Origin of the sequence: Prochlorococcus marinus CUG1433 (genome assembly GCA_017644425.1) — a bacterium.
GTDB lineage: Bacteria > Cyanobacteriota > Cyanobacteriia > PCC-6307 > Cyanobiaceae > Prochlorococcus_A > Prochlorococcus_A marinus_U.
On the sequence record JAEPLN010000001.1, the window covers coordinates 741,565 to 856,907 of the forward strand.

The 115,343-nt window shown below is 31.0% G+C and carries 132 protein-coding genes, 2 tRNA genes, 1 other RNA gene and 1 pseudogene (3 of these 136 cut by a window edge); 68 read left to right on the top strand and 68 right to left on the bottom strand.

Features of this window, described 5'->3' with window-relative positions; genetic code table 11:
* Window positions 1–17 carry the 5' end (the start) of an adenylyl-sulfate kinase gene (gene cysC / locus JJ842_04350; GenBank protein ID MBO6971141.1) on the bottom strand. The gene continues 607 nt to the left of window position 1, outside the view, so the window shows 17 of its 624 coding nt (coding positions 1–17); its start codon is at window positions 15–17; the stop codon falls past the left edge of the window.
* 42 nt (window positions 18–59) lie between these two features.
* Complete coding sequence (locus tag JJ842_04355; GenBank protein MBO6971142.1) at window positions 60–371, bottom strand: translation initiation factor SUI1; 312 nt, start codon at window positions 369–371, stop codon at window positions 60–62.
* Window positions 372–419: 48 nt separating this feature from the next.
* Between JJ842_04355 and trpB the strand changes: the two genes are divergently transcribed.
* Window positions 420–1,664, top strand: coding sequence for a tryptophan synthase subunit beta (trpB, locus tag JJ842_04360; GenBank protein MBO6971143.1), 1,245 nt, complete (start codon window positions 420–422; stop codon window positions 1,662–1,664).
* On the opposite strand, the gene JJ842_04365 is transcribed toward trpB, so the two are convergent.
* Window positions 1,665–2,015 carry a rhodanese gene (locus JJ842_04365; protein ID MBO6971144.1) on the bottom strand — a complete coding sequence of 117 codons (351 nt, stop codon included), beginning with the start codon at window positions 2,013–2,015 and terminating at the stop codon, window positions 1,665–1,667.
* 89 nt (window positions 2,016–2,104) lie between these two features.
* Here JJ842_04365 and JJ842_04370 point away from each other — a divergent pair, with 89 nt between their 5' ends.
* The 8 genes from JJ842_04370 to JJ842_04405 all read left to right on the top strand — a co-directional run bounded on the left by JJ842_04370 (window position 2,105) and on the right by JJ842_04405 (window position 9,065).
* Window positions 2,105–3,565 (top strand): hypothetical protein, encoded by a 1,461-nt coding sequence (locus JJ842_04370; GenBank protein MBO6971145.1) that lies wholly within the window; start codon window positions 2,105–2,107, stop codon window positions 3,563–3,565.
* Between the two features lie 124 nt (window positions 3,566–3,689).
* Window positions 3,690–4,835: a citrate synthase gene (locus JJ842_04375; GenBank protein MBO6971146.1), complete on the top strand. Its 1,146-nt coding sequence runs from the start codon at window positions 3,690–3,692 to the stop codon at window positions 4,833–4,835.
* Between the two features lie 82 nt (window positions 4,836–4,917).
* The gene (nuoH, locus tag JJ842_04380) at window positions 4,918–6,036 is read left to right on the top strand and encodes an NADH-quinone oxidoreductase subunit NuoH (protein ID MBO6971147.1); all 1,119 of its coding nucleotides are present in this window, start codon (window positions 4,918–4,920) and stop codon (window positions 6,034–6,036) included.
* A 67-nt stretch (window positions 6,037–6,103) separates the two neighbouring features.
* Window positions 6,104–6,730, top strand: a complete 627-nt coding sequence (gene ndhI / locus JJ842_04385; GenBank protein ID MBO6971148.1) for an NAD(P)H-quinone oxidoreductase subunit I — start codon at window positions 6,104–6,106, stop codon at window positions 6,728–6,730.
* A 13-nt stretch (window positions 6,731–6,743) separates the two neighbouring features.
* Complete coding sequence (locus tag JJ842_04390; GenBank protein MBO6971149.1) at window positions 6,744–7,343, top strand: NADH-quinone oxidoreductase subunit J; 600 nt, start codon at window positions 6,744–6,746, stop codon at window positions 7,341–7,343.
* Window positions 7,344–7,358: 15 nt separating this feature from the next.
* A complete protein-coding gene (nuoK, locus tag JJ842_04395) occupies window positions 7,359–7,679 on the top strand; it encodes an NADH-quinone oxidoreductase subunit NuoK (protein MBO6971150.1) in 321 nt (106 codons plus the stop codon).
* A gap of 9 nt (window positions 7,680–7,688) precedes the next feature.
* The gene (locus JJ842_04400; GenBank protein ID MBO6971151.1) at window positions 7,689–8,600 is read left to right on the top strand and encodes an NAD(+) kinase; all 912 of its coding nucleotides are present in this window, start codon (window positions 7,689–7,691) and stop codon (window positions 8,598–8,600) included.
* Entirely contained in the window at window positions 8,601–9,065 is a 465-nt protein-coding gene (locus tag JJ842_04405; protein MBO6971152.1) for a CYTH domain-containing protein, read from the top strand. It abuts the gene before it with no gap.
* 245 nt (window positions 9,066–9,310) lie between these two features.
* Here JJ842_04405 and JJ842_04410 read toward each other — a convergent pair whose 3' ends face one another.
* Window positions 9,311–9,589, bottom strand: a complete 279-nt coding sequence (locus JJ842_04410; GenBank protein ID MBO6971153.1) for a helix-turn-helix transcriptional regulator — start codon at window positions 9,587–9,589, stop codon at window positions 9,311–9,313.
* Between the two features lie 77 nt (window positions 9,590–9,666).
* On the opposite strand from JJ842_04410, the gene JJ842_04415 reads away from it, so the two are divergent.
* Window positions 9,667–10,557 carry a methylenetetrahydrofolate reductase gene (locus JJ842_04415; protein MBO6971154.1) on the top strand — a complete coding sequence of 297 codons (891 nt, stop codon included), beginning with the start codon at window positions 9,667–9,669 and terminating at the stop codon, window positions 10,555–10,557.
* Here the strand turns inward: JJ842_04415 and JJ842_04420 are convergent.
* The 5 genes from JJ842_04420 to JJ842_04440 all read right to left on the bottom strand — a co-directional run bounded on the left by JJ842_04420 (window position 10,541) and on the right by JJ842_04440 (window position 17,221).
* The gene (locus JJ842_04420; GenBank protein ID MBO6971155.1) at window positions 10,541–11,719 is read right to left on the bottom strand and encodes an NDP-sugar synthase; all 1,179 of its coding nucleotides are present in this window, start codon (window positions 11,717–11,719) and stop codon (window positions 10,541–10,543) included. The genes JJ842_04415 and JJ842_04420 overlap by 17 nt on opposite strands.
* A gap of 48 nt (window positions 11,720–11,767) precedes the next feature.
* A complete protein-coding gene (locus JJ842_04425) occupies window positions 11,768–12,589 on the bottom strand; it encodes a segregation/condensation protein A (protein MBO6971156.1) in 822 nt (273 codons plus the stop codon).
* Between the two features lie 122 nt (window positions 12,590–12,711).
* Window positions 12,712–14,316 (bottom strand): NAD(P)H-quinone oxidoreductase subunit 4, encoded by a 1,605-nt coding sequence (locus JJ842_04430; GenBank protein ID MBO6971157.1) that lies wholly within the window; start codon window positions 14,314–14,316, stop codon window positions 12,712–12,714.
* A gap of 121 nt (window positions 14,317–14,437) precedes the next feature.
* Window positions 14,438–16,459 (bottom strand): NAD(P)H-quinone oxidoreductase subunit 5, encoded by a 2,022-nt coding sequence (locus JJ842_04435; protein MBO6971158.1) that lies wholly within the window; start codon window positions 16,457–16,459, stop codon window positions 14,438–14,440.
* A gap of 33 nt (window positions 16,460–16,492) precedes the next feature.
* Window positions 16,493–17,221 (bottom strand): hypothetical protein, encoded by a 729-nt coding sequence (locus JJ842_04440; protein ID MBO6971159.1) that lies wholly within the window; start codon window positions 17,219–17,221, stop codon window positions 16,493–16,495.
* Between the two features lie 83 nt (window positions 17,222–17,304).
* Between JJ842_04440 and JJ842_04445 the strand changes: the two genes are divergently transcribed.
* A complete protein-coding gene (locus tag JJ842_04445; GenBank protein ID MBO6971160.1) occupies window positions 17,305–18,249 on the top strand; it encodes a LysR family transcriptional regulator in 945 nt (314 codons plus the stop codon).
* A gap of 6 nt (window positions 18,250–18,255) precedes the next feature.
* Here the strand turns inward: JJ842_04445 and JJ842_04450 are convergent, their stop codons facing one another.
* Entirely contained in the window at window positions 18,256–18,876 is a 621-nt protein-coding gene (locus JJ842_04450; protein ID MBO6971161.1) for a DUF3172 domain-containing protein, read from the bottom strand.
* Complete coding sequence (ndhM, locus tag JJ842_04455; protein MBO6971162.1) at window positions 18,873–19,220, bottom strand: NAD(P)H-quinone oxidoreductase subunit M; 348 nt, start codon at window positions 19,218–19,220, stop codon at window positions 18,873–18,875. The genes JJ842_04450 and ndhM overlap by 4 nt, the downstream gene beginning before the upstream one ends.
* A 90-nt stretch (window positions 19,221–19,310) precedes the next feature.
* Here ndhM and pds point away from each other — a divergent pair, with 90 nt between their 5' ends.
* Entirely contained in the window at window positions 19,311–20,711 is a 1,401-nt protein-coding gene (pds, locus tag JJ842_04460; protein ID MBO6971163.1) for a 15-cis-phytoene desaturase, read from the top strand.
* Between the two features lie 40 nt (window positions 20,712–20,751).
* Window positions 20,752–21,660: a phytoene synthase gene (locus JJ842_04465; GenBank protein ID MBO6971164.1), complete on the top strand. Its 909-nt coding sequence runs from the start codon at window positions 20,752–20,754 to the stop codon at window positions 21,658–21,660.
* Here the strand turns inward: JJ842_04465 and JJ842_04470 are convergent, their stop codons facing one another.
* Together JJ842_04470 and JJ842_04475 are read right to left on the bottom strand one after the other, a co-directional pair.
* On the bottom strand, window positions 21,661–22,074 hold the full coding sequence (locus tag JJ842_04470; protein ID MBO6971165.1) for an RNA-binding protein: 414 nt from the start codon (window positions 22,072–22,074) through the stop codon (window positions 21,661–21,663).
* Window positions 22,075–22,132: 58 nt separating this feature from the next.
* The gene (locus JJ842_04475) at window positions 22,133–23,350 is read right to left on the bottom strand and encodes a CCA tRNA nucleotidyltransferase (protein MBO6971166.1); all 1,218 of its coding nucleotides are present in this window, start codon (window positions 23,348–23,350) and stop codon (window positions 22,133–22,135) included.
* Between the two features lie 14 nt (window positions 23,351–23,364).
* On the opposite strand from JJ842_04475, the gene JJ842_04480 reads away from it, so the two are divergent.
* Window positions 23,365–23,616, top strand: a complete 252-nt coding sequence (locus JJ842_04480; protein ID MBO6971167.1) for a Ycf34 family protein — start codon at window positions 23,365–23,367, stop codon at window positions 23,614–23,616.
* A gap of 9 nt (window positions 23,617–23,625) precedes the next feature.
* Entirely contained in the window at window positions 23,626–24,279 is a 654-nt protein-coding gene (locus tag JJ842_04485) for a molecular chaperone (protein MBO6971168.1), read from the top strand.
* 4 nt (window positions 24,280–24,283) lie between these two features.
* Here the strand turns inward: JJ842_04485 and JJ842_04490 are convergent, their stop codons facing one another.
* From JJ842_04490 to JJ842_04510, 5 genes are read right to left on the bottom strand one after another with little or no spacing between them, the layout of a single operon-like run.
* Window positions 24,284–24,904, bottom strand: coding sequence for a 1-acyl-sn-glycerol-3-phosphate acyltransferase (locus JJ842_04490; GenBank protein MBO6971169.1), 621 nt, complete (start codon window positions 24,902–24,904; stop codon window positions 24,284–24,286).
* A gap of 5 nt (window positions 24,905–24,909) precedes the next feature.
* The gene (gene fabD, locus JJ842_04495) at window positions 24,910–25,806 is read right to left on the bottom strand and encodes an ACP S-malonyltransferase (GenBank protein ID MBO6971170.1); all 897 of its coding nucleotides are present in this window, start codon (window positions 25,804–25,806) and stop codon (window positions 24,910–24,912) included.
* A gap of 17 nt (window positions 25,807–25,823) precedes the next feature.
* Window positions 25,824–26,831, bottom strand: a complete 1,008-nt coding sequence (locus JJ842_04500) for a ketoacyl-ACP synthase III (protein MBO6971171.1) — start codon at window positions 26,829–26,831, stop codon at window positions 25,824–25,826.
* Window positions 26,832–26,884: 53 nt separating this feature from the next.
* Entirely contained in the window at window positions 26,885–28,237 is a 1,353-nt protein-coding gene (gene plsX, locus JJ842_04505) for a phosphate acyltransferase PlsX (GenBank protein ID MBO6971172.1), read from the bottom strand.
* Window positions 28,238–28,984, bottom strand: a complete 747-nt coding sequence (locus JJ842_04510; protein MBO6971173.1) for a response regulator transcription factor — start codon at window positions 28,982–28,984, stop codon at window positions 28,238–28,240.
* Between the two features lie 107 nt (window positions 28,985–29,091).
* Between JJ842_04510 and radA the strand changes: the two genes are divergently transcribed.
* Window positions 29,092–30,444, top strand: a complete 1,353-nt coding sequence (gene radA, locus JJ842_04515; GenBank protein ID MBO6971174.1) for a DNA repair protein RadA — start codon at window positions 29,092–29,094, stop codon at window positions 30,442–30,444.
* Between the two features lie 5 nt (window positions 30,445–30,449).
* Here the strand turns inward: radA and JJ842_04520 are convergent, their stop codons facing one another.
* The gene (locus JJ842_04520) at window positions 30,450–30,971 is read right to left on the bottom strand and encodes a photosystem I assembly protein Ycf3 (GenBank protein MBO6971175.1); all 522 of its coding nucleotides are present in this window, start codon (window positions 30,969–30,971) and stop codon (window positions 30,450–30,452) included.
* Between the two features lie 120 nt (window positions 30,972–31,091).
* Here JJ842_04520 and JJ842_04525 point away from each other — a divergent pair, with 120 nt between their 5' ends.
* From JJ842_04525 to JJ842_04535, 3 genes are read left to right on the top strand one after another with little or no spacing between them, the layout of a single operon-like run.
* Window positions 31,092–33,389 carry a cation-translocating P-type ATPase gene (locus tag JJ842_04525; protein ID MBO6971176.1) on the top strand — a complete coding sequence of 766 codons (2,298 nt, stop codon included), beginning with the start codon at window positions 31,092–31,094 and terminating at the stop codon, window positions 33,387–33,389.
* Window positions 33,390–34,028, top strand: coding sequence for a dTMP kinase (locus JJ842_04530; protein ID MBO6971177.1), 639 nt, complete (start codon window positions 33,390–33,392; stop codon window positions 34,026–34,028).
* The gene (locus JJ842_04535; protein ID MBO6971178.1) at window positions 34,021–34,983 is read left to right on the top strand and encodes a DNA polymerase III subunit delta'; all 963 of its coding nucleotides are present in this window, start codon (window positions 34,021–34,023) and stop codon (window positions 34,981–34,983) included. Before JJ842_04530 ends, JJ842_04535 begins: the two co-directional genes overlap by 8 nt.
* 3 nt (window positions 34,984–34,986) lie before the next feature.
* On the opposite strand, the gene JJ842_04540 is transcribed toward JJ842_04535, so the two are convergent.
* Complete coding sequence (locus JJ842_04540; GenBank protein MBO6971179.1) at window positions 34,987–35,769, bottom strand: response regulator transcription factor; 783 nt, start codon at window positions 35,767–35,769, stop codon at window positions 34,987–34,989.
* 402 nt (window positions 35,770–36,171) lie between these two features.
* Here JJ842_04540 and JJ842_04545 point away from each other — a divergent pair, with 402 nt between their 5' ends.
* The 5 genes from JJ842_04545 to JJ842_04565 all read left to right on the top strand — a co-directional run bounded on the left by JJ842_04545 (window position 36,172) and on the right by JJ842_04565 (window position 40,539).
* A complete protein-coding gene (locus tag JJ842_04545; protein MBO6971180.1) occupies window positions 36,172–36,531 on the top strand; it encodes a hypothetical protein in 360 nt (119 codons plus the stop codon).
* 661 nt (window positions 36,532–37,192) lie between these two features.
* Window positions 37,193–37,351 (top strand): helix-turn-helix domain-containing protein, encoded by a 159-nt coding sequence (locus JJ842_04550; protein MBO6971181.1) that lies wholly within the window; start codon window positions 37,193–37,195, stop codon window positions 37,349–37,351.
* A 116-nt stretch (window positions 37,352–37,467) separates the two neighbouring features.
* Window positions 37,468–38,778 carry a hypothetical protein gene (locus JJ842_04555; GenBank protein MBO6971182.1) on the top strand — a complete coding sequence of 437 codons (1,311 nt, stop codon included), beginning with the start codon at window positions 37,468–37,470 and terminating at the stop codon, window positions 38,776–38,778.
* A gap of 11 nt (window positions 38,779–38,789) precedes the next feature.
* Entirely contained in the window at window positions 38,790–39,767 is a 978-nt protein-coding gene (locus tag JJ842_04560) for a glycosyltransferase family 2 protein (protein ID MBO6971183.1), read from the top strand.
* Window positions 39,768–39,774: 7 nt separating this feature from the next.
* On the top strand, window positions 39,775–40,539 hold the full coding sequence (locus JJ842_04565; GenBank protein ID MBO6971184.1) for a hypothetical protein: 765 nt from the start codon (window positions 39,775–39,777) through the stop codon (window positions 40,537–40,539).
* A 500-nt stretch (window positions 40,540–41,039) separates the two neighbouring features.
* On the opposite strand, the gene JJ842_04570 is transcribed toward JJ842_04565, so the two are convergent.
* From JJ842_04570 to JJ842_04590, 5 genes are all read right to left on the bottom strand, one after another.
* Complete coding sequence (locus JJ842_04570; GenBank protein MBO6971185.1) at window positions 41,040–41,999, bottom strand: hypothetical protein; 960 nt, start codon at window positions 41,997–41,999, stop codon at window positions 41,040–41,042.
* Between the two features lie 2 nt (window positions 42,000–42,001).
* Window positions 42,002–42,697 (bottom strand): class I SAM-dependent methyltransferase, encoded by a 696-nt coding sequence (locus JJ842_04575; GenBank protein ID MBO6971186.1) that lies wholly within the window; start codon window positions 42,695–42,697, stop codon window positions 42,002–42,004.
* A 176-nt stretch (window positions 42,698–42,873) separates the two neighbouring features.
* Entirely contained in the window at window positions 42,874–43,563 is a 690-nt protein-coding gene (locus JJ842_04580; protein MBO6971187.1) for a WbqC family protein, read from the bottom strand.
* Window positions 43,564–43,954: 391 nt separating this feature from the next.
* Window positions 43,955–44,698, bottom strand: a complete 744-nt coding sequence (locus tag JJ842_04585) for a phytanoyl-CoA dioxygenase family protein (protein MBO6971188.1) — start codon at window positions 44,696–44,698, stop codon at window positions 43,955–43,957.
* The gene (locus tag JJ842_04590; GenBank protein MBO6971189.1) at window positions 44,699–45,388 is read right to left on the bottom strand and encodes an FkbM family methyltransferase; all 690 of its coding nucleotides are present in this window, start codon (window positions 45,386–45,388) and stop codon (window positions 44,699–44,701) included.
* Between the two features lie 372 nt (window positions 45,389–45,760).
* Here JJ842_04590 and JJ842_04595 point away from each other — a divergent pair, with 372 nt between their 5' ends.
* Both JJ842_04595 and JJ842_04600 read left to right on the top strand, forming a co-directional pair.
* Complete coding sequence (locus JJ842_04595; protein MBO6971190.1) at window positions 45,761–45,922, top strand: helix-turn-helix domain-containing protein; 162 nt, start codon at window positions 45,761–45,763, stop codon at window positions 45,920–45,922.
* A 64-nt stretch (window positions 45,923–45,986) separates the two neighbouring features.
* Window positions 45,987–46,277, top strand: a complete 291-nt coding sequence (locus tag JJ842_04600) for a hypothetical protein (protein ID MBO6971191.1) — start codon at window positions 45,987–45,989, stop codon at window positions 46,275–46,277.
* Window positions 46,278–46,288: 11 nt separating this feature from the next.
* On the opposite strand, the gene JJ842_04605 is transcribed toward JJ842_04600, so the two are convergent.
* The 4 genes from JJ842_04605 to JJ842_04620 all read right to left on the bottom strand — a co-directional run bounded on the left by JJ842_04605 (window position 46,289) and on the right by JJ842_04620 (window position 47,926).
* Window positions 46,289–46,678 (bottom strand): hypothetical protein, encoded by a 390-nt coding sequence (locus tag JJ842_04605; GenBank protein ID MBO6971192.1) that lies wholly within the window; start codon window positions 46,676–46,678, stop codon window positions 46,289–46,291.
* Window positions 46,679–46,849: 171 nt separating this feature from the next.
* A tRNA-Asn gene (locus JJ842_04610) sits at window positions 46,850–46,921 on the bottom strand.
* Between the two features lie 49 nt (window positions 46,922–46,970).
* On the bottom strand, window positions 46,971–47,645 hold the full coding sequence (locus JJ842_04615; protein ID MBO6971193.1) for an ABC transporter ATP-binding protein: 675 nt from the start codon (window positions 47,643–47,645) through the stop codon (window positions 46,971–46,973).
* Between the two features lie 5 nt (window positions 47,646–47,650).
* Window positions 47,651–47,926, bottom strand: a complete 276-nt coding sequence (locus JJ842_04620) for a hypothetical protein (protein ID MBO6971194.1) — start codon at window positions 47,924–47,926, stop codon at window positions 47,651–47,653.
* Between the two features lie 150 nt (window positions 47,927–48,076).
* On the opposite strand from JJ842_04620, the gene cysK reads away from it, so the two are divergent.
* Both cysK and JJ842_04630 read left to right on the top strand, forming a co-directional pair.
* The gene (gene cysK / locus JJ842_04625) at window positions 48,077–49,045 is read left to right on the top strand and encodes a cysteine synthase A (protein ID MBO6971195.1); all 969 of its coding nucleotides are present in this window, start codon (window positions 48,077–48,079) and stop codon (window positions 49,043–49,045) included.
* A 16-nt stretch (window positions 49,046–49,061) separates the two neighbouring features.
* Window positions 49,062–49,739, top strand: coding sequence for a DnaJ domain-containing protein (locus tag JJ842_04630; GenBank protein MBO6971196.1), 678 nt, complete (start codon window positions 49,062–49,064; stop codon window positions 49,737–49,739).
* A gap of 25 nt (window positions 49,740–49,764) precedes the next feature.
* Here JJ842_04630 and JJ842_04635 read toward each other — a convergent pair whose 3' ends face one another.
* Entirely contained in the window at window positions 49,765–50,001 is a 237-nt protein-coding gene (locus tag JJ842_04635) for an NAD(P)H-quinone oxidoreductase subunit O (GenBank protein MBO6971197.1), read from the bottom strand.
* A 135-nt stretch (window positions 50,002–50,136) separates the two neighbouring features.
* Here JJ842_04635 and JJ842_04640 point away from each other — a divergent pair, with 135 nt between their 5' ends.
* Window positions 50,137–51,063, top strand: coding sequence for a TIGR01777 family oxidoreductase (locus tag JJ842_04640; protein MBO6971198.1), 927 nt, complete (start codon window positions 50,137–50,139; stop codon window positions 51,061–51,063).
* A gap of 212 nt (window positions 51,064–51,275) precedes the next feature.
* On the opposite strand, the gene JJ842_04645 is transcribed toward JJ842_04640, so the two are convergent.
* The 3 genes from JJ842_04645 to JJ842_04655 are packed head-to-tail and all read right to left on the bottom strand — an operon-like array spanning window position 51,276 to window position 53,307.
* On the bottom strand, window positions 51,276–52,478 hold the full coding sequence (locus JJ842_04645) for a hypothetical protein (protein MBO6971199.1): 1,203 nt from the start codon (window positions 52,476–52,478) through the stop codon (window positions 51,276–51,278).
* Between the two features lies 1 nt (window position 52,479).
* Window positions 52,480–52,908: a hypothetical protein gene (locus JJ842_04650; GenBank protein ID MBO6971200.1), complete on the bottom strand. Its 429-nt coding sequence runs from the start codon at window positions 52,906–52,908 to the stop codon at window positions 52,480–52,482.
* Between the two features lie 6 nt (window positions 52,909–52,914).
* Window positions 52,915–53,307, bottom strand: a complete 393-nt coding sequence (locus JJ842_04655) for an iron-sulfur cluster assembly accessory protein (protein MBO6971201.1) — start codon at window positions 53,305–53,307, stop codon at window positions 52,915–52,917.
* Between the two features lie 100 nt (window positions 53,308–53,407).
* Between JJ842_04655 and zds the strand changes: the two genes are divergently transcribed.
* The gene (gene zds, locus JJ842_04660; GenBank protein ID MBO6971202.1) at window positions 53,408–54,862 is read left to right on the top strand and encodes a 9,9'-di-cis-zeta-carotene desaturase; all 1,455 of its coding nucleotides are present in this window, start codon (window positions 53,408–53,410) and stop codon (window positions 54,860–54,862) included.
* Window positions 54,863–54,865: 3 nt separating this feature from the next.
* Window positions 54,866–55,336 (top strand): SRPBCC family protein, encoded by a 471-nt coding sequence (locus tag JJ842_04665; protein MBO6971203.1) that lies wholly within the window; start codon window positions 54,866–54,868, stop codon window positions 55,334–55,336.
* Here the strand turns inward: JJ842_04665 and JJ842_04670 are convergent.
* From JJ842_04670 to JJ842_04680, 3 genes are read right to left on the bottom strand one after another with little or no spacing between them, the layout of a single operon-like run.
* Complete coding sequence (locus JJ842_04670) at window positions 55,329–56,126, bottom strand: uroporphyrinogen-III synthase (GenBank protein ID MBO6971204.1); 798 nt, start codon at window positions 56,124–56,126, stop codon at window positions 55,329–55,331. The two genes, JJ842_04665 and JJ842_04670, sit on opposite strands and share 8 nt — an antisense overlap.
* The gene (gene rbfA / locus JJ842_04675; protein ID MBO6971205.1) at window positions 56,113–56,505 is read right to left on the bottom strand and encodes a 30S ribosome-binding factor RbfA; all 393 of its coding nucleotides are present in this window, start codon (window positions 56,503–56,505) and stop codon (window positions 56,113–56,115) included. Before rbfA ends, JJ842_04670 begins: the two co-directional genes overlap by 14 nt.
* Window positions 56,505–56,714, bottom strand: a complete 210-nt coding sequence (locus JJ842_04680) for a DUF751 family protein (GenBank protein MBO6971206.1) — start codon at window positions 56,712–56,714, stop codon at window positions 56,505–56,507. The genes rbfA and JJ842_04680 overlap by 1 nt, the downstream gene beginning before the upstream one ends.
* A gap of 54 nt (window positions 56,715–56,768) precedes the next feature.
* Here JJ842_04680 and JJ842_04685 point away from each other — a divergent pair, with 54 nt between their 5' ends.
* Window positions 56,769–57,494 carry a glutathione S-transferase family protein gene (locus JJ842_04685; GenBank protein MBO6971207.1) on the top strand — a complete coding sequence of 242 codons (726 nt, stop codon included), beginning with the start codon at window positions 56,769–56,771 and terminating at the stop codon, window positions 57,492–57,494.
* Here JJ842_04685 and JJ842_04690 read toward each other — a convergent pair.
* Window positions 57,481–58,188 carry a POLO box duplicated region gene (locus tag JJ842_04690; protein MBO6971208.1) on the bottom strand — a complete coding sequence of 236 codons (708 nt, stop codon included), beginning with the start codon at window positions 58,186–58,188 and terminating at the stop codon, window positions 57,481–57,483. The genes JJ842_04685 and JJ842_04690 overlap by 14 nt on opposite strands.
* A gap of 1 nt (window position 58,189) precedes the next feature.
* Between JJ842_04690 and JJ842_04695 the strand changes: the two genes are divergently transcribed.
* Window positions 58,190–58,447, top strand: coding sequence for a chlororespiratory reduction protein 7 (locus tag JJ842_04695; protein ID MBO6971209.1), 258 nt, complete (start codon window positions 58,190–58,192; stop codon window positions 58,445–58,447).
* Here the strand turns inward: JJ842_04695 and JJ842_04700 are convergent.
* Complete coding sequence (locus tag JJ842_04700) at window positions 58,444–59,001, bottom strand: shikimate kinase (GenBank protein MBO6971210.1); 558 nt, start codon at window positions 58,999–59,001, stop codon at window positions 58,444–58,446. The two genes, JJ842_04695 and JJ842_04700, sit on opposite strands and share 4 nt — an antisense overlap.
* A 50-nt stretch (window positions 59,002–59,051) precedes the next feature.
* Between JJ842_04700 and JJ842_04705 the strand changes: the two genes are divergently transcribed.
* The 5 genes from JJ842_04705 to JJ842_04725 all read left to right on the top strand — a co-directional run bounded on the left by JJ842_04705 (window position 59,052) and on the right by JJ842_04725 (window position 62,402).
* Complete coding sequence (locus JJ842_04705; protein MBO6971211.1) at window positions 59,052–59,978, top strand: 6-carboxytetrahydropterin synthase; 927 nt, start codon at window positions 59,052–59,054, stop codon at window positions 59,976–59,978.
* A complete protein-coding gene (locus JJ842_04710; GenBank protein ID MBO6971212.1) occupies window positions 59,975–60,625 on the top strand; it encodes a dihydrofolate reductase family protein in 651 nt (216 codons plus the stop codon). Before JJ842_04705 ends, JJ842_04710 begins: the two co-directional genes overlap by 4 nt.
* Window positions 60,626–60,642: 17 nt before the next feature.
* Window positions 60,643–61,797: a GNAT family N-acetyltransferase gene (locus JJ842_04715; GenBank protein MBO6971213.1), complete on the top strand. Its 1,155-nt coding sequence runs from the start codon at window positions 60,643–60,645 to the stop codon at window positions 61,795–61,797.
* 61 nt (window positions 61,798–61,858) lie between these two features.
* On the top strand, window positions 61,859–62,245 hold the full coding sequence (locus JJ842_04720) for a DUF4346 domain-containing protein (protein ID MBO6971214.1): 387 nt from the start codon (window positions 61,859–61,861) through the stop codon (window positions 62,243–62,245).
* Between the two features lie 64 nt (window positions 62,246–62,309).
* Window positions 62,310–62,402, top strand: coding sequence for a cytochrome B6 (locus JJ842_04725; protein ID MBO6971215.1), 93 nt, complete (start codon window positions 62,310–62,312; stop codon window positions 62,400–62,402).
* 5 nt (window positions 62,403–62,407) lie between these two features.
* On the opposite strand, the gene rimO is transcribed toward JJ842_04725, so the two are convergent.
* On the bottom strand, window positions 62,408–63,772 hold the full coding sequence (rimO, locus tag JJ842_04730) for a 30S ribosomal protein S12 methylthiotransferase RimO (protein ID MBO6971216.1): 1,365 nt from the start codon (window positions 63,770–63,772) through the stop codon (window positions 62,408–62,410).
* Window positions 63,773–63,879: 107 nt separating this feature from the next.
* Here rimO and JJ842_04735 point away from each other — a divergent pair, with 107 nt between their 5' ends.
* Entirely contained in the window at window positions 63,880–64,815 is a 936-nt protein-coding gene (locus JJ842_04735; GenBank protein MBO6971217.1) for a vitamin K epoxide reductase family protein, read from the top strand.
* Here JJ842_04735 and nadB read toward each other — a convergent pair.
* Together nadB and JJ842_04745 are read right to left on the bottom strand one after the other, a co-directional pair.
* Window positions 64,805–66,472 carry an L-aspartate oxidase gene (gene nadB, locus JJ842_04740; protein MBO6971218.1) on the bottom strand — a complete coding sequence of 556 codons (1,668 nt, stop codon included), beginning with the start codon at window positions 66,470–66,472 and terminating at the stop codon, window positions 64,805–64,807. The genes JJ842_04735 and nadB overlap by 11 nt on opposite strands.
* The gene (locus tag JJ842_04745; protein MBO6971219.1) at window positions 66,472–67,239 is read right to left on the bottom strand and encodes a DUF3120 domain-containing protein; all 768 of its coding nucleotides are present in this window, start codon (window positions 67,237–67,239) and stop codon (window positions 66,472–66,474) included. The genes nadB and JJ842_04745 overlap by 1 nt, the downstream gene beginning before the upstream one ends.
* Window positions 67,240–67,425: 186 nt before the next feature.
* Here JJ842_04745 and JJ842_04750 point away from each other — a divergent pair, with 186 nt between their 5' ends.
* The 5 genes from JJ842_04750 (at window position 67,426) to JJ842_04770 (ending at window position 72,410) form a co-directional block, all read left to right on the top strand.
* The gene (locus JJ842_04750) at window positions 67,426–68,826 is read left to right on the top strand and encodes a TIGR03279 family radical SAM protein (GenBank protein ID MBO6971220.1); all 1,401 of its coding nucleotides are present in this window, start codon (window positions 67,426–67,428) and stop codon (window positions 68,824–68,826) included.
* Between the two features lie 3 nt (window positions 68,827–68,829).
* The gene (locus tag JJ842_04755) at window positions 68,830–70,257 is read left to right on the top strand and encodes a TolC family protein (protein MBO6971221.1); all 1,428 of its coding nucleotides are present in this window, start codon (window positions 68,830–68,832) and stop codon (window positions 70,255–70,257) included.
* Window positions 70,254–71,069, top strand: a complete 816-nt coding sequence (locus JJ842_04760) for an inositol monophosphatase family protein (GenBank protein MBO6971222.1) — start codon at window positions 70,254–70,256, stop codon at window positions 71,067–71,069. The genes JJ842_04755 and JJ842_04760 overlap by 4 nt, the downstream gene beginning before the upstream one ends.
* Before the next feature lie 73 nt (window positions 71,070–71,142).
* Complete coding sequence (locus JJ842_04765; protein MBO6971223.1) at window positions 71,143–72,057, top strand: YihY/virulence factor BrkB family protein; 915 nt, start codon at window positions 71,143–71,145, stop codon at window positions 72,055–72,057.
* A gap of 11 nt (window positions 72,058–72,068) precedes the next feature.
* Window positions 72,069–72,410 (top strand): hypothetical protein, encoded by a 342-nt coding sequence (locus JJ842_04770; protein ID MBO6971224.1) that lies wholly within the window; start codon window positions 72,069–72,071, stop codon window positions 72,408–72,410.
* Between the two features lie 4 nt (window positions 72,411–72,414).
* On the opposite strand, the gene JJ842_04775 is transcribed toward JJ842_04770, so the two are convergent.
* From JJ842_04775 to JJ842_04785, 3 genes are all read right to left on the bottom strand, one after another.
* Window positions 72,415–72,561, bottom strand: a complete 147-nt coding sequence (locus JJ842_04775) for a high light inducible protein (protein ID MBO6971225.1) — start codon at window positions 72,559–72,561, stop codon at window positions 72,415–72,417.
* A gap of 68 nt (window positions 72,562–72,629) precedes the next feature.
* Window positions 72,630–73,013, bottom strand: a complete 384-nt coding sequence (locus JJ842_04780; protein ID MBO6971226.1) for a hypothetical protein — start codon at window positions 73,011–73,013, stop codon at window positions 72,630–72,632.
* A 25-nt stretch (window positions 73,014–73,038) separates the two neighbouring features.
* Window positions 73,039–73,302: a DUF2973 domain-containing protein gene (locus tag JJ842_04785; protein ID MBO6971227.1), complete on the bottom strand. Its 264-nt coding sequence runs from the start codon at window positions 73,300–73,302 to the stop codon at window positions 73,039–73,041.
* 174 nt (window positions 73,303–73,476) lie between these two features.
* Between JJ842_04785 and JJ842_04790 the strand changes: the two genes are divergently transcribed.
* Complete coding sequence (locus tag JJ842_04790; GenBank protein MBO6971228.1) at window positions 73,477–74,598, top strand: trypsin-like peptidase domain-containing protein; 1,122 nt, start codon at window positions 73,477–73,479, stop codon at window positions 74,596–74,598.
* Window positions 74,599–74,603: 5 nt separating this feature from the next.
* On the opposite strand, the gene JJ842_04795 is transcribed toward JJ842_04790, so the two are convergent.
* Complete coding sequence (locus JJ842_04795; GenBank protein ID MBO6971229.1) at window positions 74,604–74,747, bottom strand: hypothetical protein; 144 nt, start codon at window positions 74,745–74,747, stop codon at window positions 74,604–74,606.
* A 143-nt stretch (window positions 74,748–74,890) separates the two neighbouring features.
* Complete coding sequence (locus tag JJ842_04800; GenBank protein MBO6971230.1) at window positions 74,891–76,504, bottom strand: ABC-F family ATP-binding cassette domain-containing protein; 1,614 nt, start codon at window positions 76,502–76,504, stop codon at window positions 74,891–74,893.
* Between the two features lie 73 nt (window positions 76,505–76,577).
* On the opposite strand from JJ842_04800, the gene JJ842_04805 reads away from it, so the two are divergent.
* Complete coding sequence (locus JJ842_04805) at window positions 76,578–76,754, top strand: hypothetical protein (GenBank protein MBO6971231.1); 177 nt, start codon at window positions 76,578–76,580, stop codon at window positions 76,752–76,754.
* On the opposite strand, the gene JJ842_04810 is transcribed toward JJ842_04805, so the two are convergent.
* Window positions 76,732–76,962 (bottom strand): hypothetical protein, encoded by a 231-nt coding sequence (locus tag JJ842_04810; GenBank protein MBO6971232.1) that lies wholly within the window; start codon window positions 76,960–76,962, stop codon window positions 76,732–76,734. The two genes, JJ842_04805 and JJ842_04810, sit on opposite strands and share 23 nt — an antisense overlap.
* 34 nt (window positions 76,963–76,996) lie before the next feature.
* Entirely contained in the window at window positions 76,997–77,329 is a 333-nt protein-coding gene (locus tag JJ842_04815) for a hypothetical protein (protein MBO6971233.1), read from the bottom strand.
* A gap of 117 nt (window positions 77,330–77,446) precedes the next feature.
* Between JJ842_04815 and JJ842_04820 the strand changes: the two genes are divergently transcribed.
* Complete coding sequence (locus JJ842_04820) at window positions 77,447–77,749, top strand: hypothetical protein (protein ID MBO6971234.1); 303 nt, start codon at window positions 77,447–77,449, stop codon at window positions 77,747–77,749.
* Window positions 77,750–77,755: 6 nt separating this feature from the next.
* On the opposite strand, the gene JJ842_04825 is transcribed toward JJ842_04820, so the two are convergent.
* Genes JJ842_04825 through JJ842_04840 form a run of 4 tightly spaced genes read right to left on the bottom strand, consistent with a single transcriptional unit; the run spans window position 77,756 to window position 82,938 of the window.
* Window positions 77,756–78,460, bottom strand: a complete 705-nt coding sequence (locus JJ842_04825) for a TrkA family potassium uptake protein (protein ID MBO6971235.1) — start codon at window positions 78,458–78,460, stop codon at window positions 77,756–77,758.
* 18 nt (window positions 78,461–78,478) lie between these two features.
* Complete coding sequence (locus JJ842_04830; GenBank protein ID MBO6971236.1) at window positions 78,479–79,882, bottom strand: potassium transporter TrkG; 1,404 nt, start codon at window positions 79,880–79,882, stop codon at window positions 78,479–78,481.
* 4 nt (window positions 79,883–79,886) lie between these two features.
* A complete protein-coding gene (locus tag JJ842_04835) occupies window positions 79,887–81,695 on the bottom strand; it encodes an SLC13 family permease (GenBank protein MBO6971237.1) in 1,809 nt (602 codons plus the stop codon).
* 49 nt (window positions 81,696–81,744) lie between these two features.
* Window positions 81,745–82,938, bottom strand: a complete 1,194-nt coding sequence (locus tag JJ842_04840; protein ID MBO6971238.1) for an FAD-dependent oxidoreductase — start codon at window positions 82,936–82,938, stop codon at window positions 81,745–81,747.
* Between the two features lie 95 nt (window positions 82,939–83,033).
* Between JJ842_04840 and JJ842_04845 the strand changes: the two genes are divergently transcribed.
* Window positions 83,034–83,756, top strand: coding sequence for a phosphoadenylyl-sulfate reductase (locus JJ842_04845; protein ID MBO6971239.1), 723 nt, complete (start codon window positions 83,034–83,036; stop codon window positions 83,754–83,756).
* 14 nt (window positions 83,757–83,770) lie between these two features.
* Complete coding sequence (locus JJ842_04850; GenBank protein MBO6971240.1) at window positions 83,771–84,466, top strand: type III pantothenate kinase; 696 nt, start codon at window positions 83,771–83,773, stop codon at window positions 84,464–84,466.
* On the opposite strand, the gene bcp is transcribed toward JJ842_04850, so the two are convergent.
* Window positions 84,458–84,925, bottom strand: a complete 468-nt coding sequence (bcp, locus tag JJ842_04855) for a thioredoxin-dependent thiol peroxidase (protein ID MBO6971241.1) — start codon at window positions 84,923–84,925, stop codon at window positions 84,458–84,460. The genes JJ842_04850 and bcp overlap by 9 nt on opposite strands.
* On the opposite strand from bcp, the pseudogene JJ842_04860 reads away from it, so the two are divergent.
* Window positions 84,925–85,468: pseudogene (locus tag JJ842_04860) on the top strand (4-phosphopantetheinyl transferase). The gene bcp and the pseudogene JJ842_04860 sit on opposite strands and share 1 nt — an antisense overlap.
* Window positions 85,469–85,503: 35 nt before the next feature.
* Here JJ842_04860 and JJ842_04865 read toward each other — a convergent pair.
* From JJ842_04865 to JJ842_04885, 5 genes are all read right to left on the bottom strand, one after another.
* Window positions 85,504–86,808 carry an AAA family ATPase gene (locus tag JJ842_04865; protein MBO6971242.1) on the bottom strand — a complete coding sequence of 435 codons (1,305 nt, stop codon included), beginning with the start codon at window positions 86,806–86,808 and terminating at the stop codon, window positions 85,504–85,506.
* Between the two features lie 33 nt (window positions 86,809–86,841).
* A complete protein-coding gene (locus JJ842_04870) occupies window positions 86,842–88,479 on the bottom strand; it encodes an alpha-D-glucose phosphate-specific phosphoglucomutase (protein ID MBO6971243.1) in 1,638 nt (545 codons plus the stop codon).
* Window positions 88,480–88,511: 32 nt separating this feature from the next.
* Window positions 88,512–88,682: a hypothetical protein gene (locus JJ842_04875; protein ID MBO6971244.1), complete on the bottom strand. Its 171-nt coding sequence runs from the start codon at window positions 88,680–88,682 to the stop codon at window positions 88,512–88,514.
* A 12-nt stretch (window positions 88,683–88,694) separates the two neighbouring features.
* Window positions 88,695–89,795 carry a DUF4912 domain-containing protein gene (locus tag JJ842_04880; GenBank protein ID MBO6971245.1) on the bottom strand — a complete coding sequence of 367 codons (1,101 nt, stop codon included), beginning with the start codon at window positions 89,793–89,795 and terminating at the stop codon, window positions 88,695–88,697.
* 269 nt (window positions 89,796–90,064) lie between these two features.
* The gene (locus JJ842_04885; GenBank protein MBO6971246.1) at window positions 90,065–90,418 is read right to left on the bottom strand and encodes a hypothetical protein; all 354 of its coding nucleotides are present in this window, start codon (window positions 90,416–90,418) and stop codon (window positions 90,065–90,067) included.
* A 96-nt stretch (window positions 90,419–90,514) separates the two neighbouring features.
* On the opposite strand from JJ842_04885, the gene sufB reads away from it, so the two are divergent.
* Genes sufB through JJ842_04905 form a run of 4 tightly spaced genes read left to right on the top strand, consistent with a single transcriptional unit; the run spans window position 90,515 to window position 95,239 of the window.
* Window positions 90,515–91,957 carry a Fe-S cluster assembly protein SufB gene (sufB, locus tag JJ842_04890; GenBank protein MBO6971247.1) on the top strand — a complete coding sequence of 481 codons (1,443 nt, stop codon included), beginning with the start codon at window positions 90,515–90,517 and terminating at the stop codon, window positions 91,955–91,957.
* 21 nt (window positions 91,958–91,978) lie between these two features.
* The gene (gene sufC / locus JJ842_04895) at window positions 91,979–92,764 is read left to right on the top strand and encodes a Fe-S cluster assembly ATPase SufC (protein MBO6971248.1); all 786 of its coding nucleotides are present in this window, start codon (window positions 91,979–91,981) and stop codon (window positions 92,762–92,764) included.
* A gap of 4 nt (window positions 92,765–92,768) precedes the next feature.
* Window positions 92,769–93,986, top strand: coding sequence for a SufD family Fe-S cluster assembly protein (locus JJ842_04900; protein ID MBO6971249.1), 1,218 nt, complete (start codon window positions 92,769–92,771; stop codon window positions 93,984–93,986).
* On the top strand, window positions 93,986–95,239 hold the full coding sequence (locus tag JJ842_04905) for a SufS family cysteine desulfurase (GenBank protein ID MBO6971250.1): 1,254 nt from the start codon (window positions 93,986–93,988) through the stop codon (window positions 95,237–95,239). The genes JJ842_04900 and JJ842_04905 overlap by 1 nt, the downstream gene beginning before the upstream one ends.
* On the opposite strand, the gene JJ842_04910 is transcribed toward JJ842_04905, so the two are convergent.
* Window positions 95,236–97,161 carry a S9 family peptidase gene (locus tag JJ842_04910; GenBank protein ID MBO6971251.1) on the bottom strand — a complete coding sequence of 642 codons (1,926 nt, stop codon included), beginning with the start codon at window positions 97,159–97,161 and terminating at the stop codon, window positions 95,236–95,238. The two genes, JJ842_04905 and JJ842_04910, sit on opposite strands and share 4 nt — an antisense overlap.
* An 80-nt stretch (window positions 97,162–97,241) precedes the next feature.
* On the opposite strand from JJ842_04910, the gene def reads away from it, so the two are divergent.
* The 5 genes from def to JJ842_04935 are packed head-to-tail and all read left to right on the top strand — an operon-like array spanning window position 97,242 to window position 100,826.
* Window positions 97,242–97,847 (top strand): peptide deformylase, encoded by a 606-nt coding sequence (gene def, locus JJ842_04915; protein ID MBO6971252.1) that lies wholly within the window; start codon window positions 97,242–97,244, stop codon window positions 97,845–97,847.
* A 4-nt stretch (window positions 97,848–97,851) separates the two neighbouring features.
* Window positions 97,852–98,193 (top strand): histidine triad nucleotide-binding protein, encoded by a 342-nt coding sequence (locus JJ842_04920; protein ID MBO6971253.1) that lies wholly within the window; start codon window positions 97,852–97,854, stop codon window positions 98,191–98,193.
* A gap of 45 nt (window positions 98,194–98,238) precedes the next feature.
* Window positions 98,239–98,517 carry a hypothetical protein gene (locus tag JJ842_04925; protein ID MBO6971254.1) on the top strand — a complete coding sequence of 93 codons (279 nt, stop codon included), beginning with the start codon at window positions 98,239–98,241 and terminating at the stop codon, window positions 98,515–98,517.
* Window positions 98,518–98,559: 42 nt separating this feature from the next.
* On the top strand, window positions 98,560–100,542 hold the full coding sequence (locus JJ842_04930; protein ID MBO6971255.1) for an ABC transporter ATP-binding protein/permease: 1,983 nt from the start codon (window positions 98,560–98,562) through the stop codon (window positions 100,540–100,542).
* An 8-nt stretch (window positions 100,543–100,550) separates the two neighbouring features.
* Window positions 100,551–100,826 (top strand): high light inducible protein, encoded by a 276-nt coding sequence (locus JJ842_04935; GenBank protein ID MBO6971256.1) that lies wholly within the window; start codon window positions 100,551–100,553, stop codon window positions 100,824–100,826.
* On the opposite strand, the gene JJ842_04940 is transcribed toward JJ842_04935, so the two are convergent.
* On the bottom strand, window positions 100,827–101,756 hold the full coding sequence (locus JJ842_04940; GenBank protein ID MBO6971257.1) for a Ycf66 family protein: 930 nt from the start codon (window positions 101,754–101,756) through the stop codon (window positions 100,827–100,829).
* A gap of 78 nt (window positions 101,757–101,834) precedes the next feature.
* Complete coding sequence (locus tag JJ842_04945) at window positions 101,835–102,020, bottom strand: photosystem II reaction center X protein (GenBank protein ID MBO6971258.1); 186 nt, start codon at window positions 102,018–102,020, stop codon at window positions 101,835–101,837.
* Between the two features lie 90 nt (window positions 102,021–102,110).
* Here JJ842_04945 and JJ842_04950 point away from each other — a divergent pair, with 90 nt between their 5' ends.
* Complete coding sequence (locus JJ842_04950) at window positions 102,111–102,416, top strand: YggT family protein (protein ID MBO6971259.1); 306 nt, start codon at window positions 102,111–102,113, stop codon at window positions 102,414–102,416.
* 18 nt (window positions 102,417–102,434) lie between these two features.
* Here the strand turns inward: JJ842_04950 and accC are convergent, their stop codons facing one another.
* Window positions 102,435–103,784, bottom strand: a complete 1,350-nt coding sequence (gene accC / locus JJ842_04955) for an acetyl-CoA carboxylase biotin carboxylase subunit (GenBank protein MBO6971260.1) — start codon at window positions 103,782–103,784, stop codon at window positions 102,435–102,437.
* A 261-nt stretch (window positions 103,785–104,045) separates the two neighbouring features.
* Between accC and JJ842_04960 the strand changes: the two genes are divergently transcribed.
* Window positions 104,046–104,127 (top strand) — tRNA-Leu (locus JJ842_04960).
* 25 nt (window positions 104,128–104,152) lie between these two features.
* Entirely contained in the window at window positions 104,153–105,418 is a 1,266-nt protein-coding gene (locus JJ842_04965) for a glycosyl transferase (protein MBO6971261.1), read from the top strand.
* Window positions 105,419–105,421: 3 nt separating this feature from the next.
* Here the strand turns inward: JJ842_04965 and JJ842_04970 are convergent, their stop codons facing one another.
* From JJ842_04970 to JJ842_04985, 4 genes are all read right to left on the bottom strand, one after another.
* Window positions 105,422–106,477 carry a PRC-barrel domain-containing protein gene (locus JJ842_04970; protein MBO6971262.1) on the bottom strand — a complete coding sequence of 352 codons (1,056 nt, stop codon included), beginning with the start codon at window positions 106,475–106,477 and terminating at the stop codon, window positions 105,422–105,424.
* 45 nt (window positions 106,478–106,522) lie between these two features.
* Entirely contained in the window at window positions 106,523–110,113 is a 3,591-nt protein-coding gene (gene smc, locus JJ842_04975) for a chromosome segregation protein SMC (protein ID MBO6971263.1), read from the bottom strand.
* A 76-nt stretch (window positions 110,114–110,189) separates the two neighbouring features.
* The gene (locus JJ842_04980; GenBank protein MBO6971264.1) at window positions 110,190–110,552 is read right to left on the bottom strand and encodes a hypothetical protein; all 363 of its coding nucleotides are present in this window, start codon (window positions 110,550–110,552) and stop codon (window positions 110,190–110,192) included.
* Window positions 110,553–110,635: 83 nt separating this feature from the next.
* Complete coding sequence (locus JJ842_04985; GenBank protein ID MBO6971265.1) at window positions 110,636–110,773, bottom strand: hypothetical protein; 138 nt, start codon at window positions 110,771–110,773, stop codon at window positions 110,636–110,638.
* Window positions 110,774–110,960: 187 nt separating this feature from the next.
* Here JJ842_04985 and JJ842_04990 point away from each other — a divergent pair, with 187 nt between their 5' ends.
* The gene (locus JJ842_04990; protein MBO6971266.1) at window positions 110,961–111,422 is read left to right on the top strand and encodes a hypothetical protein; all 462 of its coding nucleotides are present in this window, start codon (window positions 110,961–110,963) and stop codon (window positions 111,420–111,422) included.
* 1 nt (window position 111,423) lies between these two features.
* Entirely contained in the window at window positions 111,424–111,810 is a 387-nt protein-coding gene (locus JJ842_04995; protein ID MBO6971267.1) for a phage holin family protein, read from the top strand.
* A 1-nt stretch (window position 111,811) separates the two neighbouring features.
* On the opposite strand, the gene JJ842_05000 is transcribed toward JJ842_04995, so the two are convergent.
* Window positions 111,812–112,936 carry a class I SAM-dependent RNA methyltransferase gene (locus JJ842_05000; GenBank protein MBO6971268.1) on the bottom strand — a complete coding sequence of 375 codons (1,125 nt, stop codon included), beginning with the start codon at window positions 112,934–112,936 and terminating at the stop codon, window positions 111,812–111,814.
* 43 nt (window positions 112,937–112,979) lie between these two features.
* Here JJ842_05000 and ssrA point away from each other — a divergent pair.
* Window positions 112,980–113,253: a transfer-messenger RNA gene (gene ssrA / locus JJ842_05005) on the top strand.
* 163 nt (window positions 113,254–113,416) lie between these two features.
* Window positions 113,417–113,554 carry a hypothetical protein gene (locus JJ842_05010; GenBank protein ID MBO6971269.1) on the top strand — a complete coding sequence of 46 codons (138 nt, stop codon included), beginning with the start codon at window positions 113,417–113,419 and terminating at the stop codon, window positions 113,552–113,554.
* Window positions 113,555–113,563: 9 nt separating this feature from the next.
* Here the strand turns inward: JJ842_05010 and JJ842_05015 are convergent, their stop codons facing one another.
* Entirely contained in the window at window positions 113,564–114,526 is a 963-nt protein-coding gene (locus JJ842_05015; protein MBO6971270.1) for an aldo/keto reductase, read from the bottom strand.
* Window positions 114,527–114,677: 151 nt separating this feature from the next.
* On the opposite strand from JJ842_05015, the gene JJ842_05020 reads away from it, so the two are divergent.
* A protein-coding gene (locus tag JJ842_05020; GenBank protein MBO6971271.1) for an AAA family ATPase crosses the window boundary here: on the top strand, window positions 114,678–115,343 show its 5' portion. It continues 6 nt past the right edge of the window; 666 of the gene's 672 nt are visible here — the first part of the coding sequence; it begins with the start codon at window positions 114,678–114,680; its stop codon lies beyond the right edge, outside the window.
* Window positions 115,283–115,343, top strand: the start of a protein-coding gene (locus JJ842_05025; GenBank protein MBO6971272.1) for a hypothetical protein. The gene runs 188 nt beyond the window's last position; 61 of the gene's 249 nt are visible here — the first part of the coding sequence; it begins with the start codon at window positions 115,283–115,285; the stop codon falls past the right edge of the window. The genes JJ842_05020 and JJ842_05025 overlap by 67 nt, the downstream gene beginning before the upstream one ends.

A 115,343-nucleotide genomic window follows, 5' to 3' on the forward strand; every position in this document is an offset into this window, starting at 1 on the left:
TGATCTTGTTCTTTCATTTTTTGGCTCATCAAAATTAAAAACCTATCCTAACCCTTGCTTTATAAATTATGAAATCCCTCTTTACGAAGAAACTCAATTGATTTCGATACCATATCGCCCTGTAACTGGATATTACTATCAATTAATGTTCCTCCAGTACCACAAAAAACCTTAATTTTTTTTAGTAATTCTTTTAATAAGATTTCATTCTCAGTTCCTAGCCCTCTTATTAAAGTGATAGTCTTACCCTTTTTACCTTTTTTTTGTTTTGAAATATTTATTTTTGACTTTTTATTAAAAGTATCTAAATTAGCTATTTCTTCAGATTTTATTTCTTGATTATCAAATTCGATCCAATTCTTTTTTCCCATTATTTTAAATATAATCTATAGTTAGTTAATACTTATTCTATAGAAAAAGTGGTAAGTACATTTTCTCGCAAAGATCAAAATTATAAAAACGACGATTTAAATCAACCCTCCAAAGAGGGAAGGTTTGGAAAATATGGTGGTCAATATGTTCCTGAAACTCTAATGCCTGCTCTTTTTGAGCTTGAAACTGCTGCATCAAATGCATGGAAAGATAAGCTTTTTGTAAAAGAATTAAATCATCTTCTTAAGACTTATGTAGGAAGAGAAACACCACTTTATGAAGCTAAAAGACTTACTGACCATTACAAAACCAAACAAGCAACTCCAAGAATATGGCTTAAACGAGAAGATTTGAATCATACTGGTGCACACAAAATTAACAATGCCCTTGGACAAGCTTTATTAGCAATAAGAATGGGCAAAAAAAGGATAATTGCAGAAACAGGAGCAGGCCAGCATGGAGTTGCTACTGCAACTGTTTGTGCGAGATTTGGCTTGAAATGCATTATCTATATGGGTGCCGAAGACATAAAAAGACAATCTCTTAACGTCTTCAGAATGAAACTGCTAGGAGCTGAAGTTAAAGTTGTAAATTCAGGAACTGCAACACTCAAGGATGCAACTAGTGAAGCAATTAGAGATTGGGTTTCTAATGTAGAAACAACACACTACATTTTAGGATCAGTTGCAGGTCCACACCCTTTCCCGAAAATCGTGAGAGATTTTCATGCAGTTATTGGAGAAGAAACTAAAAAACAATGCATGGAATCGTTTGGGTCTTTGCCCGATATTTTACTTGCTTGTGTAGGTGGGGGATCAAATGCAATGGGTCTTTTCCATCCTTTCGTAAAGGAAAAATCTGTACGACTTATTGGTGTTGAAGCTGCAGGAAGCGGAGTTGACACTGACAAACATGCTGCAACTATTACTAAAGGGTCAGTTGGAATTCTGCATGGATCAATGAGTCTTCTTCTACAAGATAATAATGGTCAAGTACAAGAAGCTCATTCAATAAGTGCAGGTTTGGATTACCCAGGAGTAGGTCCCGAACATAGCCATTTGAAAGATATAGGTAGGGCAGAATATGGATCAGTCACAGATCAAGAAGCTTTAGATGCTTTAAGACTTGTTAGTGAACTTGAAGGAATTATACCAGCACTTGAAACTTCCCACGCCTTTGCATGGTTGGATAAATTATGTCCTACTCTTAAAAAAGATACTCATATAGTGATCAATTGCTCTGGAAGAGGTGACAAAGATGTGAATACTGTCGCATCTTCATTAAATATTTAATCAATATCTAGGAATTGATGGGTCAATATATCTACTCCATCCATCAATACCCTCCTCTAAATTCCAGATTTCTTTCACAATATTATTATCTAAACACCATTGACAAAAGTTATAACTTCTTATTCCTGCATGGCAAGTAACAACGATTTCTCTTTCTAACAAACCAGCAAATATTTCTTCAACATATTCAAATGTGACTTTACTAATTGGTATATGTAAAAATTCTTTTGAAAAACGAGCTATTTCAAGTTCTGACTGTTCTCTTACATCAATTAAGACTGGATCTTCATTCTTAGAATCAAACCAATCATTGAGAGTAGAAGCATTTATAGATTTTGGATAATTTCCCAATTGAGAGGATAAATTATGTGTTATTTACAATTTAATAAATTAAGTTGCAGAGGGTTATTTATTGTTAAAAATAAAAATAAACATTGATAATGAAACTTAGAATAGTAGCAATATTACTATTATTTTCTTTATTTCTTTTTGTTGGTTTTAAAAAAGTTTCTGCAAATAAAAATAAAGAGCAAAGTACAAATATTGAGCAACTAAATATCTTAAAATATGTACCTGAAAAAAATAAATTATTATTCATTTCAAATTTAGAAAATTTCAATATTTTTAACAATAATGAAAAAGATAAAAATCCTAAAAATCAAAATGACATAGTTTTATTAAAAGATTCTATATTAGATTACTTAGGTTTAGATCTAGGGAACAATAAATTAGAAGATATTTATAATAATGAATTTATAATCTCAACTTTTGAGAATAATAAAAAACTTAAAGATGATGTTTTGATTGCTTTTAAAATTAAGCCAGAAAAAAATCTTGATGATATATTGCATCTCCCCAATCAAATTGATCAGACCAATGAAATAATTCCAATTTATAGAGAAAATAAAATAAATTTTCTCAATTTCATATATCGGACAGAAGATAATTATGTTATTGCGTCATCAGATAAAAAATTAATCAAAAACAGTATTAGCTCTGGTGATGATTTTAAAGAAAAAAAATTTCAATATAAGGGGGGATTTTTTGGACTAAAAAAAGAAAAAAATATTTTATTCACAAATAAATTTTGGGAAAGTAAATTTTTTAATAAAGAATTTTTTCCTGAGAATAATGAGGATATTATAGCTACAACATTTGACTATAAAAATGAGTATTTAATTTTAAAATCATATTTACTAAACAATAAAAAAAATATTGATATTCATACTTACGATAAGCTTTTAAATAAAGAGAAAAGGAATGAAAATAATCCAGAAGTTTCAATTTTTTGTGATATAAAAAATTTTGAAAAATATCTAAAACCTTTAATAAGTGATTTTGAACTTAGTTTGTTTGAAGAGTTTGATCAAAATATCAATGAAGACATATTAATTCTCAATTCAAAAAAAGATTGGCTTATTGCATTTCAAAAAAATACTGGAGATAAATTTAACTTAAGTACTTTGAAAAAACTTAAAGATTTCAACAAATATACTTTGAAAAAGAATGAAGATATTTACTCGATTTATACTAAAGATATTCTTGAAGAAAAAAACGATTTAATAAAAGAATTAACTTATGAAAATATCTATTCAATAGAATCAGGAGATTTACAAATCATAAGTAATTATTTAATTGATGATAAAAAATTAGAAACAGTCTCAAATAAATTTTTTAACCTAAAAACTAATAAAAATAAATCTGCTTTTCTTTATGCAAAAGTTGATATCAAAGATGAAAATTCTAAAAAAATTAAAAATTTTACTGATTTACAAGATCTTAATTTTCTCATTACAAATATTTTAAAAATATCAAATGAAGAATCTCTAGAAATCATTAGACAATCTATTCCTGAAAAAAATCCAATTCTTTATACAGAAAAAATATTAAAAATACTTTAATAAAGTCATTCAAAAAAGCTTTAAAAACAATTAATTACAATTTTTGTGAAGTTAATAACTTGTGGTTAATTAATCATTATTTGACTATCTTTAATCTATAAGTATTTAATATTGAATTAAGGAATTGGATAGCAAAAAACTAACTTTAAAACCAGGATTAGAGGGTGTCCCAGTTACTAATTCATCTATCTGTGATATAGACGGTAACAAGGGTAAATTATTGTACAGAGGCTACTCCATTGAGGAACTATCAAAAAAAAGCAGTTTTTTAGAAACTGCTTACCTATTGATTTGGGGTGAATTGCCTACAGCTATTCAACTAAGAGATTTTGAACAAGAAGTTCAAATGCATCGAAGACTAAGTTTTAGAGTCAGAGATATGATGAAATGTTTCCCTGCAACAGGTCATCCTATGGATGCTCTTCAATCTAGTGCAGCTTCTTTGGGGCTCTTCTATTCACGTAGAGCAATAGATGATCCTAATTACATCTATAACGCAGTGATAAGACTAATAGCAAAAATACCAACAATGATTGCTGCGTTTCAACTTATCAGAAAAGGACAAGACCCAATTCAACCTAGAGATGATTTAACTTACTCATCAAATTTTCTTTACATGCTTACTGAAAAAGAACAAGATCCTATAGCCGCAAAAGTTTTTGATAGATGTTTAATTCTACATGCCGAACATAGTTTAAACGCAAGTACATTTAGCGCAAGAGTAACTGCAAGCACTCTTACAGACCCATATGCTGTCATCGCCTCTGCGGTGGGAACCCTGGCTGGCCCACTTCATGGAGGAGCAAATGAGGATGTTATTGCAATGTTAGAAGAAATCAAAATTCCAGAAAATGCTGCTTCTTTTTTGGATAATGCTATAAAAAATAAAAGTAAGATAATGGGCTTCGGTCACAGAGAATATAAAGTCAAAGATCCAAGAGCAATAATTCTTCAAAAACTGGCAGAAGAGCTTTTTATTAGATTTGGAGCAGATGAAATGTATGAAGTTGCTAAATCACTAGAGGCAGAGGCAATACCAAGACTCGGACAGAAGGGTATATTCCCTAACGTGGACTTTTATTCTGGTCTCGTTTATAGAAAACTTGGAATTCCTCGTGATCTTTTTACTCCAATTTTTGCCATATCTAGAGTTGCAGGTTGGTTGGCACATTGGAGAGAGCAACTTGGAGCGAATAGAATTTTCAGACCATCGCAAATCTATACCGGTTCAGCACCAAGAGATTGGATCAGCCTAGAGAATAGAAAATAGAGGAAATATTTGCAGCTTTTCATAAAAAAACACACATATTGTTTGTGAGGGGTTAATGTATTAAGTAAATAACATAAAAATTTTGGAATACGGATTAGATCTCGAATATAGTTTTAATGAATTGTTAAAAGGTTTTGGCCTTTCTAGTGAAATTGCTCATATTATTTGGCTTCCTCTCCCTATGCTTTTGGTTTTAGTAGCGGCAGTTGTTGGCGTATTAGTAACTGTCTGGCTCGAAAGAAAAATATCTGCTGCTGCTCAACAAAGAATTGGTCCTGAATATGCAGGAGCTCTTGGCGTCCTCCAACCAATTGCAGATGGTCTTAAGTTACTTGTTAAAGAGGATATTATTCCTGCTAAAGCAGATGGAATTCTCTTCACTGCGGGACCAATATTAGTTCTTGTTCCAGTAATTCTCTCCTGGCTAATTGTTCCTTTTGGGCAAAACCTTTTAATAAGTAACGTTGGAATTGGAATTTTCCTATGGATCGCCTTAAGCAGTATCCAGCCAATTGGACTTCTTATGAGCGGATATGCCTCCAATAATAAATATTCCTTATTAGGAGGATTAAGAGCTGCGGCTCAATCAATAAGTTACGAAATACCTTTAGCTTTATCTGTACTGGCTATCGTTCTTATGACAAACTCGTTAAGTACTATCGACATTGTTAACCAACAAAGTGGTGTTGGAATACTAAGTTGGAATATTTGGAGACAACCAGTAGGCTTCATAGTCTTCTGGATTTGCGCTCTTGCTGAATGTGAAAGACTTCCATTTGACTTGCCTGAAGCTGAAGAAGAATTAGTTGCAGGATATCAAACTGAATATGCAGGTATGAAATTCGCATTATTCTACCTTGGTAGTTACATAAACTTAATCCTTTCAGCATTATTGGTATCAATACTTTATCTAGGAGGATGGGGTTTTCCTATTCCAGTAGAATTAATAGCTAAGTTTCTTAATTTGCCAATTAATGGACCATTTATACAGGTTTTCACTGCATCGATAGGAATTGTAATGACTGTATTGAAAGCATATCTTTTAGTTTTCATTGCAATATTATTACGCTGGACAACTCCTAGAGTAAGAATAGATCAACTTTTAGATCTTGGATGGAAGTTTCTTCTTCCAATTTCTCTTGCTAATCTTTTGATAACTGCAGGATTAAAACTTGCTTTTCCGCAATTCTTTGGTGGTTAAATTTAAGTAGAAATACTTAAATTAAAAATTTATCCACTAAAATAAACAATATAGTAAATTCTTCAAGATGAAAAATTTCCTTCAACAAATAAATAGTTATATCAAAGAAGCATTTAATGCTGGCAAATATTTATACAATGGCTTATCAGTTACTTTTGATCATCTTCAAAGAAGACCTGTTACTGTCCAATATCCATATGAAAAATTAATACCCTCTGAAAGATATAGAGGGAGGATACATTATGAATTCGATAAATGTATTGCTTGCGAAGTTTGTGTGAGAGTATGTCCTATAAATCTACCAGTAGTTGATTGGGTGATGAATAAAGAAACCAAAAAAAAGGAACTTAGAAATTATTCAATAGATTTTGGGGTTTGTATATTTTGCGGCAATTGCGTTGAATATTGCCCTACTAATTGTTTATCAATGACAGAAGAATATGAATTAGCTACTTTCGACAGACACAATCTAAATTTTGATAATGTAGCACTTGGTAGACTGCCTACAAACGTCACAACAGATCCGTCAGTTAAACCTCTAAGAGAACTTGCCTATCTTCCTAAAGGAGTCATGGACCCTCATGAAATACCAGCCTCTGAAACTAGAGTTGGTAAATTACCTGAAGAAGTCTATGATTGGATGAAGCCTGAATCCAATGAAAATAAAGATACAATTTCTAATTCAATTAATTAGTTTCCATTAATTTATGTCCATTGCAATAACAACACAATTTATTTGTTTTACAGTTCTATCTTTAGTTGTCATTATTGGTGCTCTTGGTGTCGTATTGCTCGAAAGTATTGTTTATTCAGCCTTTCTCCTTGGGGGAGTTTTCATGAGTGTAGCAGGATTATATCTTCTATTAAATGCAAGTTTTGTTGCTGCTGCACAAGTTTTAGTTTATGTGGGTGCAGTTAATGTATTAATAATTTTTGCAATAATGCTAGTCAATAAAAAAGAGGATTTAAAACCCATCAATGATCTTAAATCTAGAAGAATCATATCTACATTGATATGTTTAACCTTACTAAGTCTCCTGATAAGAGTTGACTTAACCAATATATGGAGCTTATCAAGTCCTCAAAACTCTATAGGAGAAGAATCAACTATTAGGATTGGTGAGCATCTATTCAGTGATTACTTACTTCCATTTGAAGTAGCTTCAGTTTTACTTTTAATGGCAATGATTGGGGCTATAGTTCTAGCTAGAAGAGATGTAATGAGCACAGATATTTCAACAGGATTACCTGTTGATCAAGAGTTAATCGAAAAATCATCAGAACCATTACTTACAAATAAAAATTAACCTTTGTACTTTGTTATGAATTTAGAATCAATTCCTATTCAAGCTTTTTTGATAGTATCTTCAGCACTATTTTGCATTGGTATTTGGGGATTATTAAATAGCAGAAATGCAGTAAGAGTTCTTATGAGCATTGAATTAATGCTAAATGCTGTAAATATAAACTTGATGGCGTTTTCTTCCTACATCGATAATAATTTAATTCAAGGACAAGTTTTTACAATTTTTGTGATTACAGTTGCTGCCGCAGAAGCGGCCGTAGGATTAGCTATATTGTTATCGCTTTATAGGAATAGGGTGACTGTAGATATGGAAAGTTTTAATTTATTAAAATGGTAAAAGCATTAAATGAAACTTTCATTGGTGCTTATTGTATATCGTTCAGATAGTTCTATAGCTTTAGAGGCTTCAAAATTCTGTGAAGAAGTCCTCACCGCCAAAAATATTAAATCAAAAAGGATCGAAAGTGATTTTCACAAAGATGAAATTGAGAAATATCTTTCCAATTTAGAATTACAACCAGATATTGGAATAGTTCTTGGTGGAGATGGAACCTTCTTACAATGTGCAAATGCATTAGGTAATTATGATATTCCATTATTAAGTATTAATATTGGTGGTAATTTAGGTTTTCTCACGCAAGAAAAAGATTTTTTATTTGACAAATCTTTTATTGAAATCCTTGAAAATGAAGAATATATAATTGACTGTCGTAATAGATTAAATTGTAATATTTGTATTAGCGGGGCGAGTCCTGAGAAAAAAATTATAAAAAGCTATGAGGCCTTAAATGATTTTTATTTTAAATCTGTTGAGGAGGATATTTCTCCTACCAACCAAATACAAATTGAAATAGATAACGAGAAAGTTAATGAATATAAAGGTGATGGATTGATTATATCTACATCTACTGGGTCAACAGCATACTCAATGGCTGCAGGTGGCCCAATAGTACATCCTAGTGTAAATGCAATGATAATTAACCCTATATGCCCAATGAGTTTAGCAAGTAGACCAATTGTCATACCTTATACCAGTAAGGTAATCATAAAACCAGTAAAAAAAAGTAAAGGTGAAATTAAATTATGGAGAGACGGTTCAAAATGTATGACCATAAAGGAAACTTATTACTGTGAGATCATAAATGGTAAATCACCCTGCAAAATAATTAGGTTTAAAAAAAGCGCTAGCTATTACAGTACTTTAATAAAAAAACTAGATTGGAAAGGAGATTTATCTCTTAAGAATTCAAAAACATAAATGGCCTTTGAAATAGAAAGACGTTTTCTTATAAAAAATGATAATTGGAAAGAATTTGTCAACAAACAAATTTTTATAGAACAAGGGTATTTATCAAAAAGTCTAGATGATTGGATTACTAGGATAAGATTTACAGGTGAAGACTATAAAATTGCACTCAAAAAACACATTAAAAATTTTACCTGCTTTGAATTCGAATACTCCATTCCGCCAAATGATGGTGAAAAAATAATGTCAAACCTTACAAATACATTAAAGAAAGAAAGATTCTTTTTAGAAGTTAAAAGTAAATCTTGGATTGTAGATTGCTTTAAAGACAATAATTATCCACTCCAAATTGCGGAAATTGAACTTTCTAAGGAAGAAGAAGATCTAATTCTGCCTTCATTCATATCAAAAGAAATTACTGGGATTAAAGAGTACTCAAATTTCTGTCTGGCCAACAAACCTTTTTCAAGCTGGTAAAGAAATATTTGACAACTCTCTAAAATAACTAGGCAAAAGAACCTTTTTTCCTTTATATTTTCTTTATAATTCACTAACATTTTTTTATTTTCTTCAAATGTATGGTCTTTACGACAAGGAAGGAATATTGAGATTTGTCGATTCAGACAGGGATGCTTGCATTGCATACGCTGAACTCTTCGATTTAGGTTCTACAAATTATTGTTTAATGGATTTAGCTTCCGATACAGCGAAACTAAGGGGAACTAATTTTGATCAGAATCTGGGAGAGAACAACAATTAAATCCATCTCTACAGATCTTTCCATTATCCATTGCCCAGTTCAAAAGTGCTACTCTATTTTTAGAGCCTGTTTTTGTAAACATATTACTTACATGATTATCAACAGTTCTTTTACTGATAGTAAGTTTTACTGCAATTTCTTGATTTGTAAGCCCATCAGCTACTAGATCAATGATTTCCATCTCTCTTGTAGAGAGACCCATCATATCAATGTTGTTTACTTCTTCTTCAACCATTTGCATTTAAACAGTTCCTTTTTTATATTAATTAAGTTTAGCAATCCAACTACACTTGTTAACCAAGTAGGAAACAAAAGCAATTGAAATCAAAACTTCAGCAGACTTTAGAAAAAAAATCCAAGGTAATAACAGCAGAGTTAATGCCGCCCAGAGGTGGAAGCCCCATAAGATCTCTTAAGATAGCACAACTTTTGAAAGATAAGGTACATGCTGTTAACATTACTGATGGAAGCAGAGCTGTAATGAGAATGTGCAGCTTAGCAATGTCTAAACTATTACTGGAAAATGGGATAGAACCAATAATGCAAATATCTTGCAGAGATCGTAATAAAATTGCTTTACAATCAGACATTCTTGGAGCAAATGCTTTAGGAATTAAAAATATTTTATGCCTAACCGGTGATTCAGTAAAAGCCGGGGACCAACAAAATGCTAAACCTGTTCATGAGTTTGAGTCGGTTAGATTACTTCAACAAATACAGGCTTTTAATAAAGGAATTGATCCTACTTTTGGAGAACTTTCCGATAAAAAAACTTTTATATTTTCAGGAGCTGCTGCAGATCCAAGTTGCAGAAATCAAAGAAGCTTACAAAATAGAATTAGAAAGAAAAAAGAGGCCGGAGCAGAATTTATACAAACTCAAATGGTAATGAAAAAAGAAAATTTGATAGAATTTTGCGAAAAAATTAGCAAACCACTCGAAATTCCTGTAATTGCAGGAGTATTCTTATTAAAGTCTTACAAAAATGCTATTTTTATAAACAAATATGTTCCTGGAGCAAATATCCCTGAAGATATTTTAAATCGTCTCAGAGAGGCCAAAAACCCACTACAAGAAGGAATAGAAATTGCTGCCGAACAAGCTCATGATTTTATAAATATCGCGAATGGGGTTCATTTAATGGCAGTTAAATCAGAACACTTAATCCCAGAGATTCTTAAAAAAGCTGATCTTAGTCTGGAATATTAATCAAATCAGTACCCAACAATTCTGCCATTGCCTTCTGCTGTGGAGATGGTTCAGTCAAATCAGATCTTCTAGAATCTGTTATCAACCAATCCAAAGATGCATCTTGCAAATCGAAATGATCTCCATTTTTCCCAACACAATATTTACCAAACACTAACTTATCCATAAGTCTTACGCCTTTACCGATTTTAGAATAATCAAAAATAATTGAGTTATCTATAGTTGCTCCCTCGCAAATACAACAACTTGGTCCAATCATGGAAGGGCCAATAATTGTTGCTCCATCCTCGATCCTAGTCATGCCTCCTATATAAACTGGTCCGGTAATATTAATTTTTTCCCAGTTAGCCGCTACATTCAATCCCGTAAAAACTCCAGGTTTAATTTCTTTTCCAGGGATCTCCACCTGTCTTACTTTTCCTTGTAATACATTTCTAATAGCACTCCAATAATCAGGAACTTTTCCAATATCTACCCATTCAAAATCCATTGGTAATGCAAAAAATGGTAAATCCATTTCAACAAGTTTAGGAAAAAGATCAGCTCCAATATCAAATTTCTTTGCTGAAGGTATGTAATTAAAAATTTCAGGTTCGAAAAGATATATTCCTGTATTTATAGAGTCACTTAAAGCTTGATCAACTGTTGGCTTTTCCTGAAAAGCCTTTATTCGTCCATTTTCATCAGAAACTACGACACCGTAACTTGATACTTGATCTTTAGTTACCTTCTTTGTTATTAAGCTCGCAATAGCTCCTTTCTGCTTATGTTTTTTAACAGCTTGAGTTAAATCTAAATCAACTAAAGCATCACCACATAAAACAACAAAAGTTTCATCGAAGAAATTTTGAAAATCCTGAATTTTTTTTAATCCTCCTGCGGATCCCAAAGCATCACCTATTAATTCTCCATCTTCAATTCTTCCCTCAAAACTATAAGCAATTTCTACTCCAAATCTTTGCCCATCCCTAAAATAATTTTCAATTTCTTCAGCCAGATGAGAAACATTTACCATTATTTCCTTAAAGTTATGTTCTCTTAAAAGTTCCAAGAGAAACTCCATAACAGGCTTTTGCAAAATTGGTATCATTGGTTTTGGAATAATATGAGTTATTGGCTGAACACGCGTCCCTTTACCTGCCGCAAGTATCATTGCCTTCATGAATTCAAAACCTCTTTTTAAAGATTATACGTTATTACTAATAAGCTCCTAAATAGCAGAAGGATAAGTCTTGGGTACATCAAGATTATCTATAGGCAATTGAGCTAAACCTCCTTGAGGAATTATTCTTTTAATTTGAATTGGGCCATATAAGGAGTTAATTTGTTTAATTTCAATTTTGTTTTCAGATGATAAAAATAATAAGGCCCAAAAAACCCCCAAACGATCTTTATCTAAATCATTTTTTACAGCAGTTTGCCATTGCTCAACTAGATATTCAAAATCTGTCCACTGTAATGCTTTTTCCCACCCATCAATAAATTTACCTAGTGCTTTAGTGGTTTCGGGTAGTTTCTCACGATGCGCTAATGATTTCACTTGAGAAATTAAAGCTTTATCTGAATATTTTTTATTTCTTTTTCTCTTCATTAGAAGAAGGTCTTGGGTTTCTATAACTTCAGCAATAGACTCTAACTGACTTACAAGTTCTCCCAGAGTGGTTGTACGTTTGAGAATTGGTTGTGCTATTGATCTTCTCCTTAGATATTTTTCAGGATATTTTGGTATGTCAAATTCTTGGTCAATCCAATCTTGATCATCCAAGTCAAAATCATCTTCAAAATCGGAAGAATTTTCTTTGAAAACATCAGATTCCAAAACTTGAGCCTTTAAATTAACTAATACGGAAGCAGCAAAAAAAGCTTCGCTTGTCTCAGATAAATCCTTTTGATAGGAACTTTTACTATTTGATTTGCTGCCAAAAGATTGTGAATATTGCTCTAAAAAACTATCAATTACACTTATTACATCAATATCCCATGGATCAAGATCACCTTTACCTGCGGCGTCTTGAAGAAACTTAATCAACAATCTAGGCCCTAATTGTTGTCTATGAATAAGGTTGTAGTTAGATATTTTTAAATAGGCAATAACTATACATAAGATATACCCTTAATTATTTAATGCCAAACAATATCGCATAATTTTAAAAATTATATAGTTGGAGCTTTTAGAATCTCATTTGTTTTAGTTCCTGAAAAAATATTTGTTTTCACAGCAGATTTAACAGCAGTTAAATCTCTATCAACTAAATTATTGATAGACGCAATGTAACTTTCAGTTACTAACCTTGGGTACAAACCTATTCCAATAATCGGTAAAAGTAAACAAGCAATAATATAAACTTCCCTTGGCTCTGCATCTATAAGTTTTCGTTCCTCCGTTAATTTAGGATTTTCTTTACCAAAGAAAATTTCTCTTAACATTGAAAGTAGATAAATAGGAGTAAGTATTACACCGATAGCAGCTAAAGAGGCCATAACTACCCTGAAAGGAAGTGTATATACTTCATCAGTAACAAATCCTGTAAATACCATCAATTCGGAAACAAATCCACTCATACCAGGCAAGGCTAGAGAAGCAAGTGAGCAAGCAGTCCATAGGGCAAACATGATTCTCATTTTTTGTCCTACACCACTCATTTCATCAAGTTTAAGAGTCTTTGTTCTGTCATAGGTGGCACCAACAAGAAAAAATAAACTTGCACCGATTAATCCATGACTAACCATTTGCAGCATAGCTCCACTTGTTCCAAGGCTACTAAAACTCCCTATACCAATAAGAACGAAACCCATATGACTAATCGAACTATATGCAATTTTTCTTTTAAGATTTCTTTGAGCAAAAGAAGTTAATGCAGCATAAATTATATTGACTACCCCTAGAACTATTAATAATGGGGCAAATTGAGCATGAGCAACGGGTAATAATTGTGCATTAAATCTTAAAAGAGCATATCCTCCCATCTTTAATAAAATACCTGCTAGAAGCATATGAACAGGAGCTGTAGCCTCTCCATGAGCATCTGGAAGCCAAGTATGAAGAGGTACTATTGGTAGTTTCACTCCAAATGCAATTAAAAGCCCGACGTAACATAATATTTGGAATTTTTGACTAAAATCTTGAGCTGCCAAGTGAGAAAACTCAAAGTTAGGAATTTCTGTACCATAGAAACCCATTGCTAAAGCTGCCAAAAGAATAAAGATAGAACTACCAGCTGTATAAATAATGAATTTTGTTGCTGCATATTGTCTATTTTTGCCACCCCATATAGCCAGTAATAAATAAACGGGAATTAACTCAAGTTCCCAAGTTAGAAAGAATAAAAGCATATCTTGTACTGCAAACACTGCGATTTGCCCACCATCCATAACCAATATCAAAAAGAAAAATAACTTTGGTTTGAACTTGACTGGCCATGCAGCAAGAACTGCTAAAGCAGTTATAAAACTAGTCAATAGTATTAACGGCATAGACATGCCATCAGCGCCAACAGACCAAGTAAGACCTAAATCAGGGAGCCAGCTAATATTTTCTTTCAGTTGAACATTTTCATTACTAATATCAAAGCCATTTATATATGAACCTACAGTTATTAAAAAAGTTATTAATGCAATAGACAATGCAAACCATCTCACCTCTTTGCCGTCCCCTTTATCCGGGAAAAAAGGTATCACAAATGCACTACCAATTGGAAATAAAATTGAAGCAGATAGCCAAGGGAAATTAGACAATCCAGCTCCCAAAGTTCCCAACATTTGTGTCGCAAAATGTGTATAAAAATAAGTACTCAATTTAATAAGAAATTTATCTTAAATAAAGTCTAGAAATTTTCTGTACTTTTTCACCCCAATGGACAGTGAAGACACACAATTGTAATTAAGATACTTGAGGAGACTGAAAACCAAATATAGCAACTAGTAAAATTACGCCTCCAAAAACGATAAGCGCATAAAATTGAGCCCTACCAGTCTCAAAATATTTTAAACCTTCTCCACTACCTAAAGTTACAAGTCCAGTAAGATTTACTACGCCATCAACCACCTTAGAATCAACCTCTAAAACTTCTTTAGCAAGTTTTCTACTACCCTTAACAAAAAGTTTTTCATTAATATCATCTAGATACCATTTATTTGATAAAAATCTATTGATGCTAGGAAACTTTTCAGCGAATAAAACTGATAAATTAATTTTTTTCACAAAATATGCCTGATAAGCAATAATGATTCCAGCTGATGCAATAAGTACTGATGCAAGTGCTAAAGGCAAAAATTCTTTTAACTCAAAGGCTTTTGCAGCAGTCTCTGCTTCTTCAGGATCTAGTAAATTTGCAATTTTGCTATCCCAGGGAAGTCCCATAAAACCGATAATTACAGAAGGTACAGCTAAAAATACCAAGGGAAATGTCATTGACCAGGGTGACTCATGAATAGAGCCATTTTCTTCATGATCTTCTTCATTTTCTTCATCTAGGTTTGTTTTAGAGGCTAATAGGAGCTCTTTTTGCAATTCTTTATTCTCCCCTCTGAAATCTCCTTCAAATGTCAAGAAATAAAGCCTAAACATATAAAAAGCAGTCATACCAGCTGTTAGAAGTCCAACGAACCAAAAAGCTGGAAATGATATAAAAGCATTTCCTAGTATCTCGTCTTTACTCCAAAAACCTGCCAATGGGGGAATTCCACTAATTGCCACACAACCTATTAAAAATGTTGTTGATGTATATGGCATTTTTTTTCTTAACCCACCCATCAATCGCATATCTTGAGCTAATACAGGCTGATGGCCAACTACTTCTTCCATAGCATGGATCACAGAACCAGATCCAAGAAAAAGCATTGCTTTGAAGCAAGCATGAGTAACTAGATGAAAAATTCCAGCTATTGGAGCTCCACAACCCATCGCAAGCATCATATAACCAAGCTGTGAAACAGTGCTATATGCCAAACCCTTTTTTAAATCCATTTGGGTTAAAGCTATAGAAGCACCTAAGAAACAAGTAATGGTTCCAACTAAAGCAATAATGAACTGAATAGAAGGAAATAATGAATACAAAGGTTGAAGCCTTGCTACAAGAAATATTCCTGCAGCAACCATTGTTGCAGCATGGATAAGGGCAGAAATAGGTGTCGGGCCTTCCATCGCATCAGGCAACCAAACATGAAGTGGAAACTGAGCAGATTTTGCCATTGGCCCTAAAAAAACTAAAAAACAAAGGAGTAAAGCAGCCCAAATGGGTATCGAATTGTCAGTAATTGATTGGGAAATTCCAGTAGCTATTTCATTAAAATCAAAACTATTTGTAGCCCAAAATAGGCCAAGAATTCCTAGTAATAACCCAAAGTCTCCCACTCTATTAACAACAAATGCTTTTTGTGCAGCATGTGCAGCGCCATCCCTGTCATACCAAAAACCAACCAATAAATAAGAACACATCCCAACTAATTCCCAAAAAACATAAATTTCTAATAAATTCGGACTAACTATTAATCCCATCATTGAACTACTAAATAATGCTAAATATGTAAAAAATCTGACATAACCTTTATCATGGGCCATATAACCATGAGAGTAAATCATTACCAGCAAAGTTATAGTAGTTACTAAAGCAAGCATTACACTTCCCAATGGATCAATAACAAATCCCATTGGAATCGTGAAATCCCCAGCATTGGCCCATACAAATAATTTTTCTACTGTTTGATAACCATTAACTTGCTCAATTAGAGCTTTATAACTAATTACTGCAGAAATCCCAACGAAAGAAATCAGACCTACAGAAACAATTTCTCTTGAATTATTAATTTTCTTGTTAATGCTTATTAGTCCTAAGCCAGAAAGCACTGCTCCGATAAGTGGGAAAACAGGAATTAACCAGGCAATTTCTGAAGCTTGAGGCATTTTTTAATGAACTTGTATTTTAATTTTAAACTGTCAATTGAAAAATTCCGACAAAAATGATGAATTAAATGTTTTAACAGCAATATTTATGTATTGATGAGACCACCAAAGTACCCCTATTGCAATTAATATGCCAAGTTGAGATAACCTGAAGAATTCTCTAATCTTAAATTCTTGCCTCCCTTCAAGTATTGCCATAAAGGGGATTATGGAAGTATTTTGTTTAAACTTTTCAAATTCTTCTCCAAATCTATTTGATAATCTCTTATCCCCATGCCAGATTGCAAAAAGATGATGCAAAATTAAGCCAATAGAAGTTATTAATGTGAATGATGTCCCAAGCCATAAAGTATGAGCAACACACCAAATTATCTGACCAAATGCTTGTGGATGTCTTGTGATTCTCATTATCCCAGTTCCATAAATTCGTACTTTAGGTTTTAAAACTGACGGAATTTCTAGCAAATTGTAAGTAGCGGGATATAAAAAAAGAAAACTTATTGCAGTTAAGATCCAAACCAACATAAAAACGAAGTTATTACCCTGTAAATTCCATAATCTGATTCCGTCATATCTATGAGCCAAAAAATAACTAATCAAGATTACTGCCGATGGCAAACTTAAAAAAACAAAACATAACCGCCATAACCTAGGGCCCATAATAGATTCTGCTTTGATTCTTAAAGCAGCTCCACCACTATGGATCACGGCAAAAATCAAAATCAAAAGTAAAATTATTAAAGAAGTTTTATGAGTCTCCATATATTTAAATTATTCAAAAAATTTTTGTTCTTAACAAGAATGCTTCTAAGCATTAGAATTATAAGTAATTGTAGGCATAATAGATGCCAGAATTACCATTTACTCTCGACCAATTAAGAATACTAAAAGCTATAGCAGCTCAAGGAAGTTTTAAAAAAGCTGCAGATCTCTTATACGTAACCCAACCTGCAGTAAGTTTACAAATACAAAATCTGGAAAAACAACTTGAAATCACAATTTTCGACAGAGGTGGGCGAAAGGCTCTATTGACTGAAGCAGGAAGACTATTGCTTGATTATTGCGAACGAATTTTGAATCAATGCGACGAAGCTTGTAAAGCTATTGAAGATTTAAATAGCTTAAAAGGAGGAACTCTTGTCATTGGAGCCAGCCAAACAACTGGAACCTATTTAATGCCGAGAATGATAGGACTATTCAGACAAAAATACCCTGACGTATCTGTTCAACTTCAAGTTCACAGTACGAGAAGAACTGGTTGGAGTGTGGCCAATGGACAAATTGACTTAGCCATTATTGGCGGACAATTACCGGGAGAATTGGAAAATTTGCTACAAGTAATTCCATATGCAACAGATGAATTGGCATTAGTTTTACCCTCTAAACACCCACTTTCGACCAAAAAAGAGCTTCTAAAAGAAGACTTATACAAATTAAATTTTGTAACATTAGACTCACAATCTACAACAAGAAAAGTTGTTGACAAACTTCTCCAAGATTCTGGGCTTGATATTCAAAGATTAAAAATTGAGATGGAACTTAACTCTCTTGAAGCAATAAAGAATGCAGTGCAATCAGGTTTAGGAGCTTCCTTTTTGCCTGTTGTTTCTATTGAAAGAGAATTAGCGGCTGGAACAATCCACAAAGCATTCGTTGCTGATTTAGAGGTAAAAAGAGAACTTAAATTAATTACTAATCCGTCAAGATATAAATCAAGAGCATCAGAAGTATTCAAGAAAAATATTTTGCCTCAATTTGCTAGTTTAGAAAGCCCATTAAGGCAAATATAAATATTATCAAAACTGAATTGCTTCTTTGTTGATACCTACACCGCCGTCTTCAGCTTGTCCATCACCTTTGATGATAAATTTATTTTCATTTACATCAGTCTGATAAACGCACTTAACTATTGGCTTATCTCTTATAGAACCAATATAAGCAAAAGTATTCATCCTTTGCTTACATTCTCTTACATCTTCATTACTAATTGCGCCCTGTTTTTGTAACACTGTCCAATTCTCTCTTCTAATAACACACCCTGGCTGAAGAGCTGGTTGCGTTACAAAACTCGTAGATGGATTTAGAGTCGTATACATTTCAACATCAATTACAAAAGCACTAGCTCCCCACTGTCTACAAAATTCAGGATCTGGAACAGCCATATCTAATTGTTGTTGACTTGCTATATTTCCCTGCCCGCCATCTGTTGTACTTGTAATCGCGCTCCCAATACCAACTCCTAAAATTAATACTCCCGCAAGCACAGCAATAGTCCCTGTATTAAAGTTAACATTTTGTTCAGAAGAAGCAGGCAATCTATTGCTTCTTTGACCATACGAATACATATCCTTTGAATTTGGTGGATAACTTCTATTTGAGCCTCTTCTTGGCCTTCTATTTGAGGATGATCTATTCACAGCACTTTATTCGTCTTTGGTAAACCCATTGAATAATTCATTACTCTACAGTCAGGGTTATAGCTAAGCTGACCATTTTGAAGCAAAAATTTAATCAAACCTTCAATTTCTGATCCTATTTTTCGAAGTTCATAATCATCTAAATCCTTTCCAGATCTCTCTTTTATTAATTCATTGAATTTTTCATTTACTTTGTTTAGAGAATCTTCGCTCCAAATAAATTCGTTATCGGGATCTAAATCAAGAGTTAGTTTATTGGGATGAAACTTTAATTCCTCATCTACCACTTCGGCAGTAAAAATTCTTACATGCCTAGTTGTCGATTTTAAAAGCATTTTTTCCATAATTTTACGAAATAATCAACGAAAAAAACTATTATGTTCTAACTTTAATGTAGCTTATTAGTAAGTGTTAATTTATTTCTTGATTTAATAATGCGTGTTGTAATTGCTGGTGCTGGTTTAGCAGGTTTATCTTGCGCTAAATATTTAGTCGATAATGGACACATTCCGATTGTACTTGAAGCCAGAGACGTTTTAGGTGGGAAAGTTGCTGCTTGGAAAGACGAAGATGGAGATTGGTATGAAACAGGGTTACACATATTTTTTGGAGCCTACCCAAATATGTTGCAACTTTTTAAGGAATTAGATATTGAAGACAGACTTCAATGGAAAAGTCATTCAATGATTTTTAATCAGCCATCAGAGCCTGGTACTTACAGCAGATTCGACTTTCCCGATATACCTGCTCCAGTTAATGGTGTATCAGCAATACTAAGCAATAATGATATGCTTTCATGGAATGAAAAGATTCTATTTGGATTAGGTTTAGTGCCTGCAATGTTGAGAGGCCAAAAGTACTTAGATAAATGTGATAAAAAATCATGGACAGATTGGCTAAAAGAGCACAATATACCGGAAAGAGTTAATGATGAAGTATTTATAGCGATGAGTAAAGCCCTTAATTTCATTGGACCGGATGAAATATCATCTACAGTTTTATTAACAGCATTAAACAGATTTCTACAAGAAAAAAATGGTTCTAAAATGGCATTCCTTGACGGAGCTCCTCCAGAAAGACTATGCCAGCCAATGGTTGATTATATTACTGCTCGTGGTGGTGAGGTGCACATCAATAGTCCATTAAGAGAAATCAATCTTAATGAGGACAGTACTGTAAAAAGTTTTACTGTTGCCTCTTTAGATAAAAACGAAAAGAAAGAGCTAACTGCTGATGCTTATGTAAGTGCAATGCCCGTAGATCTCTTTAAATTAATGATCCCAAAACAATGGAAAGGGTTAGATGCATTTTCTAAATTAGATGGTTTAAATGGTGTGCCAGTTATTAATATCCATTTATGGTTTGACAAAAAATTAACAGATATTGATCATTTACTATTCAGTAGATCCCCACTCCTGAGTGTTTATGCAGATATGAGTATCACCTGCAAAGAATATGAAGACCCAAATAGATCAATGCTTGAATTGGTTTTTGCACCAGCAAAAGATTGGATAAATAGAAGTGATCAGGATATTGTTGATGCAACTATGGAGGAACTCAAAAAATTATTCCCAACGCATTTCATGGGAGATGATAAAACAAACTTACGAAAATATAAAGTAGTCAAAACTCCAAGATCTGTTTATAAAGCAGTTCCTGGATGCCAAGAGTTCAGACCTAGTCAAAAATCTCCTATAAAGAACTTCTTTTTAGCGGGTGATTATACTATGCAAAAATATTTAGCATCTATGGAAGGAGCTGTTTTAAGTGGTAAATTATGCGCGGAATCAATCAATAAGGAGTATTGCAAAACTCCTCAAAATGTTTCTTCATGAGATTTACATTGCAGTAATTTAAAAATTCATCTAAAACTTTTTGGAAAATTCAACTTCTCAACTTGATCAAGCATACGAGATATGCCGAAAAGAAACCCAAAAATGGGCTAAAACCTTTTACTTGGGAACCCTTCTGCTACCTACAGAGAAAAGAAAAGCTATTTGGGCTATTTATGTTTGGTGTAGAAGAACTGATGAAATAATGGACAGCTTAGAAGCTTCAACTAAATCTCAAGATGAACTTTCAGATAATTTAGATGCATGGGAAGACAATACAAAGAATGTATTTAAAGGAAATATTAAGTCAGAATTAGATGCGGTTTTATTAGATACAATCGAAAAATATCCACAAAGTATTCAACCTTACTTAGATATGATAGACGGTCAGAGGATGGATCTCACTAAATTTAGATACAAAGATTTTGACGAATTAAAACTATATTGTTATAGAGTTGCAGGAACTGTTGGCTTAATGACTCAGAATGTCATGGGTATTGATAGCGCTTATACATCAGCTCCTTGGAGTGAAAAACCTGATCCTTCTAAAGCAGCGATAGCTCTAGGTATAGCTAATCAATTAACGAATATACTAAGAGATGTAGGAGAGGATAGACAAAGAGGTAGAATTTATCTGCCACAAGCAGACATTGAAAAATTTCATTATTCCGAAGAAAAACTTTTAAAAGGTGAAATAAACAGCCAATGGAAGGCACTCATGAATTTTGAATTAGCAAGGGCTCGAGATTGGTTCCAAAAGTCTGAAGATGGCATTAAATGGTTATCTTCCGATGCAAGATGGCCAGTTTGGACCTCATTACGTCTTTATAGAGGGATATTAGATTCTATTGAAAGGTTAGATTATGATGTTTTTAATAACAGAGCTTTTGTAAGAAATTCAGTTAAAGCTTTTGAAATTCCTATATCTTTTTTAATTTCTAGAATTAAATAACTAAGCCGGTGTTTTTTGGTTTGCCAACAAATCTTTTAATTTAGATAGTTCTCCAGCCCATCTTGGATCTGGTGCTTCAAGATTAGGAGCATCACTATGTACAATTTTCTTAAAGTTTTTCCTCCTCTTCGTTGAGTTCCCGCTATTTCTTTTATTTGAAGCAGAATCTTTCTTTTCTGATAGCTCTACTCTTAATTTGGAACCATTAAATTCAAAACCGTTAAGTTTTTGGATCAATAGATTAGCATTCTCTTCATTGTTTGCAGTTGCGAAACCAAAACCCCTTGATTCCTTCGTTTCTTTATCTAAAACTGCTTTAAATCTAATTGAATCAGAGACTGATTTTAAAATTGCATCAAATTCTTTTGGATTAAATGCTTCTGGTAAGTTGCCAATGTAAATGCGGATGCTCATAAATTTTTTAAAATGATTTTGAAGTCTAAACTTCTAAACAAAACTAAGCTATGTGTATTTAATCACATTTCGGCGCATTTTGTTTAATCCATTCCTTTGCTTTATAAATAGCTTCATCAAAATTATTTAACCTTTTATACGCAAGCTCCATTGAAAGATACTGTAAAAGCTCTCCTAATATAGGCCCATCCTTAATTTTTAAGTTTCTTTTGATTAAATTACCATTAACTAAATTTGAAGGATGAAATAATTTGTCATCATTGTCACGCCACCTATTTAGCCAATCTAACCTCAAATTTTGAGGCAAATAAAAAATAAAAGATGGTAAAAATCTCTCTAATTCTTGATGTAATTCGAATCTATCTAATTCATTTAATTGATTAATATTTTTTTTCTCCAAGTAAAAGTGCCATTTTCGTAATAATTTAATTTTTGCAATTTGAGCTTTACTAAATTTAAATTTTTCTAAAGCCACCTCATCTAAAATCTGGGCCATAAAAAATAATGGTAAAAATTTTTCTTTTTCTTCCTTATTAAGTTCTGCATAATTAATTTTCTCTAAATCCAAAAAAAAAGAATCTTTAGATAAATTATCAGTAACAAATATATTTAATTTTTTTATTGACAATACTGCATCAAGAGCATAGGCTCCATGTACTATTTTCTGTATTTCATAATTAATCCTCTCTTTAGCAACGAGATATAATTTCCCTTTATTTTTTTTTATAAAATCAACCAATTTTAAATCAATTTTAAAATTCAATTCTGAAACAAATCGAAAACATCTTAATATTCGTAAAGGATCATTTAATAAATTTTTTTCAGAATGAGTTCTAAGTAAAGAATTCTCAAGATCTTTAAGACCATTTAATGGATCAACCAAACACTTCTTATCAATTAAAAAAGCAATTGAATTAATCGAAAAGTCTCTAGAACATAAATCTCCCTCTATCGTAGATGAAACCTGATTAGCAATATCAATATAAATATGATTAATGATAATTCTTACTACTTCTCTTTTTTCATCTAAAATTATAAATTTTGATCCAATATTATCTGCAATCTTTTTCCCAATTTCAATTGCATTTAAAGGTACAACAATATCAAAATCTACCTTTTCAGTTACTCTTTTCAAAATAAGATCTCTTATGTAACCACCAACTAGATATGCTCCTTTAGGTAAAAAACCTAATATTAAATCCAAATTATGAAATTTTATACTTGTTTCTAATTCATCAATTATTAGTGTATGATCTGTGTGAATGCTATTTTTCATTTTATTTATTAATTATGTGCATTTGCATCAACTGTAAATGGGTTGATAGATGTATCACATATCATGATGTTGAGAATAATCATGGTGTTGACCATATTTGTGATCTACCTGATTTTAAAGCAAAAAAACCATTCATTCATGTCAATATAGTAAAAGACACTAATGGTGATTATAAAACTGATTGGGATGTTCAATCTTGTGAAAGTTTTGAAAAGGAATTTGGTAAATGGTCTAAGTGTAATCCAGGTATGGAATTACCTGTTTAAAGTTAATAGATGACAAATAAACTCAATCAAAGAGAAATTTACCCTACATTAGTGATTCATAGCACAGACAATTCTTTTGGCTTTGGATATAGAAAAAACAATGCCCTTGAATCTGATGAATTATTTGTTAAACGATTTGATAATGACTTATGTAACAACTTAATTGTTGAATTTAACAAATTCATTTCCAAAGAAAATTTAAAAAAAGTAAATAAGATCTCTGTCAGCATAGGACCAGCAAATTTTAATGCTTCACGACTTATTGTAGTTTTAGCAAGAACTATCTCACAACAAATCAATTGTCCCCTAGACAGTTTTAGTTCATATGAAATAATGGCAAAAAGAATTGCATCAAAAAATAATATCTTTACAAACAAAAAATCATTCTGGATTTACAAAAAATTAAAGCGGAAGGGTTTTATTGCAGGTAAATATGAAATTTATCATAACGAAAAAAACTCCTCGGATCTAGTCATTCGAGAAACAGTTTTACCAAAATTTGTCAAAGAAATTGAGAGCAAAAATCTTTCTTTTGAGGCTAATTATGATGATAAAGAAGATTTAAAAGAACTATTAGATTTATCAAATAAAAATTTATTAAATTCAAATGTAGATTCTTGGAGAAAAGTTTTACCTCTTTACCCTATTTCTCCAATAAACTAAATATTCATCCAATCAAATTATTAATTTTATCTTGAAGGTAAATCGTTAAAGAATTCAGATCATCTCTTGATGAACTTTGTGGAGGTTGAACAGGTTTACCCACCTTAATAACTATTTTTGAAAAAAAAGGAATAAACAATTTAAATCTTACTAGTCTATGTGAATTAACTATTGCAACAGGCAATAATAATTTTTGATTTTTAAAGGCTAGTAACGCTGCACCTTGTTTGGGCTTATTCACTCGACCATTTTTTTGACGAGTGCCATCAATAAAAATTCCAATACAATTATCATTTGATAATTTTTTACATGCTGTTTTAATTGTATTTTTATCAGCAATTCCTCTTTTTACAGGATACGCTCCACAAGCCCTGATAATAAATCCTAGGAAAGGAATTTTAAAAAGCTCTGCTTTGGCCATAAAAGATATATTACGTCCAAGTGCATGGCCTAACAAAGGAGGGTCGAGTAAAGAACCATGATTTGAAACCATGATAAAGGAATCTTTTTGAGGAATATTGTCTCTACCTATTAAATGACCTCTAAATACAAATTTATAAATAGGAAATACAAGAAGCTTGCTAACTAACTCATAAATTAATTTTTGAATAGTATGATTTTTCATACAAATTAATAAGATATTTGATCGGAAGATGAAACTTGAGAAATTTTTACGTTTTTAATATGTCTTTTTCCTAAACCGCTTAGTACATTAGAGGGACCAATTTCAACAATATGAAGATCACTATCTTTTGCCATTAAATCCATAGTTTCTCGCCACCTCACTCCATTACACATTTGTTTTTCTAATCTATTTTTAAGGTCGTTTGGATCACTACAAAGTGAAGGTTCATAATTGCTAATAACTGGGAAAGAAGGTTTGTTAAATTTAATCTGTTTTAAATAATCAGAAAATTTTGCTGAAGGTTCATTCATAAATGGTGAATGAAATGCACCTGAAACATTTAATTTCAAAAATCTTTTACAAGAAATTTCTCTCGATAAATTATCTAATGCTTCACTAGATCCTGATAAGACAACTTGGGAGGAGCTATTATCATTAGCAATTACAAGATCATCAATTTTTTGTACTAATTGATCAAGTTGATTTCTATCAAAACCAATTACTGCTGCCATAGATCCTTTCCCAGCATTTACCATTAATTGAGACCTTTCTTTTATTAGCGACACACAATCTTCGAATGAAAAAACATCCGCACAATATAATGCAGTGATTTCTCCAAGACTATGCCCCGCAACATAAGTTGGTTTAAATCCATTTTCCTTTAATGCATCTAATAAAATTGATTCAACTAAAAAAAGACAAATTTGTGTATTTCTTGTGTTATTCAAATCAATAAGAGGATTTGTCGGTTCAGTATTTAATTCACAAATTTCAAATAAATTCCTCTCAAATATCTCAGATGCATAACTAAACCTCTCTTTTGTATTGGGCAAATTTTCAATTTGTTTTGCCATTCCAATTTTTTGCGAACCCTGTCCAGGGAATACCCATGCTACTGACATAATTTTTCCTATTGTTTTTAACCCCATTTAATAAGGGCTGAGCCCCAACTTAGCCCAGCACCGAAACCACTTGTAGCAATAATATCATTTTGTTTAATTCTATTCTTTCTAATAGCCTCATCCATCACTAGTGGGATAGTTGCTGCTGAAGTATTACCATATTTTTCTAAATTGCTGAGAATTTTTTCTTTAGGAATTTTCAATCTATCTCCTACAGAATCCAATATTCTTTGATTAGCTTGATGCAATACAAGCCAATCAACTTGCTCAGAACTAAAATTCGTTTTTTTAAACAACTTTTTAAGAATTATCGGAACTTCTCTAACTGCAAATTTATAGACTTCTTGACCATTCATCTGGATTGGAGAAAAATCTCCGCTTATAAAGTCGATATTATCAATTATTAATTCCTTACTATTTTTAGATGGAAGATTAAGAAAACATCCCCTTTCCCCATCAGTTCTCATTTCAAAACCTATAAAGTTATCAAATTCATCTGTGGCTTCAATTGCTAATGCGCCCGCACCATCTCCAAAAAGAATACAACTCCTTCTATCATTCCAATCAACAAAGCTTGATAATTGATCTGCTCCTATAACTACAGCTCGTTTAAAATTACCTCCTTTTAAAAATTGTGAGGCTGTTATTAAAGCGAATAAAAAACCACTACATGCTGCAGTTAAATCGAAAGCTACAGCATTAGAGGCACCCAATTTAGCTTGAATAGAAGGGGCCGAACCAAATAAATCATGTGGAGTAGAAGTAGCTAAAACGATCAAATCAATTGTCTTTATTTCCCAATTAGCCTTTTCAATGGCATTTAGTGCAGCCTTATAACCCATCTCAGTGACATTATCGCTTATGTTAGAAATTCTTCTCTCAGAAATTCCAGTTCTAGATTTTATCCACTCATCACTTGTATCTACCTTTTGACTAATTTTTTGATTGGTCAGTATTTGATCAGGAACAAAACTACCACTTCCTTTAAATGAGAGTCCAATCTGATTAAAGTTTATTCCTTCCAAAAGAGTTTTTTAATTACTTATATAAGTCAAACATAAATTTGACGCATTATGTTTTATGAATTTAAAACTTGAAGCTTTTGAAGTTGATTTAAACTGTCCATAACATCATGATTTACTGCCGAGTGAGCCAAGCGAAGAGCACTCACTACTGATAAGGACTTACTACTACCATGCCCAATCACGCAAATTCCATTTACCCCAAGTAATAAAGCACCACCATGCTCAGCATGATCTAAACGTTTCTTTATTCTGAGCAGATTACTTTTTAAAAAAGCCGAACCAACTTTTCCACGTCTCCCCCGTGGCAACTCAGATCTCAAAATATCCAATAAAACACCTCCCACAGACTCAAGAAATTTTAATAATATATTCCCAGTAAATCCATCACAGACAACTACATCAAAACTTCCCGATAACACATCTCGACCTTCACAATTGCCTCCAAAATTAAAACTTTTGTCTGTAGATAATAGTTCATATGTTTTTAGGGACAAATCATTCCCTTTACATTCTTCTTCGCCTATATTTAGAAGACCAATTCTTGGTTTTTTTACTTGCAGAACGTCTTTTGCATAAATATTACCTAGAAGAGCAAACTGATGCAGATAAGAGGGTTTACAGTCAGTATTTGCACCTACATCTAAAACTAAAACAGGGCGAGTTTGATCCCTTGTTGGAAATAATGCCCCAATAGCTGGTCTATCAATACCTTTCAATCTACCAATTCTAAATATGGCAGAAGCCATCATAGCTCCCGAATTACCAGCTGAATAAACAGCTTGTGCTTTATTATTTCTAACTAAATCCATCGCAACATTTATACTTGCATTTTTTCTTTTTCGAACTGCAGTAGCCTCTTCATTCATACCGATGGGATCTCCACTATCAAGTAGTTCAAGACGATTATTATCTATCTCTTTTTCAAGTAATTCTAATAAACCAGTTTTTTCAGCTTCATTTTTAACTTTTTCAATTTTGCCAACAAACTTTATATTTATCGGAAATCTGCTGATAGCCTCAAGGCAACCCTCCAGAATTGGGCCTGGCGCATAATCTCCACCCATACCGTCAACTGCGATCCAAATTCTTTTAGATTGCGTATCTTCCACCTTATCTAAAATATTATCGCTATTTTGTAATCTTTTTAAAGGGTCAAAAACTAGCGGCTGCAATGTATTTTTTGCCAATATCCCAGCATTTGAAACTACACTGCTAGCGGTATTCACAACAGATTCAGCGCTTGAAACTACATTTCCTGCAACATTACCTGCAACATTGCTAGCCGTTACTGCAGAGTTAGCTGCAGTATCTACTATTGAAGTTACAGCCGAGTTTCTTTTATACCAAATAACTAATCTTCTGATAGCTCTGGACTTATTAGTTTTGTGTACAGTTTCTTTCCCCATTTATTTACCGTCAAAAGGAGCAATATCTACAATACGCTGAAAAAGATATCCTGTACCTCTTGCTGTAAGTATCAATTCAGGGTTCGCTGGATCAGCTTCCAATTTGGATCTCAATCTTGATATGTGAACATCAACAACCCTAGTATCTACATGTCTCTCGGGTGTATATCCCCAGACCTCTTTTAAAATCTCTCCTCTACTAAATGGCTCTCCAGATCTACTTACCAAAAGCTCTAACAGACTAAACTCCATACCAGTCAATCTAATTCTCTCATCGCTTTTAAAAACTTGTCTTCGATTTGTATCTATTTTTATATCAGTAACCAAAATTAATCCTGAATTAGGCATTCCTGGAATTTGTTCTTTGTCAATCCTTCTAAGAACGCACCTGATTCTAGCTTCTAATTCTTTTGGGCTAAATGGTTTTACTACATAATCATCGGCTCCCAATTCTAATCCAGTTATCCTATCAGCCACATCTCCTAATGCAGTTAACATAACAATTGGAACATCAGAATCTTTCCTTAATTCTTGACAAACTCCATAACCATCTAATTTTGGCATCATGACATCAAGAACTACTAAATCAGGCTCATAATCTTTAAATAACTTCAGCGCTTCTTTTCCATCACATGCAGTTACCACTTTGTAGCCAATCATGGAGAGACGCGTCTCCAGAATTCTTCTAATACTTGCTTCGTCATCAGCGACAAGGATTGTTTCTTTAGTTTGACTAGACAGAGCCATTTGTTTCTATTAGCTAATCAGTAAGAGAATTTATTATTAACCTAATCTAACTTGTAGAGGGGCAATATCCCAAACATTCTAGTTCTAATACTTAATTTAAAAACTAAATGTCTAGCAAATTGTCGACTTTTATTTGTCAAAATTGTGGAACTGAAACTTCTCAATATTTTGGGAAATGCCTTAATTGCAACTCATGGAATTCCATTGTTGAAGAAATTAAAAGCAAGGGATCTAAACATCAAGATATACAAAATAATAAAAAAGCTATTCGTTTTAATGAGATTTCATCTAAAAAGATATCAAGATTTACAAGTGGTTTTAAAGAATTGGATCGAGTTCTTGGAGGTGGGATAGTCCCAGGATCTGTTGTTTTACTTGGAGGAGAGCCAGGTATAGGTAAAAGCACAATAGTTCTTCAATCAGCAGGTAAAATTTCTCTCAATGAAGAGGTTTTATACGTTACTGCAGAAGAATCTTTAGAGCAAGTAAAAATAAGATGGGAAAGATTAAATCAAAAAAGTATTAATTTAAAAATTTTTGCAGAAACTAATTTATCTCTAATTATTGATGAGATCAAACGCGTAAATCCTAGTTTTGCAATTATTGATAGTATTCAAGCTATCCATAATCATGAGATGGAAAGTTCTCCAGGATCAGTATCTCAAGTAAGGGCATGTTCTTCTGAATTACAAAATCTCGCTAAAGACAAAAATATCGCACTCTTAGTAATTGGCCATGTTACCAAAGATGGTGCTTTGGCTGGCCCAAAAACTTTAGAGCATTTAGTGGATGTAGTGATAAGCTTTGAAGGAGATAATATTTCCTCTCATAGATTATTAAGAGGTATCAAAAATCGATTTGGTTCTACCTTTGAAATCGGAATTTTCGAAATGATTGAAGAGGGACTAAGAGAGATAAAAAACCCAAGTTCAATCTTTACAAATAAAGAAAACATTTCAGGTGTGACAACTACTATAACCAATGAAGGCAGCCGACCATTCGCAGTAGATATACAAGCACTCGTTAATAAGACTTTTTACAGTAACCCTAGACGAACTACAACTGGGATTAGCATCAACAGGCTGCATCAAATACTAGCTGTTATTGAAAAACACGTCGGGATTAAATTATCTGAATTTGATTGTTATGTAGCTACTGGTGGTGGCTTTGAGATAAATGATCCTTCATCTGACTTAGGTGTAGCAATATCAATTTTATCAAGTTTGAAAAATATTCCTCCTTTAACAAGTAGCTCATTTATTGGAGAACTTGGTTTGAGTGGTCAAGTTAGAAAAACAAAAAATCTTCGAGCAAAGATAGAAGAGGCTGCCAGACTAGGAATACAAAATATCGTGGTACCCAAATTAGAAGAGGATTTAAATGATAATTTCAAACATTTAATTAACATTAAGGAGGTTTCTAGTATTAATGAAGCAATTGAATATTCGTTATTACAGTAAAAATTTTAAAGATACATATCAATTGAACTTCTTCCTGAGTTTTTTAGCCAATTTTCTATATCAAGATACCCACCAGGATATAATCTGACAGCCTTAGACCAGACTTCAGCTGCTTTATCAAACCAAATATCTCTCTGATCTAAATCACCATTTTGTTCCGCATATCTTCCTCTTTTCTCATAAATTAAACCTATATTTTTCAGACATGATGGTTGTTTAGGATTCTCTACTAATGCCTTTTCATAAGTTTCAATAGACAAATCCTCTTCACCGTTACTCATATAAATTATTGCCATATTTTTTAGAGTCTCACCCCTATCTATTTTATTTTCTTCAAGCAATAAACTCTCTTTGTAATACTCTAATGCTTCTGAGTAATCCCCATTATTTTGTGCCGCCAGGCCATCTCTATAATAAATGTAGGCTTTTTTTTCCTTATCTGCAATCGGCATTATTTTGACTATAGATTCGGCAATTACAGTAAAAGCTTTATCAATAAAATTGTCTCTGTTTTGATTACTAGGCACTGATTTAGAATTAATAAAATTAATATAGTAATTTAAATAACTAATATTTAAATAGTCTATAACATTTATTATTATAGTTAAGTATTTAATTAATCATTTACTTGCTTCTGTGAAAAAAAAATGGAGAACATTCAATTAAGCATCACAGGAATGAAATGTGGAGGGTGTGTAAATACTGTTGAAAAAATATTAAAAAACTCAGAGGGTATTGAAAATGTTTCCGTTAATTTACTCACTGAAAGTGCGTATTTTGAGATTAGCCAGAAACACATAGAAATAGAAACAGTTCTTGAAAACCTTAAAGAGAATGGTTTCCCATCAAAGATTTACATAAATGATTTCTCAAAAAAAATTAATAAAGCAGAATTAGAAAAAAAAAAGAAATGGAATAATCAATGGAAAAAACTTACTTTTGCACTACTACTTTTAATATTTTCAGGTTTAGGTCATCTTGCAGAAGGAAAATATATAAATTTTCCAATATTAGGAAATATATTTTTTCACGCCTCATTAGCAACATTAGCTTTAGCATTTCCTGGAAGACGAATAATTATTAATGGATTTAAATCATTTTTTAAAAACCGTCCCGATATGGATTCTCTAGTTGCTCTTGGAGTAACTAGCGCATACCTAACAAGTCTTCTATCACTAATATTTCCTAATACTGGTTTCCCATGTTTTTTTAATGAGCCAGTAATGCTACTAGGATTTATCCTAATCGGGCGTTTCTTGGAAGAAAGAGCTAGATATCAAACTGGTTCATCTATTGGAGAGTTATTAGATCTCCAACCTGAAATGGCAAATATCTACACTAAAGATAATCAATTACTATCAATAAGAGTGAATGCTTTAAAACCTGATCAAGAGATTCAAGTTTTAGCAGGTGACAGAGTTCCTGCTGACTGCCTTGTAATTGAAGGTCATTCCTATGTAGATGTCTCACATATTACTGGAGAATCCAAACCGATAGAAGTTAAAGAAGGGGAAAAATTATCAAGTGGATCTTTAAATTTGAACTCAACTCTGAGATTAAAAGTTCAAAAAGTTGGAGGAGACTCCTCTCTTGCAAAACTAGTCAGTCTCATTGAGTCTGTAAATGCGAATAAACCCGCCATTCAAAGAATAGCTGATAAAGTTGCAGGAAAATTTACTTACTTTGTACTCATATTTGCGACTGCAAGTTTCTTTTTTTGGTGGAAAGGGGCAAAACAAATATGGCCCGAGTTACTAAGTCATAATCATCATCAGCAAATAATAAACACAAGCCATACGCTTCATAGTTCGCTTGGTAGCAATGCAGAAAATTTTCTTAGTTTAGCAATTCAATTGTCAATTGCTGTTTTGGTAATAGCTTGTCCATGTGCACTTGGTTTAGCTACACCTACGGTGATCACCGTAGCATCAGGAAAGGCTGCCAAAAAAGGGGTTCTATTTAAAGGAGGCGACAAAATAGAAATAGCTTCAAAAATTAATCAAATTATTTTTGACAAGACTGGTACCTTAACGAAAGGGGAACCATTTATTGTAGACTACAAAACTAATAATGATTATTTATTCTTATTAAAAGTAGCTGCCAGTTTAGAAAAGGAAAGCAGACATCCAATTGCAAATGCTTTAACACAAGAGGCAAAAAAACAAAACTTAAGTTTATTACCAATAAAAAAAATTCTCACTGAATCAGGTAGAGGTATTTCTGGAGAACTTGATTCAATTGATGGAATTATTAATATTGGAAATGTTGAGTGGCTACTGAGTAAAGGAATAACTATTGACAATAATGCGAAAAAAATTATTGAAAATGAAGGTACACAAACTAATACAATTATTGGAGTGAGTATTCAAGATAAGTTATTTGGCTTTATTTTTTTAGGAGATTTACTCAGAGAGGATTCAATTAAAACAGTTCAAAAGTTGAGAGAAAATAAACTTAAAATTACTATTTTAAGTGGAGATAGAAAACAGACAGTTTTAGATTTAGCAAGAAAAATTGGTTGTAAAGAAACAGAAGTAAGGTGGGACCTTCTTCCCCAAATGAAACTTGACATTATAGAAAGTTTAAAAGTCAATAATAAAGTAGCGATGATTGGTGATGGGATTAATGATGTCCCAGCCTTAGCAGCTTCAGACTTAGGAATTGCGGTTGGCTCAGGAACTCAAATAGCTAAGGCTAACGCGGATGTAGTATTGATGGGGGATCAACTAAATGGACTACCCTATGCATTAAATCTTGCAAAAAAAACTATTAGAAAAATAAAACAGAATTTAATTTGGGCATTTGGTTACAACTTACTAGCGATACCGATTGCCGCCGGTATTTTATTCCCTAAATACGGGATACTTCTTACTCCCTCAATAGCAGCATTATTAATGGCAACAAGCTCTATTACAGTTGTAATTAATGCTTTATCACTGGATTAAATGAAAGGAAAATTTATTGTTATTGAAGGAATTGATGGATGTGGCAAGACTACCCAAATTGAAGAGCTATCGAAATGGCTTCCAAATAGTGGCCTATTGAGAAAAGATTCTAAATTAATCACAACAAGAGAGCCAGGAGGAAGCCAATTAGGCAAAAAACTAAGAAAACTGATTCTCGATAACAATGAAAAAAAACCTTCATCCCTTGCGGAATTATTGCTTTATTCCGCTGATAGGGCTGAGCACGTCTCAAAAATTATTGCACCTGCTTTAAATAATAATGATTGGGTAATTAGTGATAGATTTGCAGACTCGACCCTCGCTTATCAAGGTTATGGAAGAAACATAAATTTAGAAATAATTAAAAATATCGAATCTATTGTTTGTCAAGGACAATATCCTGACCTAACCATCTTCTTAGAAATTTCTCCAGAAGAAAGTATTTTGCGAAGAAAAAACGAAATTCCAGATAGGATAGAATCAGAGGGCATCAGATTTTTAGAAAAAGTAAATGAAGGCTTCAAACTAATTGCTAAAGAAAAAAACTGGGTTGTCATATCTGCCTCGCAAAATATAAAAACTATTTCAAATCAAATTAAAGAGACTTTATTAAATAATTTTCCTAAAAACGATGAATGAGATTAAAAAAAATAATTTTTTATTTAACGAAGAAATCAATACATGCCTGAAAAGCATAATTAAAAACAAATCATATGCTAATGGTTATATATTTTATGGTTCAGAAGGATTAGGAAAAAAACAAACGGCTTTAAAATTTATAAAAGAGATTTTCGAACAATTGTCCCCGAGCCAAAATATTGAAGAGAGAATTGCGAATAATAACCATCCTGATTTCCTAATTATCGAACCTAGTTCTCATGTGGAGACTAAAAGATCAAAAAAATCTGACCTTGAAAAATCAACAAGAAGTGAATCTGAGATTATTAAAATTGCTCAAATACGAAATATCAAAACTTTCATCGGTCAAAAATCAATCACTTCAGGAAAAAAAATAGTTTTAATTTGTGATGCACACCTTCTAAACGAAGCAGCCTCAAATTGCCTATTAAAAACACTAGAAGAACCTAGCAATGGCATTTTTATTTTATTAACACCAAAACTAAATCTTCTTCTAGATACTTTAATATCTAGGTGTCAGATAGTTAGATTTCGATCATTTTCAAGTGAACAAATTAAATTCATTTTAAAAGATTTTTTGGATCCCTTTAAATTTAATATTCATAAAAAATTAAAATTTGAAGATTTAATAAACGCTACGAATGGATCTCCAAGTGATTTACTAAAGCATATTGAAATTTGGAACGAAGTATCAAATGAAATCACAAGTAAATTAGATTCTCCAATAAAAAATAGTTATGAAATATTAGAAGTAGCTAAATTAATATCTGAAAAATTAGAAATTAATCAACAGATTTGTTTAGTTAATTTGATACAAATTATGTGGTGGAGAAAAACAAAAAGGATTAATCTAGTAAAAAAACTTGAAAAATTGAAATTTTTCCTGAATAAAAAAATTCAACCAAGGCTGGCATGGGAAATTACCCTTTTAAAAATTTCAATGGAAGATGTATGAAATTTAATCTATACCAGAATTTATTAAATCTAATTTTCTTGCTTGGACAAAATCTTGCTTAGCAATTTCGACTTGGGAACCAATTGGTAGTTCAAGACAATATCCAGCTCCATATACGGTTTTAATATAAATAGGTTTACGAGGATCAGGTTCTAGTTTTGTACGTAGGTGTCTAATATGAACTCTTATAGTTTCAATATCATCGTCAGGCTCATATCCCCATACCTCTTTAAGAATGAGTGCAGGTGACACGGTTTGGCCATGTCTTTGTAGTAGGCAATGAAGTAATTCAAATTCAAGATGCGTTAATCTAACAGGAGAATCAAACCATATAGCTTCAAATCTTTCTGGTACAAGAGTTAAAGGTCCATAGTTTAAGATTTCCTGCTGGTTACTTGAGTTTAATTGTGCTCTGCTAGTTCTCCTTAATAGTGCTTTTATTCGAACATGTAATTCTTCTAAGTCAAATGGTTTTGTGATGTAGTCATCTGCTCCAGAATTGAATCCAGTAACTTTATCTTTAAGCCCACCCAATGCCGTTATCATCAAAATTGGGATGTTTGATGTTCTTTCATCTCTTCTAAGTCTCTGACATAAAGTTAATCCATCCACATTAGGCAACATTAAGTCTAAGAGTATTAAATCGGGTGAATATTGGAGAGCTAAGGCTTGACCTTTGATTCCATCTTCAGCTTTTTGTACATCAAAACCTGAGTGTTCTAAATGTTTAGCTACCAGATCGCGCATATCACGATCATCTTCAATTAAAAGGATGGAAATTTTCATATTTATAAACTATTAAATTAAAATTAAAATTTTAGTAATACGATTCTCTCAAGAATTTCGAAAGAGTGCTGATTTAATGTAAACATTTTTATCAACAAGATTTATAAAAAAGTTAGTAATAGCAAGCTTTTTGAGACAAATTACTAATTTATAGAAATTGTAAATTTTATAATTTCTTTTGATTTTATTTATTATTTCTTCATAATTACGATAAATTCTTGTTTTAGATACTAGAGGTCTTGCAAAAATATCAACATTATATTTATTAAGAATAAGGGATACAAATAGAGTTGAATTTAAATATTGGGTTTGTAGAAATTTTAATCTGTTTTATTATTTCGAATTAATTTTGAATGTTTAAGCCAGAATATTTGTCTATATTAAAAAAAATCATGGGTATTTATGAAAAAAAAGGCATTTATCTATTCTGATTTATCAAAAAAACAGCTAGATAATCTTAAAGAATTATATATTCATAAGAAAGTTGAATCGATGAGTCATAAAGAACTTAAAAAATATGTACAAGAAATTATTTCACATAACATAATGGACACTATAGGCAAAGAAGAAGAAATGGAAGCATGGAGAGAAATGTCTGATTTTTTTGGGGAAGAATTCGAAATATTGATCTCAGAAATCAAAGCAAAATATAATGATGATAAGAACTTAATTAACACTGAAATAGATCCCCAGAAACTGAGGAAAGAATTACTTGAAAAAAATAATTTAGATCAAGATAAAAAGGATATGTGGGACGATTAAAGTCTTCAACAGAACGCATAAATTTGTAAAAATTATAATTAAATATATATATTGGAAAATATAAGAAAAACCTAATTTTTTTCTGAAATATTTTGTGAAAAAGATTCAATTTTTTGTTCTAATTTCTATACTTAAAACATATCAGTTTTTTATTATTTAAATCAATTAAAATAATAAAAATTGAAATATTTAAAATGTTCTAAAAACTGTTCTAAAAAACTATTTATATCTGTGTCATGCATTTTTTATTGATTTGAGGATATTTTTAATTAAGGTTTCCATCAAAATCTACCCACAAAATAAAAAATACACTTTGAAGTTTTTAGTGAGTTTTAAATTTTTTAAAAAACTTTTTGAGCAGTTTAATAACAAGTTTCTTATGAACTTTGCTAAAGGGGTTTTGGCTAAAATTTTTTTGCTTTTAATAAAATCCCGAATATGATCTCAAACATCTTTTGCAAAAATGCAAAAATACCAAACATTATTTTTCCAAAATCCTTTTTTTTCAAAAAAAGACACCTTGGTGAGTCTTGCAATATAGATGATACAAAAATGCAACTACCCGGGCGGGATTTGGGTTAATATTTCGTGATAGTTCCTAACTGAAGTAGATATGAGAAAATGCTGAATTTTAAAAATCTTCCCACCATATTTCCACCACATGAACTCACAAAATCATCCTTTCTTGACCATCAGAGAGGTTTTCGAACTTTTTGGAATTTCAATTTCTACTATTAATCGTTTAATAAAAAGAGGAGAATTTCCTCCAAAAGTAAAAATATCTCCTATGAAGAATGGTTGTTACGAAAGAGCAACTTAAAGAATAGATAGATCAAAAAACATTGCCTCACTAGACTATGAAAGTTAAAAATGTATGCTTCGTTAACATTTAAGATATCTAAAATGGTATATTTTTAGTTATTAAAAAATTTATCTATGCTAAAGAAAATTTTTGATAATAAAATCTTTTTACTTTCCTCTGCTTTAATGCTTGGAAGTACTCCAGTTTTTGCTGAATCAACTTGGGATGGCAAGTATAACTCTACCTTCCCTTTCCAAATGTCTAAAGCATCTGTTTGTCCAAAATTTTTACCAATTGATATAGAAGTTAAGATTGAAAAAGGACAAATATCAGGTTTTATGTTTAATAATGGTGGTGGTAACAAAGATTCTTTTTGTAAGTTATATCACAATGGTAGTATTACTGGATCAATTGACGATGCTGGAAATTTTATAAATGTGAAAGTAAAGCAGAAAGACAGTCATTCTAGGAAATATTCCTCTTACAAAATCACGGGTAATATTAAAAACAATTTAAATTTAATCAGTAAAAGTCCCAAGTATCATCCCACAACAGCATTTTTAATTACTAAATATGCCGATTTAGACAGTGAATCTACAAATGCTCAAGCGAATAATAATAGTAAAACAGTTATTAATAACAACGATAACTCTGTTACTCTAAAAGTTAATGTCAATAATCAATCACAGGCCCAAAAAACTCTAGATGAGGTTCAATCCTCTCTTAATATGTATCAAGCAATATCAAAGGTAGTAAAGAAACAATCCCCTGATATTAGAAACAGAATTCTTGGCGCAGTTAACAAAGAAATTAAAAAATTAACCCAAGAAAAAGAAGCACTTGAAACGCAGTTTTCTAATCAATTTTCAACTCCCATTAGACCATCTAACCAAAAATTAAATGTTTCCTCTTTTAAAGCATCTGAAACATTTCCCAAAATACCTTTCTATGTCCCTGGAACAAATGAAATAGGTGAGATGCTAACTATACCAAGGGTAACTGATGAAGGGTTTTTAGTTTATAGACTTGATTTCTTAGACCCCTCATCAACTTATGAAAAAGTTAGAGATAGTATAAATATTCCTCACGAAAATATTGATGGAGTTATTAAAGCACTCGTAAATATTGATAAATGGACAAAAACTGCTCAGGAAAATAATTTAACTAGAAGAGTATCAAAGACTGCTATATGTATACCAGCAGGAAGATGTCAAAACAAGAAAAAAGGAATTATGTCTACAGAAATAGTTTTTCAGGTCTACGAGGATGGAAGTACATCAGGAAGAATTCAACGAAATAAAGGTACATACTCGGTTGGATACAACTTGTCTGTTGAATCATCAGTATTACTATCTGCTTATTTAACTTACATGCGAGACACAGGATCAAAAGAGTTTAATATTGGTAACATGTCTGACGATGAAGTGAAGTCTCTATTTAATTGAGATCAAATTTTGTGAAAAATAACTTAAGTCTCTCAATAGTTACAACAATTTTTCAAAGTGAAAATACAATAAAATCATTTATAAATAAAATTGCTGACTGTGCTAAGAAAAATTTTGGAGATAATTACGAAATAATAATAGTAAATGATGGTTCAACTGATAAGAGCTTAAATATTGCTATTGGGGAGTCCAAACTATCTAATAAAATTAAAATTGTTGATCTATCTAGAAATTTTGGCCATCACAAAGCTATCATGGCAGGGCTTTCCTATTCTAATGGTGATTTAGTATTCCTTATAGATAGTGATTTGGAGGAAGATCCAGAATTATTATTTCTTTTTCTGAAAACAATAGAGGATTATAATGTTGATGTTATTTATGGTGTACAGAAACAGAGAAAAGGTAAATTATTTGAGAGAATTTCAGGAGAAATTTTTTATAGATTATTTAACGCAATATCTAGAATAAACTTCCCTAAAAATATTTTAACTGCAAGGCTCATGACTAGGAAATATGTTGACTCCTTATTACTATTCAAAGAATCTGAACTTTATTTATTAGGAATATTGCATATTACTGGATTCGAACAAATGCCTATAAAAGTTTCAAAAAAATTTAAGATATCTAGCACATATACAATTAGAAATAAATTATCATTAGTAATTAACAATATAACTTCATTTACTTATAGACCCCTAAAATTAATTTTCTATTTTGGAATAACTGTAACCTCAATTTCTTTATTTTTTGGCATAGTTCAAATTGTTAGATACTTTTTATTAGGAAATACAATAGTTGGTTGGACTTCTTTAATAGTGTCTATCTGGCTGTTTGGAGGAATCATTATTTCAATTCTAGGAATATTAGGTATTTATCTATCAAAAGTATTTATGGAAGTAAAGAATCGACCTCATCATATAGTTAAAAACACATATGTTAATGGTTCAGTGTCTGATCTTGTATGTAGAGTAAACATGAATAAAAACTAAATGAAATATGCAGGTTGATCCTTCGAATTATATTCTTAATGTAAATTGTTTAGAAGAACTAGATTTCCATCACGTAAGAGAAAGATTACAATCGAATTCTCTAGTAATAATAAGGGGATTAGTTTCAAAGCATGAAATAGAAAAATCAATTTTTAAAATTAAAAAGTCTTTTAGAAAAGAAAATGATAATCCTACTATTGGCGAAAGTCCAAAAGATATTCAGAAGAATTTTCAAAAACTAATGGTTGGAGGTAATTCACACAGTGGATTATATTTAACAAGATTATTTAGAACATTTTATAATCCAATGTGGGAAGAAGATATTTTTGAAATGCATAATATTTATAAACTTATGATAAAAATCAGAAATTTATGTTCTAACTACCCAGAGGAATTTGCTATTTCTAAGATTGAAGACAATGGTTTATGGAGTGCAACTAGAATTCATCAATACCCTACGGGCGGAGGTTATTTTACTAAACATAAAGATACGGTACTTACTACGGTTGCAAAAGAAAATAATATAAGTTTTTATCAAGTAATTCTTAACATGACTAAATTAGGAAGAGATTTTGAGAGTGGAGGGGCTTTTGTTGAAATAGAAGGTAAGAAAATTATGTTTGAGAGAGAGTTTGATATTGGAGATATAATTATCTATGATGAAAGGACCTTTCATGGAGTTGATGAAATTGATATTAAAAAAAATCTAAATCTAGATAAAATTTGTGGAAGAATTACTGCTTTCGTATCTCTTTATAAAGATATTAAATAATAAAATATTCAAAAACACTTTTCTGCGTAATTTATGCAATGGTGACTTAAAATTTAAATAAAATAAAGGATCTATAGATTGTATAGCGTGAATAGGTTTTATTAGATCAGCAAAAAATTATAGGTCTCTAATTTCTTATTTTCTAAGAAAATCTTAAACTTAAATTATTTTTGTTTGCTTAGAAGTAACATTTTTGGCAGGTTTTATTATGCTTTTAATCCTTTAAAATTTATCTTCAGGAAATCAAAAATTTATAGATTACTTTTTTAAATTTTTTTCCTTTGAGCTTTTTATTTTTCATTATCAATCTAATATTAATTAGAAAAATCCTTCAAAAAATTAATAAGAAAAATATGAATTATCTGTATTTAAAATTTACTCATGAATTCAATAACAATTTATCTTTCCTGAATTTAATAAAATTGGTGAGAAACTTTTAGTAAATATTTTTCAAAAAATGGATTTTATAAAAAATCAAATATTCGAAAACTTTTAATTTCTTATATGGTTTTTTTAAAAATCTGATCTTTTAGGTAAAAAGGGAAAAAAGAAGAATTTTCATTTGATGTTGGAAAATTATTAATTTCTTTAAGATAATTTTTTTGATCCACAACTAATTTTAAACCACCATTGTATAAAACCTCACCCCCCAATTTTTTTTTAAAATTGTCAATACCGTCATTCTTCCTAACTCCCCCTCCTAAAAAGAATGTTTTAAAGCCTAATGATTTCAAAAAAATTATTTCATTCCACAACATCAAATAACCATAAGAATAACCATTATTTTTAGAAGCAGCAAAAACAAAATCGGCATTATCATTTTTTTGGTTAATACCAATTAAATGCATTAATTGAATTTCTTTATTAACTTTTAAACAAAATAAAAAATTATTATCAAGTTTAAGGATTTCTTTCATAAAAAATGAGTTTATAAATTGACTATTATTAGCGCCAACAGAAGACATAAAATTACTATAGAGTTCAAAAAAATAATTTTCTTCTTCTTTTGTTGCAATATTAAATTCATAAAAAGATTTACTTAATTCGGTATTTTTTCTATTTTTTTTACTAATATTTTTTTTAAGTTGATCCTCAGTATTTTTTAGATCAATATAGTAACTATTTAATCTCTCAGAAAAAATATCTTTTAACTTATTAGGAAACGCTTCTTTTAAATTAAATTTACTTATTAATGGCAAGTATAGAGTTGTGATATTTTTTAATGATATTTCTTCAATTATTTTTTCGAGCTTATCAATTGAAGAACTACTAATAATATTGAAAGAGGAATATGAGTTTACAGGTAAATAATTTGTAGTTTCATTAAATCGATATTCTAGAAACTTTAAATTAAATATATTTTCTTTGCTTTGATTCAAAGAGACCAATTCTTTATTTTTAAATTTCGAATAAATTTTTAATATTTCATCTGTATTATACCAATTATCCAAGTTATTCATTTTTATCTAGAAGTACAAATAACTGTCCAATAAAACTCTTCAAGGCCCCACCAGTTATTCTCACAAAAGCCAATTTTGAACCCTTCAAATTTTTGACTTAAGAGATTGATAATTTCAGTATCAGTTTCAAAAAATTTTATTTTCAATCCATTTCTAATTCTCAATGGGTCATCTTTTACAACTGCATAATTATCTTTAAGAATTTCGGCATTTTTCAAAAGATAACTTTTATTTGTTGGAATAGAAAAAATAAATCGACCACCCTTTTTTATAATTCTACTAATCTCATTTAAATTTGAGCTAAAGGAATCATTATTGTTTAGATAATAAAATGAATGACATGCAACTATACAATCAAAGAATTCTTTTTGAAAGTTACTATTACTATTATTGCCAACTTGCAAAATAGCTTTGTAATTATTGAATTCTAAATTTTTAGAACAAAATTCCAAAATTTCTTTATTAATTTCTAGTCCATATACTCTATATCCTAAATCACTAAGAAAAGGTATATTTCTTCCATCACCACAACCCAAGTCCAAAACTTTTTTACCTTTATAAAAAGTTTTATCATTTGGTTTTAAATTAGGATAGGTTCCTAAAAAAGACCTTACAACGAATTCAGTTGGATATAGTTTTGAAAGTTTTTTCCCTTTATAATATTTTGTATATTGAAGATAAATATCTTTATTAATCATTAGAAAGATTATTTGTATAATTTTAAATTAAATGGTTTTAGTTTTAGGTCAAGATTAATACTTTAGGAGTAATTTTTATAGTCACTGAAAAAATTTTATTCATTACACAATAACAATTAATCTCGTTTTTGTGATTAGAAAAATTTAAGCTGGAGGAAAATATATTTTCACAAAAATCAAATATATTGCATATGCTCATAACATTTTCTTCCACAATTGAAAATAAGATCTAATATTGATAGATTATCTACAAAACCACCCCATAGCTGTCTATAACTCCCATATTTAGAATAGTTAATATATGATAATTTTATTTTATTTTCTTTAAATATATTTTGGTCAATATAATTTTTTGCTGATGGGCCGGTAACATATTCGCAGGCATTTAAATCTTTGCATATATTAACCAATCTTTCTGTTTTCCCATTTTTTAAATTAAATTCAGAAGAATCTCTGATTTTAGTAGTAATTTCAAGATAATTACAAATCAATTCAATTAATCTTCTATTCAATTCCGAAAGATAAATATAGTTTTCTTCAAAGTATATTTTCTCAAGTTCTGATGATAAATCTTCAAAAAAAGGTGCTTTTGAATAACTTGATTTTAAACTTTTCCAGTGACTATTTTTCCAAGATTGACCATCTATTTCTGCTTCTTTAATTTTTTGAAAATATTTTCCTTTAACTTTTACTGGAATACTAAGCCAAAGTGGACCATCTTTTGTTTTTATCTTGTTTCTATTTCTCCAATCACGTTTTGTATATTGCATATCATCAAAAATTATAAATTCGTCTACAGAAGCTATTAAATCAAAATAACCTCTCCAAGGAATATAGTTTGACTGAGATATAGCTATTTTTTTCACTAATTTGAAACATATTTTTAGATTATTTTATATTAAAAAATTAATTAATTAACTTTTGAATTGCATAAAAAAATTATAGAAATTAATACTCAAAAAATAAAAGATAAAATCAATAAGATATGGGGCGAATAATAAATTAATCAATTGATTAATTTGGACTAGTAAAAACGTTAAAAGACTAGTAAATAGACTAATAAAAATGTCCTATACTATTCTTACTAGTCCTTCCCTGATTGCATGGAGATCTAGTGACATACATAAAAAAGACCCAATTAGGGTCTTTGTTCGACTATTTAAGACATATAAAAATCCTCGGGCGATTTAATAATAAGTCCTATAAGCGGTTCGAGTCGGCTTGGCTCAATAGTGATTTTTACTAGTTATGCCAATTTTATTTAATTTCATTTTGATATTTTAAAGTTTTAAATTCCGTATTAATAGGGAAATTTCTTTTTTTATATTCATTACATCCAAGATCAGAGAACCTTAATTGTACAGAAAATCGTATTTTATCAGAACAGTTATATCCACTAGCATGAACTAACTTTTGGTTAAAAATAATTGCTTGGCCATATTTAACATCGCAGTTCTCAAATTTAAATTTAAATTTTTTTTCAATAATCCCCTTTTTGTTTGGATAAACTTCATTTAGATGACTTTTTGCACATACTAAAAGAGATCCCTCTTTGAAAGAAGTATCTTGAAGAGGAATCCATATGGTAACAGAGTTTTCGCTGCCACAATTGTATGCATAATCTTGATGTTGAGAGAACCTGGATTGTTCTTTTATAGGTAAATCAACCCTCAATACGGGTTGCAAATTATGTATGGGTTCTTTAAATTTGCATATACTTTTAAGTAACTCTTCAAAGTATGGATGACCTCCTAATGAAAAAAGAGCTGATGAATTCCACAAATGCTTAACTCCAAGGTATTGGAGAGACTGATTTTTAAGCCTAAAGTTTACAATATCTCGATCGTCTGAAATTTTACCAAGATTTTTTGATTCACTTAAGCAATTATTTACACTAAAGATTTTTGCCCTTAAGTTTTCTAATAAAGGAATACAGGGATTTATTGATACTCTAAAGTAACCTCTTTCATCAAGATCTTTCTTAAGCAATGAATAATCCATTTAATCCTTTCTCTTTATAAATAAATCTAATGAACATATGGAGCCATTATTAAAATCAAAAAAGAAGTGACCAATTTGCTCTGAATCTCCATGAATAAATGTATAAAGTTCATAATCTAAATTCTCTAAAAAAGTTAATATTTTGCTTAAAGATTCATTCTTTTCATAAAATCCTGAAATATTAACCTCAACCTGCAGATACTGCACTTTTTTGTGAAAAAGTGTTTCTTTTGCACCCTCCAAGACTTCAAAAGAATGACCTTGAGTATCAATTTTCAAGAAATCAATATTTTCAATAGATTCTTCAGATACGATATTATCAATAGTTTTGCACTGAACAGTAAATTCTCTCTGCTTCACATAATCCCTTGAAAAATAATAACCTTTTTTATCCAGATCATAGAATGAATTTGCTTCAGAATTGGAATAGCATTTAAAATTCCTCTCGTTTTGATTATTTGAAATCGCAAAATTTTGAACTTTGCTATTGCAATCTGAGAATTCTTTTTGTAATTTTTCTGATAATAATGGATCTGGCTCAAATAAATAAAGTTTTGAATTAGAAAATAAAGATCGAAAATTTTTTGAAGATTGACCTTTGTTTGCACCAATATCAAAAAATAATGGTGATTCAGTACATATAAAATGTCTTAGAAGATCATTCTTACAAGTTATAGATGATATGGACATTTAATTAATCTGAATAAAAGTATAAAAAGTTTTTTATAAATTCTTGTTAATTTTATTTTAGTAAGTAGAAAAGTCAAAAATCTCGTAATTTTAAAAATATTATTAATAAAAAATTGATTTATCTGTAAATTTTTAATAAAGATTGAAAAGCTTTTATAATTTTAGTCAAAATCATTGACATAAGCATTCTTAAGAACCCTGATATACCCGCTCAAAAAGAGACTTTTGAAAGTCTCTGGAAGTGATTGGAAGTGTTATTAAACTCCCCAGCCAAAAGTCGGAGAGACCTCTCCTGGGAGTGCCTGAAAAAACCTGATATAAGAAATCGAAGAAGCAGATATATTTCATGACCATGACTAATTTAGAAAATAGATCTTTTTAACATTAAAAGAGGTTTCAAAATTAATTGGACTATCAGTATCAACGATCAATCGCGTGGTCAAAAAAAGAGACTTAACCTCAAAAGTAAAAATATCGCTAAAAAGAATGATTTTTATAAAAAACGAAATAGAAGAATGGATAAATGCAAGATGAAATAGATATAAAAAAAGGTATTATTTAAAAAATTATATTTAATAATCATTTCTCCATATTTGCAATGTCCTCATTAAGGTTTTTACTTATTTTTATTTTTTCTTTTTCCTTATCATCAAATGCTACTCCAACCATCAGAGAGCATTATTCAGATAATTATTTAAAGTTAGTTGAATTAATCTTTGATAAACATAATGTAGACATAATGAATAGAGATTTTTATGAAGGTTATAGTATGAAATTTGAAGACAAATGTAATGCTGAAGTTAAATTAAAGACTTACTCATCTTTATTAAATATTTTCAAAGTAAATATATGCACTAATCAAAGTGAGATTATTTCAGAAAGAGTATAAAAAAAATTCTTTTAAAAATTTTTAATCTTTTCATTAACAAAATCCCTAATAAATAATCTTGTCGCCATTTTGACAATTTGATCTTCAATAGGATCAAATCTGATCTTTTCGAAAAATTTATACAATTTTATCATTGTATATTTCTTTGCAATCATAATTTCAGAATATGAATTTGCAGAAAATATACTTTTTTTATTATTCTTGTTTTTCATTTCTTGAATTTTTAAAAAGTCCAATTCCATTGGGAAAAAATACATATATACGGTACTATCTATCTCCTGAAGAATTCTAAAAATCTCTGGAATCCTGAAAGAATCCTCGACAAAAAAAGATTCATGAAATATATCGCTATCAACTTTTCCATGATGAATAATTAACTTTATAAATTCTCTTTCATTCATCAAATAAACAAGTGGCGATAACAATAAAATAATGGTTTTTAAAAGAAAATAGTTTAATAATTTACAATCTTATCAAGACAATTTCACGACCATCTACAAGTCAAAATAATAGAAAATCTTAAAAAAGACCTCAAGTAAATTAACTTGAAGTCTTAAGAACCCAAAATTGAACTCCCCGGGCGGGATTCGAACCTGCGACCAATCGATTAACAGTCGATCGCTCTACCGCTGAGCTACCGAGGAATATAAGATGAATTTAGCTCTTCTAAGTACCTTATGACAAGTAGAAAGTTTAATTATATTTAAATTTAGATGGTATTTGCCAATTAGATAAAAAACCATTTTTCAATTCTGCTACTGCATCAGCGTAAGTTAATTCTTCATAACGGTGTGTTATCCACAAAACGGTTAAAGGTTTTTCAGTGTCACTTGTCAGATTTTTAATGGTTTTTAAAACTTTTAATTGGCTAAATTGATCTAACAAAGCAGTAGGCTCATCTAAAAGAATAAAATTTCTGTCACTAATAAGAGCGCACGCAATTGTTAATCGTTGTTTTTGACCACCACTTAAAGTATGCACAGGCCTTTTTTCAAAACCATTCAATCCAACCTGGTCAAGAACATATTTTATTTTTCTATTAATTTCATAATCATCTATATTTTGATTAATGTTAATTAAAAGTTCGCTCCTGCAATTTGGCATCAATATTTGATGATCAGGATTTTGAAATACCATGCCAATATTTGCGTTACAATTAATAATTCCTTTTTTAGGTTCAATTATTCCATTAATTAATTTTAAAAGCGTACTTTTACCACTTCCATTTTCACCAACAATCATCCAGAAACCTGGAGTATTTATTGAGAAACTACAGTTATATATTAAATTTTCTTTTTTTGCAGGATATGAAAAAGAGACATCTTTGAAATTAATATGAGGCATTTCATTTTCGAAAGAATTTCTTATCACTTTTAATCATCTATGTCCAGAGAAAAACCTGGTCTTTTAGCTCCTCCAGCTACCGATGATTTTTCGTATATTTGTATAGAAATAATTTCTTGAGCTCTAACAGCAATTTTTTTATCCTGCACTTTATCACAAGTTAATTCAATCAAGTTTGAAACTTCTAAATTTTCATTCATAGATTTTTTTATTTCATCATAAGTTCTTTGTATATCATCATATTCTTTCTTCTGAATTGAAAGCGGAAATGGTGAATATCTTAGACTTAGTTCAAGCGAATACATAATAATAATCAAACTCTTCTTATAATAATAAAAATTCTTGATTAAAAAGTTATTTAAATTAAATTCTTTTGAGAAAATTATATAAAAGGTATTTAAATACAATTATCATATAGTTATGAGATTTTATTTTGAAATTTAAATAATCATTTTATGGAAATAGCAAATGATATAACTTCTCTCGTAGGAAATACCCCATTAGTCAAATTAAATCGGATCAGAGGGCATTTTAATTGTTATCCAGAAATAATTGCAAAACTTGAAAGCTTCAATCCATCAGCTTCCGTTAAAGATCGCATTGCTTATTCAATGTTATGTAAAGCTGAAGAAGAGAGATTAATAACGCCAGATAAAACAACATTAATTGAAGCGACAAGTGGAAATACTGGCATTGCATTAGCAATGGTTGCTGCAGCAAAGGGGTATAAATTGATATTAACAATGCCTGATACGATGAGTATTGAAAGAAGGGCTATGTTAAGAGCCTATGGAGCTGAATTACAGCTCACACCGGGAAAAGAAGGCATGAAAGGAGCTTTAGATTTAGCTAATGAGTTATCTAAAAGCATTGCCAATAGCTATCAATTTAATCAATTTGAAAACTTCGCTAATCCCGATATTCATGAAAGAACAACAGCTCAAGAAATATGGGCCCAATCCAATAATAATTTAGATGGACTTGTTACAGGAGTAGGCACAGGGGGGACAATCACTGGATGCGCACGTTTTTTGAAAAAAGTTAATCCAAATTGCAAAATTTTTGCTGTGGAACCCAAAAAAAGCGCTGTAATTTCTGGAGAAAAGGCAGGATCTCATTCGATTCAAGGAATAGGTGCAGGTTTCGTGCCAAAAGTACTTAATACTAAATTAATTGATGAAATTATAAAAATAGATGACGATGAAGCATTTTATTATGGGCGTTTATTAGCTCGATTAGAAGGTCTTTTATCTGGCATCAGCAGCGGAGCAGCTTTAGCAGCAACTATAAAAATTGGTAAAAGAAAAGAACTAATGAATAAAAGATTAATAGTAATTCTTCCAAGTTTTGGTGAAAGATATTTATCAACAGCAATGTTTGAATCGAATACCTCTATTCAAGCCAGAAAAGACGGTTATCTTTAATCACCAATTTATAAAAATGAAAAAAAATTTATATGAAGAATTAGGGCTTAAAAAAAATGCAACCAAAAGTGAAATTAAATCTTCATATCGTTCCTTAGTTAAGCAACATCATCCAGATGCAGGTGGAGAAAAAGAACGATTTCTTGCCATACAAAATGCCTGGGAGACCTTAAACGACCCAATAAAAAAAGAACAATATGATAGAAATTCTTTTTCTTCCAATTCATCATTTAATTCTTTAGATGATAACTGGGAGGAAAAAGTTAATTCAAAAAAATATAATTCGTCAATTAAAGATAAAGAAGTTGAAATATGGATTAAAGAAATTTACACGCCAATCAATAGATTAATTAGCCAAGTAATTAAACCTTTGAATAACGAAATAAAAGAACTATCTGCGGATCCATATGATGACCAACTAATGGAAAATTTTTGCAACTACATAAATATTTCGCAAACTAAGATTGAAAAAGTTGAAAAAATTTATAACAAAAGATTAATTCCAAAATCTATTTCAGCTTTAGGCCTCGATCTATATCATTGTTTTTCACAAGTAAAAGATGCTTTATCTGAATTTGATAGATATACCCAAGGATACGTAGATGATTACTTATTTGATGGTAGAGAAATGATTAAAGAAGCAAAAAGAATCCAATCAAAGATGTCTTTAGAAAAAAAAAATAAAAACTTTTAAAAATAAAGATTTCTTAAAATAAAATCTATTGAACGTATTCTTTAAGTTGGTCTAATTTCAACCACACATCTGGAACAGGTCTGCTCCATCTAACTTGAGCATATTCGTCTTTAACGGCAAGAATCTCTCCAGGACCTTCAAAGACATAATTAGGTAAATCATAATCACTAGCTAACGCTTCTATACTTTTAAAATAATTATCTTTATCGACAAAAACTAAGCTACCTTTCTTGAGAGGTTTCTTTTGAATAGAATCTGTCATGATAAAGTCAGCAAAGTTGTTTGAAATTTATTATACGAAAAATTGTTTAATAAATATTTAAAAATTTGATAACGGAATAATAATTACAAACATAAAAAAAATTTTATAGCCTTAGTTAATAGATATTTAAAAAATATGCGTCTTTTATTACTCGGCTGCACTGGTTTTGTAGGTAGAGAATTAGTGCCAACACTACTCAATGAAAATCACGAGATATACATTGTAAGTAGAAGACCTATAAGTAAATTACAACTTGATTTAGCTTTCAATAAATTTAAATTTTTTCAAATAAACTTATCCAAAGAACAAAACTGGAATAACGAAAATCTTCTAAACATATTAAGAGAAACAGATGGAATTATTAATTTAATGGGAGAACCCATAGCAGAAAAAAAATGGACTTCAGCTCAAAAGCAAGAGATTGAAAATAGTCGTATTAACACCACAAAATTTATGATGAAGACTCTTAAAAATTTTAAAATAAATCCAAAAGTCATTATTAATGGATCAGCAATAGGTTATTACGGCACAAGTTTATCTGATGAATTCACTGAAAATAGTATTGGAGGAAGTGACTTTCTAGCTAATCTTTGCAAAGAATGGGAAGCGGTAGCTTTTGAAAAACCATTTTTCTCAAGATTAGTAATTTTTAGAATTGGAATTGTTATAGAGGCAGATGGAGGAGCGTTAGGGAAAATGCTCCCTATTTTTAAAGTTGGATTAGGTGGACCAATTGGAGATGGAATGCAATGGATGAGTTGGATTCATAGAAGGGATTTATGTGCATTAATAGCTCAAGCATTGGTTGATAAAAAGTACTCGGGAGTAATTAATGCTGTTGCACCAAAGCCAGTACTAATGAAGGACTTTTCTCAGACTTTAGGAAAATGTCTAAATAGGCCTAATTTACTTCCAGTGCCCGGAGCAGTTCTAAAAATATTGTTGGGAGATGGAGCAAAAGTTGTATTAGAGGGACAAAAAGTAAAAAGCAATAAACTCAAAAATTATAATTTCAAATATCCTCTTCTCGAGAAAGCAATTTACGCTTCCACCAAGAAGTAAAACCATTCACTAAGGCCCCAACAATAAGAATTGTTATCAATGGGACTATAAGAGGATTCCAAACTCTTTGAATAAAATTAATAAAAATGAATATCCCATTTAATTGCATGATGATTGCAAATATAAAAAATATTGCAAAAAAAATTACAATAAATAAATTAATCAATAACAAATTATCGATTAATTGTTTTATGTTATTTGGATTATTTTCGTTAGTCATTTTTCATGACAATTTTCATATCATCAACCATCTTAATACAAGCTTTATCTTCACCTAGTCTTTTTTTTGCATTTTCATTACATGAGATCAAAAACTTTTTATTTAGTTTTATTAGGTATATAACTTTAATGATCAATCTAATTGTCTGATTTATTTGATCATTCTTATTTTTATAATTACTAGCGCAAAAAACATATTTTCCAAGCAATCTTCTTTGCGCTTCTGCAAAAGATTTTGTAAACTGTGGACCTTTACCCTCAATCTGAATAACTGGTTTTCCTAATCCAATAGCTTGCTCTGTTGCTGTTCCTGCCATGCTGATACAGCATTTACTTTTCAATAATATTTTGTCAAAATTATTCCAATATATATTCACTTCTAAAGATTGATATTGAAATTTCAAGAAAAACTTATTTTGCATTTTTTCTATGTGTACCCACTTTCTTTTTTGAAATATCTCCTTTATTTTTGATAAAGATAAAGCATTAACTATTGCAAAATTAAATTCAGTTTTTTGAAAATATTTTAAATCTGACATTGCCTCTATTACCTCTAAAATTAAAACAAAATTCTCTAAAATTTCGGGGAATCTACTTCCTGGAAATAATCCAATACTAAATTCAGATTTTTCTATTTCTTTATCTCTTATAAAAAACTGATCCATAAATGGATTACCTAAAAAAGAGACTGTCTTTTTTAATTGCAAAGTTAAATCATTGGCTGTAAGAGAATCTCTTGCATATATTCTTATTGCCTTTTTTGAGAGCAAGAAAAATTTAGACGGCCATGGTAATTTTAATTTACCTTCATAATGACTGGAATAAGCAACTAGATATGTAAAAAAATATTTCTTACAAACCCACGCAAAAAAAACTGGCACAATATCACCAACTACAAAAAAATAATCATATTTTTTTCTTATTTTATAAGTTAAATACAATTTTTTGAGAAGATAAAATACTTCTCCTCCAAATATCTCAGTTAGTCTTCCCTTAAGCGAATTATAGCCAATTCCTCCAGTACTAAATTCTTCAGTTTTTCCGATAATCTTAATTTTTTCTTTTGAATAATGAATTCCTTTCCCAACAATTGGCAAAGCGTTAACAGAATAACCATTTTTTACAAATTGTTTAGCTATTAAACTGCCAGATAGATCTTCTCCATGCCCATTACTTAATATTAAAATTTTAGACAATTTAAAATTCCAGCCATTTTTTAACTTTGCTTAACTCAGGCCAATCTGGATATCTACTTAATCCATCTTCAACGGATTCTTTCAACTCACTTTTAACATCTGGCATCATCATAGACATTTTTTTTATTAACTCAATATGATCCCTAACACCTTTATTATTTGTAGCCAAAAGAGCTAAAGACAAATTCATTCTTGCTTGTGGATCTTGCTGATTTAATCGCACAGCTTGTCTAGCAGCTGCCAAAGCTTCTTCATTATTTTTCAAAAGTAATTGAAGCCATGATAAACAAGTCCAGGCAGCAAAATGATTTGGAATTTGCTGTATGATTTTTTGAAATTCTTGCACGATTGGGATTAAATCTTGCCCTGCTTTGTATCTTGATAAAGCTGCATTAAAATCCTCTTCGATGGGATTAATTTCGTTATTCATTATTTATTAAACCGCAAAGGAGCTTCCACAACCGCAAGTTTGAGAAGCATTTGGATTTACAAAATTAAAGCCACCACCAATTAATTCCTTACTAAAATCTAATTGCATTCCATAAATATATAAGAGACTTTTAGGATCACATACTACTTGAAAGCTTTGATCAGCTTTTAATGAATAATCATAAACTTTATCATCGTGATTTATTTCATTAGTTCCTATAAAATCCATCGTATAACTCATCCCACTACAACCACCTGATCTTACCCCTACCCTTAGTGCTTTTTTATTACTTTGGTCCTTCAATAAATTTGAAATTTGTTCTATAGCATCATTTGTAATTAAAATACCTTTGCCATCATCAGAATTTTTAATTTCCTGTTTAACTTCTACATTTTCCATAAACAAAGGGATTTCTACTATTTATAATATAAAAACTTTATCGATAGGATGCATATTACAAACATTATCCAAGCTTGATTTGTTATAATTTTAAGAAAAAGTGAAAATTGCAATAGTTGGTTCTGGATTAGCTGGTCTTACAGCAGCAGTCAATTTAGTTGATGAAGGCCACGAAGTAGAAATTTACGAGAGCAGGTCATTTTGGGGAGGTAAAGTCGGAAGTTGGGAAGATAAAGATGGAAACCACATAGAAATGGGTTTACATGTATTTTTTTACAATTATGCGAATCTCTTTAAATTAATGAAAAAAGTGGGAGCCTTAGACAATTTACTCCCGAAAGATCATACTCATCTATTTATCAATAATGGTGGTGATTTAAAATCTTTAGACTTCAGATTCCCTTTAGGTGCTCCATTTAATGGACTAAAAGCTTTTTTTACCACCGAACAACTTACTTGGGTAGATAAGTTTAGAAATGCCTTAGCTTTAGGGACAAGCCCAATAGTTAGAGGATTGATAGACTATGAAGGTGCAATGAAAATAATTAGAGATCTAGATAAAATTAGTTTTAAAGAGTGGTTTTTAAACCATGGTGGAAGTGAAAAAAGCTTAGAAAGAATGTGGGACCCTATCGCATATGCTTTAGGTTTTATTAATTGCAAAGACATTTCAGCAAGATGCATGCTAACTATATTTATGATGTTTGCTTCAAAAACAGAAGCCTCAAAACTTAACCTTTTAAAAGGTTCTCCGCATAAGTGGTTAACACAACCTATTGTCGACTACATCATAAGCAAAGGTGCAAAAATCCATCTTAACCATAAGGTAGAGGAAATCATTTATGAACAGGAATCTTCCTCTTATTCAGTAAATCAATTAAAAATATCTTCTCCTGAAGGAATTAAGGCAGTCTTTGCAGATAAATTTCTAGCTGCATGTGATGTTCCTGGAATAAAAAAAATAATTCCAAAAGAATGGTATCAATTTAAAGAATTTGAAGGATTAAAAAAACTTAGAGCTGTAGCTGTTGCCACAATCCAATTAAGATATGACGGTTGGGTTACTGAATTACAAAAAAATAATACTGGAAACGAACCAATTGGTCTAGATAACCTTCTTTATTCTGCTGATGCCTCTTTCAGTTGTTTTGCTGATTTAGCACTAGCAAGTCCAGCAGACTATAGAAAAAAAGATATGGGATCGCTTCTCCAATGTGTTTTAACTCCTGGCGATAGATGGATGGGAAGATCCACAGAAAGAATTACAAAAGAAATAGATAAAGAGGTGCGCCGTCTATTCCCATCCTCAAAAAACCTTAAATTGCTTTGGAGTAACGTGGTACAAATTCCACAATCACTCTACAGAGAAGCTCCCGGTATGGAACCTTTCAGACCCGACCAAAAAACATCAATATCTAATTTCTTTATGGCTGGTAGTTATACAAAACAAGATTATATAGACTCTATGGAGGGAGCTACAATGAGTGGTCATTTAGCTGCTGCCGCAATTTTAGAGAAGAAAGCCGAATTAGCAAAAAATCTTGCAGTAAGTTAATTCATGGGTACTTGGCTAAAACATAACGTAATAACAGTTGTTAATGCGCCTCTTGAAAATGTATGGGATACATGGAGCGATTTAGACTCAATGTCACTTTGGATGAGCTGGATTGAATCTGTAAAAACAGTTAACGAAGAGACTAATACGTTACCAGATTTAACAGAATGGACTTTAGCTGCAAATGGCTTTAGGTTTAAATGGAAAGCTCAAATTACAGAAAGGGTTGAAAAAAGCAAACTTAAATGGAAATCAATAGGAGGTTTACCAACTGAAGGATCAGTAGTTTTCGAAAGTAAAACTGATCAAATCACAGCAGTCAATTTAGCCATAACTTATGAACTACCAAAAATGATTGCTCGGTTTATGGAAGAAAATATTTTAGGCAAAATGGTTACAAACGAATTACAGGCCAATATTGATAGGTTCAAAGATTTAGTTGAAAAGAACTATACAAAAAATTTTTCTAACTAAAAATATTAATTGCTACATCTAGTAGTCCTTCAAAAGTATATTTTTGTGACTGACTATCAACTCTTCCAAAAATCTTGTTACATATTTTTGTTGTCTGAGGTCCAATAGTTAATAACTTAATTTGATCAAAATATTCTAACCATTGTTTACCAAGTTTTTTTTCTAGTAAAAAAGCAGCATTTACTACGGTTTTACCGCTTGAGAAAATAATTGCATCAACTTTTCGATTAGAAATAATATCAATTGTTTCTTCCGGAATTGATTCAGGACATCTAGTTTCATATGCAGCAACCTCAAATACACGAGAACCAGCCTTTCTAAATTGATCTGCAATTAAATCCCTACCACCTGTTTGAACTCTTGGTACAAAAACTCGAAGTCCATAACCAGATACTGGAAAATTATCAATTAAACTTTCAGCAACAAATTCTGGAGGTATGAAATCGGCTTTTATCCCAAAATCATCAAGAGTTTTTGAGGTTTTTTCTCCGACTACGGCGATTTTTGTTTTTTTAGAACATTCTTTTAATGAACTATTAAACTTTCTAAGTCTTTTATCCACAAATTTGATCCCATTACTACTGGAAAAAATAATCCAATGAAAATCATTTATTTGATTTAATGCTTCGTCAAGAGGATTTAAATCATCGGGATCACCAATACTTATTGCAGGCAAATCAAATACATTAGCGCCCTTGCTTGTGAATATCTTTTTTATATCCAATATCCCTTCTTTTGATCGAGTAATAATTATATTTCTTTGATCAAGAGGTAGATCAACTTTTGGCATCCTTACCCTCAACATTATTATTTTGATTTTTATTTTTTAATTCATCGAGAAGTTTCAAGACTGATAATCCTTTATCAAGAACAACATCGTCTTTAAAAATTATCTCTGGAACTCTTCTCATCTCAATTCTTTTTCCTAAACTATGCCTTATAGAGCTTTTAGCAGTATTCAAGTTTTCCACAATCTCTTTCCTCACTTTCTCTTTTGCAGTTGAAGTTATGTAAATTTTACAGTGTTGCAAATCACCTGATAAATCAATCTTAGAAATATTGATGAAATGATCTCTAATAAGATCATTTTCTAAATCATTCTGCAAAATAAGTGTTATTTCTTTCTTCAAAAGAGAAGAAACTTTTGCAATACGGTAATTATTTGGCATTATGGTTGTAAATTTATTGGGTTTGTCATCGCTTGCAAGACAAAATAAACAGTTATGAAAGCACTTAAGACAGAAGATATCAAACCTACTATTGTGAGTGGATTTGATCTATTCTTGAATAAAGGTTCAAGCAAAGCAACAAGTCCACCAACAATGATAGATATCAAATACTTTGGATATCTCGCAACATTAGAGAAAAATTCGCCCATCAGCTCCACAAATAGATTACTTTTTTAGCTAAGTTTTAACAAACATTAAACAGCATGATTACATTATATCAATTTAGGCATAGTGCTTTTTGTTTAAAAACAAGAATGGCGCTTCATGCAAAAAAACTACAATATCGAGTTGAAGAAGTAACACCTGGAATAGGCCAATTTGAAATTTTTAAAATATCAGGTCAAAAACAAGTGCCTGTAATAGTCGATAGTAATGATCAAGTTATTAATGACTCTTCAACTATTTGCGAATACATAGATAAAAAAAATGAAAACAATCCACTCTTTCCTGAGAATCCAATATTATTTGCACAATGCAAACTAATTGAAGACTGGGCAGATACTACAATGGCTACAACTTGTAGAAAAGCTTTAATAAAATCTGCAATAGAAAATCCACGGCTAAGAACTGCATTACTTCCAGATGAAATACCTTCTTCAGTTAAAAGTATTGTTGATAAATTACCTTTTGAAAATCTTAGTAAAATTTCTAATGTAGTTTTGTCTTCTAAAGATAATTTAGAACTCCAAAAATTGCTGGAAGCTTTATCAAAATCCTTGATCAACAAGAAATATTTAGTTGGAGATAGTTTATCAATTGCAGATATTTCAATTGCTGCTCAATTATCCCTTCTTAAATTTCCAAAGTCTGCAGGACCAATTCTTTCAGGAGAGGGGAGCCAAGAATACATAAACAACCCTTATTTAGAAAATCTTTTCATTTGGAGAAACAACTTAGAAGAATATCTTTTTAGTGCTAACTCTCAATAAATTCAAACTTCAATTTATATTTATTTGTTTTTATAGCATGAATAGAAGGATCACCAACTTTTGAACCATAAGAAGCAACATATTGCACTCCACAAATTGATGGTTTGATTGATTTTTCAACTTCCAATATTTCTTCGGAACATTTTTGAAATTTACTAATGGTCTCTACCTGATTAATCCTTGAAGCACCTGGCCTATGTGCTGTTTGTATAACTAGCTCATCTGCGAAAAAAATATCATCATCTTGGATCTGATTTCTCCCTGTAATTCTTGAATCGATATAAAAATCATCTTTTAAATAAGTAATTTGATTATTAATAGATTGAGGATCATTTACAACCTTGATTAAGGTTTCACCAAATATTGCTTTTCCAATAGATTCAGAATTTTCTGCACGATTACCAACAATTAAATCTGAATCATTCTTAAAGAAATTTACTTTATAAATAACTGGCTCTTCTGAATCATTAACTATATCTTGAGAAGTAACAAGCCAATTTCCCTCGAACCATTTTGGATAAATTAAATCCTTAGAAGTATCCGATAATTTAAAATTTGGCAAATATAATTCTGGCCATTGATTTAAACGATTTTCCAAAAACTCTCGTACGTTAGAATCTACTAGAGCAAAAGAACTTTCTAAAAAAATTCCTTGAAAAATCAAGCAAAGAATTAATCCAAGAAGAACTTTCATTATGTCAAATCCACTAATAAGAGCATCAGATCATTATGTATTATTAGAGCCAGATTCAAAAGAAAAAATTGTATCAAAGCAAGAAGCAATTTTATGGTTAAAGAATTGGCTTAGTAAGACAGAAACACAAACAATATATCAAAATATAGAAGATCCTGATCAGAAATTTTTTGAAGAATTATTGGAAAGCACTTATGAATTAGAAATAAAATTAGGATACGTTATCAAATGGTTTGCAGTAAGAATTGAACCAGATTAACTTATTATTTCTTTATGAATTGCATTAATTATTTTCATAGCGACTTCTTCAATGTTTTCTTTTTTTACTTCAATTCTTAAATCTGCTTGAGAATACAAATTTTCTCTAGATTGAAAAATGCTCATATATAGATCATTGAGATTCTTTCCCTGAAGAAGTGGCCTATTTTCAATTTCATTTTTCAATCTTTCAATTGCTATATCTTTGTCGAGATCTATCCAAGCAATTATTCCCTGTCTTAAGATTCCCCAGTTTTCCGATTTGGTAACTATTCCTCCCCCAGTTGAGATAACTAATGAAGGAATTTTGATAGTTTCTTTAAGGCATTTTGCTTCTAACTCACGGAAATTATCTTCTCCTTCATCACTAAAAATTTGATTGATAGATTTTTTTGCCAACTTCTCTATTAATGAATCTAGATCAATATACTTATACTTCAATAATTCAGCTAGTTTCAAACCAGTTTGTGACTTACCAGAACCCATCATTCCTATTAAAAATATGCTTCTGCCCTTAATACTATGAAGTGTTTTTTCGATAATGGATTGTTCCATAAAGACAAAAGCGTATTTAAAACCTTAAGATAGTATTATCGCAGACAGGTATGACTTCTACACAATCCAAACCACTACATGGAAAAGGACGTGAATGCGTCATAACTCGACGTGCCTGCTTTAGTTCTAGTCACCGTTATTGGCTTCCTGAAAAAAGCCCAGAAGAAAATTTATCTCTTTTTGGAAAGTGTAGTATTGCACCAGGACATGGTCATAATTATGAACTTATTGTTTCAATGGGTGGAGAACTAGACTCTGATGGAATGGTACTTAATCTCTCTGATGTAAAACACTCTATTAAAGATAAAGTTACTGGACAATTAGATTTTCGTTTTTTAAATGATGTCTGGCCTGAATTTAATGTTAATAATCAAGAGGGTATACTTCCCACAACTGAAGCATTAGTAAAGGTCATTTGGACTCGTCTAAAGGATGATTTACCTCTTACAAGTCTAAGACTTTATGAAAACCCAACTTTATGGGCAGATTATTTTGGAAAAAACATGGAAGCATTTTTAACAGTACAAACTCATTTTGCAGCCGCTCATAGACTTGCAAAAGAAGAGATATCCTTTGATGAAAATAAAAAAATCTATGGGAAATGTGCCAGAGTTAATGGACATGGTCATAACTATATCGTCGATATAACTGTAAAAGGAGACATCGATAAAAGAACAGGAACGGTTTGCGACTTATCTGCCCTCCAAGAAATAATTAACGATTTAGTTGTTGAACAACTAGATCATACTTTTCTTAATAAAGACATCGAATTTTTCCATAACTGTGTTCCAACTGCTGAAAATATAGCTTTATATATTTCTGATATTCTTAAAAAACCAATACATCAAATTGGTGCAACATTACACAAAATAAGACTCCAAGAGAGCCCAAATAATGCTGCAGAAATTTATGTTGATCAAAAGTTAACCAATTCATTGAAGTTGCAATTTGAAAATAGTTTAATCACGCAAACTTGAGTATCCCAAGAGTAATAATTGTTATAGCATCAAGTCTTGATGGGAGAATTGCATTTCCTAGAGGTGGAGAATGTCATCTTGGAAGCGATGAAGATAAAAAAATATTAAATCAAAACTTATCAATGGTTGACGCCACCATTTTTGGTTTAGGTACTTTAATAGCTCATCAATCAACTTACCTAGTTAAAAATCTCAATGATAATAACGAAGTAAATATATCAAAAAGCCAACCAATTTCTATAGTTGCTTCAAATAGCAAAAAATTTAATAGTAATTGGAAATACTTTCGTCAACCAATTAGAAGATGGCTAATAAGCTCAAGTAAAGTTGATAATTCGTCGAATAATGAATTCGAGAAGGAACTCTTTTTCGAAGATTCATGGGAAAAAACTTTAATTTCACTCAAAAAACGAGGGATAAATGATTTAGCTCTTTTAGGTGGGGCAAAACTTATAAATTCATTTATAAAAGAGGATCTAATAACAGATATAAAAATTACAATAATTCCACGAATTATTGGAGGTAAATATACATGGATTCCTCCAGAACAAACAAATGCGATTTTTAATCTCGAAAGAAGATGGGAAATAAACTCAATTAAAAATTTAATGAATAATGAAATCCATATTCATTACAAAAAAAGTTAAAATAGATTCAATAATAAATGGACCAACCAATACATAAAGTTGAAGTCAAATTGTCAATTAAGGAAATCTCCAAAGAGATATGGAATGAATTGGCAAATGAAATTAATAATCCATTTTATGAATGGACTTGGATTAAAAACCTTGAGATATCAAAAAGTGTTTCAAGAGAAACTGGTTGGCAGCCACTTTATTTTGTTGCTTTTAAAAATGAAGAGATATTAGGAATTGCCCCACTTTTTTTAAAAAATCATAGCTATGGAGAATTCATTTTTGACCAATCATTTGCAAGATTAGCTCAAGAGTTGAATTTAAATTATTACCCTAAATTAATTGGAATGAGTCCTTATAGTCCTGTAAATGGATATCAATTTCTTTATAAAAAAAATAAAGACGAGAAAGAAATTACAAATCTACTTATAACCCACATCGAAAACTTTGCGATTGCAAACAAAATTCTAAGTTGTAATTTTTTATATATTGATGAAAGCTGGGGCAACCATCTTAAATCTTTGGGATACCATGAATGGATAAATTCCAGTAGTGAATGGAGGAGTAATGGAGAAAAAACATTTGATGATTTTCTTTCTAGATTTAACTCTAATCAGAGAAAAAATATAAAAAAAGAGAGAAAATCAATTACTAAACAAGATATTAAAGTAGAAATTTTTAATGAAGATGATATCAACCAAGAAATACTCAAAAAAATGCATAATTTTTATGAACAGCATTGTTTGAGGTGGGGAGTTTGGGGAAGTAAATATCTAACATCTAAATTTTTCGAAACACTGGTTGATAATAAAAAAAATCTCTTACTTTTTAGTGCATCAAAACATGATTCAAATGAAATTTTTGCTATGTCGATGTGCCTTAAAAATCAAAAAAACTTATGGGGTAGATATTGGGGTAGTCAAGAAGAAATATCTAATTTACATTTTGAATTATGCTATTACCAGCCAATTGAATGGGCAATAAAAAATAGTATTCATTTGTTTGATCCTGGAGCGGGTGGTAAACATAAAAGACGGAGGGGGTTTTTTGCAAAAAGCACCGTTAGCATGCATAAGTGGTTTGACAAAAATATGGAAAATATTATTAAACCTTGGCTAAATGAAGTGAATAAACAAACCGAGATGGAAATTGATTTTGAAAATCAATCTATACCTTTTAAATAAAAAATTATTTAGCTTTACCAAAGATTATATTAGTAATATAGTTTGAAATTAAATTCTCAAAATGGATTCAAGTAAAAGTTTAGATGAAAAAATAAAGATTGATAATGATCTATCCAACAGATATATAGACTTAGATCCAAACGGTTATTTCATTATCAAAGTAGACTTAGAAGAAAATAAAATAATTTTAGAGCACTTTCTAAATAATATTAATGATGACGGATATGCGCTTGACCCAGAAACAAATGAACCAATTAAATGCGACTCGCAAAATAAAAGATTTAGTAATGAAGTTTTTAAAGGTATTAGTGCGAAACAACTTGGAATATTGATCACTGAAGAAAGAAATGACTTAATAACCAGATTCGATCATGCTCTATATTTAGGCAGGGAACTGCAAAAAGCTGAAGAATGTTTATACAAAAAATTACCCTATATCCAAGATTAAGAAATTAAACGAAAAAATCTAATCTTTTCATCTGATGTTAAATTAAATAAAAATAAAAAAATTAATGAACATCATTTTCTATTTTGCATTTATTGGTTTTGGTTTTGGAGCTGCTTTCGCATTAGATAAGCTCTTAAGAGCAGTTAAATTAATTTAAAAAAACTACAACAATTTAATAGTCTCTCCATACAAATCATATTCATCCACAAAAGAAATATTTGCTTCAACAAATTTACCAATAAAATTTTTCAAATCAATTTTTTCTTTAACAGATAAAATTACAGTTCCGTCAATTTCAGGCGCGAAATTGTAGGACCGACCTATTAATTCGTTATTATCTGATATTTTCTCTACCAAAATCTTCATTTTTGAACCAACATATCTCTGATTTTTAAGTTTAGAAATATTTTGTTGAACTGAAATAACGTTATCTTTTCTTGCCTCTGCAACCTCTGCGGATACTTTATTTGGCAAATGAAAAGCTGCAGTTCCTTCCTCAGGAGAAAAAATAAACACTCCCACATGATCAAATTTATGCCTATCCAAAAATGCAAGAAGATGTTCAAAATGTTCTTTTTTTTCTCCTGGGAAGCCAACAATGAGACTAGTTCTTAATACAGCAGATGGAATTTCTTCTCTAATTTTCTCCAAAATTGATTCGTTCAAAGAAGCCTGCCAAGGTCTATTCATACTCTTCAAAACATCTGGATGACTATGCTGAAGTGGTAAATCAAAATAGGGAACTATATTCTTTGAATTTTTGAAAGCTCTAATAACTTCATCAGTTAAACCCGTTGGATAAGCATAATGTATCCTTATCCAAGGAATTGAGACTTTAGAAAGCTCATTTAAAAGTTTGGCTAATGAAGGTTTTCCATAAATATCTTGACCATAATTAGTTGTTATTTGACTAATTAATATAATTTCTTGAATACCCTGCTTTACAAGACTTTTGGCTTCTGAAACTATAGATTCTATTGTTCTACTTCTTTGAGGACCTCTCAACTTAGGAATAATACAAAAAGCACAACTATAGTTGCAGCCTTCAGCAATACGAAGATAAGCAACAAATTTATTTTTATCTACAAAACGAGGTATTTTCTCATCAGCAATAAATTCCGGTATTTTTGAAACTTCATTAACGATTTCCCCTTTTTCTACTCTTTCTAAAACCTTGGCTATCTTTTGATAATCTCCTGTTCCAATCAAACCTTTTATTTCAGGTATTTCTTTTAGAAGTTCATCTTTAAAATGCTGAGCCATACAGCCTGCAACTATTACTTCCTTTCCTTGATTTGTATATTCTAGAATTTTTCTAATAGATTCTTCTCTAGCTGTTTCAATAAAACTGCAAGTATTTACAACAACTACATTTGCATCATTTATTTTGCTGTCAACTTCATAACCCTCTTTATCTAATAATCCTTGCATATGTTCAGTATCAACAAGATTTTTCTCGCAACCAACATGACTGAATGCAATCTTAGATAGTTTTTTATCTTTAACCTTAAGACTTTTTTGTTTCACAAGCTTGAAAAATTAAAAATTAAAAAATTTAAGCAGCATTTCGTATACAAGACTCCTGCCAAGATAATATTAAGATAGATAATGCAAATAACAAACTTTCATTTTGTATGGCCTTTAAAACTCTAAAAATTAGAAATAAAAAAGACTTAAAATGGCCAAAACTCTTAATCGCAATTCTTAGCACTATAGGCATAGTTGACACAGGTTCGATTACTTTAAAAAACTGGGGATTATTTACTTCGCTTTCATGCCCAGGGATACAAAATGGTTGCGAAACAGTTTTAAATAGTCCTTGGGGTACTTTATTTGAAAACAGTACATTCAATATACCTCTTTCTTTAGCAGGATTTATTACGTATTTATCAATATTAGTTATCACAATAATCCTTTCACTTAATTTAATTTCACCTAAAGAAACACTAAATAAGTTTTTATGGTGGTTAATATTTCTAATATCTTGTGCCTCATCAACATTTAGCTTTTTATTGCTCAATATAATGTTTTTTAAGATTCAAGCAATTTGTTTTTTTTGTATACTTTCAGCAATTTTATCGTTTTCTATCTTTATAGTTTCTATCATTGGAGCAAAGTTTGAAAGTAGAGAACCTATGATTTTTAGAGGTTTCATAGTAGCCATTAGTGTCCTGCTAGGGGGGCTAATTTGGTCAACTAACGTTGACCCTTCTAATGCTGTAGATGTTACAAACCCAGCTGAAAATGTATCACCAAAAATTACCACTTCAAGCTCGCCCCAGAAGATAAAATTTGCAAAATTTTTAAATGAAAACAATATCGTTATGTATAGTGCATACTGGTGCCCACATTGCCACGATCAAAAACAATTATTTGGTAGAGAGGCAGTCAAAGAATTAAAAATAGTTGAATGTGCAAGAGATGGTAAAGATAATGAGTATGAGCTATGCCAAACAAAAGGAATCAGTGGTTTTCCCTCTTGGGAAATAAATGGAGAAATCATTAGTGGTACTCGTAACCTAAGTGAATTAGCCATAAAGACAAGCTATCAAGGAGATTCTAATTTCTAATAAATCTTTTATGAATTTTTTGATCTAACTGTTGTCTAGTATGACATTCCCAATTTTTATCTTTATCTGGGAAATCATCTCTAAAATGCCCTCCCCTACTCTCTTCTCTAAATAAACAAGCTTTTAATAAAGTCATAGTTGTTATTTGTCTATTCTTTAAATCAAGTAAAAGATTCAATGCTCTCCTATTGGGCTCACTAAGTTTGATTTTTTGATCAAATTCTATTTTTTCAAGACTATTTAGTAAAGCATTATTATGTAATTCATCGATATCATCTTGAATAACATTTTGGAATTTACTCATATTTAGCTTATTTCGAGAGACACCTAAATTTAACCAACATAGTTTTCTTAGTTCATCAATTTTTTCAGCAATCTTAGAAATTTGATCTTCTTCCGGATCTTTAGTGTCAAACTCTTGGGATGATCTATCATTTTGTACTAATTTAGGAGGATCATTTAAAACAATTGAAGACATTTTTCTCGCAAAAACAAGGCATTCCATCAGCGAATTACTTGCCAATCTATTAGCACCATGAACACCAGTGGAAGCAACTTCTCCTACAGCATATAAACCTTTTCTTGTGGTAGATGCATTTAAATCACTTTTAACACCTCCCATCCAATAGTGAGCTGCAGGAGCAACAGGAATAACCTCATTTAAAGGATTAACGCCATAATCCAGACATCTACTTAAGATAGTGGGAAATCTTTCTACAATTTTTTCTGGATCAATATATCTAAGATCTAAGCCAACATGATCAATATTATTGTCATGCATATTCTTCATAATTGCCCTGCTTACTTGGTCTCTAGTGGCTAAATCACGATTTTTAAGATTTTTAACTGGACTTTCGCCATTTTTATCAACTAAAATAGCGCCTTCTCCTCTAAGTGCCTCAGATATTAAGAAACAAGGTGCTCCATAAAATTTTAAAGCCGTTGGATGAAATTGAACAAACTCTAAATCTTCAATAGCAGCTCCCGCTTTCCATGCTAAAGCTATTCCTTCTCCAGATGATTGAGCAGGATTAGTTGTATTAGTGAATAAATGGCCACCTCCACCTGTAGCTAAAACAACAGCTCTCGATTGAATCCAATATAAATTCGCCCCATCAAGAACCTGAACCCCTTTACATTCTTCGTTTTCAATAAGAAGTTCAGTTACTCTTACACCCCTACAGTGAAGAATATTTTTTTTATTTTCAACATGTTCTTCTAAAACTTCAACTAATGCTCTTCCTGTACGATCTTTTACATGCAAAACTCTTCTTCTAGAATGTGCTGCCTCTAAAGTAGTAGCTAGTTGATCATAACTTTGATCAAAAACCATACCTAAATTCTGCAATCTATCCACGCAACCTGGAGCTTCCTTAACCAGCATTTCTACGGCCTGAAAATCACATAGTCCATCTCCTGCTTGTAAAGTATCATCAGCATGAAGATCGAATGAATCATCTTGTCTAATGACAGATGCTATTCCTCCTTGCGCCCATCTACTAGAAGATACCTTGCTAGTATTTCTATTTAAAAGAAGCACTTTTAAATTTGTTGGTAATTCTAGGGAAGACATAAGACCTGCAGCCCCAGCACCTATAACGATTACATCCCAATTATTTATTGGTATTAGGTCTTGAGAAAATGGAGGCCTAAGCATTAAACCAGTCCACTAAAAGTTGGCTGCAGAATTGCTAAAGCAATAAAAATACTATCAACAATGAGTGTCGTTTGAATTACATAACTAGAAACCAATAATGCCTTACCACTAGTAGTATTAATAGTTGCAGAATCAAAAATTTCTTTTGAAATAAACCATAGTATAAGTCCAATAATAAGGATAGTCGATAACGATTTTATATGAATAAGATTCTCAGAGGTATTTTGAAGAATTATTGGTGCAGTTTCAGCATCTGCTGTAATAACCTCCCTCCATTGATCCATTATTCCGATTAAAAAAATTGTAATATCAGTAACCGCAGTTCCAAATAGAGATGAGATATAAAAACTAGAACCAATTCTCCAATTAGTGTTGAGTCCAATTAACGCTAGAGGGAGAACAACAGCTTCAACAGGAATGTGCAAAATTGGGAATGGACTTAACCAACCCCAGAATAAACACCCACCTAGCCAACTCCCTGATACACCAAGTAATAATGAACTGACAATAAACCATTTTTTTGTTCCCTTTTGACTCAAAATAAATGATCCGAAGAGAATAACAAAAGTAAAACAAAGAGCACTAATTGGTTCTAATCTAACCCAAGGGGCTTGAATAAATATAGGTAAAATGACAAAAAAAGAGGACCAAAATCTTAAAGAAATTGGCCTCGATAAAAAAGTACTTTCGTATGAATCAACTGTTTTATGCAAGTCATAGTTAAATTTATCTTTCACTTCTAAGTTTTTCGTAAGTAAATCTTTCAATGAATAAAATTTATTAGTTAATTTAATTAATTTAAATTGTGGTTTAAAAAACTGCGAATATTATATTTTAATAAATTAAAGGCCCTTAAATTCACAACTTTATTAAGTATTTTAAAAGTATTTAATACACTTTGAGACATTTATAAGTTTAAAATAAAAAGATAGAGGAATATTTGGAATTTAATTGTGTGGCAGGAAATTAATTACAAAGAAGATTCTAATGATCTTTTGGTTCCCCATATTTCTTATAAAATAAATCCTGCAGAAATTGAAAGTATTGAAGCTAATTCCATCGCTCAAGAAATAGGATTTGAGTCGGGTGATTCTATAATTAGTATTAATGGGAAAAAACCAAGAGATTTAATTGATTATCAGATTCTCATTAGTGAAGAAATTTTAGAAATATCAGTCTTAGATAAAAACCTTAAAATTCATAATATAAATATTGAAAAAGATCAAGATGCCAATTTAGGTATTAATTTTAAAGATGCGTTATTTGATTCAATTAAGCAATGCAATAATAGATGTCCATTTTGTTTTATAGATCAACAGCCAAGTGGTAAAAGAAAAAGTCTTTACATAAAAGATGATGATTATAGATTAAGCTTCCTATATGGATCTTATCTAACCCTCACAAATTTAAAAAAAGAAGACTGGGAAAGAATTTCCACACAAAAACTTTCCCCACTCTTTATTTCGGTTCATGCAACTGATCCTGCTACTCGAGAAAAATTATTAAAAAATAAAAAAGCTGGAGTAATTCTTGATCAAATTGCCTGGTTTGAAAGAAACTCAATTCAAATACATGCCCAAATTGTTGTATGTCCAGATATAAATGACGGTAAGATTCTTGAAAAATCAATTTTTGAGCTTGCTAGATTCTATAAACAAACTTCTCAAACAGTTCTCTCAGTGGCAATAGTTCCTGTTGGACTTACAAAATTTAGGCCTGAAAATGATGGATTGAAATCAATAAGCTCAGAATACGCGATAAAAACCATCAATCAAGTTGAAAGGATACAAGAATCGTTACAAATTAGTCTTGGGACTCGTTTTTGTTGGCTGGCGGACGAATGGTATTTAATAGCGGGTATAGATTTACCTAGTTACAACACTTATGAGAATATGCCGCAAGAATCTAATGGAGTAGGGTCTATTAGAAGCTTTCTAAAAACATTAAATGAGAGGACTAAAAGTTTACCCCAGAAAGTAAAAAAACCAAAAACAGTTAGTTGGATAGTTGGTAAATTAGTTTATGAATCCCTCATTCCTACAGTTAAAAAATTAAATTTAATTGATGGATTAAAGATTAATTTATATGGTTTATCTAGCATTTACTGGGGACAAGAGCAAGTTGTGACTGGTCTTCTAACTGGAGAAGATCTCATTTGCGGACTGCGAAATAAGGACTTAGGAGAGGGTATATACATACCATCAATAATGTTAAAAATTAATACTGATTTATTTCTTGACGATAAAAATATTAAAGAAGTAGAAAAGCAATTGAATACCCAAATTCACATTCTTGATGATTCGAATGATATTATAAATACTTTGATTGGCGAACCTAATAAATTAATATTATAAAAAATGCTTAGAAAAGTAAAAAATTCTATTTTAATTTTGCCTCTTGCTCTTTTTGTTAACTCTTTAGAGGTAATATCGAGCGAAAAAAAAGACTTAATAGATAAATTTTTAGAAGAAAAATCAAATTTACCTTTTATCAATTATCAAGAGATAGAAAAAATTGTCTTAAATAATGAAGAGTTGAAATCATTAAAAAATTTAGTTACCTCAGCAAGCTTTAATCTTTCAAGTCAAATTAGCCAAAGATATCCATCCTTAGATTTTCAAGCCAATGGGTTACCAAAATATGTTTCAGGTAAAAAGTATAGTAGTAATTCGGAGACTTTAAAAACATCACAATTTACGGCAAATCCTTCTCTTAATTTAAAATGGGATTTAATAGACCCACTCAGGGGATCCGATATCAAAATTGCCAAAGAAAATTTTAAAATTGCAGAAAATAATTATGAGATTAAGAAAAAAGATTTAATTCAAGAAGCAAGATTGAGGTATCACAAATACCAAAAGTCATTTCAAGAAATACAAAATAAAAAATTTACCCTTGACTTATCAACTACAAGTTTAAATAATGCCAAGGCAAAGTTAGACGCTGGAATAGGTACAAAATTTGAGGTTCTTGAAGCAGATGCTCAATTGTCTCGAGATAAACAATCTCTTAATGAAAAGAAAATTGAACATAAAATCAACCAAATTTCGCTCAAAGAGATTCTTAACATAAAAGGAGATTTTGAAATTACTAAAGAGCAAAACCTAGAAGGTTTTTGGAATCATAGATTAAATAAAAATATTGCTGAGGGTTTAAATGAAAATCTTTCTTTAAAAAATCTCATTCTTCAAAAATCTATTAAAGATAGCCAAGCAAAAAGTTTTTTATCTCAAAATAAACCCAATATTTACATAAGCAACACATTCGCAAGTACATTTTCCAAGGGTGACTCTCTATCTAGTAATATTAATTCTGAAAAATCTGGATCTAACTATACAAATACAATCAGTTTAAATTTTACATGGAGTATTTTTAATGGCGGAAAGTCTAAAAACTCTTATAAATCAAAAATAGCAGAAGCAGAATCTGAGGAATATGCTTACAAAAATCTAAAAAATGTTTTAACTACAAATATTAGTAAAGCCTATATGAATCTAAAATTAAATGAAGAAAAAATAATCTCTTCTCAAAAAGAAATCGAATCAAGCAAAGAGTCCGTAAGGCTTTCCAGACTTAGATATGATGTTGGCATATCAACCCTCAAAGATGTACTTGTAAGACAAAGTGAATTAAGTAATGCAATATCAAAAAACATAAATGCTAAATACAATTACAATGTAAATATAGATGAATTGGAAAGATTAACTTTTCTTGAAAAAAGTAAAAATTGTTTGGATAACAATAATAATAAAAATATAGATTCTTTTTGCAATAGTTTAATATGAATCTACCCAATTTAACTAATAAACAATTAAGTAAATTAGACTCGTTATTTGAGTTAGTTAGTCAAAGACAAAAAAAAGATTTTGGAAATATAAGTGCTAGCAATAAAGCAGACGGATCATTGTTAACAAGTTGCGATTTATGGAGTGATAAAACAATAGTAGATGGTCTGGCTGCAATAGCCCCAGGCGAGGGCGTCTTAAGTGAAGAGGGAGGGAAGTTAATTCCAAACACAAAAGCTTATTGGGTTGTCGATCCACTTGATGGGACAACAAATTTTGCTGCAGGCATTCCTTACTGGTCTATATCAGTCGCGAGGTTTGTTGATGGCAAACCGGAATCTTCTTTTTTAATAATCCCAACATTGAAAAAAAAGTTTGTATCTATTAAAGGCAAAGGGGTTTGGTTAAATAATAAGAAAATAAATCCTAGTCAAAATAATCACCAAAGTGAATGCATTTCTTTATGCAGTAGGTCTATAAAAATTTTACAAAAAAATCCAAACTCAGTATTTCCTGGCAAAATCAGGCTTTTAGGTGTATCTAGTTTAAATCTAACGAGTGTAGCGATGGGTCAAACTTTCGGAGCTATAGAATCAACCCCCAAAATATGGGACATTGCAGCAGCCTGGCTGCTATTAGAAGAACTCAATTGTTCTATAACCTGGTTAGAAACAAACCCTTTAAATTTAGTTGCAGGACAAAACTTAAGCGATGTTAATTTCCCATTAATTGCCTGTAGATCGATAGAAAAAATTAAAATCTTAAAACCATGGGGTGACTTATTAATAGATAAACAGTTGCATCATAAATAAATAATCGCTTGAAAAATTTCTTAATTAGATACAATAAAAAATAAATAAAAAAAAATATTTGAAGAAAATTAATATGCAGCGAAGCTCAACATGGATCCTGAAAAGTTTATGGGGAGCTTGTGAAAGATGGAGCAAATCTGATTGCATTGATTTAAGTGCTGCCTTTGCTTACTACACACTACAATCATTTTTTCCTATTCTTCTAATTTCTCTTTCAATAGCATCGTGGTTCCTAGGTAAACAAGAGGGATTAGACCAACAAATAATTTCTATTGCTGCTCAGCTTTTACCCCCTTCAGTAGTTGAATTAGTAGAAACAACATTATTTAATTTGATTGATCAAGGTTTTGGAGCAGGCATTCTAGGAGCTATGTTTTTGCTTTTTACAGCAGGAAATGCATATCTATCTCTTCAGAGAGGTTCAGATAGGCTTTGGGAAGACGAACTTCCTTCAAAAAAAGAAAATGCTGCTTGGAGAGTTCAAGCTTCGAGGTTTCTCCGAAATAGAATTGAAGCCTTTTTAATAGTATTCTTTATAGGTTTTTTAATGGTACTCGATCAAATTAGTGCAAATCTTAGAATGATCCCAAGTAACGTTTTAGAAAATCTCTCAAAATCTAATAATTTAATTTCAGATTTATTATTAAAGTTGCCTCTATTACAAGTTGGTCAGTTTGCAGTACCACTAATTGGCTTTTCTTTAATGGCTCTTTTATTACAAGCCCTATTACCTAGTAGAAAAGTCCCTTTAAGACCACTACTGCCTGGATCTTTTCTTATCGGTATTGGTCTAACCACTTTGAACTTAGCAGTCAGTAAAAGTATTCTCTCACTTGGTGCAAGATTTCAGGCATATGGTTTTATTGGAGGTTTTCTTGTACTTACTTTATGGGTATGGCTACTAGGAGTGATTTTATATTTCGGACAGTGTTGGAGCGTAGTTATTGCTAGTATGTCCTTAGTAAATAAAAAAAGACATCATAGATAACAATAATTAAAATGTATTATTTTCTTAAAGGTAATAAAAATTTTCTTACATATTTATTGATAATACTTATAGTCATTCCAATTTTTGGAATTAACTTTTTCATAAGTCTCTTAAGTAATATCCTATTACTTTTATTGCTAATCCCTCTTTTATTATTAGTTTTAGTGTTTATAGGTTTTAACTCTTACAAATCTAAAATTAATAGATGTAGTAGCTGTGGTTCTATATCATTAGGTTTCAGTGATACCTGTATTAATTGTGGGGCAGATTTAGAAAATTTAAGCCAAGGTAATCAATTGGATAAAAAGCCTAGTGATAGTATCGTTGAAGTAAAGGCAGAAGAAATAAAATAAAAATCTAACCTATTCCAATTTGCCTAAGAATACTTTGTCCAGTTATTAATTCAGTGCCAAGACCGATTAGAATGCCCATCATTGCCATTCGGCCATTCCAAGTTTCTGCAAAATTCACGAAACCAAATCTTGGTTGATTGTCATTATTCATAATTAACAAAACTTCTTTAGTAATATTTTAACGTTTTGAGGAACTATTTATGATGAATAATAAATTATTTATTTAACGTGTCTAACACCATCAACAGGTCGATACTCATCTCCGGTTAATTCCTCATACACAATAGCTGGCAATCCAGTATCAAACATTGTTTGCAATGCTTCTTTTAGCATAGGATTCCATCCTCCAGTGCTAACTTTACCGTGTCTTACAGTCCAATCCCAAGTGCCTTGAAGATCTCTTGGCAATCTACCTTCTCTATCTCTTCGAGCAACTAAATCTAGAGACTCTACTATACCAACAATAACTGGATTCTTACCATAAGAAGGGGTTAAACTTAGTTCAAGCCTAACAGGATCTTCTTTAACCATTTTCAAACGAAACCTTGGCGGCAATTTTAAAGATCTTATGACAGCTGAGACAATTTTTGTTCTTAATTCCAATGTGTTTTCCTTAAATTTAGTTTAACTAATCAGTTGTTGAACCCTTCTCTTCTAAAGTAGAGTCATTATCGTTTGAAAATCTTACAGTTAAAAGCTCTTCTTCAGTTATGTTTCCTGCTTTATCTAAGAGTTCTGGATGAACTGTATATTTTTTTTGTTTAAAATTAGAAGTACCGTAACGATTTTTTTCTACCCTAGGTATATTCCAACCATTTGACATTACTTTAAACGCTTTCCAAACTAGATAGGTCAAGGCTGCGGAATAAATAATTGGAAAAAGAATAGTCATTAAACTTATAAATTAATTAGATATTTGATTAATATCATAGCCGTAAAAAAAGAAAATTAGCTATTTTAAGTTAATAAATTGTTCTCTAAATCAAATTAATTTTATTTAGTAGTTATATTAAAACAAAGATAAATTACTCATTTAAACTTTTATAAGAGCATAAGAAAATTAAAATTGAAAAGCTACAACCACAGGCAATTTTTACTTTCCTCGCTAATTTCAATTGGTATTATATGCCCTTTAAATGTTGTATCCCAACCAGTATCTAAAACCAAAATAAATGAAGTTAATATAATTTCAAAAAAATCTTTCATAACCAGTGCGGTAGAAAAAACAGGTCCTTCAGTTGTAACAATTGATACTCAAAGATATGTTAAAAAAAGAAAATTCCCGAGAAATTCCCAACTATTCCTAGACCCATATTTTGAAAGATTTTTTGGATTAGATTTACCTAAAGACAACCAACCAAGTATTGAGCAAAGCCAAGGAAGTGGATTTATATTTGAAGATGGTCTTGTAATGACTAATGCTCACGTTGTAAATGGTTCAGACAAAGTAATTATTGGTTTAAAAAATGGGAAAAAATTTAGTGGGAAAGTAATAGGTCAGGACTTTTTTACCGATTTAGCTGTGGTTAAGATTGAAGGAAAAGGGCCTTGGCCAAAAGCAAAATTGGGCGATTCAACAAAAATAAAAGTTGGTGATTGGGCAATCGCAGTTGGAAATCCATTTGGACTAGAAAATACAGTTACTCTTGGAATTATTAGTAACCTAAAAAGAAACGTCACTCAACTAGGAATATACGATAAAAAACTTGAACTTATTCAAACAGATGCTGCTATTAATCCTGGAAATTCTGGTGGACCATTATTAAATAGCAATGGAGAAGTAATTGGTATTAATACCTTAATCAGATCTGGTCCTGGAGCTGGTTTAAGTTTCGCAATTCCAATCAATCAAGCTAAAAAAATTGCAGATCAACTCATAAAAAATGGGAAAGTAATACATCCAATGATTGGAATAAGTCTGATAGATAAAAATGATTCTGGAATAAATAATTACTCGGTTAGGGTGGGTTATGTAGTTCCTAATAGTCCAGCCGAAAATAGTGGAATAATGGTTAATGACGTCATCATTAAAGTAGGTAATACAGATATTGAAAGAGCTTCAGACGTAATAAGCGAAATAAGTAAAAATGGTATTAAAAAACAAATAGATATACTTTTAAAGCGAAAAAATAAATTTATCAGAGTAAAAGTTTTACCAACTGATATAACTAATTTACAAAATAATTAAAAGTTTCAATTGTCGAATTCTTTAAGTAATTCCACACATTCAGAAATACAAGTACCATCATTCAAATCACAGCTTAGGATGCAGTTAAAATAACTTTCAATAGGATCAGAAACTTGCAATTGTTTTTGATTAACATCGTAATTTTTCATATAGATAATAAAAAACTTTTTATTGTATTTTTTAGACTAAACAAGCGCAGTTGTCTTTGTAAAGATTAATGAGTGATCTTGCCTAGTTAAATGTAAACTTTATTAAAAGCGTTGTAATTATTGAATAATTACTTTTTTATTCTTTATTTATTTTTTTCTAAAAAATATTCGTAATTTCCATCGTATGATAATAACTTTGAATCTTTGATTTCAACAATCCTATTTGCAACCTTTGAAATAAAATATCGATCATGAGAAATTATTAGTAGTGAACCTTTATAGTTCTTAATTGCTAATTCTAAATTTTCTTTAGATTGCAGGTCTAAATGGTTAGTTGGCTCATCCAGAAGAAGAAAATTACTTGGATTTATAATCATAAGAGCCAACGCTAATCTTGCTTTTTCTCCCCCACTAAGTTGTTTAATATATTTAAAAACAGTTTCATTTTGAAAGCCAAAACCTCCTAAGAATGTTCTTACTTTTTTTTGTGACCATTCGGGAGATTTTTTACATATTAAGTCAATTACCCTCTCCTCAAGTAACAGTGCTTCAGCTTGGTTCTGTTCATAGTAGCTAGTAATTATATTATGTTTTCCAAGATTAATTTCTCCAATTTCAGGATGTATTTTTTTCATAATAATTTTAAGCAATGTAGATTTACCACAGCCATTAGGTCCCAATATTGCTATTTTCTCTCCAGCAGAAATCTTTAAATTTACATCTAAAAAAAGAATTTTATCATCATAACTATGAGATAAATTCTTGATATTTAACACTAATTTTCCTGAGCGAGGACAATCTGGAAAATCAAAAGCAGGACTTTTTGAGTTTGCTCTAGGAGCCTCGATTTTAGAAATTTTATTTAATTGTTTTTCTCTACTCTTGGCTTGAGAACTTCTTGTGGCACTAGCTCTAAATCTATCAATGTATTTTTTTTGGATCGCAATTTCTTTTTGTTGTAATTGATATGCTTTATTTTGTGATTCTTCATTTAAAGATTTCTGTTCCACAAAAAAAGAATAGTTACCATTATATGTTTCAGATATTCCTCTATCTATAAAAATAATTTTTTGGCATAATTTATCTAAAAAATATCTATCATGGCTAATTATAATGATTGCAATCTTAAGGGATGATAGATATTCTTCCAGCCAGAAAATAGTATCTAAATCTAAATGATTAGTTGGTTCATCAAGTAAAAGTAAATCAGGTTTTTGCAAGATTATTTTTCCAAGCGCAACTTTCATCTGCCAACCACCCGAAAAATTTCCAACTAATTTATCAGCATCTTCGAGAGAAAAACCTAGTTTTGGTAAAATTTTTTCTACATCAGATTGCATTTTATAACCACCTAAAGCTTCAAATTTTGCTTGATACTTTGCAAGTTGATTTACTAATGTTTCAAGTTCAAAGGAATTTTTTTTTATATCCAATAATTTCATTTTATTCTCAATTTCTAAAAGTTTAATGGCAACAATTTGTATATCTTTAAAAGAGCTTTCTAATTCTTCTCTCACTGAAAAATTAAAGTTACAATCTAATTCCTGTTTTAGATGGGCGATCTTAGGATTTCCCTCTTTTATAATCTTTCCACTTGTTTGCTCTTCCTCTCCAATTAAAATCTTAAATTGGGTTGATTTACCTGCACCATTAGAACCAACTAAGCCAACTTTTTCTCCTTTCTTAATCTCCCAATTAATATTTTTTAAAACAACATCTGTAGAATAAATTTTACTTATATCTTCAAATCTAATCACTGTATTAAAAATAGAATTTACAAAATCTGAGTCTTATTTACAAAAAAAATATTCTGTGGAATAAAATTGGTTTATGAAAAGAATAGAACAAATTGTAGTAATTTTCGTAGCTGCGGCTCTTGCGATTCCAAGTTATTGGTTTTTTTGGACTTTAGCTGGTGGAGGAGGCTACAACAAAAGAATACAACCTATGAAGAATCAAAACAATAATTATTCGAAACCTGTTTCTAAAGACCTCCTCGAGCCTTAACTAACCACATTTTAGTTGCCTCGTCGTCGATAGTGCTCAAATATTCAATAACCTCTTCTTTAGTCACAGAAATATTTAACTCATTACCTATATCACATATTTTATCTAAGGCTTTTTTGGGATTAGTCAGAGCTATCATAAACAAACTTTGTTTCTTTTTAGAATCATTTGCTATTAAGTTATAAAGCTTTTCAGCATTACTGGACATGTTTTTAAAATCTATTTATTAATAGATTATTACCTCAAGCTACATTTTTTTCATTATATTTATCAAAAGATAAATCATTATCGGTATCCTTTATTTCTTTTGCTGATGCATCTGCCATACTTCTTGCGTCTAAACATAAAACCTTTCTTAGTTTCGCAAAGTTAGCTGCGTGAGATTTTCTACCATCTTTTTGCGCAAAATACTCTGACTGTTGAAGAATATGGTGAAGATGGGTTAACAAATATGGACTAATTACAGCAGATACCAAAACATCACTATTTTCATTATCGTCATAACTAACTAATCTTTTTTTCGGTTTATCAATTATCGACCTTTTTGGAGAATCAATTTTTCTTGAATTTTTCATGGGACAATAAAACAATTAATTGATACGGACATAAATTTCCTTACTAATAATATACACAAAGATAGTATCCTTGACTAACTGTGTATACTAATAAGTAACAGTTATCAACTTTGACTCATGGCTACCCGCCAAAACTCAACTAATGGGAAGCCTAAATCCCCCAGAATTCAAGTAGTTCTTCCAGAATTGATATGTGAGCAATTAACTATTTTGGCTGATAATGAATCTAGGACAGTAAGTAATATGGCAAAAGTGTTAATTCAAGAGGGTATAAAAAAATATTTCGAAAAAGAAAGTAAATCACCTGTTTCAGAAAATAATTTAAATACTGATAAATTTAGAGATGAACTTGAAAAACAAAGCGTCAGGAGATTAAAAAGAGCTCCTCAAAGGATTAGATACTTTAAAAAATCTGATTAAAAATAATTAATTTTGAGGCAATTTCTGTAAATCTACAGTTTTACCCATGACTACCAAAATATTTCCTCTTTCCAAAATATATTTTGCTGGAGGATTAACTGTTAACTCTTCAGCAGGGCCTGCAGCAAGAACATTTACTAAATAATTTTTCCTCAAATTTAAATCTCTTAAAGATCTTCCAATAAATTCCTCTGGAACAGTTATTTCATCTATACCAGTTTGATTATCTAGTTCCAATCTTTCGATTAGGTTTGGTCTTACTAGTTCTAAACCTAATCTTTCTCCTTGCATCCTAGATGGGAAAACAACTTTATCTGCACCTACTCTTTTTAGCATTTTTTCGTGCAAGTCACTAGTAGCTCTCGCTATTACTCTTTTCACTTTGCTACCTTCACTATCCTTAGCAATAAGAGTTGTAGTTATACTTGCTTCAATTGGTTCACTAATACCCACTACAACAGTATTCATTTCAAGAATTCCCGATTCCTTCATAGACTCTTCATCAGTACAATCTACAACTCTCGCTTCTATCGAAGGTTCTAATTGCCTTAAATCATCAATAGCTTTTTCCGAATAATCTGCAGCTAAAACATCAGCACCATTACTAATAAGTTCTCTGCAAACTGCGGTTCCAAATCTTCCAACGCCAACAACTGCAAAAGTGAGTGCTTCATTTTCTCTCTTTTGAGACCACTGCCACCAATCAGCCATAATAAAACTCAGTCAATTCTAAACATATAGATCAGCCCTAGGATAGCCAATTCTCTTTTGTCTATCTATTCTACTCTTATAAAGAGCCTGCCAAAGTGCACTTAAAAGCAAAAGAATCCCAAGTCTGCCCACAAACATACCCACAATAAGAATAAGTTGACCAAAATGATTTAATTTTGCAGTTAAACCAATATCAAAACCAACTGTTGCAAATGCAGATATGCAAGTGAACAGAATTTCTAGGAATGTGAATGATTCTTTTTTAACAAAAGTATTAGTTGTACTAAGCAACATTGCCATTAAAAGAACAAAAAGCAAAGATCCAACTGTGATTCCAACTGCCTTTAGAATAACTTTATCTGAAATTAATCTATTGCTAATAATTACATCTTTCTGACCTCTTAAAGTTGATCTAGTTGCAGCCATTAAAGCAATAAATGTAGTTGTTTTTATACCTCCACCAGTACCTCCTGTACTTGCTCCAATAAACATAAGCGTCATTAATAATAAGAGTCCTGTATCTGAGATAGAGGTCAAAGAAATCGGAAAATTTGTAAAGCCTGCAGTTCTTGCACTAACTGTTTCGAAGATAGATGACATCAACCGTTCAAACAAATTTAAATCATTAAAAAATTGACTATTTAGCAGTGATTCAGTGATAAAGAATCCCAATGATCCGAACAATATTAGAGAAAAACTTGTCCTAATAACTAGTCTTGAATGAAGGCTTAATTTCTTATATGAAAGATTTTTTTTATGACTCCAAATATCATCAATAACCCGCCAACCCAATCCACCCATAACAATGAGAAAAACAAAAACACTATTCACCAAATAATTTGTTCTATAGTCTTGAAGACTATTTGACATTAGAGAAAATCCTGCATTGTTATACGCAGAAATGCTATGAAAAATCGAGGACCATAGTCTTTCCCAATTATTTTGAATGTCTACAAATCCAAAAACATATAAGATAATTGCGCCCAAGGATATGATAATAATCGCTGTAATAGCAATGCTTTGAAAAGTTCGACCAATTCCTCCAACTCCAAATTCATCTAAAGTCTTTCCTTTGTCTAATCTAGTTTTTAGCTTTGTCCCCTTTACAACAAACCCTTGTAAAAATGTTGTAATGGCCATTAATCCTAAACCACCTGATAAGAGCATAAAAGCTAAGAAAACTTGGCCAAAGAAATTTAAATCAACACCAATATCTATTATGGTTAAGCCAGTAACTGTTATTGCAGAAGTAGATGTAAAAAATGCTTCCCACAAACCAACCTTTGAAGATGAACATAATGGAGAGCTCAAAATTAAAGTTCCAAGGCAAATAATAAACAAGCCTGTAACAATAGTAAATTGAGGTACAGATAGCTTTTTGTAAGCATCTTTTATCTTATAAACCTTGCTTGTGAATTTCACTATATTACCCGTAATTTAAAATTATCAATGCTGGCACAATAAATGACATTATAAGTGTTAATCCTGCGCCGTATTTTGCTATATCAAAAAATCTATATCTTCCAGGACCATAAACCATTAAATTTGTTTGATAACCCATTGGAGTCAAGAAAGATTGACTTGCACCAAATAAAACAAGCATTATTAAAGCGCTTGGTGAAATTTCTAAAACATTTGAGAATTCAATAACAACAGGCAAAATCAAAGCAACCGAAGCAGCATTACTTATAAATTGTGTAAGAATAACTGTAGATACAAAAATTACGACTAGTGCAAAATAAAGAGGCATTCCGTTAAGGGCGAAGTTTAGATTAACTGCAATTACATCTGCTAATCCAGTTATCTGCATAGCTACACTAAAACACGACAAAGATCCCAGCAATAAAATAACGTCTAACCTAATTGATTTTTGTATCTCTGCAGGTCTTAAACATCCACAAGCAACCATTGCAATAACTGCCAAAAGAACTGAACCTACTAATGGAATATTAGAAACCGAAGGCAAAACCAACATTCCTATTGCAATTGCAATCGATATGGGTTTTTTTATCAAAAAAGGTAAGTCATCTTCGAATTGATCTAAAATAAGCAAATCATTACTAGCTTGCAAACCTCTTATTGAGTCTAGTGGTGCTTGCAATAATAAAACATCTCCAGCCCTTAAAACAGCTTGGCCTAATCTCTCCTGAACAGTTTGCTGACCTCTTCTTAATGCTAAAACTGTTGCATTATGACGCTGCCTAAATCTTAATTCTCTCAAACTTGCCCCAGCTAAAGTTGAACCAGCTGGCAACAAGGCTTCAAAGGTCTTAGTACCTTCATCATCTGAGAAAACATTAGCCCCATCGAACGATGTTTTATTTTCTCCTAACAGAATAGTATGTTCCTGCTGCAGCCTAAACAAGTCTGCCCTTGTAACGCGGATTATTAATCTATCATTCGGTTCAATCTTTCTATCAGCCAAAGGAGGAAGAATAACTTTTCCATTTCGTTGCAATTCCAGAACATCAACGTCAAATCGTCTTTGCAATCTACTATTTCTGACAGATTGTCCAACTAATTCTGAAGTAGAGGGAATAGTAACTTCGGTAAAATATATATTCATATCACCATTTTTAATAAACTCCTTATCTCTCCCTCTATCTGGTAAAAGCACGTCAGAAACTAGAATCATATAGGTTGTACCTATCAGCCATACAGGAATTCCTATTGAAGTCAAACTAAATAATTCCAAACCTCCGTAACCTAATTGTTGACTAATATCACTTACAAGAAGATTTACTGAGCTACCTAATAATGTCAGAGTTCCACCGAGTAAAGTAGCAAAAGAAAGAGGTAATAAAACTTTTGATGGTGATATATTTCTCCGCTCGCACCAACTTTCAATTAAAGGTAACAAAGATGCTACTACTGGAGTATTAGGTACAATTCCAGATATTGGAGCAATCAAAAAAGCTATTAAAGAAATTAATTTCCTTGGAGTTCGAATACTTTCAGAAGAAATCAATTCTCTTACTCTGTCTAAGGCACCACTTTTAAATAATGCTGAGGAAACTGCAAATAAACCCATAAGGGTAATTAAAGAAGGGCTACCAAATCCAGCTAAAGCTTTTTCAGGAGAAAGAACCCCAGTAGATATAAATATTCCGACACATAACAAACCAGTCAATTCTGGTGCAATAGTATTTCTAATAAACAAAATTATTGACATTATTAAAACAACTACCGTTATAAACGCATCAAAATTATTACTAACTACTGCAATTAAATTCATACAAAACTTATTTAACTCAATATACCCAAAAACAATATTTCAAAAAAGTTTAATTCGAATAATCTTTTTTAAGAAACTTTTTAAAAATAGATTTTTTTTGGAATATCCATGAAGATGCAGATTTTAAGCTTTCTGTAATATCAGGCAATTTGGAAGCATATATAAGTCTTCTTGCCTCAAAAGCCAGTTTCCCAGATAAAGTAACCCCAAGGCCAGAAATTGAAGCTTCGCCTATTCCTAAGCTAATCATTTCACCGTTGTCTTGAAATTCAAAGGGTAAAGGATCTTTTCCTTGAATTAAAAGTTCTAAATTATTAGCAAGATGCTTTCCTTCCTGCATAGCGACCTGAGCAGTTATGGGTAAATCCTCCATTCCGTCAATAACTGAAATATCACCAATAGCAAAACAGTTTTTACGGTTTTCTATTTGCAAATTATTATTAACTAAAATTCGTCCAAATTTTTTTGTTATTTGATCAGTTTCTAAGTAAGACAAATTAGGTTTAACACCTGCTGTCCAAATAACAATATCTTTATCAAAGGAACTTATCCCAACCTCACTAGAAATAGTAATTTTTGTTTCTGAGACTTCTTTAACTGTGGAATTCAAAAGAATGTTGATTTTTCTTTTTTCTAATGCCTTCTCTGCTTGTTCTCTATTAAAAATTTTGTTTTTATTGAGGATTTCGTTTGATTTTTCTATTACATTAATTTCAAATTGGTCTGTAAATATATCTTTAATTTTGCATGCCAACTCGATACCAGAGGGACCACCTCCAACTATAAATAACTTTTTGTGCAACGCAGTATCTTGTGATTTTTTTAAAAAAGAGTTTAATTTATTTAAATCGTGAGAATCATTAAAAAAATAACAATTTTCATCTACACCTTTTATAAAAAAACTATTTGGAATAGATCCTGTACAGATAACGAGATATTGATAACTTAATTTTAATTCATCACTAAATTCAAGAATATTTTCTTTGAAGGAAATCTTTGTTAAACAATTTCTTAAAAAAGTTATACCCGCATCAGAAAAAATATTTGCAAATTTTGGGGTAGCTTCCCAACTTCTTATCTCTTTACTTAAAACTTCGTACATTAAAGGTTTAAATATAAAGTTAGTTTGAGAATCAACCATAAGAATCGGTAAAGAGGGATTAAGGTTCTTTAAATTCAAAGCAAATGTCATACCTGCAAAACCTGCTCCAACTATTACTATTGGTTTTTGTATTGATTTCATTAGAGAAATATTGTTATGCGTAAATGTATTATTAAACTATACGAATAATTTTTAAATTGAGCGAAATAAAATTAAACTCATAATCAAACTGAAGAATGATTGAAAAAATTCACAACGATATTCAAACTAACTTGAATAAATATAATCAAGATCTTCTAGATATGAAGCCTCAAAGAATGCTTACATGGGGTTATGAAAAGTTTGATCAACAATTTGCTATTACAACAAGTTTTGGCATACAGTCATCAGTACTTTTAGATATGGTCAGCAAATTATCTCTACAAAAAAAAATCAAAATATTTTGGATAGATACAGGTTACCTTCCTCCAGAAACATACCATTACGCTGAAAAGCTTATTGAAAGTTTATCCTTAGAAGTTGAAGTTCTGCAAAGTGAATTATCTCCAGCAAGAATGGAGGCCAAATACGGAAAACTTTGGGAAACAAAAAAAGAGAGTGATTTAGATAAGTATCATGAATTGAGAAAGATAAAACCTTTAGAAAATGGTCTAGAAAAATATGATATTACCTGCTGGGCAAGCGGTGTTAGATCAAGTCAAACAGACAATAGAAACAAAATGAAATTCATAGACGTAATTCGTCAAAGGCTCTCTTTAAGACCTTTATTAAATTGGACAAATAAAGATATTTTTTATTATATGGAAGAAAATAATTTACCTGCACATCCACTTTTTATCAAAGGTTATTCTTCTGTAGGAGATTGGCATTCAAGCAGTCCCGATGGTATTGAAACAAAGGGTAGGGACACAAGATTTGGAGGAATTAAACAAGAATGTGGAATTCACACTAATAATTAATTGATCATAGAACAATGGTCTCAGAAATAAATTTTTTATTAGTAGGCAATAGTAGGCTTCATTGGGCTCAATATTCTAAAAATCAATCTAAATTCTTCCATACCAAAAAAGAGCAAAAAGTTCCCGAAAATATAGATCTTGATCAATTAATTTGGGCATCTGTAGGAAAACTTCCAAATTTTTTGCTGAGAAAAGAAAATGAAATAAAAACTAAAGATATCCAATTATCAAATCTTCCTGATTATTTTGGAGTTGATAGAGCTCTTGCTTGTCTCGCAGCTCTAAGCACTATTGAAAATCCTTTTAAAAAAGATTTGCTAATTACAGATTTTGGAACAATTTTATCGATAACAAAATTAAATTCAAATGGATCGATTCTTGGTGGTCAACTTGTTCCAGGTTTTCTAACACAATTAAAATCAATGGAACAAAACACAAAAAATCTTAAAGTTCCAGAAAAATTTGAAATCCCTAAAAAAGATTTTTTGTTTAATACAGAAGAAGCGATTTTAAAAGGAGTAATCAACTCTCTTAATGGAGTTATTAATAGTTTATTTAATCCCAAAAAGGATATTTTAGTAATCTGTGGAGGAGACTCTCAATTCCTAACAAAATTTCTAGAAACGAACAAAAAAAATATAATCAATGCTCCTGATTTGGTTATGGAGGGAATGATCATTCACCACCTTGCCTTAAAAAAATTAGCTTAACCCAAGGTCTGCAATTATATGATCAGCCATTATTGCTGCTTTTACTTTTAAGTAAATTTTTTCGATGTTGCCTTCAGAATCAATCAAAAAAGTATTTCTCATCATTCCCATATATTCTTTTCCCATGAATTTCTTAAGTCCATAGCTATCGTAATCAGAAGAAACTTTAAAAGGTTCAGGATCAGTTAAAAGAATAAAAGGTAAATTAAATTTTTCTATAAACTTCTGATGAGACGATGCATTATCTTTGCTAATACCAAGCACAACAATATTATTTTTTGTGAGTAAATCATAATTCTCTTTAAAATTACATGCTTCTTTAGTACATCCTGGAGTGTTATCTTTTGGATAAAAATATAATATTATTCTTTTACCTTTAAAATCACTTAGAGAAACTTCTTTCTCAAAAGAATCTTTTAATTTAAATTCTGGTGCTTTGTCGCCAACCTTAAGAGCCATTGAAATTATTAAATGAGTATGAATATAAAATACCAAAAATTTGGTTTTATGAGATTAAAGATGTGCAAGATGTCGCAACTACAGAAGAAATTAAACCTGCAGAAAATAATTTTTAAAACTTTTTGATTTAGAACCCTAGAAATACAATTAATGCTTATCCTTGAGAACCACCAAGTTTAGACTCTGGCATGGACAACATCAGTTTAAATCATTGTAAAGATACTATTACTATAGTCTGGCATAAAAGCAAAAATGGGATTGATATTGAGAGAACAGATAGAGATTTTAACCATATAAAATTCCCAGAAAAATATTTTTTTATGCCAATAAATCAAACCATAATAATTATTTAAAAAATAAGATCCTAAATAAATGGTTAGTTTTTGAAGCAGCTGTAAAATAGGATCATAGAAAATTGGCTAAAGACATTTATCATTGGTAATTTTTTTGAAAAGCCCAAATAGTTAATTCATAAGAAGAAAAATATACTCTTAGGTTATTCATAGATTAACTTCCATAAGTTTGACTATCGCTTTAGCCTAAGAAGAAAAAACTTCCTTTAATCCTGAGATTATTTGTTATTCGAAAAATTTTGAGTTTTCTTTTCTTCTAAGCAGTTCTTCATATTGAGTTTTTTCCCATCCAATATTATTTGGTTCCCATATTTTTAAACCTCTTAAAGATTTGGGAAGATATTCTTGTTCATCCAAATTATCTGGATGATTATGCGGGTTGACATAACTATTAGAATTATTTTTTAAATGAAGAGGAACATCAAAAGCTTTGGCAGATTTTATTGTTTCAATTGCTTTAAAAATACTTTTCGTACTATTACTTTTTGAAGAAATAGCTAAATATAAAGAAGCCTGCGTTAAAAAATATAATCCTTCTGGAAAACCAACTCTATCAAAAGCATCACAACAGGATTGTACAACCACTATGGCATTAGGATCAGCTATTCCTATATCTTCACTTGCAGTTATAAGTAGTCTTCTAAAAATAAAATTAGGATCTTCACCAGCCTCCAGCATATTCGCAAGCCAGAATAAAGTTGCATCTGGATCAGAACCTCTTATGGACTTGATAAAGGCACTTATTACATCGTAATGATTTTGCCCATTTTTATCGTAAACAATATTTTTCTTTTGAAGTGCATCCTCTGCTATTGAGAGATTAATGTTGATTTCTTTAACATCATTTTCAGCAGTTGATTCTATGGCCATCTCTAGCGCATTGATTAACGTTCTTGCATCTCCGCCAGAAAATTTAATTAAATGACTTATAGCATCTTGAGTTAAATAAACCTTTTTTGAATCTATTTTTTTAGAATAATGAGTTATGACTTTTTGTATTATTTTCTGCAAATCATTTTCTGCCAAAGGAAATAATTTAAAAATACGAGACCTGCTAACAAGCGCTTTATTAACAGCAAAGAAAGGATTTTCAGTTGTAGCACCAATAAAAGTTATAGTTCCATTTTCTATTGAAGGTAATAAAGCATCTTGCTGAACTGCTGTAAATCTATGAACCTCATCGATAAATAAAATTGTTTTTCTTTTTGAATTTATTAATCTATCTTTTGCACTAGCGATTTCATTTCTTAATTCTTTAACACCCGATAATACTGCATTTAACTTAATTAATTTTGAACGAGTATAAAAGGAAATAATTTCAATTAGAGTAGTTTTACCGACACCAGGAGGGCCAGAAAAAATAAAATTACTAATCTTATCGTTTAATATTGCACTTCTTAAAAGCGAATTCTCATTCAGGATTGGTTGTTGACCCAAAAAATCCTCCAATTTCTTTGGTCTTAATTTATCTGCCAAAGGTGCATTGTCTTCTATATGAGAATAATTAGTAAATAAATTTTCTGAATGCATATAAATAAAATCAAAAAATAATTACTTTCAATTTTATGTAATTACTGTAGGAGTTTCCATTTGAGTAAGTTTTGAAATGTTCAATAAAGCATCTAAATCATTTATTAGAGGTTTTAAAGCAATCTGAGGATTTAACGAAAGATTCTGTTGAGGATCTAAAAATTTCTCAAAGTAAAGTCTTAATGTTGCTCCCTTAGTTCCAGTTCCCGAAAGGCGTACAATTACTCGAGAATTATCATCAAGGACCAATCTTAAACCTTGATTTTCGCTAAGGGAATTATCAACAGGATCTAAATATGAAAAGTTATCTGCAACTTTAACTAAATGGCCAGCAAAACTATTTCCTCTTAAAGTTTCTAGCATAGAAGCTAGATTACCAAAGATTTGATAAGCAATATTTGAGGGAATTGCCTCATAATCATGTCTTGAATAATAATTCCTACCAAATTCTTTCCAATGATTCTGCATCAAATCGCTTACCGAACATTTTTTCTCAGCTAAAACTTGTAACCAATACAAAACTGCCCATAGTCCATCTTTCTCTCTCACATGATTACTACCTGTTCCAAAACTTTCTTCTCCACATAAAGTAATTAAATTGGAATCTAAAAGATTTCCAAAAAACTTCCAGCCAGTAGGTGTCTCAAAACAAGGTATATTTAATGCTTTAGCTACATTATCAACCGCTGAGCTGGTTGGCATGGATCGTGCCACACCTGTAATACCATCTTTATAACCAGGAACACATTTTGTGTTAGCAGTGATAACTGCAAGGCTATCACTAGGATTTACAAAACATCCTCTTCCTAAAATCATATTCCTATCTCCATCTCCATCACATGCAGCACCAAAACTGTAAAATTTTTTATTTAATAACAAATCAGCCAAGTGAGATGCGTAAGTAAGATTAGGATCAGGATGTAAACCTCCAAAATCTTTTAACGGGTTGCCATTCATGACACAATCATGCGCAAGACCCATTTTTTCAACAAAAATATTTTTTGCATATGGGCCTGTAACCGCATTCATTGCATCAAAGATTAACGAGAAGTCTTTTTTTAAAAAATCACTAATTTGATCAAAATCAAAAATTTTCTCCATCAAATTAGAATAATCTTTTAATCCATCAATAATTTCTAAGGTAGTTTCACCGTAAGAATAAGTTCCATATTCACTAAAGTTAGGCAATTGAATTTTACAAATTTTATAACTAGTTAGTAATTGTGAAGCCTTGAAAATCTTATTAGTAATTATCTCAGGAGCTGGGCCACCATTAGAGATATTCAATTTCACTCCAAAGTCACCATCAATTCCACCAGGATTATGGCTTGCAGAAAGAATAATTCCACCAATAGCATTTTCTTTTCTAATTAAATGTGATGTCGCAGGAGTAGATAATAAACCGTACTTTGGAACAATAACCTTTTGGACTTTATGAGCAATGCAAATTTGGACAATTTTTTCTATCGCTTCAATATTGCCATATCTGCCATCACCACCAACTACTAATGTTGAACCTTGTAAATCTTCCAATGATTGTAAGATTGCTTCAATAAAAATTTCTAAATAATGTTCCTCCTGAAACTTTAAAGTACTTTTTCTTAAACCAGAAGTGCCTGGTTTTTGATCTAGAAAAGGAGAATTGATATTAATTACATTAACTTGAGTCATATTTTTAAAAAACTCCCAAAAATCTAACTAAATTAATGAGGCATTTCGGATGTTCTTAACATAGCGATAAACCATAATGAAGAAATTAATAATGCACTAAGAATTCCATAGTTAACACCAAATTTAGAAATTGTAATTGGAACTATTAGTGGAAACGTCAATGCCCCAAACAAAGGAGTAAAAGCTACAATTTTTTTCAGCATTAATTTAATTTATTAAAACCATTCAGTCTCAGCATTATCTTTTTCATTAGTATCGTCAAGAGGTGTAGTTCTATCAAATTTCATAGATATACTTTTTTCTTGATCACCAGATATATCAACTGCTTTAATATCATATTTTTGAGTCCCATCTCTAAATGGAACTTGAATTCTAAAAGTACCATCTGCAGCGAGGGGTACATCTTCTCCACCTATTGTCAGTTTTGCAGAAGGCTCTGTAGCTCCATAAACAATTAATTCAGCATCAGCAACGAGCCAAAAAGATCTGTTTTTAACAATTCCGCTTCCAGAATCATTTAAACCTGATGACCATTTACCAGCACCTGAGTCTGTAAGATTATCACTAAGATTTGTTGAATTTACATTTTCCATGAATTCTTCAGAACCAACTTTTCTTCTGAGAGAAATATTAGTTGCTGCTTGGTATAACCTTTCATGCATACCATTTTGTTCTGAAGCAACAGGATTTGAAATATCTGGGATTGACTCAGAAGTAGAATCCAAATTAAAAGGTACAAATTTATCAAGAATTTGCTCAGAAGGATGAGAGCCAGGAACGTGGCTTATGGAGGAAAATGCCAATGACATCCAGTTAAAACCATATTTATAACCTAATTCAACTTTATAATCTCTATCAGCAAGTGGAATTGGCAAGTACCACTCGGTACTGTAGCTATCAACTGCTATCTCCCTTAGTGTACCTTGATTCAAGTTGCTTCCTTCTGAACCAGATGCATCAAATAATCGTAGGCATAATCTATTAGCCCCCAAAGATTGTGCTTTTTCTCGATCTGCATCAGAAATTTGCCAAAAAACGTAAGCCCAATCAGGATCTCGAGGTAGGAATACTACATTTGTTTTCACTTCTTCACTACTATTTATAGTATTGGACTCATAAGTTTCTTCAAATTTTGGCTGGGGTGAACTGAGATATGTTTTTTGAGGAGATTTATCTTGATATTTAAGTATTAAATCAACAAGAACTGCTTTTGTTTTGCGACTATAAAGCGGTACTGATAGTTTACTTGCTTCTTGACGTAATTGTCTTAGGGTAAGTGAGAGTAATTGATCTTTATTCATGATCCCATCAGCCACTTTAAAATCTCCGTTTTTGTTTGGGATCAGTATGTTCTTTTTTTTAAGGAATTGTGTGTCTTTTTGCCCTGTCGTCAGGATCCTCTGACTACTAAAAAATTCTCGAAATTAATATTTATCGTCAAAACAGTTGGTATCAATGAAATTAATAAATTTTCAGATCTTTTTTAAATGTAAATTAATTTTCTTTTTTTTTAAATTTTATTACCTGAATTTGTTAACGACTCAACAAAAATATATTTTTTCTTCGGGATCAATTAAAAGGGGCTTCAGCGTTTTTCAACTAGAATTACTAAATCACCTATCTCTAAGTCCTCAATATTTTTACCAATTTTTTTTGAAAAAGTACTTAATTTTTTCGAAGTAGATTCTAACTGCTCATAAAAGAGGTCACTAAATTTTTTATCATCAAATTTTTTGGATTGATTATCACACCATTCTCTCAGGGGATTTTTATTTTGATATTCAAAACTATTCTCTTCACTGATAATTTTAAAAATCTGGAGGCAATGAGCGAGTATTCTTAGATGATGTTTCTGCATTGTAGTTAGATCAAGATTATCAATTTCTTGAATAATTTCTATATTTAATGGATTAGACAAGGGATCAAGATGATTAGACATTAAATTTTAGTTTTAATAAAGGGAAAAAACTCAATATTGGGGGTATCTTTCGTTAAAGTATATAAAGCTAATTGTAATAAGTTATTTTTGGATAACATGGTCAACGAAAATTTAGTTAAAGATGTAGTAAAAGAGCCCTATAAATATGGTTTTGTTACTGATATTGAAACTGAAAAAATAGAAAAGGGGTTAAATGAAGATGTCATAAGATTAATTTCTCATAAAAAAGAAGAGCCAAAATATCTTCTTGACTTTAGATTAAAAGCCTTTAAAAAATGGCAAAAAATGAAAGAGCCTGATTGGGCAGGATTAGGATATAAACAAATTGATTATCAAGATATAATTTATTACTCTGCTCCTAAGCAAAAAGAGAAAATTTCTAGTTTAGATGAAGTTGATCCCAAACTTCTTGAGACTTTTGACAAATTGGGAATACCCCTTACGGAGCAAAAAAAACTCACAAATGTAGCAGTAGATGCTGTCTTTGATAGTGTTTCTATAGCCACAACTTTTAGAGAAGAACTTGCTGAACATGGAGTTATATTTTGCTCAATTAGTGAAGCAGTAAAAAATCACTCGGATTTAATTGAAAAATATTTGGGTACAGTTGTTCCAGCTAGTGATAATTATTTTGCAGCACTAAATTCTGCTGTTTTTAGTGATGGTTCTTTTGTATATATTCCAAAGGGTGTTACCTGCCCTATGGACCTATCTTCCTACTTCAGAATTAATAGTGGAGATTCAGGACAATTCGAAAGGACACTAATCATTGCTGAAGAATCAAGTTCTGTAAGTTACCTAGAAGGTTGTACAGCTCCAATGTTTGATACAAATACCCTTCATGCAGCAGTTGTAGAGCTTGTAGCATTAGACGACGCCTCAATAAAATATTCAACAGTGCAAAATTGGTATGCTGGTGATGAAGAAGGAATTGGCGGAATTTTTAATTTTGTCACCAAGAGAGGAAAATGTTTAGGCAAAAGAAGTAAAATTAGCTGGTCACAAGTTGAAACAGGCTCTGCAATTACATGGAAATATCCTAGCTGCCTTCTTCTAGGGGAAGAATCTGTAGGAGAATTTTATTCAGTGGCACTCACCAATAATCTTCAGCAAGCAGATACCGGAACAAAAATGATCCATATCGGTCCTAAGACCAAATCAACTATTGTTAGCAAAGGCATTAGTGCAGGCAAGTCAATCAATAGCTACAGAGGTCTTGTCAAAATAGGAACAAAAGCTAGAGGATCAAGAAATTACAGTCAATGTGATTCAATGTTAATTGGGGATCAAGCTTCTGCGAATACATTCCCTTACATCAAATCTCAACAACCTAATTCCGAAATTGAGCATGAAGCAAGCACATGTAGAATCTCAGAAGATCAACTTTTTTATCTCCAAAGCAGAGGTATAGAATTTGAGGAGGCAGTATCTATGATGGTCAGCGGTTTTTGCAGAGATGTATTTAATCAATTACCTATGGAATTTGCTGCTGAAGCAGATAAGTTACTGGCACTTAAGCTAGAGGGATCAGTAGGCTAATGAATCAATTTCTAAATTGAAATGCAAATTAAAATGAAAGAATCAGAACCAATTTTAGAAGTTGAAAATCTCTCTGCATCTACTGATAATCTTCCAATTTTAAAAGGGGTTTCACTTACTGTCTATCCTGGAGAAATCCATGCCATTATGGGAAGAAATGGATGTGGCAAAAGTACACTTTCGAAAATAATTGCAGGTCATCCTTCGTATAATATTACAAATGGGGACATAAAATTTTTAGGTGAAAACATCAATTCTCTAGAACCTGAAGAGAGAGCTCAATCAGGAATTTTTCTTGGTTTTCAATATCCAATTGAGATTCCAGGTGTAAGTAATCTTGAGTTTCTTAGAGTATCAACTAATGCAAGAAGGAAATTCCTCAACAAAGAAGAATTGGATACTTTTGATTTTGAAGAATTAGTTAAAGAAAAGTTAGAAATTGTAAAAATGGATCATGCATTCCTATCAAGGAGTGTAAATCAAGGATTTTCTGGAGGTGAAAAAAAAAGAAATGAAATCCTGCAAATGGCTTTACTGGAGCCCAAGATAGCAATATTAGATGAGACCGATTCTGGTCTAGATATTGATGCTCTAAGAATAGTGGCATCAGGAATCAAAAAAATATCTAATGCACAAACTGGGATAATACTTATTACACACTATCAAAGATTATTAGATGAAATTGAACCAAATTATGTCCATGTTATGTCAGACGGACAAATCATAAAAACTGGTGATAGTGATCTTGCTCTAGAGCTTGAGAAAAAAGGGTATGAATGGACTGATAACTTTATAAAAGAGACCTAAATAAATGGAAATTATTGAAAAAATAAAAACAAATAAATCGATTGATAATCAAACAGAAATACAAAAAATCTGTCTAGATAAATTACAATCAAGTCCCCTCCCTAATCCTAAAAGTGAACAATGGAGACTTTCAAATAAATCAAAATTTTCAAACTTTTTAGACTTCTCGGTTAATGAAAAAGATCTAAAATTTGATACACCCTATCCGACAAATTCGCAAAATACTATTAGATTAATAATTGGCGAAAAGTATCAAATTAAATTAACAGAAAAAAATTATTCAATACAGCAATTAAGTGCAGATGAGTTAGATAAATATATCAAAGAACAGATATCCAGTTTTGATCAAAACGAAAATTGGAGTGACCTGTTGAATCTGTCTTTAAGTTGTAAAAAAAATATCTTAGGATTAAAGATCAATGGATCAAGAATCCCTCCTATTGAAATCTTTAGTCATGCATCAAGTAACTCTTTAAGCGCAAAAACACTAGTAATATTTTTAGAAAAGAATTGTGATGTTGAATTATTACAAGTAAATCTTGGCAAAGAAAACTCTTCGTTATCTCAATCAACTTTCTTTTTTTTAGAAGAAAATAGTTCTTTAAATCATGGTTTTGTTTCTTACGGTGAAAAAGGATCAAACTTATTAAATTCTCTCAATGTAATCCAACACAAAAATAGCAAATACAACTTGGGATCTTTACATTTCAAATTCAATTACGCAAGATTTGAAATTAATATTAAGCAATCTGAAGGAAACGCTAAAACAAATATCAAAGGTATGCAAATAACAAAAAAAGATGAACAAATTTCTACTTACACAAAAGTATTTTTTAATGGCCCTAATGGATTTCTAGATCAAATCAACAAATCACTTGCTGACGATAAATCACATGCAATATTTGAAGGTTCAATAATAGTTCCGAAAATTGCTCAGAAAACTGACGCTTCCCAATTAAGCAGAAATTTACTTTTATCAGATCTTGCACAAATAGATACCAAGCCTCAATTAGAAATAATTGCTGATGATGTCAAATGCAAACATGGAGCTACAATTTCGCAACTAAATGAAGAAGAACTTTTTTATATGCGAACAAGAGGGATCACGTTAGCAGAAGCAAGTAAACTACAATTAAGTTCTTACTTTCAAGAAATAATTTCATTTATTCCCGTTTCAAAAGATAGATGGGATTTGCTTGATAAACTTTTAAATGAGAATTAATGGAAACGATTCAAAATTTTCCTGAAATAACTAAGAAAGACTTTCCTCTTTTAAATAAGAACCTAAAAAATAATGAGCATATTATTTATTTAGACCATGCTGCAACAACTCAAAAACCAATACAAGTCTTAAAAAAAATTGATGAATTTTATAGAAACTTTAATGCAAATGTACACAGAGGCGCACATCAATTAAGTGCAAAAGCAACAGAAGAATTTGAAAATGCAAGATATTTAATTAGCAAATATATAAAATCGAATTCACCTAAAGAAATTATTTTCACAAGAAATGCTACTGAAGCAATTAATCTGGCTGCTAGATCATGGGGCGAATCTTCATTAAAAGAAAACGATGAAATTCTCTTATCAATAATGGAACATCATAGCAACATTGTTCCATGGCAAATGGTTGCAGCAAAAAATAAATGCAAATTAAAATTTATAGGTATTGATAAAAATGGGAAATTAGATATAGAAGATTTTAAATCAAAACTAACATCGAGAACTAAGCTTGTTAGCCTAGTACATGTTAGTAATACTCTAGGTTGCTGTAATCCGATCAAAGAGATAACTAAATTTGCTAAACAAAAAGGTTCTTTAGTTTTAATAGACGCATGTCAAAGTTTGGCGCATCAAAAACTAGATGTGATTGATCTTGATATAGATTTCTTAGCGGGATCAGGACATAAACTTTGCGGTCCTACAGGTATTGGTTTCCTCTGGTCAAGGAAAGAAATCCTAGAAAAGATTCCTCCTCTTTTTGGAGGTGGTGAAATGATTCAAGATGTTTTTGAAGAGACAAGTACTTGGGCAGAGCTACCTCATAAATTTGAAGCTGGAACCCCAGCCATTGCAGAAGCAATAGGTCTTGCAGAGGCAATAAAGTATATAAACTCTATTGGATTGGATAAAATTCATGAATATGAAAAGAATATTACTAAATATTTATTTGAAAAATTAAATCAAATAGAAAATATTGAAATTATTGGTCCATCGCCGAAGATAGATCCGGACAGAGCATCACTTGCCACCTTTTATATAAAAAATATACATTCAAATGATATTGCTGAAATTCTTGATTCAAAAGGAATTTGCATCAGAAGTGGGCATCATTGCTGTCAACCTCTTCACAGATACATTGGAATTAAATCAACGGCAAGAATTAGCATGAATTTCACAACCAATAAGGAAGAAATTGATATGTTTATAGAAAAATTAAAAGATACTATTGATTTTCTAAAAATCAATTCTTAAAGATTCAAAGCATTTTTTAAAAATTCCTGAGATTTTTGCATTACTACTTCTTTATTTTCAATATTTCTAAAACCATGCCCTTCATTATCAAAAAAAATAACTTCTGAATATTTATTATTCTGAATCAAAATTTCTTGAATTTTTAAAGTTTGTTTATAAGAAATAACTGTATCTTTTTTTCCATGAAACAATAAGATAGGTTTTTTTATTTTTTTAATATGATTTATCGGTGATCTATTTATATAATCATCATGATTTTTTGCATAATTTCCTACCAAAGAATTTAAATAATCTTTTTCAAACCTATGAGTGTTGTGATGCATATCCTTCAAATCAATAACAGGATATTTACAAATTGCTGCTGTAAAAATAGACCCATATAATAAACAATTCAGGGCAGTTAACCCACCAGAACTATTCCCAAACATTACTACTTTTTCACTATCAACTTGATTTGATTTAATTAATTCAAGAGCTAGTGCTTTGCAATCATAAGAATCAACAATACCCCATTTATAACTCAACCTCTCTCTATATGCTTTGCCAAATCCCGATGATCCTCCATAATTGACTTCAGCAACAAAAAATCCCTTCGACGTCCAATATTGAACTTCAGAATTATATGATCCATCAAAAAATGAAGTTGGCCCACTATGAGCTCTAACAAAAAGCGGTGGTTTTCTAAATTTTTCAACAAGCGGCCTATATAAAAAAGAATGAGTAGATTTATCTTCAAAACCTTTAAACCAAAAAGATTCAGGTTTTGAACAATCTTTTATATATTCAGCATTTATTTCCTCAAAAACATTTGATAAAACTTCCTTTTTACAATCAATTTCAAGAACAATTCCCAAAAAATCAGATCCATATCCTTTTAAAAGAACTTTACTCCCAAAAACACTGAAATCACTTATTGAGGTAAAAGGAGTAGAAAATTCTTTAACTAATACAAGATCTTTATATTGTTCAACTATTAAACTATTTTCTTTTTTTGCTATACAAAATAAATTTTTTATATCCCCTGAAAAGAATGTTATTCCAGATACCCATTGTGGTACTCCATATTCAATCAACTTTCTCTCTTCTCTTTTCTTAATAAAAATATTCTCAATTTCACAAACATCTAAAAATAATAAGTTCCACCATCCAGAACTATCTTCAGAACATACTAAAAGAGTTTCACTTATCCAATAAGGTTGAAAAAAAGAAACATTTTTTTTGGCATTAATCAGCTTATCTGAGAATTTTTTTATTTTTGTTATCTCTCCTTCTAAGTCAATTTGAGCAAAACAAAGATCATTTTTCTCCCAGGGCATGTATGGATAATCCCACTCGATCCAAGAAAGTAAGCTAACAGAAGTATTAGAAGATAATTCTCCAGCGAAATTTTTAAATCTTTTTAATATATGAATATCTTGTTTAGTTTTTTTTAAGTTTAAAGAAAATAAGTAATCTCTATTATTTAATTCACAAATACCATACAAAAAAAAATTTTTAGCAATAACAAATGAAGAATCGAAATTTCCATCAATTGATTTAGATAGTTGTCTAGGTTCCTGAACTGAATCAAGATAATTATTTTTACCTATATCATTTGATGCTGCCTCTTTAAAAATTTGAAACCATACTGCGTTGGTAATCTGATCTATCCATATCAAATAAAAATTATTTTTTAAATATATACATTTATAAGATTTACCACCATATCCATGAAAGTTATTTTTAATATTATATTTTTTACTTGTTAATTTCTGAGGAAAAGCCTCTTTTTCATTAAATGGTCTTGCAAAAATAGCATTTTCATTTTGACCTTCACCAACAAGATCAATCCAAAAAATGATATCCCTAACAATAGTTAATTCCTTAAAAGATTGTTTTTTAGAAACAGTTTGCTTAACTTTTAACTGATCATCATTACTCATTTAAAAAAACTATAAAGAATGCAAATTAAAGTGCTAATATTTTTATAGCTAAACTCTTTAGTAAAAACCCATTTTTTAACGTGGCAAACCATTTTTCACAACTTGCAAAAAAGTCAAGAACAAATGGAAACGCAGAAAAAATTGCAAAAGAACAATCAGGTAAGCCTTCTCTAGACATTTATAAACTTGGTGATGATGTTTTAAGACAAAATTCCAAAAGAATAACTAAAGTTGACGAATCGATTAGAAAACTTGCTAGAGAAATGCTTCAAAGCATGTATGCAGCTAAAGGAATTGGACTTGCTGCACCTCAAATTGGAATCAACAAAGAGCTTCTTGTCATAGACGTAAATTTTGAAGATTCAGCAGCAGAACCTTTAATATTAATCAATCCAGAAATTACAGACTTTGGAACAACCCTCAATTCATACGAAGAAGGCTGCTTGAGTATACCTGGCGTCTATTTAAACGTAGTAAGACCATCAACTATAAAATTAAAATTTAGAGATGAAATGGGACGACCACGTAAAATGAAAGCAGATGGACTTCTAGCGAGGTGTATTCAACACGAAATGGATCACTTAAATGGAATATTATTTGTAGATAGAGTTACATCAAAAGATGATTTGAACAAAGAACTTTTAAAAGAAGGGTTTAACGAAAAAGACGTTATCTCAATTAATTAATTTAATGACTGAAACGACAATATTTCAAAAAATCATTAATGAAGAAATACCCTGCGATAAGCTTTATGAAGATAAGCTTTGTATTGCGTTTAATGATATCCAGGCACAAGCTCCAGTACATTTTTTAGTGATTCCTAAAAAGCCAATAATCAGTTTGTTAGAGTGTGTTGAGCAAGATGCAAATTTATTAGGGCATTTACTTTTTGTCGGTAGCAAAATAGCTAAATCAAAAAATTTAACTAATTGGAGAACAGTAATTAACACTGGAGCAGAATCGGGACAAACGGTTTTTCATTTACATATTCATTTTTTATCTGGAAGAAAAATGAATTGGCCTCCAGGTTAAAACTCTCGAAAGAAATATTAATGGGTTATAAATAAATAAAAACAAATGAATACTCCAGAGTCCTTAAAGACAGAATCTAAAAATTTATTCAATTTAATTTCGAAAAATTGGGAAGAGCTAGATGATTCACTAAAAATTAAGTTAATAAAAATTTGGAACGTTTTAACTTATAAATGGCAATTACAGATTTTATTTAATTTACCTTTTCTACTATGGTGGGCATTAGATAAATCTTTTCCAAAAGTTCATGAATTTGATGCAACAATCTTGAATTACTTAAATTTACCTAACTGGGCACTTTCATTTATTGGCTTTGGTCAATAGACTGCTAAAAGTTATAATTTATTTCATAACACTAGTCGAGTAATGAATAAAGCAGTTAATAATAAATCCAAAATACTGTACCAATTACAAAAATTAAGGAAGCTATCTCAGCCATTTTTTCTTCCCATAGATCAATGTAATGGATTCCAATTCATATGGCTTTTGATTTCTCTTTTATTTTGTGTTGGTGGAGTAGTACTTGTTGGTCTTACAGGAATAATAAGTTTTTTTGAAAGCTTTCAACCAATTTTTCTTGAGAAGTATTTCGGAGGTGTAGTAAGTACTGTCAATTCAATTTGGGCTGGGAGTTGGGGATTGCTTTTCTCTGCATTATTTCTAATTGGATCAGGAAGCTTTTTTAGCTTAAGACGGCAATTAAAAAACCGTAGATGGTTACATTGGTTATTCCTTGCGATAATTGTATTAATGCTTTTAGCTGTAAACGGAATAAACGCAGGTATTGGATTCATTGCGAGAGATTTAACAAATGCTTTAGTAGAAAAACAAGAAGATGGATTTTATCGGATATTGGGGATTTACGCTTGTTGTTTCGCTGTGGCTCTACCAATACGGGTTTCCCAAATATTTTTTACATATAAGTTAGGAATAATTTGGAGAGAATGGCTTTCAAAAAGTTTAGTCAAAGATTATATGACTAATAAAGCTTATTACCAGTTAAATCCCAATGATGAAGAACAAACCGATGTAGATAATCCCGATCAAAGAATAACAGATGATACACGAGCTTTTACCGGGCAAAGTCTCAGTTTCACATTAGGTATTTTTGATGCCCTACTAACATTTTCACTTAATATTCTTATTTTATGGAGTATTAGTACAACACTTACTTTTTCTTTATTTGGTTACGCCGCATTTGCAACTTCTATACTCTTAATTGCTGGAAAAAATCTTGTAAAGATTGACTTTGATCAACTGAGATATGAAGCAGATTTTCGGTATGGCTTAGTACATATTCGAGATAATGCTGAATCAATAGCCTTTTACTCTGGGGAGAATCCTGAGCGAAGTGAAACTGAAAGACGCTTAGGAGAAGTGGTAAGAAACTTTAATTTACTGATTATATGGAGAGTAATAATAGACGTCATGAGAAGATCCATTAATTATGCTGGAAATTTCTTTCCATATTTAATAATGGCAATCCCTTACTTTAAAGGTGATATTGATTATGGACGCTTTATTCAGGCAAGCTTTGCATTTGGAATGGTTGAAGGTTCTTTATTTTTCATTGTTAATCAAATCGAAGAACTTGCTAAATTTACTGCTGGTATTGGCAGATTAGAAGGATTCCAATCAAAAGTTGAATCCATTAGTCAAACCAACCCAACAAGCAATCAAAACGTTATTTCAGATTACCCCTCAATTCTTATTAATAATGCTGACCTTCGCCCACCAGGATCAAATAAAACAATAATTAAAAATTTAAATTTGAGCATCGACAATAATCAATCACTTTTGGTAGTAGGACCATCTGGGTGCGGAAAAACATCTTTACTAAGAATGATTAGTGGTTTATGGGAACCTGATCAAGGAGTAATTAAAAAACCAAAAATTGGGGAATTATTATTCATACCTCAAAAACCATATATGCTACTTGGTTCTTTAAGGGAACAATTATGTTATCCCACAGAAGTCAAGAAATTTAGTGATGAACATCTTACTTCTGTACTTCATGAAGTAAATTTAAAAACTTTGCTTGATCGATATCCTAATCTTGATATCAAGCAAGATTGGCCACGAATTCTTTCCTTAGGCGAGCAACAAAGATTGGCTTTTGCAAGACTCTTACTAAATTCTCCAAGATTTGCAGTACTTGATGAAGCAACAAGTGCTTTAGATATTAACACTGAAAAAAAACTATATAGTTTACTTAAGGAAAGAGAACTTTCCCTTATTAGTGTTGGACATAGACCAAGCTTAAAAGATTTTCACGAAAATATTTTAGAATTAAATGGACAGGGAGACTGGAAATTATTGACGTCTGATAAGTATAATTTTAAGGATTAACAAAAAAAATGAACTCGAAAGAAGAACAAACTAACTCAGAAGTCACTAGACCAGAGAATGAGAGTTTTGTAGAACAGCAGAAAGATCCAAATTATATCAATGAACAAATTGGAGATAATCAATTAGATGAAAAATCGATAGAAATTAAAGATGAATATAAATTTGGATGGAGTAGTTATTCTGAAAAAACTAATGGAAGATTTGCAATGATTGGCTTTCTTTCAATAATATTGATTGAACTATTTAGTAAACAATCGTTTTTAAAATGGGCAGGAATTTTATAATTAATCATCAAATCTAGAACTGTTATCTCTAGGTTTTTTCTTGTTTGTTCCAACGTTATATCTACTATTTTGATTTTTTGAACTTGATCTAGTTGAAGAGCTTACTCTACGAGTTTCACGTGGTTTTTTAGCTTGATAAGCATCTTTAAATGAAGCATCTTCTACTTGAGCTGTTGAAGTTTGCTGCCTAACAGGGGATCTATTAGGTTTCTTTCTTAATGGAGAAGAATCAGCAGAAGAAGAGATATTATCTTGTCTAGAAACTGTACGATTCATTCTGGGTCTTGACCCTGTTTTAACATCATCGCGAGATAAATTTCTTCTTTCACCAAAGTTATTTGTTTCTGGTTGTTTCCTATTTCTATCTTCAGAAGTCTGTCTTCTCCTTCTTATAGGCTCGTCATTTTCAAACTGACTTATTTCCCTTGTAGATGGCCTACTTCTACTTGCTGCAGTAGAGGGTATGGCTCTTGAAACATTCCTCCTACGAGATCTCCCCTCCGTAAAGTCTTCTTCAAATTCATCTTCTTGAGGTTTAAATCTCCTAGATAATCTTTCAGATTCTTCAAACCTATCATAATCGTCATTAAATCGACCTCTAGAATTTCTTGGAACATCAGAAATAGGATCATCATCAAAATAAGATGACCTTCTAGCTTGATCAGTAGCAACTCCCCTCAATCGCACACTTTCATATGCGAAAAAAACTGTAGTTCCTGCTAATAAAAACTGACCAAACTGAAGGATAGGATCTAACCTCCAGCCTTGAAAAAATAATATTCCGCCGCACAAAAGTCCAATTGCTGCGAAGAAAACATCATAATCCCGCGCCAAGGCAGGCTTAAAAGACCTCAAAAAATAAAGGCCTCCTCCACATACCGCGAGAACTATACCAACAATACTGGCCCAATTGAGACTAGCATTGACCACATTCTTTCTCCAAAAATTTATTTTTAAAGGGATTATTTATGTCCCCTATATATAGTGTACTTAAAACTTTGACAAAGACTAGCGTCTTCCAGTAGAAGTACGATCAAGGGAATCTTTCTGGCTGACAAAAATCAAAAATGCAGTGGCTGGAATAACGATAAGTAAGGCAGCAGCAATAAAACTACCTATCATTCCCACTGCGGAATTATTTGCAACTTCAGCAGAAAAATCTGCGGCCAATAATAAACTTGAGATTTGAAACACTTTTTAAATATTAAATTCTCAATTTATAATACGAATTAAATACGTTTTAATGGGTTATTTATTAAGATGAATTAAATATTTGTGATTTCCTTGCTTGTAAACTCTCTTCAAATTTTAGATATTAGTTTAGGAATTTCTCTTTCATATCTAACTATAGTTTTTCTAATAAGATTAATACTTACTTGGTACCCAAAAATTGATTTAAGTAAAGGTTTATGGTTATTAGTTTCAATACCATCCAGTTCTATTCTTAATTTAACAAGAAAACTAATTCCTCCTATTGGAGGCGTTGATGTTGGACCCGTAATTTGGATCGGATTTATAAGTTTTTTAAGAGAAATATTAGTTGGTCAGCAAGGGCTTATAAAACTTGCATTGCATACACATAGTTCATAGAGATTATTAAATTAATCTTTAGTAGTTTGGCAATAATTCTTCTTCTACATATTTAGTATGTATTTTACCTTCCTTAAATTTAGCCTTATTTAATAAGGTTAGATGAAAATTAATTGTCGTAGGAATACCAGTTACTGCGCATTCATTCAAGGCCCTATTCATACGTTTAATCGCAGTATTACGATCTTTTCCCCAGACTATTAGTTTACCTATTAATGAGTCATAGAAGGGAGGTATTTCATAACCCGTATAAACATGACTATCAACCCTAACGCCAGGGCCACCAGGAGGAAGCCACCCAGTTATTTTTCCAGGTGATGGTCGGAAATTATGAGAAGGATCTTCAGCATTAATTCTACATTCAATAGCATGACCGTTTAAATGGATATCATCCTGATTAAATTCCAAATTTGCTCCGCTTGCGATTCTAATTTGCTCAGCTATTAGATCAACGCCTGTAACCATTTCAGTAACAGGATGTTCAACTTGAATCCTAGTATTCATTTCCATGAAATAAAAATTATTATCATCATCAACTAAAAATTCAACTGTTCCAGCTCCCTCGTAACCGATACTTTTCGCGGCAGCAATAGCTGCATTTCCCATTTTTTTTCTTAGTGCAGTATTGATAGCAGGGCTTGGAGACTCTTCCAATAATTTCTGATGTCTTCTTTGAACTGAACAATCTCGCTCTCCTAAATGAACGACATTACCCGACTTATCTGCCAAAATTTGAATTTCTACATGTCTTGGCTTCTTTATGAATTTTTCCATATATAACCCATCATTACCAAAAGCTGCTTCTGCTTCACCCTGTGCTGCTTTAAACATTTTTTCAAGATTATCAGCATTTTCAACCAACCTCATACCTCTTCCACCTCCTCCAGCAGTTGCTTTGATAATTACCGGATAGCCAATATCATCTGCTAGTTGATAAGCTTCATCAACATTAGATAACAAGCCTTTACTACCAGGTACTGTTGGAACTCCTACTGCTTCCATAGTTTCTTTAGCCGTAGATTTATCTCCCATAGATCTAATAGCTTTTGGAGATGGACCAATGAAAACTATCCCGTGATCATTACACATCTCAGCAAATTTATCATTTTCAGCAAGAAATCCATAACCTGGATGAATAGCATCAACACCTCTTGATGTAGCAGCAGCTAGAATATTGGGAATATTTAAATAACTCTTATTACTTAACGAGTCTCCAACACAAACCGCTTCATCAGCAAGCTGAACGTGCAATGCTTTTTTATCTACGGTGCTAAAAACTGCAACTGTTGCAATACCTAGTTCTCTACAACTTCTAACAATTCGTAAAGCAATTTCTCCACGATTAGCAATTAAAACTTTTTCAACCATTATGAAAATAAAATTGAAGAAATGAAAATGACTTAAAATAAAAAATTCTTTGCCAAAGTACTTAACAAAATTTTTTTAGTGATCAAAGGACATTTTTTACAATACAACCTAGAACGTTATATATGTATAAATATTTGTTTTATGCAATAGAAAAACAACCTATTTTATTCAAAAATTATCTTGAGAGCTGCATAATTATTTCAGTCAATAATGTATTATGTCTTTAAGGTTTAGGTGCCCTCTGGTGCTTGAAAATCCTTTGCGGACGTGGCGGAATTGGTAGACGCGCACGTCTAAGGAGCGTGTGGCTTAGGCCTTGCGAGTTCAAGTCTCGCCGTCCGCATTTAATGTATTCCGGTTGAACTGCAATGAAAAAAAAATCAGTTGCAGTAGTTATAGTTTCTAATGGTCCTGGTGAATTAGCTACATGGGTAAATCCTGTTGTGGATGAGCTTAACAAAATAAATAAATCACTTTGTGATAACGATAAACTCGATTTCTCTCTAAGGTTAGTCCTTGTTCCTTGCCCAAATGCCACTGGTAAAGAATATTTAGTTGCAAATTCATGGAATAAATTCGAATTAATTACAAAATCCAAAAGTTTTTGGAAATTATTAATAAAGCCACATTCTTTTGCTGATTGGCCAAAAAAAGGGATAGTTATTTTCCTTGGTGGGGATCAATTTTGGAGCATTTTATTAGCTAAAAGATTTGGTTATTTAAATATCACATATGCTGAATGGGTTTCACGATGGCCTAAATGGACCAATGAAATTGCTGCTATGAATGTAAAAGTAAAAGAGTTAATACCTAAAAGATATAAATATAAATGTAAAGTAATTGGCGATTTGATGGCAGATATCAAACTTAATAGTGAAATATCACTAAGAAATAAAGAAAAACACTACATTGCATTATTGCCTGGTTCTAAGAAAGCAAAGCTTTCTATTGGAATTCCTTTCTTCTTAGAAGTTGCAGATCATATCGCTAAAGAAAATCAAAATATAAATTTTATAATCCCCATTGCACCAACTACTGATAAAAGGGAATATTTATTTTTTCAAAGCAACAAAAATCCAATTGCTAAATATTACTCATCAAAAATCAAAACAATTAAAAACTTCAAAGACTCTAGTTTTGATTATGTAATTGAAACATCAAAAAAAACAAAGATTTATCTCATCAAGAAACATCCTTGCTATGAAATATTAAAAGAATGTGATCTTGCAATTACAACTGTAGGAGCAAATACTGCAGAATTAGCCGCCATTAGTCTTCCAATGTTAGTTGTTCTGCCAACTCAACACTTAAATATGATGAACGCTTGGGATGGTATTTTTGGAGTAATTGGAAAAATTTCATTCGTAAATAGATTCCTAACTTTTATAATTAAAAATTTCTATTTTAAAAAAAAGAAGTTTTTTGCTTGGCCAAATATTAAAGCTAAAAGAATGATTGTCCCTGAAAGGATCGGTAATATTTCGACAATAAAAATTGCAAGAGAAGTATTATTTCTTATTAAAAATAGAGATCAATTAAAAAGTATTAAGGATAATCTAAACAAAGAAAGAGGCGATAAAGGTGCAGCAAAAAAACTTGCTTCCATAATTGTTAATTCAATAAAAAAACTTTAACAATTACCAGGGATCATCAATTTCAAACTTTTCTGATTTTTTATTATCTTGAACTAAATTTTGTTCGTTTAGTGGTTCAATATCTAAAGTTTCAGTTGCATTTTGAATTGGTCTTTTCGAAGCTAAATTAGTAGTTGATTGTTTTTTTTGCTTTAAATCAATATTGTTTTTTTCATCTATTTGATTAACAGTATTTTGATTCTGAATCTGATCAGAATCATCATTATCCATGTATAGCTTTTTTCTATTATTTATTGCTTCTTCAGAACCATTTATTTCAACATATTCAAGTTCATCTTCATAATCATCTTCATAATCATCTTCATAATCATCTTGTTCAACAACTTCTTCATATTCCTGGACCAAATTGTTTTGCTGTTCTGATTCAGAACCTGAAAGTAACTGATTCTCAACAGGTACAAGATTTGATGAGTATCCATTAACTTCCCTTTCATCCCATGAAGAACCCCCGACTCCAAGTTTCTCAAGAAGTCCACTACTTAGTTGCTTCAATTTCTCTTCCGCACCTTCATAGACAATAATCCTATCGGTACCACTACTTACAATTTCCTCAACAGGTATTTCCCAAGTACTTAAAACTCCCTCGCCTAAAAGCGGAACACCAACAGCACCCATAACAAGAGATATCAAATCCCCAGTCTCAATATCAAAAGAAAAGCCAAGAACTCTTCCCAGAAGTTGTCCAGATTCTGTAATCACTTGACAATTAATTACCTTCCCATACCTTTCTGGAGAAAAACTTTCACTCAAAGAATCTAGGGAGTCAACTAATATAACATCTCCAACTTGCTTTATACTTTCTAAAGGCATCCATTTTGGCAAACCTGGTAAAAATCTTGTAAGTGGATTATCTCTTAGTCCCAAAGCCACAACCTCTCTTCTATCAATATCAACAACGACTTCGCCAACTACGCCTAGCCTCCTTCCAGTATCAGTAGTTATCACTTGTGTTCCCATTAATTCTGACCTTAACCATAAACGTTCACTAGGAATCGAGTTAGGGAGATTCTTATTAGCAGATGTGTTAGACAAGCTCATAAATTTCTTTTTATCATTCTGACGTATAAATTCAAAAAAGGGTGTTTATGCAGCATTTGGTAACCCAATAACTTGAGTATTAGCACCTCTTGCTTGCGCAACCCCAATTGTACGTTCAGATGCACTAATCATAGGCCTTCTATGACTTACGACTATAAATTGAGCATTTGATGACTGATTTGATATTAGTTTTGACAACCTTTCAACATTAATACCATCTAAAAAACTATCAACCTCGTCTAAGGCATAAAAAGGTGAAGGCTTATACTTTTGCAAAGCAAATAAAAAACTTAAAGCAGTTAAAGATTTTTCACCACCTGACATAGACGCTAATCTTCTGACATTTTTCCCCTTGGGATGAGCCACTAAAGTTAATCCTCCTTCTAAAGGAGAATTAGGATTTTCAAGTTGAAGAAATCCATCTCCATCAGATAAATTTGCAAAAATTTCTCTAAAATGTCTATCAACTTCTGTAAATGCTTGCATAAAAGCTTCTTGACGCATGGTAGATACAGTTTCTATTCTCAGCAATAATTCAGATCTTTCATTAGATAGAATTTCTAATTTTTCTCGCAAACCATTTAATCTCTCAATTAATTCTTCTAGTTCATCAAGAGCCAACATATTGACAGGTTCTAAGCTTTCTAGTTTTTCATTTATAATCGAAATTTCTGATTGCAAAGATTCAAGACTCTTCCCTTCATATTCTCCAAACTCCGGGGAAGGATTAGGTAGATCTTTTTTATAATTTTCTAATTTTATTTTCTCGCTCCTCATCTCTTCTTTAAGGGAATGCATATCCCTTTCAAGATATTCAAGCTTTAACAGATAGTTATTATATTCTTGCCTTTTATTTGAAATTGAAGAGTTTAATTCATCTCTTTTCCTTCGCAATAAACCTAAATTCTTCTCGAGAGAATTTTTTTGATTATCGAGATCTGAAAGCTCTTTTTTAAATTGATCTCTTTTTTCTATCCATTCACTATGAGCAATTGAGAGTTGTTTAATAGATTCCTGCAAGTTTTTTTCTTGTAGTAAAGTAATCTTTAATGAATTATTGATACGCTCTTTATTTAAAGCAAATTGATTCTTTTTATCTAGTAATGTATTTCTCTCTTTAATAAGTAATTCAAGTTTTTTATCAAGATTATTAAAATCGTCATTAAAAGCTATTAATGATGATTTTTGATTTTTTTCATAATTTGCCTTTTGAATGGTTTGTAGTTGATCAAACTTATCGTGATAAGGCTTCAATTGATTTTTTAAATGACCTAACTCGTTAACTAATAAATTATTAATAGTATCAAGTTTATTTAATCTTGATTTACAATCCTCAATTCTTTGCGAGACAGCCTTGAGAGAATCTTGATTTACTTCAATTTCTTTATTAAATGAGGCACAATCCTCAATTATTTGACTGCGTTTAGAATTTAATATACCAAGTCTATTATTTTTTAGTATCAAATCATTATTTGACTCTTTTAAAGCTTCTTCAATAACTAATAATCTTTCTTTTATAGGACTGGAATCATCAATATCATTATTAATTCCAAACCTATAAGCCAAATCTTTATTTAACTTACTGCCTCCTGTAATAGCACCACTTGCCTCTAATAATTCACCACTTAAGGTAACCAACCTATTTTTTTGTGTAGATAACCTAGCTGAGGATAAGTCTGAAAAAACCAAAGTATCTCCAAAAACATATCGAAAAACATCTGAATAAACTTCATCAAAAGTGATTAGATTTATAGCTTTATCAATAAATCCAGTCTCCCTGTTATTTTCAAATCTTGAAATTGCATAATTCTTTTTTTGACTTTTAATTCTATTTAAAGGTAAAAAAGTTAATCTTCCCGCTTTCTTCTTTTTAAGAATTTCAATTGCTTTTGCAGCAATATGATCATTATCAACAACAATTTGTCCTAACCTATTTCCAGCAGCAATTTCTAATGCATATCTATTTTTCTCACTGACCTCTCCAAGTTGAGCTACATAACCATGTATACCCTCTAACCCTGCCTCTAAGAGAATTCTGAGAGCATATGAACCTCTAGATTCGTTTAAAGCTTCCTTCCTGCTTTCGAATCTAGATAAATCCTTTTCAAGCCTTAATTGCTCGTTATTTAGCCTTGATTTAGTTTTAATTAATAAATCGATTTCATTTTTTAAAGAATTAATTTCTGCGCTATTACTTGCCAAGTTTTTATTCTTTGTATCGGATGTCTCCTTTTTTCTTTGATTTAACTGAAAAAGTTTCTGCTTTTCTAAGTCTAAGGATTCAATCTGTGACAATATCTCATCTTTTTGAATATTATTTTGAATAGTTTCTTCTTCAATTTTCCTTTTTTTTATTTCCAAAGGATTAATATGATTTTTTATACTTTCAAGCTCAGTATTTAATTTGATACTTTGTTTTGAGAATTCTCCAGATTCTCCAGCCGCATCAGAAAGTTTTTTTCTGGATAGTTTGTGTTTTAAAGTGAGATCATCAATTTGCAAGTTCAATTGATTTAAAAAATTATCATCGAAATTTTCTTGTCTCATCTTTTCTGACTCGATATTCCTCTTAGAAATTGCAATTTCATCTCTCTGTTTTTGTAATTTAATACCTTCTTCTTTGTTCAGACTTGATATCCTATCAAGTTCTCTCAAGCTAGAGTTAATACTTCCAATATCAGAATTAACTTTTATCAATTTATCCTCTCCTTTCTCCTTAAGCTCATCAACAAGTATTTTCAAAGCATCTTCTAAAACTGATATTTCTTTACTAATAGATTCTTTTTGTTTATTAAATAAGATTTTATTTTTTTCAATTTCACTTTCTTTTTTTTCTATAGATTCAACATGCTTAACTTGTTCTTCAAAAATAAGAACTTTCTCTAATTCTATTATTTGCAATAGTTTTGCCTTTAACTCTTTATATCGCTTTGCTTTTTCACATTCTTTTTCAAGCTTATTTTTACTAGATTGTAATTCATTTTCTAAAATTTCACATCTTTCTTGTCTTTCAAAAACGTCATTTAATTTCGCATTAGTTTGTTCTATTCTTGTATCAAAAAGTGCGACTCCTGCTAATTCATCAATAAGATTTCTCCTCTCCTTATTATTCATTGATACTATTCTTGTTACATCACCCTGCATAACAACATTGCTGCCCTCAGGATCAACACTAATATCTCTTAATATTCTCTGTATTTGTTGCAAGGTACATTGTTTTCCATCAGAAGTATAAGTAGAAGCATAAGAACCACCTGGCATAAGCCTTAATTTTCTAGAAACTACCCATTCTTTTTGACCTTTATTAAGGGCAATTTCTTCTTCTTCTAGTTCCAAAGGCGGAAGGTCCTCTCTGGGAGACCAATCTTGAATATTAAATTTTACTGATACAGATGTTTCTGATGACTTACCCTCTTTAACTTTGGAGTTATTTATTAGATCTGGTAATCTTTCAGCCCTCATCCCTCTACTATTAGCTAGACCTAAACAGAATAAAATTCCATCTAAAATATTACTTTTCCCAGAACCGTTCGGGCCTGTAACCACTGTGAAACCCTCTTCAAGAGGAATTTTTACATTTCCCCCAAAAGATTTAAAATTTTCAAACTCGACCTGATTGATATGTACCAATCTCAAGTCTCAATAGCTAAATAAGAATAACTAATTTGCAAAAATTCTCAATAGAAATATTACGTTTATTTATAAATGAATATTAATAATTTTTGCTCAATCTACAAGAATTAGCCGAAATTTCAAACAAGCCAGAAAGAAGTTCACCATCCAAAATGAATCGATAATTTTCAGAGTACAAGTCTGTAGAAACGTTTTTAAATATTCCATGATCAATTCTTTTTACAAAACCTCTATTATCAGAAAGTTCATGTTCTATCCTGGATAACCATATAAGCCTATGATTTGGCTGCTTAGAAATTTCTATAGAATCTTGATTTAATAGAGGTAGTTTTAAAAATTTCCAAGTTAAACAATCTATTCCATTTTCAACAAGAAAATCATAATGAATATCTTTAGAATTAGCATTATAAACTTCATGTTCCAGCAAAACCCATTTATCCATTATTTAGTTGATAAATAAATTAAATCTTTTTGCAAAACAAAGTTTAGATAAAGATATTTTTTCTTAAAGATGGTCCCTTTTATTTAATTACCTGCATCAGGAACAAATCTTAAAGCGATGAATAGCAAACTTCCAGCTCCAGCAATAGCTGCAGCTACTAATCCAAAATCTGTAGGGATTGTGCGAGATGCAAAAATTAAAGATGCAAATGTAATATCCATGATGAAATTTAAACTCATTTAATAATTCCAGTAATAGCTTAACAAAAGCTTCTTGCAGAACAGAGTAGATAAATAAAATGTAAATAAACTTTTATATGTTTTTATTCTATATAAATCCCACAATTATTTAGATAAGGGTTCCAAATTAAGAAAATGGGTCTAATCTTAAAATAAATAAGTTTGAAAAATGGAGACTTACCATCCTCCCAAAGAAGTAGAAGATAAAGAAGATAACTCTAATCTTCCTGAAAGAGAGGTTCTCTCTGAAAAATGGTTACTCGAAAAAATTGACAGTTTAATACCTTTAATAAAAGAAAAATGGCCTAACATTGCACAACAAACCCTTGAAGCCACAAAAGGGAGTATTGACGATTTAGTTGAAGTAATAGCAAGCCATAGTGGAACCTCAGCAATTAGAATAAAAAGTCAACTATTTGAAATAATTGATTCAATAAGAGAAAACAATTGGGAAATATCAGAAAAAATTGAGCCTATAGAAAGTCAATTAGAAGAATTATTAGAAGAACTTAACGATACACTTAGACCAAAAATAGAAAGTCCTATAAGAAAAAAACCATTATTATCTATTGCTATTGCGGCTGGTATTGGTTTACTAATAGGAACGCTCCTAAACAGTGGTAGAAAATAATATGGAAAAACCAAAAAATAAAAACTTTGCAAATACCGCCTCTAGAATTTCAGCGATTGCAAGTTCAGTTATGGATTTGCATGTAAGAATAGCTCTTCAAGAAGTAGATAGAGAAAAAAGAAGATTAATTAGTGGTGGAATATTTTTGGCAATTGGCAGCACATTATTATTATTAGTACTAATTTGCATCCATATTATTTTCTACCTTTTTCTAACAAAATATAATAACTGGAATATTGAATATAATTTATTACTCATAATATTTATCGATTTAGTTCTTGCAGGCTTAAGTTTAAAACTTGGAGGAAAATTAGCCAAAGGACCATATCTTCCTCAAACATTAGAGGGTTTAGGCAAGACAACAAAAGCCGTTTTAGGCAAAAAATAAATTACCTTATTAAATACTTTATCCATCTACAATCTATTCCCCCATTACTAACAGGAATTTTCAATGAAGATTTCATTTTCAAATATTTTGTTAGTTTTGGATTTCCACTTAGCAGCCAAAATTCCCAACCTGAAAAATTATTCTTTAGGAAGATTCCCATTTGTTCATATAAATAAATCAATTCATTTTCATCGCCTAATTTTTTGCCGTATGGAGGATTACATATGATTATCCCAGGTATGCAACTTAATTGGAGTGCTAAAAAATCATTATTTATAAGCTCAATATAATTTTCTAGTCCAGCTAATGATATGTTTACATTCGCCTGCTCAAAAACCTTTTTATCAATTTCACATCCTATTATTGTTGGCAATTTTTCATAATTTATAATTTTATTTTTTGCCTTATTTTTTTCATTAAGATAAATATCTTTCCTAAAGTCCAACCAATTCTCAAAAAGATATACTTGATCAATATTTATGGGAACTCCAAGGTATTGGTTGACTGCCTCAATTAAAAAAGTTCCCGAGCCGCACATAAAATCTATTAATGGAACTTTGCCATTCCATTGAGTCATATTTATCAATCCAGAAGCTAAATTTTCTTTTAATGGAGCATTTCCAATTGCTGGTCTATAGCCTCTTTTGTGTAAGCTTTCTACGCTGCTTTGAAGACTGAGAATTGCTTTATTATTGTTTAAATGCAGATGAATTATAAAATCAGGATTATCTAAAGAAATATTTGATCTTTTATTCCAAACTGCCTGTTGCAAATCAGTTATAGAATTTTTTACTTCAAGAGCTGTGAAATGAGTATGACTTAAAGAAGATGTTCTCCCAGTTACTTGAACATTAAACGTTTTATCAAAGTGTACCCAATTTAACCAATCAAATGAATCTCTAACTCCCGCATATAAAGATTGCTTGTCATAGCAATTAAAACTTGCAATTTCTCTATAAAAACGAAAAGCTAATCTGGAATAGAAATGAACTCTATAAAAAGTTTCAAAATCACATTCAAATTTAATAAATCTTTTATAAGTATTAATATTAAAGCCGCCTAAATTTGAAATTTCTTCTGCTAAATATTTCTCTAGTCCCTCCGGAGATGATGCCACTACATTCATATAAGATAAAACTTAGTAAAAAACTATTCAATAACCATTTTGCCTGTCAGAATATAAATGTCCAATTGGACTAGGTGATCTCAACCGATGTTTCGGACAGCGGTTCGATTCCGCTCAACTCCACTATTTGGGGTTGTAATGGTTTCGACGGGGCATAAGGAAGGTGACTGAAGCCGGCTCGGTTAGAGCAAAAACACAAATGCTAACAAAATCGTTAGTTTCTCCCGTCAAACAGCACCAGTTGCTGCTTGATCCTAAAGGAGATGGGGTTATATCAGCCTTATCAACCAAATGATACGAGGAGTCTGGAAGGACTCCACTTTTTTAAATAACTTAAAAGTTGTAATAGATAATTTATTAGTGTGTAAATATTGCTGCAAATGCTTGTATTAAAAGGAATTTTTTTAATTTAATAAGTATAAATACTGAGAAGATAAGTTTTAAATTAATTTATCTTATTAAAAAATCGAATCTTGCAAAATGGAATCTAATAAAAAACTTAATGACTTGATAATAAATCTCAAACCAAAAGTTATTAGATTCACTGGCGAAAAATTTCCCACTGAACTATGGAATAGTGGTTATCAAATAAAAAAAAATAAGAAGATACCTACCTAAAAAATTTAATTAAATACTCGAAAAAGGATTGTTTGGCATTTTTTTAAGACAATTTTTTGAAGCTTCCTGAAGAATTGTAAATTCATTTTTATTTAAATTCCACTTGAATACGTTCGCTAAATCTATAACTTGAGATTTTTTTCGCATTCCAACGAGTGGAATAGTTCCTTGATAACAACACCAATTAATTGCTACTTGAGCTTGGGAAACTGATCTTTGATTCGCAATCCTTTTTAGACACTTCCGCAATGCATATGTTGGTTTTTTATAGTTTTCAAATAATGCATTACGAATAAAACTTTTTTCTTTTTTTTCTTCTTTATCCGGATCAATACAAAGTATTCCAAAAGACAAAGGACTATAAGCAAAGAAATCAATATTATTTTCTTCGCATATTTTTTTTACCTGATATTGTTTTTCTAAATTGGGAGCAAGCAAAGAAAACTGTATCTGAACGCTTTTTAGCCTCTGATCTCTTTTTGCCAAGAATTTAATTAATTGTTTTAACCTTTGAGGACCTATGTTTGATAAGCCGATTTGAAAATCAAAGCCTTGATCTTTTAAATCGCAAAGATTATTCAAAAGACCTAATTCCTGCCAAGGATTATATTTTGCAGTTGACCAATGTAATTGCACTATATCTAATTTGTTATTAAGTCTTTCTAAACTTTTTAAAAAAGGTTTATTAAATCCTCTTTCACCGATCCTCCAGGGATAAGGTGCAAGTTTGGTTGCTACTTGAATTCTTTTTTTCTTTGCTGAAGGAATATTTAGTAAAAATTTGCCTATCAATAATTCACTTCTACCATGAAGATTCCCAGTACCATAAGAATCTGCAGTATCAATTAGATCAAAACCTCTTCGTAATGCTTCATTAAAAGTCTCACGTAAATCATCGTCATTAGTAGATTGGTAATCCCAAAACAGCTTATTTCCCCAAGACCAAGTACCTATTCCAATTCTTTTCTTCACTAGCCTACTTAAATAAGGAACTTTATAAGGTTATCGAAAAATACTAACCTCTTTAAAATATTTCAAAAAATAAGTTTTATAAGCATTAAAAATCAATTTCTCTTGACATTAAGAAATTATTCTCCAAAGTAAGAGAAATAAAAATAAAAAATTGTTCATTACCGTTTGCGGACAAAAAGGGGGGGTGGCCAAGACCTGCACAAGTATTCACCTTGCAAGTGTATGGCATTCTGAAGGTAAAAAAGTTTGCATAGTCGATGCCGACAAGAATAGATCTGCATTAGCGTACGCATCTAGAGGCAATCTTCCATTTCCAGTTTTTCCCGTCAGTTCAGCTGCTAAAGCATCAAGATCATCAGAAATTGTAATAACTGATGGCCAGGCTAGCAGTGATACAGAGGAACTTAAACACTTAGCGTATGGTTCGGATTTAGTTATCTTGCCTACAACTGCAAAAGCAAGGTCAGTAGAATTAACTGTTGAACTAGCTAATTTATTAAGTAACTTAAAAGTTAACCATGCAGTAGTAATTGTAAAAGTTGATTTTAGACAGCAAAAAGCAGCGCAACAAGCCAAAACAGCTCTAGAAAATTATGGTTTATATGTTTTTGATACATTTATACCCTTACTTTCAGCATTTGATAAAGCGGAAGCCTCGGGAAATGCCGTATTTGAAGCTGTAGACGATTTAGGTAGATCAGATCCTCGTCGAATGACGGGCTGGTCTGCTTATTGTTCAATTGCCTCACAAATTCCATGCCTGATTTCGAAGCCCTCATCCGACACCAACAACTTAAACAACCAACAACCAATCAGC

Excerpts from the sequence above, each read along its gene's own strand:
- JJ842_04355 (MBO6971142.1), bottom strand. The coding sequence starts at position 371 with ATGGGAAAAAAGAATTGGATCGAATTTGATAATCAAGAAATAAAATCT.
- JJ842_04370 (MBO6971145.1), top strand. The coding sequence starts at position 2,105 with ATGAAACTTAGAATAGTAGCAATATTACTATTATTTTCTTTATTTCTT.
- ndhI (MBO6971148.1), top strand. The coding sequence starts at position 6,104 with ATGAAAAATTTCCTTCAACAAATAAATAGTTATATCAAAGAAGCATTT.
- JJ842_04390 (MBO6971149.1), top strand. The coding sequence starts at position 6,744 with ATGTCCATTGCAATAACAACACAATTTATTTGTTTTACAGTTCTATCT.
- nuoK (MBO6971150.1), top strand. The coding sequence starts at position 7,359 with ATGAATTTAGAATCAATTCCTATTCAAGCTTTTTTGATAGTATCTTCA.
- JJ842_04400 (MBO6971151.1), top strand. The coding sequence starts at position 7,689 with ATGAAACTTTCATTGGTGCTTATTGTATATCGTTCAGATAGTTCTATA.
- JJ842_04405 (MBO6971152.1), top strand. The coding sequence starts at position 8,601 with ATGGCCTTTGAAATAGAAAGACGTTTTCTTATAAAAAATGATAATTGG.
- JJ842_04410 (MBO6971153.1), bottom strand. The coding sequence starts at position 9,589 with ATGCAAATGGTTGAAGAAGAAGTAAACAACATTGATATGATGGGTCTC.
- JJ842_04420 (MBO6971155.1), bottom strand. The coding sequence starts at position 11,719 with ATGAAGGCAATGATACTTGCGGCAGGTAAAGGGACGCGTGTTCAGCCA.
- JJ842_04430 (MBO6971157.1), bottom strand. The coding sequence starts at position 14,316 with ATGTTGGGAACTTTGGGAGCTGGATTGTCTAATTTCCCTTGGCTATCT.
- JJ842_04435 (MBO6971158.1), bottom strand. The coding sequence starts at position 16,459 with ATGCCTCAAGCTTCAGAAATTGCCTGGTTAATTCCTGTTTTCCCACTT.
- JJ842_04440 (MBO6971159.1), bottom strand. The coding sequence starts at position 17,221 with ATGGAGACTCATAAAACTTCTTTAATAATTTTACTTTTGATTTTGATT.
- JJ842_04445 (MBO6971160.1), top strand. The coding sequence starts at position 17,305 with ATGCCAGAATTACCATTTACTCTCGACCAATTAAGAATACTAAAAGCT.
- ndhM (MBO6971162.1), bottom strand. The coding sequence starts at position 19,220 with ATGGAAAAAATGCTTTTAAAATCGACAACTAGGCATGTAAGAATTTTT.
- pds (MBO6971163.1), top strand. The coding sequence starts at position 19,311 with ATGCGTGTTGTAATTGCTGGTGCTGGTTTAGCAGGTTTATCTTGCGCT.
- JJ842_04470 (MBO6971165.1), bottom strand. The coding sequence starts at position 22,074 with ATGAGCATCCGCATTTACATTGGCAACTTACCAGAAGCATTTAATCCA.
- JJ842_04475 (MBO6971166.1), bottom strand. The coding sequence starts at position 23,350 with ATGAAAAATAGCATTCACACAGATCATACACTAATAATTGATGAATTA.
- JJ842_04480 (MBO6971167.1), top strand. The coding sequence starts at position 23,365 with ATGTGCATTTGCATCAACTGTAAATGGGTTGATAGATGTATCACATAT.
- JJ842_04485 (MBO6971168.1), top strand. The coding sequence starts at position 23,626 with ATGACAAATAAACTCAATCAAAGAGAAATTTACCCTACATTAGTGATT.
- JJ842_04490 (MBO6971169.1), bottom strand. The coding sequence starts at position 24,904 with ATGAAAAATCATACTATTCAAAAATTAATTTATGAGTTAGTTAGCAAG.
- fabD (MBO6971170.1), bottom strand. The coding sequence starts at position 25,806 with ATGTCAGTAGCATGGGTATTCCCTGGACAGGGTTCGCAAAAAATTGGA.
- plsX (MBO6971172.1), bottom strand. The coding sequence starts at position 28,237 with ATGGGGAAAGAAACTGTACACAAAACTAATAAGTCCAGAGCTATCAGA.
- JJ842_04510 (MBO6971173.1), bottom strand. The coding sequence starts at position 28,984 with ATGGCTCTGTCTAGTCAAACTAAAGAAACAATCCTTGTCGCTGATGAC.
- radA (MBO6971174.1), top strand. The coding sequence starts at position 29,092 with ATGTCTAGCAAATTGTCGACTTTTATTTGTCAAAATTGTGGAACTGAA.
- JJ842_04525 (MBO6971176.1), top strand. The coding sequence starts at position 31,092 with ATGGAGAACATTCAATTAAGCATCACAGGAATGAAATGTGGAGGGTGT.
- JJ842_04530 (MBO6971177.1), top strand. The coding sequence starts at position 33,390 with ATGAAAGGAAAATTTATTGTTATTGAAGGAATTGATGGATGTGGCAAG.
- JJ842_04535 (MBO6971178.1), top strand. The coding sequence starts at position 34,021 with ATGAATGAGATTAAAAAAAATAATTTTTTATTTAACGAAGAAATCAAT.
- JJ842_04540 (MBO6971179.1), bottom strand. The coding sequence starts at position 35,769 with ATGAAAATTTCCATCCTTTTAATTGAAGATGATCGTGATATGCGCGAT.
- JJ842_04545 (MBO6971180.1), top strand. The coding sequence starts at position 36,172 with ATGAAAAAAAAGGCATTTATCTATTCTGATTTATCAAAAAAACAGCTA.
- JJ842_04550 (MBO6971181.1), top strand. The coding sequence starts at position 37,193 with ATGAACTCACAAAATCATCCTTTCTTGACCATCAGAGAGGTTTTCGAA.
- JJ842_04555 (MBO6971182.1), top strand. The coding sequence starts at position 37,468 with ATGCTAAAGAAAATTTTTGATAATAAAATCTTTTTACTTTCCTCTGCT.
- JJ842_04565 (MBO6971184.1), top strand. The coding sequence starts at position 39,775 with ATGCAGGTTGATCCTTCGAATTATATTCTTAATGTAAATTGTTTAGAA.
- JJ842_04570 (MBO6971185.1), bottom strand. The coding sequence starts at position 41,999 with ATGAATAACTTGGATAATTGGTATAATACAGATGAAATATTAAAAATT.
- JJ842_04575 (MBO6971186.1), bottom strand. The coding sequence starts at position 42,697 with ATGATTAATAAAGATATTTATCTTCAATATACAAAATATTATAAAGGG.
- JJ842_04585 (MBO6971188.1), bottom strand. The coding sequence starts at position 44,698 with ATGGATTATTCATTGCTTAAGAAAGATCTTGATGAAAGAGGTTACTTT.
- JJ842_04590 (MBO6971189.1), bottom strand. The coding sequence starts at position 45,388 with ATGTCCATATCATCTATAACTTGTAAGAATGATCTTCTAAGACATTTT.
- JJ842_04600 (MBO6971191.1), top strand. The coding sequence starts at position 45,987 with ATGTCCTCATTAAGGTTTTTACTTATTTTTATTTTTTCTTTTTCCTTA.
- JJ842_04605 (MBO6971192.1), bottom strand. The coding sequence starts at position 46,678 with ATGAATGAAAGAGAATTTATAAAGTTAATTATTCATCATGGAAAAGTT.
- JJ842_04620 (MBO6971194.1), bottom strand. The coding sequence starts at position 47,926 with ATGTATTCGCTTGAACTAAGTCTAAGATATTCACCATTTCCGCTTTCA.
- cysK (MBO6971195.1), top strand. The coding sequence starts at position 48,077 with ATGGAAATAGCAAATGATATAACTTCTCTCGTAGGAAATACCCCATTA.
- JJ842_04630 (MBO6971196.1), top strand. The coding sequence starts at position 49,062 with ATGAAAAAAAATTTATATGAAGAATTAGGGCTTAAAAAAAATGCAACC.
- JJ842_04635 (MBO6971197.1), bottom strand. The coding sequence starts at position 50,001 with ATGACAGATTCTATTCAAAAGAAACCTCTCAAGAAAGGTAGCTTAGTT.
- JJ842_04640 (MBO6971198.1), top strand. The coding sequence starts at position 50,137 with ATGCGTCTTTTATTACTCGGCTGCACTGGTTTTGTAGGTAGAGAATTA.
- JJ842_04650 (MBO6971200.1), bottom strand. The coding sequence starts at position 52,908 with ATGAATAACGAAATTAATCCCATCGAAGAGGATTTTAATGCAGCTTTA.
- JJ842_04655 (MBO6971201.1), bottom strand. The coding sequence starts at position 53,307 with ATGGAAAATGTAGAAGTTAAACAGGAAATTAAAAATTCTGATGATGGC.
- JJ842_04665 (MBO6971203.1), top strand. The coding sequence starts at position 54,866 with ATGGGTACTTGGCTAAAACATAACGTAATAACAGTTGTTAATGCGCCT.
- JJ842_04670 (MBO6971204.1), bottom strand. The coding sequence starts at position 56,126 with ATGCCAAAAGTTGATCTACCTCTTGATCAAAGAAATATAATTATTACT.
- rbfA (MBO6971205.1), bottom strand. The coding sequence starts at position 56,505 with ATGCCAAATAATTACCGTATTGCAAAAGTTTCTTCTCTTTTGAAGAAA.
- JJ842_04680 (MBO6971206.1), bottom strand. The coding sequence starts at position 56,714 with ATGGGCGAATTTTTCTCTAATGTTGCGAGATATCCAAAGTATTTGATA.
- JJ842_04685 (MBO6971207.1), top strand. The coding sequence starts at position 56,769 with ATGATTACATTATATCAATTTAGGCATAGTGCTTTTTGTTTAAAAACA.
- JJ842_04690 (MBO6971208.1), bottom strand. The coding sequence starts at position 58,188 with ATGAAAGTTCTTCTTGGATTAATTCTTTGCTTGATTTTTCAAGGAATT.
- JJ842_04695 (MBO6971209.1), top strand. The coding sequence starts at position 58,190 with ATGTCAAATCCACTAATAAGAGCATCAGATCATTATGTATTATTAGAG.
- JJ842_04700 (MBO6971210.1), bottom strand. The coding sequence starts at position 59,001 with ATGGAACAATCCATTATCGAAAAAACACTTCATAGTATTAAGGGCAGA.
- JJ842_04705 (MBO6971211.1), top strand. The coding sequence starts at position 59,052 with ATGACTTCTACACAATCCAAACCACTACATGGAAAAGGACGTGAATGC.
- JJ842_04715 (MBO6971213.1), top strand. The coding sequence starts at position 60,643 with ATGGACCAACCAATACATAAAGTTGAAGTCAAATTGTCAATTAAGGAA.
- JJ842_04720 (MBO6971214.1), top strand. The coding sequence starts at position 61,859 with ATGGATTCAAGTAAAAGTTTAGATGAAAAAATAAAGATTGATAATGAT.
- JJ842_04725 (MBO6971215.1), top strand. The coding sequence starts at position 62,310 with ATGAACATCATTTTCTATTTTGCATTTATTGGTTTTGGTTTTGGAGCT.
- JJ842_04735 (MBO6971217.1), top strand. The coding sequence starts at position 63,880 with ATGGCCTTTAAAACTCTAAAAATTAGAAATAAAAAAGACTTAAAATGG.
- nadB (MBO6971218.1), bottom strand. The coding sequence starts at position 66,472 with ATGCTTAGGCCTCCATTTTCTCAAGACCTAATACCAATAAATAATTGG.
- JJ842_04755 (MBO6971221.1), top strand. The coding sequence starts at position 68,830 with ATGCTTAGAAAAGTAAAAAATTCTATTTTAATTTTGCCTCTTGCTCTT.
- JJ842_04760 (MBO6971222.1), top strand. The coding sequence starts at position 70,254 with ATGAATCTACCCAATTTAACTAATAAACAATTAAGTAAATTAGACTCG.
- JJ842_04765 (MBO6971223.1), top strand. The coding sequence starts at position 71,143 with ATGCAGCGAAGCTCAACATGGATCCTGAAAAGTTTATGGGGAGCTTGT.
- JJ842_04770 (MBO6971224.1), top strand. The coding sequence starts at position 72,069 with ATGTATTATTTTCTTAAAGGTAATAAAAATTTTCTTACATATTTATTG.
- JJ842_04775 (MBO6971225.1), bottom strand. The coding sequence starts at position 72,561 with ATGAATAATGACAATCAACCAAGATTTGGTTTCGTGAATTTTGCAGAA.
- JJ842_04785 (MBO6971227.1), bottom strand. The coding sequence starts at position 73,302 with ATGACTATTCTTTTTCCAATTATTTATTCCGCAGCCTTGACCTATCTA.
- JJ842_04795 (MBO6971229.1), bottom strand. The coding sequence starts at position 74,747 with ATGAAAAATTACGATGTTAATCAAAAACAATTGCAAGTTTCTGATCCT.
- JJ842_04805 (MBO6971231.1), top strand. The coding sequence starts at position 76,578 with ATGAAAAGAATAGAACAAATTGTAGTAATTTTCGTAGCTGCGGCTCTT.
- JJ842_04810 (MBO6971232.1), bottom strand. The coding sequence starts at position 76,962 with ATGTCCAGTAATGCTGAAAAGCTTTATAACTTAATAGCAAATGATTCT.
- JJ842_04815 (MBO6971233.1), bottom strand. The coding sequence starts at position 77,329 with ATGAAAAATTCAAGAAAAATTGATTCTCCAAAAAGGTCGATAATTGAT.
- JJ842_04820 (MBO6971234.1), top strand. The coding sequence starts at position 77,447 with ATGGCTACCCGCCAAAACTCAACTAATGGGAAGCCTAAATCCCCCAGA.
- JJ842_04825 (MBO6971235.1), bottom strand. The coding sequence starts at position 78,460 with ATGGCTGATTGGTGGCAGTGGTCTCAAAAGAGAGAAAATGAAGCACTC.
- JJ842_04835 (MBO6971237.1), bottom strand. The coding sequence starts at position 81,695 with ATGAATTTAATTGCAGTAGTTAGTAATAATTTTGATGCGTTTATAACG.
- JJ842_04840 (MBO6971238.1), bottom strand. The coding sequence starts at position 82,938 with ATGAAATCAATACAAAAACCAATAGTAATAGTTGGAGCAGGTTTTGCA.
- JJ842_04845 (MBO6971239.1), top strand. The coding sequence starts at position 83,034 with ATGATTGAAAAAATTCACAACGATATTCAAACTAACTTGAATAAATAT.
- JJ842_04850 (MBO6971240.1), top strand. The coding sequence starts at position 83,771 with ATGGTCTCAGAAATAAATTTTTTATTAGTAGGCAATAGTAGGCTTCAT.
- bcp (MBO6971241.1), bottom strand. The coding sequence starts at position 84,925 with ATGGCTCTTAAGGTTGGCGACAAAGCACCAGAATTTAAATTAAAAGAT.
- JJ842_04865 (MBO6971242.1), bottom strand. The coding sequence starts at position 86,808 with ATGCATTCAGAAAATTTATTTACTAATTATTCTCATATAGAAGACAAT.
- JJ842_04870 (MBO6971243.1), bottom strand. The coding sequence starts at position 88,479 with ATGACTCAAGTTAATGTAATTAATATCAATTCTCCTTTTCTAGATCAA.
- JJ842_04875 (MBO6971244.1), bottom strand. The coding sequence starts at position 88,682 with ATGCTGAAAAAAATTGTAGCTTTTACTCCTTTGTTTGGGGCATTGACG.
- JJ842_04885 (MBO6971246.1), bottom strand. The coding sequence starts at position 90,418 with ATGTCTAATCATCTTGATCCCTTGTCTAATCCATTAAATATAGAAATT.
- sufB (MBO6971247.1), top strand. The coding sequence starts at position 90,515 with ATGGTCAACGAAAATTTAGTTAAAGATGTAGTAAAAGAGCCCTATAAA.
- sufC (MBO6971248.1), top strand. The coding sequence starts at position 91,979 with ATGCAAATTAAAATGAAAGAATCAGAACCAATTTTAGAAGTTGAAAAT.
- JJ842_04900 (MBO6971249.1), top strand. The coding sequence starts at position 92,769 with ATGGAAATTATTGAAAAAATAAAAACAAATAAATCGATTGATAATCAA.
- JJ842_04905 (MBO6971250.1), top strand. The coding sequence starts at position 93,986 with ATGGAAACGATTCAAAATTTTCCTGAAATAACTAAGAAAGACTTTCCT.
- JJ842_04910 (MBO6971251.1), bottom strand. The coding sequence starts at position 97,161 with ATGAGTAATGATGATCAGTTAAAAGTTAAGCAAACTGTTTCTAAAAAA.
- JJ842_04920 (MBO6971253.1), top strand. The coding sequence starts at position 97,852 with ATGACTGAAACGACAATATTTCAAAAAATCATTAATGAAGAAATACCC.
- JJ842_04925 (MBO6971254.1), top strand. The coding sequence starts at position 98,239 with ATGAATACTCCAGAGTCCTTAAAGACAGAATCTAAAAATTTATTCAAT.
- JJ842_04930 (MBO6971255.1), top strand. The coding sequence starts at position 98,560 with ATGAATAAAGCAGTTAATAATAAATCCAAAATACTGTACCAATTACAA.
- JJ842_04935 (MBO6971256.1), top strand. The coding sequence starts at position 100,551 with ATGAACTCGAAAGAAGAACAAACTAACTCAGAAGTCACTAGACCAGAG.
- accC (MBO6971260.1), bottom strand. The coding sequence starts at position 103,784 with ATGGTTGAAAAAGTTTTAATTGCTAATCGTGGAGAAATTGCTTTACGA.
- JJ842_04965 (MBO6971261.1), top strand. The coding sequence starts at position 104,153 with ATGAAAAAAAAATCAGTTGCAGTAGTTATAGTTTCTAATGGTCCTGGT.
- JJ842_04970 (MBO6971262.1), bottom strand. The coding sequence starts at position 106,477 with ATGAGCTTGTCTAACACATCTGCTAATAAGAATCTCCCTAACTCGATT.
- JJ842_04980 (MBO6971264.1), bottom strand. The coding sequence starts at position 110,552 with ATGGATAAATGGGTTTTGCTGGAACATGAAGTTTATAATGCTAATTCT.
- JJ842_04985 (MBO6971265.1), bottom strand. The coding sequence starts at position 110,773 with ATGGATATTACATTTGCATCTTTAATTTTTGCATCTCGCACAATCCCT.
- JJ842_04990 (MBO6971266.1), top strand. The coding sequence starts at position 110,961 with ATGGAGACTTACCATCCTCCCAAAGAAGTAGAAGATAAAGAAGATAAC.
- JJ842_04995 (MBO6971267.1), top strand. The coding sequence starts at position 111,424 with ATGGAAAAACCAAAAAATAAAAACTTTGCAAATACCGCCTCTAGAATT.
- JJ842_05000 (MBO6971268.1), bottom strand. The coding sequence starts at position 112,936 with ATGAATGTAGTGGCATCATCTCCGGAGGGACTAGAGAAATATTTAGCA.
- JJ842_05010 (MBO6971269.1), top strand. The coding sequence starts at position 113,417 with ATGGAATCTAATAAAAAACTTAATGACTTGATAATAAATCTCAAACCA.